The sequence below is a fragment of the Polaribacter sp. HL-MS24 genome, assembly GCF_032758595.1.
In the GTDB taxonomy this organism is placed as follows: Bacteria; Bacteroidota; Bacteroidia; order Flavobacteriales; family Flavobacteriaceae; genus Polaribacter.
The window spans coordinates 255,001-370,343 of the sequence record NZ_CP136415.1; the positions used below are offsets into that span (position 1 = coordinate 255,001).

Genomic DNA, 115,343 nt, shown 5'->3' on the forward strand with positions numbered 1-115,343 from the left:
GTTTAAAAATATTGGCGGTGGTATTATACCAAAATGCATTCCACCCACTTCGCAATCCTTTGATATTGTGAAAAGCGGTTTTCCCTGTTTGCCGATGAATCAACTTTATCAAAATCCTTCCCTCAGTAGTTGTCATCTTTTTGATTTGATCTGCAAACTCTCCTTCTACATAGTCTTGTATTTTTCGGGTATACCTCTTCCTCTTGGACTTGGATTTAATTCTAGAAAGTCGGGCATTTAGTGAATCTAACCTTGTTGCTGCTAATTTTGCAAAGGGATAAGACTTAAACACTTTACTTTTGAACCAAAAATAATATCGAATATCTTCATTAGATTTGAACTTCCTTTTTGGTAAAAGCACAAACTCATTCAATTTAATAACCGCAGTATCTCCGGGCTTCACCAAAATATATTCATCCAGAGATTTTGGCAAGGAATCTTGTTCTCTTTTTTGTGAAAAAGTGAAGCCCCAGCTGAATAAAATAAATATGTATATGAGTTTTTTTACCAAAGGTTTTAAAATAAGTGTAAATATACTCGTTTTATAAAAACAAAAAGAGGTTGTCGAAAAGGTTTTACCTCATCAATCTGAACTCGTTTCGGATACAAAAAAGTTCATAGTAACTATTTATAGACAGCTAATACACAATGCTCGATTTGGAATTCTTATACAATCAATAACTTTTATTACAAGTTTTTAATCTTTCTTTCATTAGAACTTAAAAATCGATTATTTTTACGCAGAAGAAATAGGTCTTGTTCAAAACGAATTGTTTTTAACAAATCCATTTCACATTTAACTTTATAAAATTATCTATGGCAAAAAAATCAATATTGACTAAAAAATCCATTTCATTTTTAGAAAAATACCTAAACAATGCAGCCCCAACGGGTTATGAATGGGAAGGTCAAAAAATTTGGATGGAATATCTTACACCTTATGTAGATGAATTTATTACCGATACTTACGGAACTGCAGTAGGCGTCATCAATCCAGCGGCAAAATACAAAGTGGTTATTGAAGGACATGCAGATGAAATTTCTTGGTATGTCAACTATATCTCTGACAACGGATTGATTTATGTGATTCGAAATGGTGGTTCGGATCATCAAATTGCACCGAGTAAAATTGTAAACATTCATACCGATAAAGGAATCGTAAAAGGAGTGTTTGGATGGCCTGCAATACACACACGAAATAAAGCAAATGAGGAAGCACCAAAACCAGAAAATATTTTTATTGATACGGGTTGTGCAAGCAAAAAGGAAGTAGAAGCTTTGGGGGTTCATATAGGATGTGTTATTACCTATCCCGATGAATTTCACATTTTAAATGGTGACAAATTTGTTTGTAGAGCTTTGGACAACAGAATGGGCGGATTTATGATTGCCGAAGTAGCACGTCTTTTAAAAGAAAACAACAAAGTACTGCCTTTTGGATTGTATATTACCAATTCCGTACAAGAAGAAATTGGGTTGCGTGGGGCAGAAATGATCACTCACAGAATTCAGCCAGATGTTGCCATCGTTACCGATGTAACCCATGACACCACAACACCAATGATTGATGTAAAGGTAGCTGGACATTTAGAATTAGGAAAAGGTCCTGTAATTGCCTATGCGCCTGCGGTACAACAAAAATTACGCGATTTAATTACAGAAACTGCGACAGCTAATAAGATTCCTTTTCAACGTTCTGCATTGTCTAGAGCCACAGGAACTGATACCGATGCTTTTGCCTATAGCAATGGAGGTGTTGCTTCTGCCTTGATTTCTTTGCCACTAAGATACATGCACACCACAGTTGAAATGGTACATCGAGATGATGTTGAAAATGTAATTAAAATGATCTACGAAACCTTATTAAAAATTGAAGACGGAGAAACCTTTTCATATTTCAAATAATTAATTTAATGACATGAGTTCCACAAATTCTCACTCCATTATATAATGAGCATTTGTGGAAGTCCTGTTTTTTTTTACCATGGACGAGCTTATTGATATTTTAACTCCCGAAGGAATTCCAACGGGTACAACAGCGCTAAAATCGGAAGCACACGCTCATGGTTGGTTTCATGCTACCGTTCATATTTGGTTCTACACTGCCGATAAAAAAATTCTACTTCAAAAAAGAGGCAGCCACAAAAAAGTTTTTCCAGGTCTGTGGGACATTTCTGTCGCTGGTCATATTGGAGCTGGAGAATCGATATTGAACTCTGCACAAAGAGAAATTTTTGAGGAAATTGGCTTAGAGATTCATCAAAACGATTTGATCAAGATCGGAACAAGAAAACATCAAGTTGCACATGAAAATGGAATTCTTGACAATGAGTTTCATCATGTCTTTATTGCGGAATTAAAAATTCCACTCTCTAGTTTATCAATTCAAAAAGAGGAAGTAGATGCTATTGAACTTTTTGACCTTTCCATCTTAAAAGATACGAAAAACCTCGAAAACGTGTTGCTCCCGAGGTTTCATGATTATTATTGTTCTGTACATGACGAAATTTATTTGAAAGGATTTCATCTTGAGGCCTAATGGAATCGGCACTCCCCAATTTATTTACAATCTATTTTCAATAATACTCTCTACCACTTCTGGATTCAACAAGGTAGAAATATCTCCGATACTCTCCATTTCATTGGCTGCGATTTTTCGTAAAATTCGACGCATAATTTTCCCTGAACGGGTTTTTGGTAAGCCTTCGGTAAACTGAATTTTGTCTAATTTTGCAATAGGTCCAATATGCTCTGTGATGATTTGATTAATCTCCTTTCGTAAATTATCGGGATCTCGCTCTTGACCTGTATCTTTTAAGATTACATATCCATACAATGCACTTCCTTTGATATCGTGTGGAAAACCAACAATGGCCGATTCTACTACTTTTGGGTGTTCGTTAATCGCATCTTCGATAGGCGCTGTTCCCAAATTGTGTCCCGAAACAATAACGACATCGTCTACCCTACCCGTAATTCTGTAATACCCAACCTCATCTCGCAAAGCACCGTCACCCGTAAAATAGTTATTTTTGTATGCTGAAAAATAAGTTTCTTTATAACGTTGGTGGTTTCCCCAAATGGTTCTAGCAATACTTGGCCAAGGAAACTTAATACAAAGTCTTCCTTCTGCTTGACCTCCCTTCAATTCATTTCCATTTTCATCCATTAAACAAGGTTGAATGCCAATAAAAGGCAACGTTGCATAGGTCGGTTTTGTCGGAGTAATGTAAGGAATTGGAGTAATCATCATGCCGCCTGTTTCAGTTTGCCACCAAGTATCAATAATGGGACTTTTCTTCTTTCCAACATTATCGTTGTACCAGTGCCATGCTTCTTCATTTATCGGTTCACCTACAGATCCTAATACCTTCAGTGAAGACAAATCGTATCGATCTACAAAATCAGTTCCATATTTTGCCAACGCTCTAATAGCAGTCGGAGCTGTATAAAATTGGTTGACCTTGTGTTTTTGAACTACTTCCCAAAAACGCCCAAAATCAGGATAACTCGGAACCCCTTCAAAAATGACCGAGGTAGCTCCATTGGCCAGAGGACCATATACAATATAGGAATGTCCTGTGATCCAACCAATATCTGCAGTACACCAGTAGACATCATTTTCTTTGTATTGAAATGCATTTTTAAAAGTATAAGCCGTATAGACCATATAGCCAGCGGTGGTATGCACCATCCCTTTAGGCATTCCTGTTGAACCTGAAGTGTATAAAATAAAAAGGGGGTCTTCAGCATCCATAATTTCTATAGGACACACGGTAGCGGCTTTGTCCAAAAGAGGTTGAACCCAAAAATCACGCCCAGACTTCATCTGAATTTCAGAGTGAATTCGCTTCACGACCAACACAGAATCTACAGTGGTACATTTTTCCAAGCCTTCATCAACAATTCCTTTTAAGTCGATGGTTTTATTTCCACGATAAGCCCCGTCTGAGGTGATGACCATCTTGCAATCGGCATCATTTATTCTTGTTGCCAAAGCGGTAGATGAAAATCCGGCAAACACAACAGAGTGAATGGCACCAATTCTGGCACATGCCAAAACAGCGATAGACAGTTCTGGAATCATGGGTAAATAAACACATACACGATCTCCTTTTTGAATCCCTTTGGACTTTAAAACATTTGCAAATTGATTGACCCGAACAGAAAGTTGGTTGTATGTAATATGCTCTGCGGGTTCATTTGGATCATTGGGTTCAAATAAAAGCGCAGTTTTTTCTCCACGAGTAAGCAAATGCCGATCAATACAATTCTCTGTTATGTTAAGCTTTGCTCCTTGAAACCATTTTACGTCTGGTTTTTCAAAATCCCATTCCAAGACAGAATCCCATTTTTTGCGCCAAACAAAATTTTCTTCAGCTAGCTCTTCCCAAAATTTTTCAGGATGATTGATCGATTTTCGATACACTTGAAGATACTCTTCCAAATGTTTAATGTGATAATTACTCATAATATTTTTTTGGGCAGGTAATAAAGTCTAAAAATATAAAATTATATTTGTTTTATGAATTATTTACTTCTTTTTGAATCAATTCTAAATCATTGGCATCTTATTCTCATATTTTTCTCAGTAGCGATTTTGTATTCTTCTGTTGGATTTGGGGGAGGATCTAGTTATTTGGCCATTTTAGCTTTTACAGGAATTGCCTTCACACAAATAAGAGCAACTGCCTTGTTGTGTAATATTATAGTCGTTTCAGGAAACCTATTCATCCTACATCAGCAAAAAGCATTCCCTTGGAAAAAAATATTTCCCTTGGTGCTTTGCAGTGTTCCATTGGCATATCTTGGAGGAAAACTTGCCATCAATCAACAGCTCTTTTTTGTTTTATTAGGAATTACATTGCTTTTTGCAGCCATTTCTATGTGGATTTCCAAACGGTATCTATCCTCCACAAAAAACACAAAACCTCTAAGCTGGGTGAAAAGTTCGAGCTACGGAGGGCTTGTAGGTTTTATTTCTGGAATGGTGGGTATTGGAGGAGGCATCTTTTTAGCCCCTCTACTCCACCTAACCCATTGGGAAACTCCAAAAAAAATTGCTGCAACTGCCAGTTTCTTTATTTTAGCAAATTCGATTGCAGGTCTATTAGGTCAATATCAGCACCCAGATTTTTATATTGATTGGAACTTGACCATTGTTCTACTTACAACGGTTTTAGTGGGAGGACAAATTGGAATCCGTATCAGCAACAGCCTTTTGACTCCCATACAGTTGAAAAAAGCAACTGCAATTTTGATTGGATTGGTGAGCCTTCGAATTTTATTGAAATATCTCTAGATTACAACAAACGAATTGCGGTAAGAATCAGCTCCCTATAGGATTTCACAATAAGTTGAATAGAAATTTTTAAAACTGACTGAGTGCCTTAAAGACCATTCTTTTTAAAGAATCGACGCTTTTGGGACCAATTCAGAGAGACTGTCTTTCAGTCGTTTTTTAAGAATGGCGAGGATCCGTTTGTTGAATTCTGATGAATTTTCTTTATAAATCTCAAGTTCTTCCATTGTAAATTGACCGATAATGACTCCGATCAACCTATTTTTAAAGGCTAGGTCTTTGGACAAGGCACTTTCAATAAATCTCTTGATTCGTTGTTCACTAGTTGTCTGTAAGTCGGTTTTTCTAGTAAATGCATAGGTTTTAAAAAGAGCAATCAAAAGATAATGTTGCAATTTTATGATTTGTCGTAAAGTTTCGTTTTGAAACTTTTCCTCAACACTACATTTATCAGTTTCTTCAATTGTTGGCAAAACGGGGCGTAAGTCTTTTCTGGCATCCATAGGTTATGAGGGAATTTCTAAATTTTCAATTTCATGTTGATAATCATATTGCAAGTCTTCATGTAAGGTTCCAACTGCTTTCTTAATCATCCTCAGTTGAGTTTGATATACATTCAACAAACGGGAACTCTTTTTGATGGAAGGAGAAAAATTTTTTAATTTTCGACAATAATAAATTAGCAACTCTGCTTCTGTTTCTTTCTTTTTTGAATACCGAATATACTTTTTAATCAAGGTCAATATTTTACGAGCACTTTTTCGGATATAAAAGAAATTTTTGGTATTGATCTCATCAAAAAGAAGGTCCATCTGACTTTTAACACTTTCAATATAAGAGGCTTCGTCATGAGATTCAAACATCAAATACGTAAGTAATTCTTTATTTTCTTTTTTAAATTTTGACAAATGCAAGCAGAGCACCATCAATTCATTGGCTGATTTGTGTGATAACTCGTCTTTTAGTTTTTTTAAAGGAACTGCTTTCATTGTCGGTCGTTTCGAAGAGAATAAAATTAGAGAGTGTCCGAAAAAGTTTTGTCTCATCAAACTAAACTCGTTCTGGGTTCAAAAACAAATTGATTTACAGTAAACTAGGATCCGAAAACACATATCCCACTACTTCTGGTCAAACAGCCTTTTTATATCAAATCTACTTTAAAACATTATTCTTGAATACTAGGTACTGAAACCATTTCATCAACTTCTTGATCATAGTCTACACCCGGTACTTTAAAACCAAATAAGTTGTAAAAATCAGTACTATACCCTTCCAAGTCTCCAATTGAAGCAAGATTTTCTGTAGTCGCTGATTCCCAAAGCTGAACCACTTTGGTTTGAATATCTTCACGCATCTCCAAATCATCAATTCGAATTCTTCCTTTGCTGTCTAATGACAAATCACCACCAAACAACCGCTGACTATACAATCGCTGAATTTGTTCGATACATCCTTCATGAACACCCTCTTCTTTCATGGTTTTGTACAATAAAGAAATGTACAATGGAATTACTGGAATTGCTGAACTAGCTTGAGTAACTAAGGCTTTGTTCACCGATACATATGCATTTCCATTGAGTGCTTTTAAATCGTTGGCAATAATAAATGCCTTTGCTTCCAAATCGTCTTTGGCAGCACCAATGGTTCCATTTCTATAAACAGGTTTTGTAACTTCTGGACCGATATACGAATAGGCAACCGTTTGTACTCCATCTGCCAAAACGTTTGCTTCTTTCAAAGCATCCATCCACATTTTCCAATCTTCACCTCCCATAACCGTTACGGTATTTTCAATATCATCTCCCTCAGCAGGATTGATTGAAATTTCAGAGACCTCTCCTGTATGGAAATCTACTGTCTTGTTGGTAAAAACCTCACCTATAGGTTTTAAAACCGACTTGAAACGTTCTCCTGTGTTTGGGTGAGTTCGAACTGGGGACGCCAAACTATAAATAATCAAATCAATTTGTCCTAAATCTTCTTTGATCAAGTTGACTACTTGCTCCTTAATTTCGTTCGAAAAGGCATCTCCGTTGATACTTTTTGCATACAAACCTGCTTTGTGGGCTTCTTGTTCAAATGCAGCTGTATTGTAAAAACCTGGAGACGCTGGTCGGTTAGGACTTGCTGGCTTATCGAAGAACACTCCTATGGTTGCTGCATCCGAACCAAAGGCACTGGTAATTCTAGAAGCTAGTCCAAAACCGGTTGATGAACCAATGACCAATACTTTTTTGGCACCGTCAATTTTTCCTTTTGAAGTTACATATTCAATCTGATTTTTAACATTTTGAGCACATCCTATTGGGTGTGATGTCAAACAAATAAATCCTCTTGTTCTTGGTTCTATAATCATGGGTTGCTGTTTAATACTGAAGGGGAAAGCCACAAAACTCATTCTTCTTGTGAGTTCCCCTGCTGATTGCTACTATTTATAATTAATGAGACTTTAAAAATGCAGTCACATTTTGTTCAATTCTATCTAAAACGTTCTCGGTCGATGCTTTGACAAAAGCTTCACCTGTAATTTGTTCGTACAATTCAATATAGCGATTCGAAATTTCGGTAATTTTTGCATCCGACATTTCAGGAATAGCTTGTCCTTCTTGTCCTTGAAAACCGTTTTCAATTAACCACTGACGTACAAACTCTTTAGAGAGTTGTTTTTGGGAGCTCTTATTTGCTTGGCGCTCTGCATATCCGTCTGCATAAAAATACCGAGATGAATCAGGAGTATGAATTTCGTCAATCAACACAATTTTTCCTTCTTTAGTTTTTCCAAATTCATATTTGGTATCCACCAAGATCAAACCTCGTGAGGCCGCAATTTCGGTACCTCTTTGAAACAATTTCCGAGTGTAATCCTCCAAGACCAAATAGTCTTCCTCAGAAACAATTCCATTGGCTAAGATGGCTTCTCGGGTGATGTCTTCATCATGATCTCCATTATCTGCTTTGGTTGATGGGGTAATAATGGGAGTAGGAAATGGATCGTTTTCCTGAAGGCCTTCTGGCATAACGACTCCACAAAGAACTCGTTTTCCTGCCTTGTATTCTCTGGCTGCATGTCCCGACATGTATCCACGAATGACCATTTCTACCTTAAAGGGCTCGCATAAATGACCAATAGCGACATTTTCATCTGGTGTTGCTAGCAGCCAATTGGGAACGATATCTGCTGTATCATGCAACATTTTGGTTGCAATTTGATTTAAAATTTGCCCTTTGAACGGAATTTGACGGGGAAGAATGACATCGAATGCTGAAAGTCTATCTGAGGCGATCATTACTAAAAGGCGATCATCAATAGTATAAACTTCTCTTACTTTCCCTTTATAAACCTTTTTTTGTTTGGGAAATTGAAAGTTGGTATCGTTGATTGTATTCATGAATTGTGATGTTGTGCGATTTTTTTGCGACAAAAATAGTCTTTAATTCTAAAATAGAAAGCACTCCGTTAAAAATTCCATTGAAATGCCTCTAAAATAAAGCCTATTTTCTGAAGGGATCATTTTATAAAATTAGCCCCACTTTGTATTCAAAATAATGGAGCTAGTCAGCAAAAACTGGCGCTTTCAATTAAGTAGTTTCAATGGATTGATAGGCCGATATAATTCTTTTCACCAATGGGTGTCGAACAACATCATTGTCATCTAAATAAACTTGTGCAATGCCTTTAATGTCTTTCAATGCCAAAAGAGATTCTTTCAATCCTGAAACTTGTTTTCTGGGTAAATCGATTTGTCCAGGATCTCCATTAATGATGAACTTAGCGTTCTTTCCCATACGAGTCAAAAACATTTTCATTTGATTGTGAGTGGTATTTTGGGCTTCGTCTAAAATCACAAAAGCATTGTCGAGGGTTCTTCCCCTCATAAAAGCCAAAGGAGCAATTTGAATCACACCTTTTTCTAAGTGTGATTGCAACCTTTCATGAGGAATCATGTCTCGCAAAGCGTCATACAAAGGCTGCATATAAGGGTCTAGTTTTTCCTTTAAATCCCAAGGCAAAAACCCTAAATTCTCACCCGATTCTACAGCGGGTCTGGTCAAAATAATTTTTCGAACCTCCTTTTCTTTCAATGCCTTTACAGCAATTGCTACGGCAGTGTAAGTTTTTCCAGTTCCAGCAGGGCCCACAGCAAATAGCATATCGTTTTTTTGAATGAGTGAAACCATTTTCCGCTGATTTGCAGTCTGTGGCTTAATCAGTCGACCGCTCACCCCATGTAGCAAAACATCCTTGGCATTGAAAGCAGCTGCCAATTTTTCTTCTTTCCCGTTGGAAGTCAAAATACGGTCAATGCTATTTTCATCTAACTTATTATAGCGATGAAAGTATTTGATCAGTTGTTCTAAGCGACTTTCAAATTCATCTAACAACGCAGATTCTCCATAAATTTTTAGCTGTGCTCCCCTAGCAACTAATTTAATTTTTGGAAAATATCTTTTCAATTGCTCGACGGTACTGTTGTGTGCCCCAAAAAAATCTTTAGGGTCAATTTCTGTTAACGTAATGATTCTTTCGTTCAAATGTTTTATTTTTTTTTTAGAAAAAGTGTGTTCGAATTATTCAACTAAAAATAGTAATTAAAATTAGTAAATTGATTAGATTTGCGTAAAATAGTGAACAACTTTTACACAATTCATTAACAGCAAATTTTTCAATGTCGTTTATCACTTTAACTACAGATTTCGGTACAAAAGATCACTTTGTTGGGGCTGTAAAAGGTGCAATTTATTCTGAGCTAGAAAATGCTAAAATTGTTGATATCACACACGAAATTTCTCCATTCAACATTACCGAAACGGCGTATATTTTAAAAAATTCTTACAAAAGTTTTCCCGAAGGAACCATCCATATTATTGGCGTTGACTCTGAATTGAGCGACTCTAACAAACACATTGCTTTAGAATTGGACAATCATTTTTTTGTATGCCCCGACAACGGATTGATCTCTATGATTGCTTCTGAAATCAATCCTACAAAAATTGTAGAAATCAATATTCATGATCGGATTGAAAGCAGTTTCCCTGTTTTGGATGTTTTTGTGCAAGTTGCCTGTTTTATAGCACGAGGAGGAAATTTAACTGTGATTGGAAAAGAGATTAAAACCTATAAAAAATTAATTGAAATTCAGCCAAAAGTAAATCAAGCACAAACTCAAATTATTGGTGGAGTCATTTATATTGATAATTATGGAAATGTAATTACCAACATCAAACAAAAAATGTTTCAAGAAGTTGGGAAAGGCAGAAAATTTAAAATTACTGCAACCCGATATTCTTTTGAAAAAATTTACAGCAAGTACAATGAAATTAAAGGAAATTCTTCTGAAGATCTTAATTTTGATGGCAGTAAATTAGCAATTTTCAATTCTGCAGGTTACCTAGAAATCGCTTTATATCGGAGTAATTTGAATACAGTTGGTGGGGCTTCTACCCTATTGGGATTGGAGTATAGAGACCCAATTATTATTGAGTTCTACAACGAAGAAAAATCCGAATTTACTCCTTTAACTTAAGAATCGATGTTTGTCAGAATTGTAAAAATGAGTTTTCACGCAAAGCATATCTCTACATTTCAGAAAATTTTTGAAGAAAAAAAAGCCCTCATTAGAGCATCTAAAGGCTGTACTCTGTTAGAATTGTATCAAGACAAACATACTCCAGAAATCTTTTTCACCTATTCGTATTGGGATGACGAGGAAGATTTAGAGGCCTATAGAAATTCGGAACTTTTTACAAGCGTTTGGGCACAAACCAAGGCTTTATTTAACGATCGCCCACTAGCATGGAGTGTCAACAAAAAAGTCAGTTTGCCCTAATGGAATTTGATTTCACAACTTTTCCGAGAATCAAAACAGCTCGGCTCAGCTTGAAAGAAGCGACTCATGAAGATACAGAATCCGTCTTCGCATTGCGTTCCAGTGAAGATCTCAACCGATATGTTGCTACCAAAAAAATGCAAAATCTAGAAGAAGCAAGTGATTTTATTCAAAACTGCAACCGTCTTTACAAAACAAACAATCGAATATTTTGGTTGATCTGGCTCGACACAAAGGTGGTTGGTAGCATTGTTTTGCATCGAATTGTATTGAATGCCCATTATGCAGAAATTGGGTATCAGTTAAAATCCAAGTACCAACAAAAAGGCTATATGAGCGAAGCACTGCAAGCAGTAATTCAATTTGGCTTTGACAGGCTGAATATAAAAACCATCGAAGCCTTTACACATCGAAATAATCTGCCCTCTATTGCGTTATTAGAGAAACATCATTTTGTGTATCAACCCAAAAGAATCGATGCCGGTTTTGAAAAAAATTGTATTTTTAAACTCGAAAAGAAAGCTTCGCATTTTCCAAAAAAAGAATAAAGAAATGCAGTCCATTACCCGTTCCAAAACAACCACCTATTGAAGACCATCTTTACAAAAGAATTCAACTCGTTTTTTGCCTCCCCAATTGCCTATTTGGTGATGGGTGTTTTTTTATTGATCAACAGTTTGTTTTTATGGGTCTTTCAAGATGACTTCAATATCTTAAATGCCGGTTTTGCTGATATCCGCTCTTTTTTCTACCTAGCCCTATGGGTGTTTCTGTTCTTAATTCCCGCCATTACCATGAAAAGTTTTGCGGACGAATTGAATCATGGAACAATTGAAATTTTAAAGACAAGGCCTATTTCGGACTGGCAGATTGTTCTAGGAAAATTTTGGGCTTCACTCCTTTTGGTTGTGGTCGCTTTGTTGCCCACTTTAAGCTATGTATTTACAGTCTATCTATTGGGGAATCCAATTGGAAATATCGATTTAGGAAGTACCTTTGGCTCTTATATGGGTTTGTTGCTTTTGGCTGCATCCTATACTGCTATTGGATTGTTTACCTCTACCCTTTCAAGCAATCAAATTACAGCCTTTCTTTTAGGGATTTTTATCACCTTTTTACTTTTCTATGGATTTGATGCCATTTCAAACTCTTTTGACCAACAGCTTGCTATTCAGAAAATAGGAATCAACGAACATTATAAAAGCATTTCACGTGGTGTAATCGACAGCAGAGATCTCATGTATTTTGTAAGTGTCACCGTTTTCTTTTTATTCATGACTAAAAATCGTTTAGAAAATGAATAGAAGAACCAAAAATAGCTTGGGACTATTGATTGGCTTGATCGTGTTAAACATGGCCAATCAATCTTATTATACTCGTTTTGACATTAGTCAAGACCAACGCTATACATTATCGGAAACCAGCCATAGCATCCTCAAAGAAATTGATCGAAGTCTTTTTATTACAGTCTATTTGGAAGGTGATTTTCCCTCAGAATTTAAACGATTGCAAATAGAAACACGTCAATTTTTAGAAGAGCTGGTCGCGGAAAATTCAGACATTATCCTCCATTTTGAAAATCCAGATGACCAGCGCGAAGCCTTACTTGAAAGAGGCATGATGCCCAGTCGATTAACCGTTGAAGAAAACGGAAAACTTTCCGAAGCGATTATTTTTCCATGGGCAGAAATCAACTATGATGGTAAAAGTACTATTGTTTCCTTATTACCAACCGCCGTTGTTGCCTCCCAAGAAGAGCAACTGCAGAAAGCAATTGAAAACTTAGAATACAGTTTTTTAAGTGCCCTGCATCGCATCACTATCAAAGAACAAAAGAAGATAGCTGTACTTTCAGGAAATGGTGAATTGAGCGATTTGTATTTGTATAGTTTCTTGAGTGAAGTTGCTAAAAAACATCAATTGGCAAAATTCACCTTAGATTCGGTTGCCGAAAATCCTCAAAAAACACTCAAAGCACTGAATCAATATGACTTGACAATCATAGCAAAACCGACAGTTCCATTCACTAAAGAAGAAAAATTCACCTTAGATCAATTTATCACCAACGGAGGAAAAACCTTGTGGATGTTGGACCAAGTCAATGCTGATCAAGACAGCCTGATCAACACGGGCAAGTTGTTAGCTTATCCGAGAGATCTAAATCTTACCGATCTTCTTTTCTCCTATGGTGTTCGGATCAATACCTCTTTGGTAAAAGATCTGTATGCTGCAAAAATCCCAGTAGCTTCAGGTACGATTGGAAATCAAACCCAATTCAAAAACTTAGCCTTGGTTTTTTCATCCTTTGGCAAATGGGAATCCATATCACCCAATTACCAAAAACATAGTACCCGTTCGTTTCCAGTACACAAATCAGATAGATACCTTAAAAAATTCAATCAAAAAAACACCTTTATTAGTGAGTTCGGTACTTACGCAGAAATTAGGCACTCCCAATTTTATTGAATTACAATCAATAGCTGACCAACCTATTGAAGCTGACTTTCAAGACGGAAATCAATTGTTTGCGGTTTTGTTAGAAGGAGATTTCAAATCGGCTTATAAAAATCGAATGCTGCCTTTTCAAACCCCACTTTACAAAGCTAATGCAAATCAAAACAAGATGATCATCATCTCAGATGGTGATATTGGGAAAAATCAGATTTTAAAAAAAGAACCCTACGATTTGGCAAGAGATAAATGGACAGGTGAGACCTTCGGAAATAAAGATTTTTTACTGAATGCTGTAGACTATCTGCTGGATGATGTCGGTCTAATGGAACTAAGAAACAAGTCTTTACAAATCAATATTCTCAACAAGCAGAAAGCCTTTAAAGAACGTCGTTTTTGGAAATTTCTTAACGTTGTCTTTCCTATTCTTTTAATACTGCTTTTTGGTGGTGTATTTCATTTTGTTCGAAAACGGAAGTATGGGATCTAGCCTCAAGCTATCTAAGATTCTCTTAAAAATAAAAAATCCACCGGCATTGACGTTTCAACTTTTAGACGTTAAGATTTAAACATAGAAAATAAATCATTGTGAATAAACGCATAGCCTAAAACTTCTTGCAACTTTTCAGAACTCACAATTTTATAACTCAACACCTCATGTTCTTCAAATTCTGGAGTTGTAAAATCTTTCCTCAATTTGGCAAGGGTATAAAAATCGCTTCTAATTGGATGATGATCTGCACAAGCATTGAAAGTTGTATCCCAACAATTATGATCAATAATTTGGTGAATAATTTCAATACAGTCTTCTTGATGAATGAGATTGACATATCCTCTAGGTTGTGGAATTTTTCGTCCATCAGAAAACCAATTTCCAGGATCACGCTCGCCTCCAAATAAACCTGCAAAACGAATAATTGTAGTTTCAAAACAATTGTTTTGACGAAACATTTCCTCTATAGCAGTCAAAGGAGTATCTTTTGGTTTTGTATCTTCAGTGACAACAGCGTTTAGATTCGGGTATACCGATGTACTACTGATGAAAATTACTTTCTGAACAGGTGATACTTCGATCTGCTGGATCAAGCTTTCAAATCCGTCAATGTCTTTTGATGTGATGGCAATTACCAAAATATCAGCATTTAAAAAGGCATCATATTCTTCGTATTCAGAGATATCTACAAGATAGGTTTCAATTTCCAAAGCCTCAAGAATTGCTATTTTCTCTTCAGAGGTCGTAGAACCCTTTAATGTATAACCTTCTTCTAAAAAAGAGGTTGCTAAGGGTTTTCCCAACCATCCACAACCTAAAATACTAATGTTTTTCAAGGGAATTCTTTTATACTATTAGCTATTCGTTTGCTCAACCCATTCACACAAGATCAAAGCCGCTTCTCTGCAAAAAAATATTGAAAATGTTCCAATTAACTCAGGAATGTATTTTGAATATGTTCTTTAAAAACGTGTACAAAGATACGGTACATTATTTTAAGGTTTTCTTAACAGTACCCTCTGTTTTGAAATTGTAATTTTGATCAATTACATAAACAAACTATTATGAAAAAAATAATCCTAAACCTAATCGTAGCGGCAATTTCTTATGTTGGCACTGCACAAATTGAAGCTCCTGTACCGAGCCCTCTCCAAAAAATAGAACAAAAAGTTGGCCTCACAGACATCAGTATTACTTACTCTAGACCTAGCATGAAAGGTAGAAAAATCTTTGGTGGATTGGAGTCTTATGGAAAAATTTGGAGAACAGGAGCCAACGAAAATACCAAGATTAGCTTTTCTACCAATATTAGCATTGATGGTAAAGAGTTAAAAAAAGGAACTTATGCTTTGTTTACCATTCCTAGTAAAGAAGCTTGGGACATCATTTTGTATACAGATACCAACAATTGGGGAGTTCCAAGAGAATGGGATCCAACGAAAGTTGCTGTACAAGTTCGCGTAACTCCTCTGCAGATGCCTATGCCAATAGAGACTTTGACCATAACCTTTGATGATTTGACCTATAATTCTGCAGTAATCGGAATCTTATGGGAGAACACTTATGTAGGATTGCCTTTTGGTACTCCAACAGATGCCATGGTTTCTAAAAATATCGACCAAGTAATGGCAGGACCTACAGCTCAAGATTTCTACACTGCTGCCGATTACTATCTCAGTACCAACAAAGATATCCAAATTGCTCAAAAATGGATTGACAAAGCGGTTGCACTGAGTGCTGACCAACCTCGTTTCTGGTTTCTTAGAAAACAAGCGTTGATTCATGCAAAAGCAGGAAATCTAAAAACAGCCATTGCAGCAGCAAAAGCCTCATTAAAATATGCTACTCGCGCAAAGAATGATGCTTATATAGAAATGAATAAGGCTTCACTAAAAGAATGGGAGGGGCAATAATTGCACTTTTTGTTCCGATTTTAAAAGAAATAAACTCTACTCATAATACCAAATACTGAGCATCAAAGAATTAATATCTTCTTAGTGAATAACGATGATTCATCAGGAATGAGTGACATAGACCAAATTAGAACAACTTACAAATTTTAAAAAATCTGATAAATATGTAATTTAGAAATTCTACGAGAAACTGGTGTGGATTAGAAAACTATCAAATAATGCAACTCACTTAAAGTACATCTATTTTTTTGCGTATTGATGAAATTTCGTAACTTGCAAATACAACGTATTGATTTCAAGTAAATTATATACAGGATTTCTAACTAAGAACATCCATTACTGAGACTATTTGCCCCCAACTTAGCGAACATTTAAAACAAAAAAAATGGAAGCTAAATTCAAAAACATTCAGGGGCTTCACTTTGCCATCTGCATTGCAATCCTAATCGCCTATTGTATGCTAGGTATTATTACTTCGTTTGAAAACGTAAGCTCTTTCAGCGTAGAAACAACATCAATCATCTCTCTAGTCGGGCTTCTGTTCTCTTTTAGATTTAGCCAGTACCTCTACAAAAGACAACTAAAGAATATAAATCCCCAACTGGAACTAGAAGAAAAAATACCTTTGTATCAGACGGCTTCAATCATTCGTTGGGCAATTGTTGAAGCAGCCGCTTTCTTAATTTTATTTTTAGACCCCAATTTTATCCACTTTGGGGTTTTAATTCTCCTATATCTTCTCTGGATTCGGCCTTCCGAAGAACAATTCAGAAAAGACATCAAATAAGCTAGGCCGCAGAAAAATCAAGTTCAACACTTCTAAAAACAACACTGATGAAAAAAATAATAATGCTGTTCATTGGTCTTATGATACTCTCATGCAATTCAAGACCAAAAAATCAACCGCAGAAAAATAGTCCTACCCATCCAATTGAAAATTTTGATTGGATACTGGGAAATTGGGAACGGATCAATAATGAGGAAGGGAGAAAAACCTTTGAAAATTGGACGAAACAAAACGATACTGTATATGCAGGGGTTGGGTTTACGTTACAAGGTGAAGACACAATTTCTCAAGAAAAAATCAAATTGTTCAAAGCAAATGAAAAATGGAATTTGACTGTTAGCCTTCCAAAAATAACAACACCAATTCTCTTTGCAGGAACGAGCCACACAAACAGCGAATTTGTTTGTAAAAACCCAGAAAACGATTTCCCAAAGGTTATTAAATATTGGAAAAATGGCCAAAAATTAAATGCATCGGTCTCGAATTCAGAAATGAACGTTTTGTTTGAATTTGAAAAATTGAAATAAGTATCACAGAAAAAAATAATCCTTATTTCAAACTAAAATCTAGTGCGATTTGAAAAGTAAATAAAAAGATGTTTTCTCCGAACCAACTCTCATGAAATATAAATTTGTCATTGTTTGGTTGCATGATCATATTCATTTTTTAAATTATACATTTATTGTTTAAGTACTGATTGTTTTTCACAAAAAATACGTCATTATTGAAAAAAAGTTACTTTAACTGTCACAAACAAGGAGCATATGCGTCTATAGAATAGAACTGTTTCATTGGAAGCCAATCAACCACATATCACCAATCTTTTAGATCGCTGTAAAAAATCGGATTCTAAGGCACAATTAGAAATATACAATTGTTATTATCGTGCTATGTACAATTCGGCGCATCGGATTTTAAAAGATGACTTTGAAGCTGAGGATATTATGCAAGAGGCATTTTTAACCGCTTTTACAAAGTTGAAGATGTACAAAGGAGAAGTAGCCTTTGGAGCTTGGCTGAAACGAATAGTGATCAATAAAAGTTTGACCCAATTGAAGAAGAACAAACGTTACAATGACATAAAAATGAAGTTGATCATTAATGAGGAAGTAGATGTTGAAGAAGAGGAACTTGATTTTTCAGGATTACAAGCGAAACAAGTGATAGAGGCACTGAATCGTTTGAAAGAAAATTACCGAGTTGTCCTCACCTTACATTTTATAGAAGGATATGATTATGATGAAATTTCAGAAATAGTAAATATCAGCAACGAAAACGTGCGAACAATCATGTCGAGAGCTAAGAAAAAAATAAAATATTTGCTCCTTGAAGAACCAGAACTAAGAACTTATGAAAAATGATACTCCACAAATGGATTTTGATATTCTAGAACCCCATTCAGGTCATTTAAAGCGTTTTAAGCAAAAATTAAGCAATCAAAAACAGCATACAAATATGTCTTGGAGATGGCTAAGTGTAGCTGCATCAATCGTTTTGATCATCGGTTTTGGATTGGGTACGAATCATCAAAAACAGCAAACAGATTTGGCAGATATTTCGCCTAAAATGGCAGAGGTTCAAAACTATTTTGTTGCGACCATTCGTCAAGAGTTACAAGCTGTAGAGAACAACCGCAGTTTAGAAACCGAAGCACTTATAGAACACGCCCTAGAAGGGCTTGAAACGTTAGAAGAACAGTATAATTTTTTTGTTGTTGAACTTTCAAAAAATAGAAACGAAAAGAAAATCATTCAAGCCATGATTGACAACTATCAACAACGTTTAGAGATTCTCGAAAACCTATTGACACAAATAAAATACCTTAAAACCCCTAAAATTTCCACAGATGAAAACTATCTTTAAAACAATCTTATTTCTATTTTTTGTCCCATTAGTAGCATTTGTAGGTCCTACTGATAATAAAAACGAAAAGAGTAAAAAAATTAACAAAACGTTTACAGTAAACAAAGATGCCTTGTTAGCCATTACCAACAAATATGGGAACTTACACATCACTACTTGGAATAATGACAAAATAGAAATTGAAGTAACCATTACGGTAAAAGGAGATGATTACGAGGATATAGAGCGTAAACTTGAAAAAATTTATGTTGAATTTGACGCCTCAAAATCCCGAGTCGAAGCAACTACTATTTTTGAACAGAGCAAGTCTCGTTGGAATTGGTGGAATAGAAGCAAAAACATGAGCTATGAAGTGAATTACCTCGTAAAAATGCCTGAAAGTAACTCCGTTGAATTGAACAACGATTATGGGAATATTTATCTGGACAAACTTTCTGGGGAAGCAGACATCAACTGCGATTATGGAAAAATTGAACTCGGTGAGTTGTTGGCAAATACGAATAGAATACATCTAGATTATGCCTCAAACTCGAGCATTGACTATATCAAAGGAGGAAATATCAATACTGACTATTCAAAACTAACCATTGAGGACGGTCAAGAAATTACAATCAATGCAGATTATACAACTCTAGACATACATCGCATTGAAAAAGTCACTTTTAATGTTGACTATGGTGCCATTACAATCGATGAGGGAAAGAATATTATAGGGAATTCAGATTATACTGCTTTACGATTTGGAATTGTTCAGAAGGCCTTAAACGTCGACTCAGATTATGGGTCTATAAAAATTGACCAGCTCCAAAAAGGGTTTGAAAATGTCGAAATTTCCGGACAATATACCGGAATCCGAGTGGGAATTAATCCCGCTGCTGTTTTCAATTTTGAAATTGATATTCAATATGCAAACTTTAAACAAGCGATTGATCAAATTGAAATCTATAAAAGCATCTCTAAACCTACAAAAAAATACTACGAAGGAAAATTCGGAAACGGAACTTCCAAGTCTACTGTAAAAATTAAATCTCAATATGGAGGTGTAAAATTTAGTGAATCTAATTAATCAAAAAAAAAAAAAATGAAAACTAAATTTGTTATTACAAGCATGCTACTCTTCTTCTCCTATACCATGAATGCACAAGATTGGTGGAGAAGCAAAAATCGAATCAAAGGAAATGGAAACCAAATTACCAAAACGAGAACTGTCTCCAGTTTTAACGAAATCAATGTTGGAGGTTCTTTTGAAGTAATTTTGGTAAAAGGTACAGAAGGAAAAATAACTATTGAAGCAGAAGAGAATATCATTCCGTATATCGAAACGGAAGTCGATGGAGATCGATTGAAAATTCAATACAAAAGAAATACCAACATTCGGTCTACCAAAAGTGTCACAATAAGGGTTCAAATTAAAGATTTGGAAAGTGTCTCCCTAGGTGGATCTGGAAAAATAAGCAGTGAGGACTTAATCAAAGCTAAAGATTTTAAAGTCAATATTGGTGGCTCTGGAAACATCGACCTACACCTTGAGGTACAAAATGGTAGTGCATCTATTGGAGGATCAGGGAATTTGATCTTAAGAGGAAAAGCCGAAAAAATGAGAAGTAAGATCGCGGGTTCTGGAAGTATCAAAGCTTATGCGTTTACAGCAGATGACTTGAATGCAAGCATCGCTGGTTCTGGAAACATTAAAATAACTGTTCAGACAAAAATAAAAGCAAAAGTTGTGGGTTCTGGAAATATCTACTACAAAGGAAATCCCAAACATGTTGACACCAAATCAATCGGATCTGGAGATGTCATAGACAAAAACTAACAACACCCCTTCAAAAAGTAAAACCCGAAAGAAAAATTCTTTCGGGTTTTTGATATGTAGAAAAGTACCTTAATAATTTCGATACGAACTTGTTTCTTCAAAAATATGCTCTAAAATTGCTTCATCTTTGGAGTCAAATTCAAAACCCCTTCGTTCCATAACTACTTTTGCAACTTCAAAGACCTTATTTGTTTTGTATTCTGTAAAGCCTGTAGCTCCACCCCAACTAAAAGACGGAACAAAATTTCTAGGAAAACCACTTCCAAAAATATTTACACTTACTCCAATTACAGTACCTGTATTAAACATGGTATTGATGCCACATTTGGAATGATCTCCCATCATTAAGCCACAAAATTGCAATCCAGTTTTTACAAATCTACCGGAAGTATAGTTCCATAACTTGACCTCTGCATAATTGTTTTTTAAATTTGAATTATTGGTATCTGCCCCTAAATTGCACCATTCACCAATTACTGAATTCCCCAAATATCCATCATGCCCTTTACTTGAATACCCAAATAAAACGGAATTATTGACTTCGCCTCCTACTTTACAATACGGACCTAAAGTAGTTGCACCATAAATTTTAGCACCCAATTTCAACACTGAATATTCACACATCGATAAAGGACCACGGACCACAACCCCTTCCATAATTTCTGCCTTAGCGCCAATATAAATTGGTCCTTCACTTGCATTGAGTGTAGCAAAAGTAAGCTTCGCTCCTTCTTCAATAAAAATATTTTCTGGATTGATGGTTTGTACACCCTTTGGAATTGGCTCTGAAGTTCGATCTTTTGTAATCAAATCAAAATCTTGCTGAATGGCTTGTGCATTGAATGAAAAAATATCCCACGTATTTTTTACTTGTAATAACTCTCCTTCATATTCAAGTTGGGTATAATTATCAAAATCAATTTCTTCCTGAGAATCGGTAGTAAAAAAAGCAATCACATCATCTCCTTTAAAAATGGCTTGATTTTCTTGTAAATTTTTTACTTGATCAACCAATTGTGCAGTTGGTAAAAAAGAAGCGTTGATCATCACATTTTCTTCCAACTCAACCATTGGATACTTATCTTCCAAATAGGCTTCAGTAATGGTCGTAGTAGTTAAACTGAGATATTTCTCCCACTTTTCACGAATGGTTAAAATACCAACTCTGATGTCTGCAACGGGTCTTGTATAGGTAAAAGGCAACAAAGAATTTCTTACTTCTCCGTCAAATAAAATATAATTCATAGGGATGTTTTTCAAAAACAAATTTACTTTAAAATAGGCATAAAAAAAATCGATTGTAGAGATTTACAAACGGTTCTTAAAAAAGATTGTTTTTTTATTCTTTAAGAAACTTTTGAGTTCCAATTTTACCTCCAGAAATAACCTTTACGATGTAGACTCCTTTACTCAACACAGAGACATTTATATTTGAATCTAAATTTGAAACCTTTGTTGAAAGAGATTCACGACCAATCGTATCATAGAATAAGACAGTTGCTTTATTGGTCTCTGTCGGCAACTGAATGCTTACATTTGAAAGAGCTGGATTTGGAAACATTGAAAAATCCAGTCGCTTTTCATCTGCAATACTCAAAGAGTTTATTACACCAGAATCCCCCGTAACCACCTGATCTCCTGAGGTTGCACTATTCCCATTAGCAGCATTTAAGGCAGCATAAAAGGTAACACCCCCTTGGTTTGTGGCGGGAGATTTCCATTGAAAATTCCAAGAACTATTGGTAGTATTGGTGTGAGTGATATTTGCATTTCCGTTGACCAACCTAGAAGTTGCGCCTGCAATCAATGTTCCAATTTTAGCGTTGTCTGAATTGGTTTCAGCAGTCAGTTGAAAACCATTCGAGCTTGAAGATGAACTTCCAACAACAGTGAGATTGTATGTGGTATTTAATTCATATCCAGAAACTGGAACATCATGAGTGATGGCAACAGTTGCTCCGTAATTCCCTCCACTGTGGCAAAAAGTACAGGATTCTCCTCCATCTCCAGGGGAACCCGAAAAAGCTCCTGATTTCCCACCAGAATTCGACATCAACAAAAATGCTAATACAGGAATCATTAATAAAGATGTTTTAAAAAAGTAGTTTTTTTTCATTTTTTTCAAATTAGGGAATAAAAATTAAAGCGTTTTCTTTCAATAGAATATTGATAATCAAGTAATTTACTACATAAATTTTATTTAGTGAAATTTTAGCAGTGTTTTTTAAAAAACACCTTGCAATTAAATTGTATTTTTATCTAAACTTATTGATAAAATATGAATACATAAAAATTAACCTCTAATGGTTGACGATCACAAAAAAAATGAATCTTTACAAACATATCTCAGAGTCTCAATTAAGCATCTCTGAATTGATGCTTCCATCTCATTCAAATTTTAGTGGAAAAATTCATGGGGGGCATATTTTAAATCTCATGGATCAAATTGCCTTTGCCTGCGCTTCAAAACATTCAGAAAATTATTGTGTAACCGCTTCGGTCAATAAAGTTGACTTTTTAAATCCAATTGAAGTTGGCGAGCTGGTAACCATGAAAGCCTCTATCAATTTCACTGGAAGAACATCTATGGTGGTGGGATTACGAGTTGAGTCGGAAAACATAAGAACTGGAGAAAAAAAACATTGTAATTCCTCATATTTCACAATGGTTGCTAAAGACGAAACTGGAAAAAGCACCCCTATACCTGGGATTGTGTTAACAAGCAAAGACGAAATACTTCGTTTTGTTAGAAGTATCAAAAGACAAGAAGAAGCGAAGGATAGAACCTCTCGTTTTAATAGTAAAAGTTTTGAAATGGAAGAATTTCTCCCTTTATTAATTAATAGTAATTCCAAATTATTACTTCCTTAAAATTTAAAATCTAGACCCAAAAAAACATCCAGTATCCTGAATCAATTTCAGTGTACTGGATGTTTTACTATTGAATGAATTTGAATTTACTTACTCAAATACATTTTACGTCTTGCATATAAATCATAAAATTCATCGTCTTTAAGACTGTCAATAAACAAGATACTTTCTCCTGTCGACTTCATCTCTGGACCTAATGCTTTGTTGACATTCGGGAATTTATTGAAAGAGAATACTGGCTGCTTGATTGCATATCCATCCAACTGAGGATTGAATTTAAAATCAGTTACTTTATTCACTCCCAACATTACCTTGGTTGCATAATTTACATAAGGCTCTTTGTAGGCTTTCGCAATAAAAGGAACCGTTCTAGAGGCTCTCGGATTAGCTTCAATAATGAATACTGTATCGTCTTTAATAGCAAACTGTACGTTGATCAATCCTACTGTCTTAAGCTCTCTGGCTATTGTATGTGTATGATCAACAATCTGTTGCATGACTAAATCTCCTAAATTAAATACTGGCAATACACTATTTGAATCTCCTGAATGCACTCCACAAGGTTCAATATGTTCCATAATCCCGATGATGTATACATTTCCATCTGCATCACAAATCGCATCTGCTTCTGCCTCGATCGCACCATCTAAATAATGATCTAATAAGAGCTTATTATTTGGAATCTTCTGTAATAAATCGACCACATGAGCGACCAATTCTTCTCTGTTGATGACAATTTTCATTCCCTGTCCTCCCAATACATAAGAAGGTCTTACTAAAATTGGGAAATCCAATTTGTCAGCCAAAGCCAAAGCTTCGTCAGCTGTTTCAGCAATTCCAAATTCTGGATAAGGGATGTTATTCTCTTTTAGCAAGTTTGAAAAACTTCCTCGATCTTCAGCTAAATCTAGGGCTTCAAAACTAGTTCCAATAATTTTAATGCCGTATTTCGTTAATTTTTCAGCTAATTTTAAGGCGGTTTGTCCTCCTAATTGAACAATGACTCCTTCAGGTTTTTCATGACGGATGATGTCATAAATGTGTTCCCAAAAAACAGGTTCAAAATACAATTTATCTGCTGTATCAAAATCCGTAGAAACTGTTTCAGGGTTACAGTTGATCATGATGGTTTCGTAGCCACATTCTGCAGCTGCTAAAACACCGTGTACACAACAGTAATCAAATTCAATTCCTTGTCCGATACGATTAGGCCCTGAACCCAAGACAATTACTTTCTTCTTTGGGGTTACAATACTTTCGTTGGCGATAATTATTTCTCCAGATGGAGTTTCAATCTCGTTTTCAAAGGTTGAATAGTAATACGGGGTTTTTGCTGTAAATTCTGCAGCACAAGTATCAACTAACTTATAAACTCTTTGAATTTTTAATTCGTCTCTTTTATTGTATACTTGACTTTCAAAACAGCTCAACATGTGCGCTATTTGACGGTCACCATATCCTTTTTGTTTTGCTTCTAAAAGCAAATCTCTTTGAATGGTATCAATCGTAAAGGTTGAGATCTCTTTTTCAAGTTGAAACAGCTCTTCGTATTGTTTCAAATACCACATGTCAATCTTAGTAATGTCATAGATCTGACTCAATGGAATTCCAATGGCTATGGCATCATAGATTGCAAAAACTCGATCCCAACTTGCATTGGTTAGTTTTTCAATAACTTGATTGTAATCGGTGTATCCTTTTCCATCAGCTCCAAGTCCATTTCTTTTAATCTCTAATGATTGGGTTGCTTTGTGCAATGCTTCTTGAAAAGAACGCCCAATTCCCATTACTTCTCCTACCGATTTCATTTGCAATCCTAAGGTTCGGTCTGAGCCTTCGAATTTATCAAAATTCCACCGCGGTATTTTTACGATTACATAATCTAAAGTCGGCTCAAATAAGGCTGAAGTAGATTTTGTGATTCCATTTTCCAACTCATCCAAAGTATAACCAATAGCCAATTTTGTAGCTACCTTTGCAATAGGATATCCAGTCGCTTTACTCGCCAATGCAGAAGAACGAGAAACTCTTGGATTGATTTCAATGGCAATAATATCTTCTTTTTCGTCGGGAGACACAGCAAATTGGACATTACATCCTCCTTCAAAATCACCAATTGAACGCATCATATGAATTGCCATATCACGCATTTTCTGATAGGTTTTGTCTGACAAAGTCATTGCTGGAGCTACCGTAATAGAATCTCCTGTATGAATTCCCATGGGATCCATATTTTCAATAGAACAAATAATAACAACATTGTCATTCCTGTCTCGCAACAATTCCAATTCGTATTCTTTCCATCCCATCATGGCTTTATCAATCATCACCTCGTGAATAGGTGAAGCTTCTAAACCTCTTCTCAATAATTCGTCAAAATCTTTTGGGTCATATACAATCGAAGCTCCGGCACCCCCTAGGGTATACGAAGAACGAATGACTAATGGAAAACCAAATTCTTGTGCTATTTCTTTTCCTTTTAGGAAAGAAGTTGCTGTAGCTTGAGGCGCCATTGGTACATCAATCTTTAGCATCAATTCTCTAAACTGCTCTCGATCTTCAGTAATGTTGATTGCATCGATATCGACACCAATTAATTTCACATTAAAATCGTCCCAAATACCCTTATCGTCAGCTTCAATACAAAGATTCAACGCTGTTTGTCCACCCATCGTTGGTAAAACAGCATCAATTTGTGGATGTTCTTTTAAGATTTGAATGATAGACTTGGTCGTTAAAGGCAACAAATAAATATGGTCTGCCATAGAAGGATCAGTCATAATTGTTGCTGGGTTTGAATTGATTAAAATCGTTTCAATTCCATCTTCTCTTAACGATCTTAAAGATTGTGATCCCGAGTAATCAAATTCGCAGGCTTGTCCAATAACAATGGGGCCAGAACCTATAATTAAAATCGATTTTAGTTTGTCGTTTTTTGGCATTGTAATAATTGTAAGTTAGTTTTTGTAAAAATAAATATTATATGGGTATAAAAAAAGGTGTTACTAAAAATAGTAACACCTTGATTATTAACAACTGATAGTCATTATATTATTTTTTATGTCTAGATTCAGAAGACACAGAAACTTTCTTTCTTCCTTTAGCTCTTCTTCGTGCTAACACTTTTCTACCATTTGCAGAAGCCATTCTCTCTCTGAAACCGTGTTTGTTTCTTCTCTTCCTCTTCGATGGTTGGTACGTTCTTTTTGGCATTATCTGTATTTTTAAAAGTCTTCTTTGTTAATTTTTATTGCTGAACAAGTTCACCTCGTTTAAAGCGTGGGCAAATATACAACTGTTTTTATTTATGGCAAATACAATTTAAAAAAAATGTGAAATTATTTTTAATCAAGTAAAATATGCTGTTTTTTTGAAATCTTTATGCCTTTTTTATTTGTGATAAAAACTAGAGTTCTTACTTTTGCGCAAACCTAACAATGGCATGCACAATACTAAATACGTTTTTGTAACTGGAGGCGTAACTTCATCACTAGGAAAAGGAATCATAGCAGCATCTCTGGCTAAATTATTGCAAGAAAGAGGCTATTCTGTTACCATCCAAAAATTAGATCCATATATCAATATCGATCCAGGAACATTAAACCCATATGAACATGGTGAATGCTATGTAACAGACGATGGTGCTGAAACCGACTTAGACCTTGGACATTACGAACGTTTTTTAAACATTCCTACTTCACAAGCCAATAACGTAACGACGGGTAGAATCTATCAATCTGTCATTGACAAAGAGCGAAAAGGAGAGTTTTTGGGAAAAACAGTACAAGTAATCCCACACATTACAGACGAAATTAAACACCGCATCCAACTTTTAGGCGAAACAGGTGACTATGACATCATCATTACAGAAATTGGTGGAACCGTTGGAGATATCGAATCGCTTCCTTATGTAGAGTCTGTTCGTCAGTTGTTATGGGAAAAAGGAGAAGAAAATGCAATTGTGATTCACTTAACGCTAGTGCCTTATTTGGCAGCAGCCGGAGAGTTGAAAACAAAACCTACACAGCACTCTGTAAAAATGCTAATGCAAAGTGGTGTAAGTCCAGATATTTTAGTGTGTAGAACAGAGCATGAAATTTCTGATGAGATCAAACATAAATTGGCCTTGTTTTGCAACGTCAAAAAGGAAGATGTTATTCAATCGATTGATGCAGAAACGATTTATGATGTACCAAACTTAATGTTTGAAGAAGGGTTAGATAAGGTCGTTTTAGGAAAACTAAAACTCTCCTCTGAAAAACAACCTGAACTCATCGCTTGGAACAACTTTATTCAAAAGCATAAAAACCCAACATCGGAAGTAGAAATTGGTCTGATTGGAAAATATGTAGAGCTGCGCGATTCATATAAGTCGATCTCGGAAGCATTTATCCATGCCGGATCAACCAACGAGACCAAAGTCAAAATACGTTGGATTCATTCTGAAAGCTTGACTCCAAAAAACGTCGAAAAGAAATTAACCGGTTTGAATGGAATTTTAGTTGCTCCAGGCTTTGGAGATCGAGGAATTGAAGGGAAAATAAAGGCGGTAAAATATGCAAGAGAACAGCAGATTCCGTTTTTTGGAATTTGTTTAGGAATGCAAATGGCAGTGATTGAATTTGCAAGAAATGTATTGAATTTAGAAGATGCTTTTTCTACAGAAATGAAGAAAAATTGCAAAAGCCCGGTAATCAATTTAATGGAAAGTCAAAAAAAGATCACTAAGAAAGGTGGGACCATGCGCTTAGGTGCCTGGGACTGCACACTTTCTGAAGGATCTAAGACCTTTGCTGCCTATCAAACAGCATCGATTAGTGAACGTCACAGACACCGTTTTGAATTCAATAACTCCTATTTAAAAGCAATTGAAAGAGCTGGAATGAAAGCAACGGGAATCAACCCTAAAACAGGTTTGGTCGAAGTTATCGAAATTCCGGATCACCCGTGGTTTGTTGGAGTTCAATATCATCCAGAATACAAAAGCACCGTGCTAAACCCACATCCATTGTTCGTGGATTTTATCAAGGCAGCATTAAAACAATCGAAAGGCTAGAAATTACAAAAAAATCCTATTCCTAGTTCAAAAGGGAATAGGATTTGTACACTATAGGATTCTCTAACTAAAAGCAGGAAAAACAATTTAAAACCTGCTTTTTAACTACATTTGTCAACTTTGGTTTGTATTCAACCAACACAGTAACGACAAAATGACATTTTTAAAAAAATATGGAACAAAAAAATTCGATTATAATTCCTTTATAGGAATGATTTTATTAGGAGGTATTTTATTATGGTGGATGAATTCGAACAAAGAAGAAATTCTCCCTGAAACACCTACCGAGATGATTGCTCCTTCGACAAATCCTGAAGGTGATACTTTTGAAACAACAACCCCCTCTTTTGAAAATGATTCGATCAGAGCCATTGTACAGCAAAACAAACTGGGTGCTTTTGCTTACAGTGCAATACAAGGAAAAGAAGGAGTCACTACCATTGAAAACGAAGTTCTAAAACTGACCATTAACAATAAAGGAGGGCAAATTGTAGAAGCGTTGATTAAAAACTACAAAACCTACGATTCTCTTCCATTATACATGATCAAAGACAACAATGCGTCTTTTAACATTAACTTTGGAACCACTGACAATCAAATTTTAAACACAACCGATTTATTCTTTACCCCCGTCCTTACAAAGAAAAACGGAAATGACGTGTTGTCAATGAAATTAAAAGTTTCTGATACTCAGTTTTTAGAGTACCGATACGAAATGAAACCTAAAGAATATATGGTTGACTTTTCTGTACGTTCTCAAGGATTAAGCGCTGTCATCAATGCTTCCAATCCTATTGAATTGGATTGGTCTTTGAAAGGGTTTCGACACGAAAAGAGTTTAAAAACCGAAAATACAATGTATTCGTGGTATTACTACAAGACTGACGGTGAAGTGGATTATTTACGACCAGGGAATACCGAGATTTTAAATTCGTTGGACTGGGTTGCTTACAAACAACACTTTTTTACCTCTAATTTATTGACCGACACTCCTTTTTACAATGCTACTGTAACTTCTACCGATTTGGTAATAGACGAGAAAATAGATACTGTTTTTACCAAGAAATACGAATTAAAAACTCCTTTGGTCTTAACAGGAGGTGAACTAAATTATCAGATGAGATGGTTTTATGGACCTAGTGATTATAATTTATTAAAAACCTACGAAACTACAGGACTCGATGAAACTGCCGATTTGGGTTGGGGTATTTTTGGCTTTCTAAACCGAACAGTCTTTTATCCAGTTTTCAATATGTTGAAAGGACTTCTGAACAATTACGGATTGATCATCATTTTGATGACCATTGTTGTCCGTATTTTAATGTCACCTTTGGTCTACAAGTCTTATGTGTCGAGTGCAAAAATGAAAGTTATTCGTCCAGAATTGACTGCATTGAACGAAAAGTACCTGGAAAAGACAACGCAATGAAACGCCAGCAAGAAACCATGGCGATACAGCGAAAAGCGGGAGTAAGCATGATGTCGGGTTGTATTCCTGCCTTATTGCAAATGCCAATTTTCTTTGCCTTGTTTAAATTTTTTCCTACCAATTTAGATTTACGTCAAAAAGGATTCTTATGGGCACCCGATCTATCTTCATACGATACCATCTACACCTTGCCTTTTGACATTCCTTGGTATGGAAATCATGTAAGTTTGTTTCCTATTTTAGCTTCTGTTGCCATTTTCTTTTATATGAAAATGAACCAAAGTCAGCAAGCAAATATGCAAGCCCCAGCGCAAGAAGGAATGCCTGATATGGGAAAAATGATGAAGTACATGATTTATTTCTCTCCCATCATGATGTTGTTTTTCTTCAACAACTATGCGAGTAGTTTGAGTTTGTATTACTTTATTTCCAACTTATTGACCATCGTGATTATGTTGGTCATTAAAAACTTTGTGATTGATGAAGATAAAATTCACGCACAAATAGAGGAAAACAAAAAACGTCCAGAAAAAGCAAAAAGTAAGTTCAGACAACGTATCGATGCTGCTATGAAGCAAGCACAAGAACAACAAGCTCTGAAAAAAAAATAAGTGAGTAATACTTGCAAAACCCAAAACCTAAATGTTTTGGGTTTTTATTTTTAAAGAATAGTTCTCTTCCAAATGGGATATAAAATTTTGCAGCCTCTACAACTTACTTGTCCAAGGTGACTATTTTATATTTTTATGAGACTCCCCCTCAAAGGGTTTGAAACCCTTTGAGGGGGAGTCTGGGCTTTAATATTTATATCGAAACTATTTTTTAACTGAAAACTGTGCGGTTAAAAATCCGAGTCCATAACCGAAGAATTGAGTCATCGAGGTAAATATGCTTAAAAATGCGACATGTATGTTTTTATTTTGGACGAAAGAATCTGAAAAAATCAGCGCAAGATAAACAGCATAACAATCAATCAAAACGAACTGCCCTAATAGGGCAACCCACACACTCAATAACAACCCAAAAGACCAAATACTCGGAAACCAATAGATCCACTTGGCAGTTTGAGGGTACCTCGCATTCAACACGGGTCTAGCAGTTCCAAAACCATAGGTTTGTTCAAAAAAATGCATCAAATTGCTACGTCTTTTATGGTATACAAAAGCAGTTTCTATAAGCTGGGTTTCAAATCCATTTTCCCAAAGCCGAAGACTTAAATCAATATCTTCTCCGTTCTTCATTGTAGAAAAACCTTGCGTTTTTTCGAAAGCTTTTTTGGAAATTCCAAAATTAAAACTTCTGGGTTGGAATTTCCCGACGGATTTTTTTTTCCCTCGAATCCCCCCTGTTGTTAACAGCGAAGTCATAGAATAATTAATGGCTTTCTGAAGCGAAGTAAAGCTTTGATGAGCAGCATCTGGTCCTCCAAAGGCATCCGTAAAATTATCGGACAATGCCTTTTGTACTTCCGAAAGGTACTGCTTGGGAAGAATGATATCAGAATCTAAAATAATACAATAGTCTCCCGAAGCTTTCTGCATTCCAAAATTTCGACTATCCCCTGCCCCAGTATTTTCTTTGAAATGGTAGTGTATTCGAAGTTGATCTGTGTATTTCTCTACAATCTTCTCTGAAGAGTGTTCAGAGCCATCTTCAATAATAAGCACCTCAAAGTCCTCAGAAAAATCTTGTAGCACAAGACTCTCCAACAAGGCATTAATTTCTTGTGGACGATTGTAAACAGGAATGATGATAGAGAAATTCAATAGGAGTCTGTCTTCAAAATTATTAAAAAAGTAAACGTCAAAAAAAATCACTTTTGAACGATTTTTTTTCTCATTGTAAGTTAGTCAAACTTTTCCATAACGGCATCACTTACCCCCATATTTGAGAATCCGCCATCGTGAAATAGATTTTGCAAGGTTACCTTTTTGGTCAAATCGGAAAACATAGCAAGGGTATATTCTGCACAATCAGCTGCTGTTGCGTTTCCTAATGGAGCCATTTTATCGGCATAGGCTAGAAATCCATCAAAACCTTTTACTCCCGTTCCTGCAGTTGTGGGGGTTGGAGATTGAGAAATGGTATTGACACGAACCTTGTAATCTCTTCCAAAAAAGTAGCCAAAACTACGGGCAACACTTTCTAAATAGGCCTTATTATCTGCCATGTCATTATAATCTGGAAAAACTCGCTGAGCTGCCATATAGGTCAACGCGACAATACTTCCCCAAGTACTCATGGCCTTTTTGTCATACAAGACCTTCATTGTTTTGTGAAACGAAACTGCTGACACATTCCATCCTTTGGTCGTGAAATCGTAATTGGGATCTGTATAGTGTTTTCCTTTTCGAACATTGACCGACATTCCGATGGAGTGCAATACAAAATCAATTTTACCTCCTAAAATCTCCATCGCTTGTACAACTAAATTTTCTAGATCATCTATAGAGGTCGCATCTGCAGGAATAACTTGTGAATCGGTTTGAGATGCCAATACAGCAATGTCTCCCATTCTAATAGAAGCTGGCGCATTGGTCAATACAAATATCGCCCCTTCTTCATGTGCCCTGACAGCAGTTTTCCATGCAATGGAATGTTCATTCAACGCACCAAAGATGATTCCTTTTTTTCCTTTTAATAAATTGTACATATTGGATATTGGGTTATTAACAAACGGATTCGTTTTGCTTCGTTAATTCAACAATTCTTTAGCATGAGTCAATGCCGAATCTGAAATCTCTTTCCCACTTAACATTTCGGCAATTTCAACAATGCGCTCCTCTGGGGAAAGTTGTTTTAAATTGGTGGTGGTTTTTCCACCTATGTCACTCTTAAATACTTTATAATGATGTGCTCCTTTTGCAGCGATTTGTGGCAAATGGGTAATGGTAATCACCTGCATATGTGCACTCATCTGCTGCATGATTTGAGCAATTTTATTGGAAATCTCTCCTGAAACACCTGTGTCTATTTCGTCAAAAATAATGGTAGGTAACTGGGTGTTTTCCGATAAGATCTTTTTAACTGACAACATGATTCTTGACAATTCTCCTCCTGAAGCCACTTTTTTAAGTTCTCCAAAATTACCACCTTTGTTAGCAGAAAATAGCAATTCCAACTCATCTTTCCCATTGAAAAAATAATGATGTGTGGGACGTATTTGAATTGAAAAACGCGCATTCTCCATACCCAATTCAGCCAATAGACTCTCTAAAGACTTTGTGAGCTTAGGTATCGTTTTCAAACGTGCATCAGAAATATTTTGAGCCACTGCATCTAATTTTTCTGAAACTTTCAGAATTTCTATTGACTTTAACGCAATGTTTTCTTCTGCATTTTCTTTTTGTGCTAATTTTTCTGAAAGCACTTCTTGTATTGCCAACAACTCCTCTATGGTGTTTACATAATGCTTTTTCTGTAAATTATAGATCAATTGAAGCCTGTCATTAATTTTTTCTGCTTCAGCAGGATTGAACTCAAGGTTCTCATTTGCAGTTTCTAACTCACCAATAATATCATCCAGTTCAATTTTAAGACTGGTGAGTCGCTCAGAAATTTCTTGGTATTCCTTTGAAAAAGAGGCAATCTTGTGCAACCTGTTTTCCACTGATGAAAGTTGGCTTTGAATGCCTACTTCTTCGTGGGTTGTAAGAGATAAGGCTTCTGAAAGGTTCAGCTGAATATCTTCAATATTGTTCAGTTTTTCTAAAATTGCTTCCAAATCTTCTTGTTCTGTGGCTATCAATTTTACAGCTTCCAACTCATTAAAAAGGTGAAGATTGTAATCGTATTGCTGATTGGCTTCTCGTTGGCTCTCTTCAATTTGACGCAATTCTTTTTGTAAGAAATGGTATTGCTGCAAGCCTCTTTGATAAGAATCTATTGCTGTCTTATTTTTTGCTAAGGGCATCAATGATCGTAAATTGAAAATTCACGTCCGACAATTGGCTTGTTTGATGCTGTGAATGCACATCCATCAATTTTTCTTTAAGAGAATTCAAGACAGAAAGCGTAACAGGAGTGTCATTTACAAAAGCTCTGGATTTTCCTGAAGGTAAAATCTCTCTTCGAAGAATAGTTTCCTGCTCATAATCCAAATCAGCCGTTTCAAAAAAACCTTGTAATTGATAATTTTCAATAGAGAGTTTTGCTTCGACAATACATTTTTGGCGATCGTCTTTTAAAACAGATAAATCGGCTCGATTGCCAAGAACCAACCCCAACGCACCTAATAATATAGATTTTCCAGCACCAGTCTCTCCGGTAATGATGGAAAGCCCTGAGGAAAAATCAATATGCAATTGATTGATTAAAGCGTAATTAGTAATGGAAATGGAACTCAGCAAATTCTATAATTTTAGAAGCTAAAATTAGTGAATTAAAATTGAAAAATGAAAATTGAATCTAGAATTCTACTGCCATCTTTTCGTAAGATACACTGCAGCTAAATATTTAAAAAAGTTAATTGATTGTTTACTTTCTATTTGAAAAATTTTCTTTCTAAATTTTATCAATGTTTTTTTAAATATTTCTTATCATACTTTTTTTCGACAACCATTTTTATAAAATAAGTAAGTAACCCACTAACTATGGTTGCAAATATGTCCTTTTTGTCAAAAGTACCATATAATTTTAGGTAGCCTAAAAATTCCCACAAAACCCCATAAACAAAAATTGCTAAAAAAATATGACTATTTTTGACCTTATTGGAATACTCTTTATTACACCATACAAAAGTACAAAAGCTAATCACAGAAACGAAGCTACCAATAACATCCGCAAACCCAAAGTCAGAAACATTATTTGCATATATATAGGGCCGATAAAATATTGACAACAACAATCCTAATAATGCAAAACAAATACTTATCCTTAAATAAACTTGTTTTTTTGTCATTAAGATTTTTTAAAAAAAACTGTAAATAATTTTACTTTTATGAGTGTGTTTAAATTGATGTCCTTCAACGGTGTTTTCTAAAATTTCTTTTGGAAATAGTTGTTTTTTCATTTTCTCTTCTCTTTATTCAAAGCTAAAACCTCCTACCAAAGGCTATTCATTTTTTTTGATAAATATAGATAAAGATTCTATTTTAGTCAATATCTAAAAAGTTATAAATTATAACTCCTTGGATATAAACCTTAAAAGAAAGAGACTGAAACTACTTTTTTTGTATGGTCGTGGTAGTTTTTTTGTAGTTTTGACGGTAAAATTCCCCACATCATCTTAATTCATTAGGGAATGGAAATTTTAATCCAACAAAAATTAAAAGAAATCTTATTTAAAATACGAAATCGAAGGCTAGAGAAAGAATTTACTCAAACCTATGTAGCAGAAAAGCTAGGTATCGGGCAAGTTGCCTACCATAAACTAGAACGAAATAAAACAAAATTAAACCTTGCAGTGCTATTGAAACTAGCAATTATTTTAGAAGTAGAAGCAACTTATTTCTTAAAAAATTAAACCAATTTCATCAATCTAACTGCCTCCATTTAGAATTGTTATTCGGAGAGATTTTACGAAGTGTTTTAATGAGTGTAGTCGTTTTTTGGGTCTTGGCTCCATCCGAGTAAATACTAACAATTTCGTCTGCTTTGGCATCCAAAAAGATACGGATAAGGTAGTTTCCTATCGATTTGTTATAAATCGTTTCTAAAGAGATCAAACTATTTTCGATGGTTTGTTTTGCAGTTCTCTCATTGGATGAAAACACATCCATTCCTTTTCGGTGATAGTCATACAATATAGATCTGTAATTTTTTAATTTTGATGATAATAAATTGTCTATCAATAAAAAACGATTTTGAGTTCCAACTACATTCTGCCAAGACTGAATTCCGCTCTGTTGGGCTTGCAACATGACATTTTGTGCTTCTTTCAAATAGGGCTCTCCACCATACTTTTTAAAAGTATCAGCATCAGCACCCAAAATAATCTGAGTATAAAACACTATGGTAGAAATTAAATTGCTATCGAAAGAATTGGGGTTGTAAATTAACGGATCAAATTCGTTGTAGGTAAATGAAAATTTTTCGTCTCTTATATTGAGAATGGGAGAATCGTAGGTAGAACCGTAAATAGGCCTTGTCGATTGCACTTGTATGGAGGCTTGAAACGAATTATTATCTCTTGAAGTAATGATGATATTCATCGCACAATTAATACGTTCTTCAACTTTTACTTCCTTATTTGTCCATTTGGTCTGATTGATAAACTCTGATAATGATTTTTGTAAGGTTTTAAAAACTTGAACATTCGAGCCTTGAACTTGGGCTGCATTTACAGTGACCAAACAATTCAATTCTTGCGAATGCAAACTAAAGGTTAAAAAAAACAAGAAGAAGAGTACAATTTTTTGTTGCATTTTTTAGGTGTTTTTATTGGGTCGAATGGTATCGAAATCGCCATTCTAAAACGTCTTTACAACGCTAATTTGGCAATAATTTCATTTAAAATATCTACAGCAACGGCAGCTTTGGATTTTAAATCGAAAGGCTTCACGTTCAAGGCAGCATCTATAATCGTAATTTTGTTCGTATTGGTTGCAAAGCCAGCTCCCCGATCTTGTAAGGAGTTTAAAACAATCAAGTCTAAATTTTTTCGTTGTAATTTAGCCCGTGCGTTTTCCAATTCATGATCTGTTTCAAGAGCAAAACCAACCAAAAACTGATCTTCTTTCAACTTCCCTAAGGAAGCCAAAATATCTTTGGTCTTTTCCAATGTTATCTCTAACGTTGCTTCTTCCTTTTTTATTTTCTGAGTGGCAACCTTTTTGGGTTTATAATCAGCAACCGCGGCAGAAAGAATGGCAATGTCGCAGCTTCCAAAATGTTTATGAACAGCAAAATACATTTCTTCAGCAGATTGTACATCAATTCTCTTTATCAAGGCATGCTGAATTTCTTCGTTGGATGGCCCTGAAATTAAAACAACTTCAGCCCCTAGATTTGCAGCAGTCTCAGCAATTGCATACCCCATTTTACCAGAAGAATGATTCCCAATAAAACGAACCGGGTCAATCGCTTCGTATGTTGGACCCGCAGTCATCAAAAGTTTTTTCCCTTTCAATGGCAATTGATCTAGCAAATCATTTTGGATAAATGCAACAATCTCTTCAGGTTCCGCCATACGTCCTTCTCCTACCAAACCACTTGCGAGTTCGCCAGAGGTAGCAGGAATCATCCGATTGCCAAAACTTTGTAATTTTTCTAAATTATTTTTTGTTGCTGGGTGAATATACATGTCCAAATCCATTGCAGGGGCAAAATAAACAGGACATTTTGCAGACAAATAGGTTGCCAACAATAAGTTGTCACAAACCCCATTGGTCATTTTAGAAAGGGTATTGGCAGTTGCAGGAGCAACGAGCATGATATCTGCCCAGAGACCAAGCGCTACATGGTTGTTCCATAATTCATTTTCTTCTTCCTTTTCATAAAAGGCAGAATGAACTGGTCTTTTGGAAAGTGTAGAAAGTGTTAGTGGTGTAATAAAATCTTTAGACGCAGGAGTCATAATTACTTGAACCTCTGCGCCTAATTTTATGAATAAACGGACTAAACTCGCCGTTTTGTAAGCAGCAATTCCGGCAGTAATGCCTAATAGAACTTTTTTACCGCTTAAAACAGACATATTATTCTGTTTCTGGTGTTCTGTGGTATACTTTATTGTTCAACCATTCTTCAACAGCTAAAGCAGTGGGTTTTGGCAATCTTTCGTAAAATTTTGAAACTTCAATTTGCTCTTTATTTTCGAAAACCTCTTCCAAACTATCGTTATAAGTTGCAAATTCATCCAACTTATCCACTAATTCCGTTTTTAAATCATTGTTGATTTGAGTTGCTCTTTTGGCTATGATTGAAATCGCCTCATAAATGTTTTCAGTCTGCGCTTCAATTTCATTTTTGTTATACGTAACAGTGCTTGTTGCTGCTTTGGTTTCTTTATAGTCCATAATTGTTATTTGCTTTTTTGTAATGTTATTGTTTCTTCTTTTTTCAATAGAGCCTCTACTCTTGTTTGCTCCTTTTGAAGGGTCGATAGCATTTGATTCGAATCTTCCAAGTATTTCGATTCTGGAAAATTTCTTTTCAACTTTTCATATGCATCTATAGCATCTTTAATTCTTTCCAATTTTCTTCTATCAAAACTCTTCAACACAAAATCATGTGCCGCTTTCAATCTATAATACAATGCTTCTTCTTTAAATTCTGAACCTAAATAATCCGACAATAAATTATCAAAGGCTTGAATGGCTGCTTTGTAATTTCTTAAATCATAATCTGCCGTTCGATAGTAGGTCTTAGCAATTTCAAATGATTTTCGTTGTAACTTGATTCTCAATTCGGCATAATGCTTGTTGGCCTCTCCTAATTTTTCTGAATCTGGGTAGTCATTGATAAATCCTTGAAAGGCTTCTAATGCTTTATTCGTATCTGTTGGATCTAAACTAAAAACGGGAGATGCCAATTTATAACTGTAAGCAGATAAAAAAGCTGCTTCTTCTTTCTTTGAACTTTTTGGATAATTTTCAGCAAATCGATCAAAATAATAGCCAGCTGTGGTATAATTTTTTTCGTTAAAATTGGATTGAGCAACCATATACTGGATACGCTCCATTTGAGGTCTTCCTCTGTAATAAGGCGTTATTTTTTCGAACAAACGCAAAGCCTTGCTGTAATTTTGAGATTCATACAATTTCACAGCCATCTTATACTGCTCTTCTTCGGAACCTTTATTGAGTACTTTTTGATATTCCCCACAAGAGAATAGCATCACAGAAAGCACTAGTAAACAAGCTAAATTTTTAATTTTTTGCATCGGGCAAAATTACTAATTAAATATGGATTAATGAAACGATTTTTTACACTCTTCAATGTAGCTTGCAATATTGCATAAAAAACGTCACATATAAGTCAAAAAAGGTGCTAAAACTTTGTTAATCTACACTTTTAGCCGTCTACATTCCTTTGAAAATCGTCTTTTAAGATAACAATTATCATCACAATTGATCTTAAAAAGGAAATGTAAGTACTTCCCAAAAGTTTTTTTTTGGAATTCTTTAGTAAAACCAATAGTTTGGAGCTGTTTCCAGCAGACCTAAAACAGATTCTTACTTAAAATTCTGATACAAATTTAGCAATTTTAGTTTGAAGTTCCTCACTTGCTTTTACCAAAGGTAAACGGACTTCATTGGAAGTGATTTTTAATTCTTGCAATACAGCTTTAATTCCAGCAGGATTGTTTTCTTCAAAAATATAGTCGACCACATCCATCAATTGAAAATGAATTTGATAAGCCTCTTTATTTTTTCCTGCTAACCCCAACTGAATCATCTTAGAAAAGGCTTTCGGAAAGGCTTGACCTATTACAGAAATCACCCCTGATCCGCCTGCTAAAGTGATTGCCAAAGCCAAATCGTCATCCCCTGAAATGATTAAAAAATCAGAAGGTTTATTTTTGATCAATTCCAAATATTGTTGGGTATTGTTTCCTGCTTCTTTGATTGCCACAATATTTTCAAAATCATTGGCCAAACGCAAAGTAGTTTCAGCAGACATGTTTTTTGCAGTCCTTCCTGGAACATTATACAAAATAATAGGCAATGGAGAAGCTTCTGCAATTGCTTTAAAATGCTGATAGAAACCTTCTTGAGTTGGTTTGCTATAGTAGGGTGCTACAGATAAAATTGCATCAATATTAGAAAAATCTCTGGTATGCAATTCTTCTACTACGTTGGTGGTATTGTTTCCTCCTACTCCTAGAACTAATGGCAATCGCCCATTATTGGCCTTTACGATAACAGCAATGACTTCTAACTTTTCTTGATCAGTAATGGTTGCACTTTCTCCTGTGGTACCATTAATTACAAGGTAATTGACTCCATTGTTTATATTGAATTCAACTAACTGAGTGAGAGCTTCAAAGTCTACACTTTTATCTGCTTTAAAGGGGGTCACAAGAGCAACACCTGTTCCTACGAATTTTTGCATTGTATTTCTAAGGTTTGTTTCGATTGCAAAAATATTGAAATATTTATCGCTAAATGCCATCTAAATTTCTAAATAGCATTTTTATACAGAATATTTTATTTTGTTGAATTCTTATGAGGCCTTACTCCCTAATATTTGAAGGTATTTTTTCACCTCCGCGTTAAAATTATCTACCTTTTCAATACTTTCTGAAATTTCTAAATCGAATAAGGATTGATTCACCTTCGAGAAACCAATTTTAAAACTGGCTTGGGATTGCTTGACAAGGCTTTCTAGATAAATATTGTTGGTATCAAAATAACAAATCAATAAATCGAAAGGCGCTTCAACAAAACTTTGTAGGCTGGAGTCTTTGATTTTCCCTTTCCAATCAAAATCATTTTCAGAAAAAAAATAGAACGACTTTTCATCTGATTTTTTAAAGGTTCTGTAACCATACAGATTGATACTCCTGGTTTTTGGAAATACCTTTTTTATTCTTTCTTTAAAATCAAAAGTAGCATTCAACTCCTCTAAGGTTAAAATTCCAATCCTAATTATCGTTTGACTGGGCACAATGCTTTTGTTCGTATCTGCCGACTGGGATAGGGCTTTCCGTAAAAAGTGTTCTTTAATTTTAGAAAAAATCATATACTTAATTGATAATAGCTTAAATTAGCTGTAACAAATTTAATTAAAAAGAGCTTATAAATTTCATGAAAAAAGCACTTCTTCTCATCTTCTTCCTATGGACATTTACTGGGTGTAAAAAAACTCCAAAGACAGTCACTAAAATTACTGCAAAAACTGTAGAAATTGATGCATCTCTTGAGGAAAAAGAAGCCTATACAGCACTCATTGCTCCCTACAAAAGCAAAATGATTTCAGAAATTAATACTGTCATCTCCTATGCGCCAAAAGACATCAATAGACAGGATGGGAAGTTGCAGAGTTCGCTGGGAAATTTATTAGCTGACCTATGCGTCAAAAGGGCGAACGCCATTTTTAATAAAAAAACCAATCAAAACATCGATTTTTCCATGTTCAATTATGACGGTATAAGAGCTGGAATTTCAAAGGGAGTGGTTACCAATAAAAATCCATTTGAATTAATGCCTTTTGAAAATAGTCTCGTAGTTGTTGAACTTTCTGGAAAAAAAATTGCCGACTTAATTGATTATTTTATCAGAAACAACAAAGCTCATCCCCTTTCTAAAAATATTGAGCTAAAGATTTTTCAAAATGATACCTATGAATTAAGAATCAACTCACAAAAGTTTGATATCACAAAAAAGTACTTTGTATTGACTTCTGATTATTTGCAAAGCGGAGGCGATGGAATGAATTTCTTTAAGAATCCTATCTCGATTTTTAAGACCGGGTATAAAATGCGCCATGCGATTGTAGACGAATTCAAAAGTCAAGATACTCTAAGAACAGCCCTAGATAAGCGCATACAACTCAACTAAAATGGACAGAAGAAATTTTTTATACCAAACGGCTGCAGCTGCTATCCTTACCTCTTCAGGGCTTAACTTGCCTAGTTTTAGCAAAAAACAAAAACACATCACCATTTTACACACCAATGATACGCACAGTAGAATTGAGCCTTTTGAAGCTTCACACTACAAACACGCCAACAAAGGCGGATTTGCGAGAAGAGCAACCTTGGTTGAAAGCATTCGCAAAGAAAATACCAATACCTTATTGCTCGATGCTGGTGATATTTTTCAAGGAACTCCGTATTTCAATTATTTTGGAGGAGCCCTAGAATTCAAACTAATGAGTATGCTGCGGTATGATGTCGCAACCATTGGAAACCACGATTTTGACAATTCGATTGAAGGGCTCTATAAACAGCTACCCAATGCCAATTTCGATTTTGTCTCAGCCAATTATGATTTCAAAAATACGGTATTAGATAGCCATGTAAAGCCATATAAAATTATTGTAAAAGACGATATCAAAATAGGCGTTTTTGGATTAGGAATTAAGTTAGAATCCTTAGTAGATCCAAAAATGTACAAGGAAACCAAGTATCTTGATCCTGTCGAAATTTCTCAAGATATGAGTCGAATTTTAAAGGAGGAAGAACAGTGTGATTTGGTTATTTGTCTTTCTCACTTGGGTTATTTTTACAAAAATAATCCGAGCATTATTTCAGATTTAAACTTGGCAAAAGTGACCCAAGATATTGATTTGATTATTGGGGGACACACCCATACTTTTTTACCAAAACCAACCCTCGTAAAAAACAGTATTGACCAAAATATGCTCGTCAATCAAGTGGGAGCCTTCGGAATTAACCTCGGTCGTGTCGATTTCTATTTTGATGAAGACAATACCAAAACAGCCAAAGGGACAACGATTCTGATATAAAATTTAATGACATACCTTTTCAAAAAGCCCTTTGAAGTTTTCAAAACCTTAAAGGGCTCACTATGAATGTTTACAGCACCTTAAGAAATGAGAGCTATAAAATCTTGCTCAGAAATTATAGAAACTCCTAATTCTTCCGCTTTTGCCAATTTACTTGGCCCCATATGATCCCCTGCTACTATATGATCTGTTTTTTTAGAAATAGACGAACTTACTTTCCCTCCATTGTCTTCAATAGCTTTTTTAAGTTCATTTCTGGATAACTGATGAAAAACACCCGAAACTACAAAAGTTTTACCTTGTAATTTTTCTGTTTGATTTTCTAAATTTTCTGCAGAGAGTTCCAATTGAACTCCATGCGATTTCAAGCGATCAATCAACTGTAGATTATTCAAATTATTTGAAAAATCTAGAATACTTTGTGCAATTCGATCTCCAATTTCATCAACACGAATCAGAGTTTCAAAATCTGCTGCAAATAAAGCATCGATGGATTTAAAGTGTTTTGCTAATTTCTTAGCAACAGTTTCACCAACAAAGCGAATACCGAGTGCAAATAGCACCTTTTCAAAAGGAATTTCTTTTGATTTTTCAATCCCAGCAATCATATTTTTTGCAGATTTCTCTGCCATTCTTTCCAAAGGAATGACTTGTTCGACTCTTAAATCATACAAATCTGCATAATTGGAAATCAAGTTTTCTTTTCGCAATAAGTCAACCGTTTCACCTCCCAAACCATCAATATCCATGGCTTTTCTTGAAATAAAATGCTGTATTCTCCCAGTAATTTGCGGAGCACATCCAAACTCGTTTGGGCAATAATGCTTTGCATCTCCAGGATTCCTTACCAACACTGTAGAACATTCAGGGCAATGGGTTGCATAAATGGTAGGTTGTGAGTTTAAAGGACGTTTTGACAAATCGACTGCAATGATTTTAGGAATAATCTCTCCTCCTTTTTCAACATAAACAGTGTCATCAACTCGAATATCTAGCTTTTCTATTTGATCTGCATTGTGAAGTGAAGCCCTTTTTACCGTAGTTCCTGCAAGTTGCACAGGTTCTAAATTTGCTACTGGAGTAATGGCCCCTGTTCTCCCAACTTGATACGTAATTTCATGCAAGAGTGTAGACACTTGCTCAGCTTTAAACTTATAAGCAATAGCCCATCTGGGTGCTTTTGCGGTATACCCCAGCTCTTCTTGTTGTTGTAGATTATTTACTTTTATAACAACTCCATCTGTTTCATAAGGCAATTGATGACGTGCTAAGTCCCAGTGATTGACAAAATCGAAAACAGCATCAATAGAGGATACGAGCGCCATGGTATTGGGTACTTTAAAACCAACTTTCCTTGCGTGTTCTAAACTTTCAAAATGTGTTTGATACTTTCTTTCTTCAGTAACCACTTGGTACAGCAAACAATCCAAGGGTCGTTTTGCCACCTCGGCACTGTCTTGTAATTTCAAACTCCCACTAGCCGTATTTCTTGGGTTTTTATATTCTTCTTCACCGTTGGCAATCCGCTCTTCATTCATCTTTTGAAAACCGTCTAAGGGCAACACAATTTCTCCACGCATTTCAAAATTTGAGACAAAATCTCCTAAGGGCTTTAAGGGAATCGAACGAATCGTTTTGATATTCGCCGTTACATTATCTCCTTGAAAACCATCACCACGAGTAACAGCTTTGACAAATCGTCCGTTCTCGTATGTTAAATTGATAGAGGCTCCATCATATTTTAATTCACAAGTAAAAGCTACATCATCGGTTCCTAACACTTTTTGCACTCTTTTTTCCCAATCTAATAAATCTTCTTTTGAGTAGGAATTGTCTAATGAATACATTCTATTCTTATGGACAAGGGTTTCGAAATTTTTAGTAATTCCTCCACCGACTCTTTGAGTAGGAGAATTTACATCAAAAAACTGAGGATTCGCTTCTTCTAACTTTTCCAATTCTTTCAGCTTGATGTCAAAATCATAGTCTGAAATTGTTGCACTGTCTAAGACATAATAATTGTGATTGTACTGGCGCAATTCGTCGCGTAGTTGTTCTATTTTTTGTTGAGTTGTCATGAACACTAAAAAGTTAATTCTCTAAAAATAATTTTTGATAAAAATAGAGAAAACTAAATGAATTTTTAAACATTATTGCAAAGGATTCTCCTCTTAGACTCTGATTGAAAAATTCATAGTACGCTGGAAATAGCTACTAATAATAAGTATATCTTCTGACCTTCGCAATGAATTTTGCCAAACGCATTACTTGATGCGAATATCCATATTCGTTGTCATACCAAACATATAGAACAATGGTTTCGGCATCGGTAATGGTTGCTTTACTATCAAAAATAGCTGGTGCAGTTGAACCGATGATGTCTGAAGAGACCAACTCGTTGTCAATGGAATATTTAATCTGCTCTACCAAAGGACCTTCTAAAGCTGCTTGTTTGATAATTGAATTGAGTGTTTCAGAAGTGACTTCTGAATTGAGCTGCAGGCTTAAAATTGCAAGAGAACCATTGGGAATTGGAACCCTGATTGCATTTGAAGTCAGTTTCCCCTCTAAAATAGGAATCGCTTTTGCAACAGCTTTGCCTGCGCCAGTTTCAGTAATCACCATGTTTAATGCAGCAGATCTCCCTCTTCGATATTTAGAATGCATATTATCAACTAAATTTTGGTCATTTGTATAGGCATGAATGGTTTCTAGATGTCCTTTTTTAATTCCAAAATTTTCTTCCAATACTTTTAATATAGGGGTAATTGCGTTGGTAGTGCAAGAGGCGGCTGAGAAAATGGACACCCTATCAGGATGATATTTTAAATGATTGACCCCATACACAATATTGGGAACTCCTTTTGCAGGTGCAGTAATCAGTATTTTACTTGCTCCCTTTGAAGCCAAATGTCGCTGTAAATCCTCACGATCTCTAAAAGCACCCGTATTGTCTATGATTAATGCATTGTCAATCCCATATTGGGTATAATCAATCTCATCAGGTTTATTTGCAGAAATCAGAAACACGGTTGTTCCATTGATAATCAATGCATTATTTTCTGGATCAATCTCTACAGTTCCTATAAAATCTCTATGTACTGAATCAATTCGTAGCAAAGAAGCTCTTTTTTCTAAAACAGCTGCGTTGATCGCTCCACGAACTACAATTGCTCTCAGTCTTAATTGAGACCCCTTCCCCATTTTGGTTAGTAATTCACGAGCTAAAAGACGCCCAATTCTTCCAAAGCCGTATAGGACGACATCTTTAGACGCTAAGTTTTCGCCCTTCTGAGCATTCCGTAATTGATGTTTTACAAAAGCTACTTTGTCACTTGTATTTTTTGGGTGTAAATAAAACTCGTAGGCCAATTTACCTATGTCTAATTTTGATGCAGGCAAAGGAAGCTCCTCTATCGCTTTGGCAATTTCTAATGCATCAATGATGGTTATTGGCTTACTTACAAAGGCTTTTGCATAGTTGATTAAATGTAAGACTTCACCAGCTCTTTTGTCTATTAAAGGATTTCTAAAAAGCACCAACTCAATGGCTTTCTCATACCATAATCTATTTACAATATTGATAAACTCGACTGTTGCTCTTCTGTTTTGAGCCTGGACTAAAACTTCTTTTTCGTAATTTACTTTTGTTGACATTGCAATATATTTGAATAAATTTTCCGCAAAAGTATTTCTTTTTTTTGAAAAACGAAATCGATTGCGTACACTATTTAAACTAAAAAAAATCCTGATGAAAATCAGGATTTTTAAAAACATCTATAACTCACTCCAATTAAAAACGAAATCGTTCTTTTTCTCCATCTAAATTGACCAATTCTATTATACTATTTGAAAATCGGAAACTAGATAATTGATCAATTAATGCAGCAGTTTCTTCTGCATTTGTCACTTTTTTATTGTTGATTGTTGTAATGATAAAACCAGACAAATCATTATCAGGATCTTTGGTCTCCACAATCTTTACTCCATTTGTAAGATCTAATTTTTTTAGTTCTTCCTGACTTAAATTTTGCAATTGCCAACCAAAAGTTTTTGCGAAAATTAGTTTGATCCTCTTGGTCAATATTACTTTTTTAGTCAACAAATCACCATCTCGATCAACAGTAACAACCACAAAATCATAAGGTCTTTTAGCCGTAAGCTGTCCTCGAAGTTCCGAGAATTTAGAAATCTTTACTTCATTGACTTTTACGATAATATCACCCGCTTGTAACCCTGCTTTTTGTGCGCCACTTTCATCCGTTAAATCTGCAATTTTCACTCCATCAATATCGTTCTCTGAATTGTCAATTCGAATTCCTAAAACTGCTTCTTGTACCGTACCAAATTCCAAAAGATCGTCCACTACTTTTTTTGCAATATTTGATGGAACCGCAAATGAATAGCCTATAAAAGAACCCGTTCGAGAACTAATTGCAGTGTTGATTCCCACCAATTCTCCTCGAGTATTGACTAAGGCACCTCCACTATTTCCTGGATTCACCGCAGCATCAGTTTGAATAAATGAGTCGATGGATGAATTCCCTTCCAAATCTCTTCCTTTGGCACTTACAATACCTGCAGTAACCGTGGACGTTAAATTATAAGGATTTCCAACAGCTAAAACCCACTCTCCTATTTTTACACGATCCGAATCGGCAAAAGGGATGTAAGGCAAATCAACCCCAGCATCAATTTTCAATAAGGCGATATCGTTTGCGGGATCAGTTCCTATCAATGCTGCTTTATATCGCTGTTTGTTATTTAAAGTGATTTCTATATCAGATGCATGATCTATTACATGATTATTGGTAATGATGTATCCGTCGGATGAAATAATTACACCACTTCCTGTACCAACTTGTTCAAACTGACGTTGTCCATTTCGGTTTCCAAAAAACAAATCGATGGGACTTGACTGTGTTCTAATCGCTGTGTTTTTAACGTGTACAACGGAATGTACTGAATTTTCTGCAGCTAGAGTAAAATCGATAGCATTTGCATTATCGACAGTATTCGTTGGGGTAGGATTAAAATGTGAATTGATGATAGGGAGTGGAATCGAGGCACTTTGTTGTATTACTCCCTTTTTTTCTACAAACATTTTATAACCTCCCAAAGTAATTGCCCCTCCTAAGATAGCAATACTTAAAAAACTAAAAAATTTCCTCATCTTAATTTATTTTAAATTGCAAAATCAAATATAGAATTTTAACCTGTTTAAAAAATCTGTTTAACTTCGTTTTAACGGACTTTAACCCCATTTTAACATCTCTTTTTTGTAATTGAAATCCCTATATTTGTCCTCATGAAGATTACTTTTTTCAAATACCAAGGGACAGGGAATGATTTTGTTATGATTGATAACAGATCTCAAATCTTTCCAAAAGAAAATATTGGCGCTATTTCAAAGATCTGTGACAGACATTTTGGAGTGGGTGCTGATGGAATTATTTTAATTGAAAATGACGCTGAGTTTGATTTTAGAATGATTTATTTTAATGCTGATGGAAGTGAAACATTCTGTGGGAATGGAGGAAGATGTGCTGTAGCTTTTGCGAAAAAATTAGAGCTTATTGACAATCAAACTCACTTTATAGCTTTTGACGGTGCTCATCATGCAAAAATTGATTCTGATAATATTTCTTTGCAAATGATAGATGTGAGTGAAATTGAAATTAAAAAAAACTCGGTATATACCTACACTGGAACCCAACATCATGTAGAACTGGTTCAAAATTTAGGAAGTTACCCAATACTTCAGAAAGGAAGAGAAATCAGATATTCATATCCTGAACTAAGGTGCAAACGTCAATTTTGTTGAACAAATAGATCCCCATACCTTTAAAGTAAGAACCTATGAGAAAGGGGTTGAAGATGAAACACTAGCCTGTGGAACTGGCGTTACTGCTGTTGCAATTGCGATGCATGCAACTAAAAAAACAATGGACACACTAATTTCTTTACCTGTTTTGGGTGGTGATTTGCAAGTTTCTTTTGAAGAATATGAAGGGAAATATACCAATGTTTTTTTAAGAGGTCCTGCAGAATTTGTTTTTCAAGGAACCCTTGAGGTTTTATGATAATAGAATCTAATTGACTCAAAAAGCTTACAATAAAATGAATTTATCTGGAATAAAAATATGTTTAAGAGCCCTAGAGCCTGAAGATCTAGATTTTCTGTACAAAATAGAAAATAATGAACGCTTTTGGGAAGTAAGCCATACCCAAGTTCCTTTTTCAAAATACCTTCTCAAGCAGTATTTAGAAAATGCTCATTTAGACATTTATGAAGCCAAACAATTGCGCTTGATCATTGAAGAAAACACCACCAAAATACAGGTTGGAATGATCGATTTATTCGATTTTAATCCTCAACACCAAAGAGCAGGGGTTGGAATTTTAATTCATCCTGACTTTCAAAATAAGGGATTTGCATCCGAAGCCTTAAAAATAATCATCTCCTATGCTTTTAAACACCTACAACTGCATCAATTATATGCAAATATTACTGTTGACAATTTCAAAAGCAACTCGTTATTCACAAAAAATGGGTTTATAAAAATGGGAGAAAAAAAGATTGGATTTTCTCTGAAGGAAAATTTAAAAACGAACTCTTATTTCAATTGATCCATGAATAAAAAAATAGTGTTCATTACGATTGCAACATTGGTTGTAATTAGCGGAATCGTTTTCATCAGCTTTTACAAGCGAATATTTTCAGAAAATGTAGTTTTGACTGGAGACTTGTATATCAAGTCAACTGATACTATGGACGAATTAAAAAAGAACATTTCCTCATTTTTAGAAAATGGGGAAAGCTTTGATTGGGTTGCCAAGCAGAAGAAATTTACCAATCCAAAACCAGGTAGATATCTCTTGAGAAAAGGAATGTCTAACAACGATCTTGTAGACCTTTTAAGAAGTGGAAACCAAACCCCTGTAAAAGTGACCTTTAACAATCAAGACACCTTAGAAAAATTTGCCAAAAGAATATCAGAACAAATAGAAGCAGATTCAACACAAATCATACAAGCAATCACAAACAAAACATTTCTTGAAAAGCATCATTTGAATAAAAAAACAGTGTTAGGAATTTTCGTGCCAAATCGATATGAATTTTATTGGACTACTTCCCCTGAAAACTTTAGAGATAGGATGCTCCAAGAATACCATCGTTTTTGGAATACACATCGTTTGGAAAAAGCCCAAAAATTGAACTTGACCCAAAAAGATGTAATTACCTTAGCTTCTATTGTTCAAAAAGAAACTGCCCAAATCTCTGAAAGACCGATTGTAGCAGGATTGTATTTAAATCGACTTCAAAAAGGGTGGCCCTTACAAGCAGATCCTACAATCATTTACTGCATTCGTGAAATAAAAGGCCAAGACTTTGTTGTGAAAAGAGTCTTAACAACAGATCTGGAAATTAAATCTCCTTTCAACACCTATAAAAATAGAGGCTTGCCTCCTAATTTAATAGCCATGCCTGATAGATCTGCCATTGATGCCGTGTTGAATCCAGCAAAACACAAGTATTTTTATATGTGTGCAAATACCGAGAAGCCAGGATTTCACACATTTGCAAAGACACTGACACAACACAATCGAAATGCCGCAAAATATCATCGTTGGATGAATCAAAATGGAGTCAATAGGTAAGTTCTTACTTTCAGAAAACATTTCTCATCCATAAAAGAACCCACCCATAAAATAAATCTAGTTGGGTGATAATTTTGATTTAAATGGAAAAACCTCATTCTTACAACCTAGTTCACGGAATTTTTGCGACATCTTAGCATTTAAATAAAAAAGGAAGAAATTGATTTTTTTTATTTTTATTGAATTTTAACATATTAATAATCAGTGTGCTGAAATTAAATCATAAATTTGCAAGGCCAAACAGAAAGAATCTTAAATATCAATAAGTTACTATTCATACCCCTATTTGTATTTATTGGTTTCTACGCTACTTCAATTGATAGGGTAAAAAATAGGAATCCAAAAAATAATTTCCCAAAAAACAGCTCGTTAGAAGTCCCATATCTCCCAAGAAACTTTGTTGGTTTTAAAGAGGCAGTCGCTTTTAAAGAATCACAAGGAAAATACAATGCAGTAAATACCTTAGGGTATTTAGGAAAATATCAATTCGGAAAAGAAACTTTAAAAAGGTTTAAAATTTACAATACTCGCGAATTTTTAGAGAATCCCGTACTACAAGAAAAAGCATTTGCCGCCTATTGTGCTGTGAATAAGTGGATTCTGAGAAAGGACATCAACCGTTCAGTTGGAAAAACAATACAGGGTATTAAAATTACAGAATCAGGAATATTGGCTGCTGCGCATTTGGGTGGTGCTGGAAATGTAAAAAAATATTTACGAAGCCATGGTAAAATCTGTTTTTCAGATGGCTATGGATCTACAATTCAATCCTATTTAAAAAAGTTTGCTGGATATGATGTCTCAAAAATTAAAGCCAATAGAAAAGCAAGTGTGTAGGCCACAATAGCTAAAAAATTGCCTTTGTTAAAAATTTATCAGAATCCACTCCAATAAAAAAAGTCTTATTTATGAATGATAAAGATAGCCGGCTTTTTATGCAAATCGGGGTGTTGGTATTTCCAGTCCTTGACCGCTAGGGTTTTGATAAACTCTGTAGGAAGGGTAATGTCTGCTGCGATACACAAATTTGTTGTAGGAGTTAATGCAGCTTTTAAATCTGCAAACATTTTCTCATTTCGATAGGGAGTTTCAATAAAAATTTGAGATTGATTTTTATCACTAGAAAGCTTTTCAAGATCCTTGATCGCTTTTTTTCGTTCCCCTTTGTCAATTGGTAAATAACCATTAAACGCAAAATTTTGTCCATTCATTCCAGAACTCATCATCGCCATCAAGATAGAAGAAGGGCCTACTAGTGGAACTACCTGAATTCCTTTTTCGTGCGCTAAGTTGACAATTGTTGCTCCTGGATCGGCCACCGCTGGAACTCCTGCTTCAGAAAGCAATCCAATAGAGATCCCATTTTTACATTCATCTAAGTAGGCCTGGGTCTCAATTTCTTCAGCATACTTATCCAAAGACATTAATTTTAAGGAATCTTGCGGTTTTTTGGGTGCAATTTTTTTGATAAACCTTCTGGCTGATTTTTCATTTTCTACAATAAAATAATCGAGTTGCTCTACAACTTTTTTAACAGAAATAGGCATTACTTCTAATGGCTCTGTATCTCCTAAAGTTGTGGGAATTAAATATAATTTTCCGATCATTTTATAAATTTTCTGCGATTATTGTACAGGCTTGGTCTAACATTTTAAACACATTTTCAAAACCTTCATCTCCTCCATAATAGGGATCTGGAACACTTTGGTTTGCTTTGGGATTGATTTCATTTAAAATCATTTTTACCTTAGCTACATCTTGTGGATTACTGCATAAAGATAAGATATTTTGATAATTACTTTCGTCCATCGCATAGATGGTGTCAAAATCTTCAAAATCACTGATACAAAATTTTCTAGCCTTTTGGCTTGAAATATCGATTCCATATTTTTTGGCTACTGCTATTGAGCGTTCATCGGGTGTGTTGCCAATATGGTAGGCAGCAGTTCCAGCAGAATCTACAACTATTTTTTCGGAATGTACTTTGGATTGTAAAATACCTTCCGCCAAAGGAGAACGACAAATGTTTCCCAAGCAGACCATGAGTATTTTTTTCATAAGAAAGAGGATTAGAAAGTCAATTTCTTCGTTAAGTCGTCAACGTATTTTTTAAACTGCTTGTCAGTTTCTGTTAAGTTATCAACCGTTTTACATGCATGTAAAACAGTAGCATGATCTCGTTGACCAATTTGATTTCCGATGCTTGCTAGTGAGGTTTTGGTCAATCTTTTTGCAAAGAACATAGCGAGTTGCCTTGCTTGAACTATATGACGTTTTCTAGTTTTGGATTGTAAGGTAGCCACATCCATATCAAAATATTTAGAGACTTCTTTCTGGATGTAGTCGATTGAAACTTCTTTCTTGGTGTTTTTGACAAACTTATCTACGATCTGCTTTGCCAATTCCACAGAAAATTCTCTTCTGTTAAAAGATGCTTGTGCAATCATCGAAATAATGACACCCTCTAATTCTCTAACGTTGGATTTAATATTCTTTGCGATATATTCAACAATTTCTTCTGGCATTTCAACGCCATCTCTAAAGAGTTTGTTTTGTAAAATAGAAACTCTAGTTTCATAATCAGGTGATTGCAATTCTGCAGACAATCCCCATTTAAAACGGGATAACAAACGCTGCTCTATGTCTTGCATATCTACAGGTGCTTTGTCGGAAGTTAGAATTACTTGCTTTCCATTTTGATGTAAATGATTGAATATATGGAAAAACACATCTTGCGTCCCTGTCTTTCCAGATAAAAACTGTACATCGTCAATCAATAAAACGTCAATCATTTGATAAAAATGAATAAAATCGTTTCTTGTATTTGATTTTACAGAGTCAATAAATTGTTGAGTGAATTTTTCAGAAGAAATATATAAAACTGTTTTGTCTGGATATTTATCTTTGATATCAACACCAATTGCATGGGCTAAATGGGTTTTCCCTAATCCAACTCCACCATAAATTAACAATGGATTAAAAGAAGTTCCTCCTGGCTTGTTGGCTACTGCCATTCCTGCTGAACGAGCCAACCTGTTCGAATCTCCTTCGATAAAATTATTGAAATTGTAATTAGGATTTAATTGAGATTCAATTTTAACCTTTTGCAATCCTGGAATGATAAACGGATTCCTTAATTCTCTTTTACCAGCCTCTATTGGCATGGTCATTTTTTGAGGTTTTAAGGGATCTCTATTCGAACTAGGTATCTTTACAATCTGAGGTCTATTGCTGCTATAGGTATTCTCCATCCGAACGTCGTAGACCAATTTAGCTTCATTTCCTAATTGTCTTACTAGGGCAACTCTTAAAAGTTTTATATAATGCTCTTCTAGCCACTCGTAAAAAAACTTACTAGGAACCTGAATGGTCAATGCTTCTCCTGATAATTTAACTGGCTTGATGGGTTCAAACCAAGTTTTGTATGCTTGAGGCTTAATATTGTCTTTGATAAAAGACAAGCATTCAGTCCAAACGGAGTCAGCAGTTAATGTCATTCTAGGGTAATGGATTTTATTAGGTTAATACTTGATTTTTAGGGGATAGCCTTAATCTATTTTTAATACTACAAAAGTGTGAATAAAATTCAGTATAAAAAAATCAATTTGCTATTGATTACTAACTTTTTTTTACGTACACTATCTGAAATTATTTAAACTATACTTTTTTGAAAAAACATACTACAAAAATTAGAGTTCGCTATTCTGAAACTGACCAAATGGGCGTTGTATATCATGGAAATTACGCACAATTTTTCGAAATCGGAAGAACAGAATGGCTTCGCTCATTAGGGGTTACCTATAAAAACATGGAAACAAATGGAACAATGCTTCCTGTTGTTTCATTGCAGTGTAATTTTATCAAATCGGCACTTTATGACGATGTATTGACAATACACACTTTTATCAAAAAAAAACCCATGGTAAAAATAGAATTTTATTATGAAATAAAAAACCAAGAAAATGAATTAATTTGTACTGGAAATTCTGTTTTGGCTTTTATGAATATGAAAACAAAGAAACCAATGCCCTGTCCAGAATATGTATTGAATAAAATTGACCTTTAGGTTCATACAAATTATTCCACCACTTGTATTTCAACTTTATACAATTTTTTAAAAATTTGGAAAATTGATTCGGCATCATTCTTTCGAACAGAAATACCATAGCGACAATCGAGTTCCAAGGTTTGTGTTGTAATTGAGATGTTGTTCTCTTTAACAATTCGCATGACTTTGTTCAACCTATCATATCCAAAAATTAATTGAAATTGAACATTGATTGTTTTCTCAAGAATGTTTGAAGCCTCTAAAGCGAGTTTTGCTGATGTTTTATAGGCAGAAATTAGGCCTCCAACCCCTAGTTTTGTTCCACCAAAATAACGGACAGAAACAATTAAAATATTGGTAACCTCAAAAGATTGAATTTGTCCATAGATCGGTAAGCCAGCAGAATTATTGGGTTCACCGTCATCATTTACACGATAGTAAACGTCTTCGATACCTATTTGATAGGCGTAACAAAAATGACGTGCAGCGTGGTGTTTCTTTCTTATAACCTCGAGACAGTCTTTTACATCCTCTTCTGATAAAACAGGAAAAGCATATCCAAAAAACTTACTTCCCTTTTCTTTAAAGAGAGCTTCATCAGAGGGCTGATCAATTGTTTTATAAGCGTCTTCCTTCATTTATGCAATGGTTACCAATACTATTCCTACAACCGCCAAGGCAATTCCAATTTTATTTTTCAAACTAAAATTTTCTTTAAACAAAAACAATCCGACTAAGGTAGACACTATTACGATGGCCACGTTATTTATAGTAAACAAGGTTGAACTTTCGAAATTTTTATTTTGCAAGGCTTTGATTAAAAAGAGAATCGAAAAATAATTGGGAACTCCTAAAACAATTCCAGCTACAATGTTTCGCGTTCCAAAAGAACTTCTTTTTTTGAGCGCTTTTAGCAACAGAATTACAAATCCAAAAAGTGCAGCAATCCCAAACAAACTTCCGGAAAAAATAGAAATATCTTCCTCTGCAACGTAGTTAATTTGCACATACTTTAAGAGTGTATCGATAGCTCCAGAACCGATAAATAGTAAAATTGGAAAAATTAAACTCCCTTTTTTTGCACTTGAATGTTCTTTTACAGACGAGAGATACACCGCCACCAAAGCAGTTACAATCCCAATCACTTTTAAAAAACTAACAGATTCATTGTACAGGCAAATTCCAAATACAACAGGGACAACAACCGACATCTTACCCGCAATTGAAGCTACGGAAACTCCGTTATTCTGAGCAGTCATCGCCATTACAAAAAAGATCGATACAAACAAAGCTCCTAAGATGATTGCTCCAAAAAACCAAGGTTCTAAATAGACCTCTTCAAGAGGAATTTTTCGTTCTGCCAATAAAAAACCCATAGAAAATGCAACAAGATAATTGACAAAAATGGCTTTTAAAACGTCAATATTATAAGTCCCAAAGTATTTAAAAATCACAAATAAACCAGTCGAAAAAAGGATACTAAGAAGTAAGTAGATCAATTTAAAAAATGTATTTGACTGAATAATTGTGTAACCTCTTCTTTGCCGGGAATCAGATTCCATACCTGAATTCCTAAGTGACTCGCTGACTGAGTGTTTTCTTTAGTGTCATCAATGAATAAGGTTTCTTGAGGAATTAAATCATGCGCCTTTAAAACATATTCATAAATATCTGAATTTGGTTTTCTCATATTCATTTCATGAGAAAGATAAAAGTGTTCAAAACAATGTTTAAAGGTATTGTAAAGAGCCATTCCCCAATTTTCTTGAATCCAAGAAATATGCAAATCATTGGTATTACTCAACAAAAACAATCGGTAATTTGGATTTTTTGACAATTCTTGAAGGAAATGAAGCCGATGAATCGGAAAATCTAACAGAATTGCATTCCAAGCTTTGATGAACTTATAGGAAGGGACTTGAAATTTCTTTTCAAAAAAATTAAGAAATCCTGTAGTTGACAGCAAGCCCATTTCATATCGTTGACACAGATCCATTTCTTCCTCAGAAAATACGGTTACACCTTGATCGAAAAGTTCTTTGGCTGTTGCTTCTTTGTCTAAATTAATAAAGATATCGCCAAAGTCAAAAATGATGTTTTTAATCATTATTGTATTTTTTTAAAAGGTCGTTTTGAATCCGAATTTCTGACTCAATATTTGAATTAAAAATGGGGGCTTTTGTTCCACTTCCAAAAACATGATCTCCAACAAAGACATAAGCCTCATCCCATAGCTTGGCATTGATAAAGGTCTGTAAGGTTTGCCCCCCTCCTTCTATAAGCACAGATTGAATTGAATGCTTCTGAAGTACGGTACAAATAGTCTGAGCAAAATCACTTTCTTCATCTTGCAAAGGAGGAAATTCAATCGACTCGTATATGATATTTTCCCGAGAGTTTTTTGGAACCGTTTTGTTTGCAGTAATCACAATAGTTTTGACCGCTCCATCAAATACTGTTGCATCTGCAGGAATTCTCAACGTTCTATCCAAAACGATTCGAACAGGATGCTCTCCAGCCCAATTTCGGATATTCAATGTCGGATTATCAGCAATTACAGTTTCAGTTCCAACCAAAATTGCTTGTTCGGAACTACGAATCTTGTGTGCAAGTTGTTGTGAAAACAAATTCGAAATCCAAACTGGTTTTTGTATTTTTTTTGATTCAGGAGCAATGTAACCATCTTTAGTTGTTGCCCATTTCAAAACAATATAAGGTCTCTTTTTGAGCTGCACTGTAAAAAATCGTTTGTGATGCTCTTTACAGGCTGCTTCCAGAACTCCAACAGTTACATGAATCCCAGCTTTTCGAAGTCGTGCAATACCCTTTCCAGCAACCAGACTATTAGAATCTACACAGCCAATAACCACCTTCGGGATTTGATGTTGCACTATTAAATCGGCACAAGGAGGAGTTTTTCCAAAATGCGAACAAGGTTCTAAGCTAACATACAACGTAGCTTGCTTTAAAAGTTTTTTTTCTTTGACAGCAGCAATCGCGTTCACTTCTGCATGAGAACCTCCGTAAGCAGAAGTAAAGCCCTCACCAATAATTTTATCCTTAAATACAATAACCGCGCCAACTGAGGGATTTGGAGCGGTAGTTCCCAATCCGTTCTTCGCAATTTGGATGCATCGTTGTATGTAGAATTCTTGACTCAAAAAAATTAAAGTTTGATTTCTGTAATTTTATCTACAGGAAAGGTCGTTGAAAAACCAAAAAATTTGTATTTTAAGTTTCCTTTAAACTGGACTTGAATAGACTTCTTTAAAAAGGAATTAATCAATCCGCCAAGGATACCATTTGTATTATTTTCCAAAATTCTTTTGGTTGGAATCACTGCAGAAAGTGGAACTAAAAACTTTTCTTTAGCAGGAACTTTAAAGGGTGCTACACTAACTGTTCCTATTGGCTCTCCATTCATAAATACGAGTATTTCGTCTGAAGAAATCGTCCCTCCTATAGTATTTGGATTTTTAAAAAAAGCTGCCGCTTTTAAGCGAAGGGTGTCAGAAGTTGCTGATACAATTTCCACCTGATCTACTTTCATAAATATTGGTTTTTTTGACACAGAACAGCTGTTCATCAATAAAAATAAAACCAAAAAATATACTGCTTTTTTCATGAAAATTGTTTTAAAAAATTTGATACCTTGCTATGCAAAAATAAGAGAATAAATGACAACAGATGATTTTATCATTAGAGAAATTCAACCTCAAGACAACGCACAAGTTGCGAAAGTAATTCGTGAGGTATTAATTGAGTTTGGCGTCCCCAAAGTAGGAACAGCTTATGAAGATAAGGCAACCGATGAAATGTTTGAGCATTTTCAAAAGAAAACATCAACCTATTATGTTGTGGAATATCAACAAAAAGTCGTAGGATGTGCAGGCATTGCACAATTAGATAATTTTGAAGGCAATACATGCGAACTTCAAAAAATGTATTTTCTCCCCATCACAAGAGGAAAAGGAATAGGAACAAAACTCATCCATACCTGTTTGGCAAAAGCAAAATCTTTGGGATATGACAGTTGCTATTTAGAAACCATGCCCTATATGGAGGCTGCCAGAGCATTGTATGCCAAAAATGGATTTCAAAACTTAGACAAGCCTATGGGAAATACTGGGCATTATTCCTGTAACGTTTGGATGTTAAAAAATTTATGATTTTAAAAGAATATCAATCTTATTTCTCTCAAGAATTATCGGCAATCTATCCTCAGACAGAAATTGACACCTTCTTTTTTTTCTTAATTGAAGAATATATTGATTTCCAAAGAATAGACCTAGTCTTAAAACCAGATTTTGAGCTCTCATCAGACATTCTTCCCTTTTTCAAAAATGCTTTGGAAGCTCTCCAAAAAGAAATTCCCATCCAATATATTCTTGGAAAAACAGAATTTTATGGGTTTCCTTTTTTGGTCAACAGCGATACCTTAATTCCAAGACCAGAAACAGAAGAATTAGTCGAATGGATCTTGAATGTAATATCCCCAACCAAAAAAACGCAAATCATAGACATTGGAACAGGTTCGGGTTGCATCCCAATTTCTTTAGCAAAGCACCTTCCGAATGCAACCATTTTTGCCCTAGATATTTCTAAAGAAGCCCTAACAGTCGCAAAACAGAATGCCATTCTCAATAAAGTTGCCATTTATTTTATTGAAACAAATATTTTACAAACAAATCATTTAGCTCAAAAATTTGATGTAATTATCTCCAACCCCCCCTATGTGAGAGAGTTAGAGAAATTTGAAATTAAAAAAAATGTATTAGAAAACGAACCTCATTTAGCGCTCTTTGTTACTGATGAAGATCCACTTCTTTTTTATAATAAGATTGCCGACTTGGCAGCAAAACACCTCACCCCAAATGGACTACTTTTTTTAGAAATCAATCAATATTTAGGAAAAGAAACGATTAAAATGTTAGCACAAAAAGGGTTTACCAACATTGAACTAAAAAAAGACCACTTCGGAAATGATCGAATGATCAAATGCCATTTCAATAATTTAGATTCTATAGAAAATTCAAAGTAGGCGAAACACGTCTCTTGACGAAGAGGTCCAACAAGATAAAGCACCACTTTAATCAAAAACCTCCTAAAATTATTCCATTTTAAATCTTTTTAATTCCATACTTTTGCCACATGATAAAAGAGATTCAACTCCGTGTAAATTTAATTGAAGAACAGAAAGAGGACATCCTTTTATCAAAAGCTGCAAATCAATTAGATTTGGATCAAAGTGAAATTTTTGCGGTAAAAATTTTGCGTAAATCGATTGACGCTCGCAAAAAAGACATCATCTTTAACTATAAAGTTGCTGTCTACGTCAACGAGCAAGTTCCAGAAAAATCAAATTATATTTTTGACTATAAAGATGTTTCCAATGCAAAAGAAATTCACATTGTAGGCTTTGGTCCAGCAGGAATGTATGCAGCTTTGCGTTGTATCGAATTAGGTTACAAACCTATCGTGTTAGAACGTGGAAAAAATGTGCAAAATCGCAGGCGAGACATCAAAGCCATCAATCAGGATCATATCGTAAATGAAAATTCTAATTATTGTTTTGGTGAAGGAGGTGCAGGAACCTATTCTGACGGAAAACTCTATACACGTTCCTTAAAACGAGGAGATGTAAGACGGATTTTTGAGAACCTAGTTTTTCATGGAGCTACCGAACAAATTTTAATCGATGCACATCCACATATTGGAACTAACAAGCTCCCAAAAATCATACAAAACATTCGCGAAAACATTCTCAAGTTTGGAGGTGAAATTCATTTTGAAACACAGGTAACCGATTTCGTCATCAAAAACAACAAACTACAAGCGATTCATCTTCAAAATGGTCAAGAAATGACTGTAAATTCTGTCATCTTAGCAACAGGACATTCCGCAAGAGATATTTATGAATTGTTGCACAAAAAAAATATTGCTTTAAAAGCCAAATCTTTTGCCATGGGGGTTCGTGTTGAACATCCCCAAGAGATTATTGACCAAATTCAGTATCATTGTTCTGGACAACGAAATGAATTGTTGCCTGCTGCTGCCTATAGTTTGGTGCAACAAGTAAACAATCGAGGGGTCTATTCTTTTTGTATGTGTCCAGGTGGTTTTATCGTTCCTGCAGCTACAGCTAATGGCGAAGTGGTCGTCAACGGAATGTCTCCATCACGAAGAAATAATAAGTTTGCCAATTCTGGAATAGTCGTCGAGTTGGATATTGATAAAGATTTTAAAAAATACGAAGCATTTGGCGCCTTGAAAGGACTAGAATTTCAAAAAGATTTGGAAAAAATTGCCTTTTTTGCTGGTGGAAGAACTCAAACAGCTCCGGCGCAAAGATTGGTCGATTTTGTCGATGGAAAATTCTCTACCGACTTGAACGAAACTTCCTATCAACCGGGATTAAATTCAGCTCCACTTCATTCACTTTTACCCAAAATAATTGGCAGTCGTTTGCGCAAAGGATTTGCTGGTTTTGGGCAAAAAATGCACGGCTACTATACCAATGAGGCTAATATTGTCGGGGTTGAATCAAGAACTTCCTCACCAATCAATATTCCACGAAAAGAAAATTTAGAACATACCCAAATAGAAGGTTTATTCCCTTGTGGAGAAGGGGGTGGCTATGCTGGAGGAATTGTTTCTGCTGCTATGGACGGAGAACGTTGTGCGGAAGCAGTGATCGCAAAACTATAATTCATATTTTTTTTTAAAATAAACAGATAAATCAATAACAATCAGTAATTTTACCCAGATTAATAATTATAAATGAAAATTACAATTGGACGTTCAGACAAAGCTGACTTTCCAGAATTCTCGCTTTATGATATCGATGTCAAAATTGATTCAGGAGCATATACTTCCTCAATCCATTGTACTGAAATTGAAGAAATTATTGAGAATCAACAGCATTGGATAGAATTTACCCTGCTCGATCCAGAGCATCCATTATTTGATCATCAAAAAATCAAAACAAAAGAGTATACCTCAAAATTGGTAAAAAGTTCAAACGGAATTACAGAAAAACGATTTTTGATAGAAACTAGCATTTTTATTTTCAATCAGCACTATCCGATTCATTTGACTTTAGCAGAAAGAACGGATATGAAATTTCCAATATTACTGGGAAGAAAATTTTTAAACAAAAAGTTTATCATCGATCCAGTAAAAAAGGATGTATCACACAAATTAAAATATAAGAAAGAATGCGAATTGTAATTTTATCAAGAAATCCAAAATTATACTCTACCAAGCGATTAGTAGAAGCTGCAGAGAAAAGAGGGCATGAAATCATTGTGGTAGACCATTTAAAATGCAATATCGAAATCGAAAGAAAATCTCCCAAAATTCATTACAAAGGAGAATATTTAGAAAATATTGATGCAATCATACCAAGAATCGGAGCTTCGGTTACTTTTTACGGTACGGCAGTAATTCGTCAGTTTGAAATGATGAAAGTTTTTACCTGTGTTTCTTCACAAGCATTGACTCGCTCCAGGGATAAATTGAGTAGTTTACAAATTTTAGCAAGGGCCGGAGTTGGTTTACCTAAAACTGTTTTCACGAACTACACCAAAGATGTAGAGCATGTTGTAAAATCAGTTGGAGGGGCGCCTTTGGTTTTAAAGTTATTGGAAGGGACTCAAGGTTTGGGTGTTGTTTTAGCTGAAACTAAAAATGCAGCAACCTCCGTTCTTGAAGCTTTTAATGGCCTAGGAGCAAGGGTAATCGCTCAAGAATTTATTAAAGAAGCAGGAGGTGCTGATATTCGAGTTTTTGTAGTTGACGGGAAAGTAATTGGCGCAATGAAACGTCAAGGAAAAGAAGGTGAATTTCGCTCTAACCTTCACCGCGGCGGAAATGCCTCCATTATAGAACTGACCGATGAGGAGGAAAAAACAGCTTTAAAAGCAACCAAAGCCCTAGGTCTAGGAGTTGCTGGAGTAGATATGCTGCAATCATCTAAAGGTCCATTGGTCTTGGAAGTAAACTCTTCACCGGGTCTCGAAGGAATTGAAACTGCAACTGGAAAAGACATTGCCAAAGAAATCATTAGATATTTAGAAATTCATGTCGAGTAAGCCATTTATCATTTTAGGACAACAAATTCCTGAAGGAAAGCGGACCGTTTTAGACTTAGAAGTTGCAAAATTACACACCAGAACAACGGTAAAAGTTCCAGTGATCATAGAACGCTCCCATCAACTAGGGCCAGTTGTCTTATTGTTGGCAGGGATACATGGAGATGAAACGAATGGCGTAGGAATTATTCGTGAAATTATCAATCAAAAAATCAATAGTCCAGTTGCAGGGACTATTATTTGCATCCCTGTGTTTAATATTTTTGGGTATTTATTTCAAACTCGTGAATTTCCAGATGGTCGTGATTTAAACAGAATGTTTCCAGGTTCTTTAAATGGTTCATTAGCTAGTCAATTTGCATATCAATTTACCAAAGAAATAGCTCCATTCGTAGATTATGTCATCGACTTTCATACAGGGGGTGCTGAACGTGATAATATTGCACAAATTAGATGTAGCAAAGAAGACCAAAAAGGACTAGAACTTGCCAAGGTTTTTAATCCCCCTATGATTGTATATTCTAACAATATATCAAAATCTTTACGAGATACTGTACGTAAAATGGGGAAGAGCATTTTAGTGTTTGAAGGGGGGAAATCGAAAGAACTCAATGCTTCAATCATCAACGAAGGTGTCAATGGAACCAAAAACGTATTGATCCATTTAGGTCTTATTGAAGGTGAAATTACAGTTCGAAAAACACCTATTTATATAAAAAATTCAAAATGGTTAAGAGCATCCTATTCTGGAATGTTTAAAATTATGATTACAAACGGATCTTTTGTCCGTAAAAAAGAAGTTTTAGGAATCATTCAAGACCCATTTGGAGAATTTAAAAAGAAAGTTTACGCACCATTTGATGCTCATATTTTCTGTATTAATAAAACACCAATTGTCAATAAAGGGGATGCTTTGTTTCATTTAAGCATCGAGGAATAAAATTCAACAATTATTTTTGATGCCAAAAAAAGGAAAAGGAAAAGCAAAAAACACTGTTAGCAAAGCAAAATACAATCGGCTCATGCATCAAAAAGTCAATAAGGTGAAGTTAGAAAAACAGTATCATAAAGAGCGATTAAAAGCGCTTATCAAAAAAGTAAATGAGCAAAAAAAACAGGAAGTATAACCGTTGTTAAACAAAAAAAATCTCAAGTTCTAACTTGAGATTTTTATTTGTATGTGGGGACAATTATTGATCAATCGCCCCTAAAACACGTTTCATAAAAGCATTCAACGCTTCTTTCTTAGGAATTCCCTCTTTGATCATTTTATCAACTTCAACGGCTCCGTATAGATTAGAAATCAATTCGCCAATAACATCTAATTCTTCATCTTTTAAAGATGGGACTTCAGTTAGTGCTTCTAGAGTTTCGATAGTTTCTAAAACGTAGTCTTGATCGTTTTCTTCAATAAAATTAGTCAAATGTTTAATAACGGGTAACTTCATCTTATAGGGTTTCTGTTAAAAATTCTTTCAACACATCAACCTTATTGGTTTGTGTCTGACTAACAAATTTTCCATCTTTAAAAGCTGCGAAAGTTGGTAGGTTACTTACATCTGCTAATTTTCTGCTTTCTGGAAATTTCTCAGCATCTACAATTACAAAAGTTGCCGTTTCATTTTCCGTAGAAAATTTCTTAAACTTAGGCTTCATAATTCTACAATTACCACACCATCCTGCAGAGTATTGCACGATAACGGTTTTGTTACTCGCTACTATTTCTGCTAAATTATCTTGACTTAACTCTTGTACCATTGTTATAAAAATTAGTTTGCTGCTAAATATGCTGCGGTTCCTTTTGCATTTGGTGCCATTGCCGTTTTTCCTTCTTCCCAGTTTGCTGGACAAACTTCACCATTTTTTTGTACATGTGAATACGCGTCAATCAAACGTAAAAATTCATTTACATTTCTTCCTACTGGCATGTGGTTAACACCTTCATGGAAAACCGTTCCTTCTTCATCGATAAGATACGTAGCTCTATAAGTTACATTATCTCCTTCTACTTGAATCGTTTGTGTCTCTTCATCAAAAGTTTCGTTTGTAATATCTAAAATACCTAAAACTGAAGATAAATTACGATTGCTATCGGCTAAGATTGGATAGGTGACTCCTTCAATTCCTCCATTGTCTTTTGCAGTACTCAACCATGCAAAGTGAACTTCTGGTGTATCACATGAAGCACCAATAACGATAGTGTTTCTTTTTTCAAATTCACCCAAAGCGGATTGAAAAGCATGTAATTCAGTAGGACATACAAATGTAAAATCTTTTGGATACCAGAATAATAATACTTTTTTATTATTTTTCTTTGCTTCTTCTAAAACATTGATTTTAAACGTATCGCCCATTTCATTCATTGCATCTACGTTCAAGTTTGGAAATTGTTTACCAACTATTGTTGCCATTTTATTTATTATTTATGATTAATATGAATTTTCTAATACAAAGATAGCAAAGCTCTGTACTAAAACTTAAAAATTTAAATGGGAACTTTTTATCTTATTATCAGTTTTACTTATAGTGATTTTACTTTTAAATAGTTTTAGACTATTTTGAAGCAAAAAGCGATACATCTTTTTCTGTAACTTCATTTTCACCCAAGATGATGAGTCTTTCTACAACATTCCTAAGTTCTCTTATGTTTCCAGTCCAATCGTATTCTTGTAATAGCTTGATTGCTCCTGAAGAAAAAGTCTTTAAAGGGGTTCCTTGTTCTTTAGAAATTTTAGACGAGAAAAACGACACCAATAAAGGGATATCTTCTCTTCGATCATTTAGGGCTGGCACCTGTATTAAAATTACTGCCAATCTGTGGTACAAGTCTTCTCTGAAACGACCCGCAGCAATTTCATTATTTAAATTTTTATTCGTTGCCGCTAAGACCCTAACATTTACATTAATATCTCGATCACTTCCTACTCGCTGAATTTTATTTTCCTGCAAAGCGCGTAAGACCTTGGCTTGAGCAGAGAGACTCATGTCTCCTATCTCATCCAAAAACAGGGTTCCTCCTGTAGCCGCTTCAAACTTTCCAGCACGGTCTTTTTGAGCGCCAGTAAAAGATCCTTTTACATGTCCAAACAACTCACTCTCTATCAATTCTGAAGGAATTGCGGCACAATTTACTTCGATCAAAGGGGCTTTTGACCGATCCGATTTTTCATGTAACCAATGCGCAACTAGCTCTTTTCCAGTTCCGTTGGAACCTGTAATTAAAACTCTGGCATCTGTGCCTGCAACCTTTTCAATCAATTCTTTGATATGAAGGATCTGAGGACTTTCACCGATCATTTCATAATTCTTACTCACCTTCTTTTTTAATCGCTTGTTTTCTACAATAAGCTCCTTTTGATCCAAGGCATTTCGAACTGTATTGAGCAATCGATTTAAATCAGGTGGTTTTGAAATATAATCAAAAGCACCTAAGCGCATCGTGTTGACTGCAGTATCTAGATCACCATGTCCTGAAATCATGATAACAGGAATTTCTGGCTTTACTTTCTTAACACGTTCTAACACCTCAACACCATCCATTTTGGGCATTTTAATATCGCACAAAACCAAATCATAGTCTTTCTGTAATATCATTTCCATCCCTAACAATCCATCTTCAGCTTCATCAACAGCATACGTGTCATTTTCTTCAGAAATAATTTTCCTAAGTACTCTTCGAATTGATGCCTCGTCTTCTATGATTAATATATTGCTCATTATTGGATTGTTATATTTTTTTACTTAGAAATTGCGGTAGAATGCTTTTGAAAACCTACAACTCATTGGTCTTATACACATGCACATCTCTTTGTGGAAATGGAATTGAAATCTGATGTTCTCTGAATAATTTATCAATTTCAAAACGAATATCACTCTGAATTATTGCAGCTTCAAAACTATTATTTAGGGTAAACGAAACTTTAAAATCCAACGAGCTATCTCCAAAATTTGTAAAGAAAACAGTTGGTTCTGGTTTCGGAATTACTTTTGGATTGGATTCCACTGCTTTTAATAAAACACTTTTTACCAACTGAATATCACTTCCATAAGCAACACCCACAGAAACAGACTCTCTTGTTTCTACTCCATTTTCAGTCCAATTGTACAAACTGTTGGTTAAGTACAAATGATTGGGAATCACCAAGACTTTGTTGTCGATCGTAACGGCTCTAGTAGTTCTTAATTTAATTTCAACCACTCGCCCTACTTTTCCTTCCAATTCAATAATATCACCCACATGAACAGATTGATCTATTAAGATGAAAATTCCTGAAATGATATCTTGAAATAAGGTCTGTAATGCCAAACCAACCCCAATTAAAAGGGCTGCCGATGCAGCAAATATTGCTGTAACGTTGACTCCTGAAGATTGGAGAGTGACCAAAAAGATAACGATATATGCCAACCACTTTAAATACTCAAAAACCGATACAAATTTTTCTTTATCTTCATTTGGTAGTTTCCTTGTAATTAGTTTCCTGAAAAATTTAAGAAGAAAAGATGCAATCAGCAACGCCAGAAAGACGATTAAAATGGTCTGAACAGAAATTGTTACATCTGTACCAAAATTGAAACTGTATTCTAAAAAAGCCTTTAATTTTTCCATCTTTTTTTTATAATAAACCGTTGTATGTACGCTAATTTTTTTAAATTTTTATAGCTAATGTTCTCAACTCAATATTAAAATTTTTACTCTGTAAATTTCTGCAACGAATCAGACTGTGAATACAAAGGTAACAATTTATATCGCCATAAAAATTGCTATCTCATTTTACACTATTTTTTAATTTGCGAAAGGCTAATCATGGATACTTTATCCATGTTTGAAGGAGATTGAATATAATTATGAGCCACACATTTGTACATAAATGCCCCTAACTGTTTCAACATTATTACAAATTTACTATGCGCGCATAACTTTTTTGTAATTTACTATGCGTGCATAATAAATTTTACTATCTTTGGAGTAATGGATAAAGATAAATCAATCGATCACCAATTAAGAGCAACTTGGCAAGCTATCGCAAAGATGTACAATGAGCAAGCTGTAAAGCATGAAAGCACCATGGCTTCGGCCTTTGTTTTGTTAAATATTGATTCCACAAAAGGAACGCCATCAACGGCTTTAGGCCCCTTGATGGGAATGGAACCAACCAGTCTTTCGCGTATTTTAAAAAGTATGGAAGACAAAGGAGCAATTTGTAGAGAGAAAAACCCAGAGGATGGAAGAAGTGTAATTATAAAATTAACGCCCTACGGAAAAGAAATGCGCGCAGTATCGAAAGGACATGTGTATCAGTTCAACAATACAATACGAGAACATATTACAGAAGAAGAATTAGAAGGTTTCTTTAAAGTAACCTCAACTATCAATAAGTTAATAGCAGAAAAAAAAGTCTTTCAAGAAGCACCTTTAAAAGCTATTTAAATTAAATATCAAACCAATGACAAGAAGAATAAAAAAAGTGGCAATTATCGGTTCTGGAATAATGGGAAGTGGTATCGCCTGTCATTTTGCCAATATTGGTGTAGAAGTTCTTTTATTAGACATCGTTCCGAGAGAAACTACCGACCAAGAAAAAGCAAAAGGACTCACCTTAGAAAGCAAAGCTGTTCGAAATCGTCTTGTAAATGATGCTTTAACTGCATCCTTAAAATCAAGACCGTCTCCTATTTATCATCAAAAATTTGCCAATAGAATTACCACGGGTAATTTAGATGACGATTTGCATTTGATAAAAGAGGTTGATTGGGTCATGGAAGTTGTTGTTGAACGTTTGGATATAAAAAAATCTGTTTTTGAGAAAATCGAACAATACAGAAGACCTGGAACCTTAATCACATCGAATACTTCTGGAATTCCAATTAAATTTATGAGCGAAGGACGAAGTGACGATTTTCAAAAACATTTTGCTGTTACTCACTTTTTCAATCCTCCTCGATATTTAAAACTATTTGAAGTTGTTCCCGGCCCTAATTGTGATTCTTCAGTCACCGATTTTTTAATGATGTATGGAGAAAAATTCTTGGGCAAAACAGCTGTTTTAGCAAAAGATACTCCTGCTTTTATTGGAAACAGAATTGGAATTTTCAGCATCATGAACCTTTTTCACATCGTCAAAGAAATAGGATTAACGATCGAAGAAGTTGACAAATTGACCGGACCCGTAATTGGCCGTCCAAAATCGGCAACCTTCAGGACCATCGATGTCGTTGGTTTAGATACCTTGGTTCATACCGCCAATGGAGTTAAAGACAATTGTCCAAACGACGAAATGAATGCACAATTTGAGATTCCTGAATTTGTAAATTCAATGATGGAAAACAAATGGTTGGGAAGCAAAACAAATCAAGGATTCTACAAGAAAGTAGTACATCCAAATGGCAAGAAAGAAATTTTATCCTTAGACCTCAACACCTTAGAATATCGTGCTAACAAACGTGCCTCTTTCGCAACCTTAGAGTTAACCAAAACCATTAGCAATGTTGGCGATCGTTTTAAAGTATTGGTCAAGGGAAAAGACAAAGCAGGGGAGTTTTACAGAAAATGTTTTGCCGCCCTATTTGCCTATGTTCAAAATAGAATCCCTGAGATCTCTGACGAAATCTACCGATTGGATGATGGCTTGAGAGCTGGATTTGGTTGGCAACATGGTCCTTTTGAAATTTGGAATGAAATTGGAGTTGCAGCTGGAGTTGAGATAATGAAAGCAGAAGGAAAAGAACCCGCCGCTTGGGTTAGTGAAATGCTTGCCAAAGGAGAAACTTCTTTCTATTCAGTAAAAGAAGGTGCTACTCATTATTATGACATTCCTTTAAAAAAACAGGTTAAAAAACCTGGTCAAGATTCTTTTATTATTTTAGACAATATCCGAAAATCAACCGAAGTTTTCAAAAATTCAGGTGTTTCTGTTCAAGATATTGGAGACGGTATTTTAAATGTAGAGTTCCGTTCAAAAATGAATACTATAGGTGGAGATGTACTAACTGGATTGAACAAAGCAATCGATCTCGCAGAAAAAGATTTCCAAGGTTTAATTGTCGGAAATCAAGCTGCAAATTTCTCAGTTGGCGCCAATATTGGAATGATATTTATGATGGCCGCAGAACAAGAATACGACGAATTAAACATGGCAATCAAGTATTTTCAAGATTCAATGATGCGCATGAGATATTCTTCTATTCCAACAATTTCGGCTCCTCACGGTATGGCCTTAGGAGGGGGATGTGAAATTTCTTTACACGCAGACAAAGTAGTAGCTGCCGCAGAAACCTATATGGGCTTGGTTGAATTTGGAGTCGGTGTAATTCTTAGTGGTGGAGGCTCTAAAGAAATGGCCTTGAGAGCATCCGATTCTTTTCACAAAGGCGATGTAGAATTAAACATTTTACAAGAGAACTTCTTAACTATCGGAATGGCAAAAGTGTCTACCTCTGGTTACGAAGCATTCGATTTAGGATTGCTTCAAAAAGGAAAAGACATCATTGTAGTCAATAAAGAAAGACAAATTGCAACGGCTAAGGCGCATGCAAAATTAATGGCTGAAAGTGGCTACACACAACCTGTAAAGCGAACAGATGTAAAAGTATTAGGGAAACAAGCGCTGGGAATGTTCTTAGTAGGAACAGATTCTATGGAACATTCAAAATACATCTCAGCACACGATCAAAAAATAGCCAATAAGCTAGCCTATGTAATGGCTGGAGGAGACTTATCAGAACCAACACTAGTTTCAGAACAATATCTGTTAGATATAGAGCGAGAAGCATTTTTATCACTTTGTACAGAAAGAAAAACCTTAGAACGCATTCAGCATATGTTAAAAACTGGAAAACCATTACGGAACTAATCGCTACAAGAGTAGGATGAAATTAAAATAACCCTTCTAAGCGATTTTAAAGAATTACTTACAAAAAAAGGACAAACATACAAACAGAAGAAAAAATGTAAAGCCAAGTATAAATATAGTCCTTGAAGTCATAAAAAATGAATTTCTCACTTCAAAGAACTCTTAGGAATACTTACGACAAAATATAAAAATTTTAATACGATGAGCAGCAAAACAGCATACATAGTAAAAGCCTACAGAACCGCAGTTGGGAAAGCACCAAAAGGTGTTTTTCGTTTCAAACGAGCGGATGAATTGGGAGCAGAAACCATTCAGCACATGATGAAAGAATTGCCCAATTTAGACGTAAAACGTATAGACGATGTGATTGTTGGGAATGCGATGCCCGAAGGTTCTCAAGGACTCAACATGGCACGTTTTATTTCCTTAATAGGACTCAACTCTGTCGACGTTCCAGGTGTAACCGTAAATCGTTTTTGTTCTTCAGGATTGGAAACCATTGGTATGGCAGTTGCTAAAATACAGTCAGGAATGGCAAGCTGTATCATTGCTGGGGGTGCTGAAAGTATGAGTTCTGTTCCGATGACGGGTTATAAACCAGAGCTCAACTACAATACCATCCAATCCGGTCATGCCGATTATTACTGGGGAATGGGAAATACGGCTGAAGCTGTGGCAAAACAATTTAAGGTTTCTAGAGAAGATCAGGATGAATTTGCCTTCAAATCGCATATGAAAGCACTCAGAGCCCAAGAAGAAAATCGTTTTCAAGATCAAATTGCCCCCATTCAAGTAGAAGAAACTTATTTGGATGCAAATGGTAAAAAAGCGACCCGAAATTATACAGTCACCAAAGATGAAGGTCCCAGAGCAGGAACCTCAACGGCTGTTCTAAACAAATTACGAGCGGTATTTGCTGCTGACGGAAGTGTAACTGCAGGGAATTCATCACAAATGAGTGATGGAGCAGCTTTTGTAATGGTGATGAGTGAAGAGATGGTTAAAGAATTAAACCTAGAACCAATAGCGCGCATGGTAAACTATGCTGCTGCTGGAGTTGAACCAAGAATTATGGGAATTGGCCCCGTAGCCGCCATTCCAAAAGTGTTAAAACAAGCAGGCTTGCAACAAAAAGATATTGAGCTGATTGAATTGAATGAAGCATTTGCTTCTCAATCTTTAGCAGTACTACGCGAATTGGATCTTAACCAAGACATCGTAAATGTCAATGGAGGTGCCATAGCTTTGGGACATCCATTAGGGTGTACAGGAGCAAAATTATCGGTACAACTATTTGATGAAATGCGAAAACGTGATCTGAAAAACAAATACGGAATGGTTACCATGTGTGTGGGAACTGGTAAAGGTGCAGCTGGAATTTTTGAATTTCTAAAGTAAACAAAAAATTATACCAAACATAATTATCAATAAACTAAAAAAATGGCAGAACTATTAAGAGGAGGTCAATTTCTTGTAAAAGAAACAAATTGCGAAGACGTTTTTACTCCAGAAGATTTTACGGAAGAGCAAACAATGATGAAAGAAGCGGTAATGGAATTTAACGACCGTGAAATCATCCCTCACAGTGCTCGGTTTGAAGCGAAAGATTATGCTTTAACAGAAGAAGTGATGCGTAAGGCTGGAGAATTAGGATTCTTAGGAGTTGCGGTTCCAGAAGCCTATGGAGGGCTAGGAATGGGATTTGTCTCTACCATGCTTACTTGTGATTACATCTCAAGTGGAACTGGCTCTTTTAGTACTGCTTTTGGTGCACATACTGGAATTGGTACCATGCCAATTACCTTATATGGAAATGAAGCACAAAAGCAAAAATATGTCCCTAGATTGGCTTCTGGCGAATGGATGGGGGCTTACTGTTTGACAGAACCAGGAGCTGGTTCGGATGCAAATTCAGGAAAGACAACGGCTGAATTAACTGCTGACGAAACTTCCTATAAAATAAACGGGCAAAAAATGTGGATCTCTAATGCAGGATTTTGCCAGTTGTTCATCGTTTTCGCACGAATAGAAAATGATAAAAATATTACAGGTTTTATCGTAGAAAACAACCCTGAAAACGGAATTACCCTCGGAGAAGAAGAACACAAATTAGGAATCAGAGCTTCTTCAACACGACAGGTATTTTTTAATGACACCCTTGTGCCCGTTGAAAATATGCTATCTGTACGAGAAGGTGGATTTAAAATTGCTATGAATGCATTGAATGTAGGGCGTATTAAATTGGCTGCAGCCTGTCTAGATTCTCAAAGAAGAGTAGTGACCCATGCTGTAAAATATGCAACTGAGCGCAAGCAATTTAAAACTCCTATTGCAGATTTTGGTGCTATTAAATACAAACTCGCTGAAATGACCTCCAATACTTATGTTGGTGAATCCGCAAGTTATAGAGCTGCTAAAGATATTGAAGATCGGATTGCCATTCGCGAAGCGGAAGGAAACTCTCATCAGGACGCAGAATTAAAAGGTGTCGAAGAATACGCAATTGAATGTTCAATCTTAAAGGTAGCTGTTTCAGAAGATGTACAAAATTGTGCCGATGAAGGAATTCAAATTTTTGGAGGAATGGGCTTCTCAGAAGAAACTCCTATGGAAGCTGCCTGGAGAGATGCACGAATTGCTCGCATCTACGAAGGAACCAACGAAATTAACAGAATGCTTTCAGTCGGGATGCTGATTAAAAAAGCAATGAAAGGACATGTAGATCTGTTAGGTCCTGCAACAAAAGTGCAAGAAGACCTAATGGGAATCCCTTCTTTTGATACTCCAGATTATTCTGAATTATTTGCAGAGGAGAAAGAAATGCTATCAAAACTTAAAAATGTATTTTTAATGATTGCTGGTGCGGCTATCCAAAAATTCGGTCCTGACTTGGAAGAACATCAGCAATTATTAATAGCTGCTTCTAATATTTTAATTGAAGTATACATGGTAGAATCTGCCATTTTAAGAACTGAGAAAAACGCCAAACGATTTGGAGAAGATACTCAGAAAGAACAGATCGCAATGACCCAATTATATCTATACAATGCCGTTGAAATAATTATTAAAAACGGAAAAGAAGCAATCGTTTCATTTGCAGAAGGAGATGAACAACGAATGATGTTAATGGGCTTAAAACGCTATACAAAGTATACCAATTACCCAAATGTAGTGAATTTGAGAAATCAAATCGCAGAAAAATTGAAAACAGAAAACAAGTATTGCTTCTAAAAGTCTTAATTTTTTTTACCTTTAACAGACTTTAATATAGTCGTTTGTCAGTAAAGGTCATCTTCCAAGGTGACCTTTACTATTTTTTAACAAAGTAGTTTTCTAGAACCCTAGAAATTCTTTTCATCTCCAAAAGGCTCTAGATATCTTTCATCATTTTTTTGTATCACAATTCATTTAATATCAATACTTTTGCACGCAATTTGAAAACAGCATAGATGAAGCGTATTAAAGAATATAAAAAACTTTTTAAAGTAGAAGGTCCCATTAATTTGAAAGAATTAAAAACTACCTACAGAGGTTTGGTCAAAGAATGGCATCCCGATAAATTTTTGGAAGAAGACAAAAAAGCGGAAGCAGACATTATCAGTACCAAAATTATTGATGGATATCACTTTTTGGTAAGTATAGCTCCAGAAACAAAGGAAGCAAATTTAGAAGCGTATAAGAAAACCATTACTGAATTTCAAGTAGCAGACTGGCACCACAAGAGCATGTTGTTAGAGGTTACCTTTACAGATGGAAATACCTACGAATACTTTGGTGTTAGTAAAATTTTATTTGGAAAATTTGTGAATTCAAAATCCATGAACAACTTTGGAAAAAGAAACATTTTCAATTCTTTTATCTATAGAAAATCAATGAAAGCATCTGCAACAGTTTAAACGGATCTATTTCTGGGAAAGCTAGAATACAGTTAAAATCAACAACATCGTCTTGATCTTTCAAGACCTAAAAAAAAGAGATTACGCACATCGTAATCTCTTTTTTTTGTGATTAAAAATCAAATTGCTCACATGAAGTTTGCGTTCTTTAAAACTTTTAGGGAACCTCTTTTTACAATGCTTAATAAATATCATTTAAAATTTTAGCCAAACGAATTCCACCTTTCTGCAGCTGGTTTCGAACCGTTCCAAAATGATCATAGGAATATCTGTAGCTCAATTTTTCGCCAGATTCCACAGAAGCATACACCTCTTTAGTAATTTCATGCACTTCATTTACCCAATCAACAACGGTCCCCTTCTGAATGGCTTGTACTTGATTCTTTGAAAGTTTTGTCGCATTATCAGCCAATTCTAAATAACTCATATTCCAATCTTCGATCATTTTGGTATCCCAAACAGTATGTAAATTTGTTCCTTTTCCAAACCATTGTACTTGAACCTTGTTCCCTCCTCGATCTTCTTTCTGGCCTATATGCATTGGCTGATGCAAGTCTCCTATAAAATGAACCAACATTTTCAAATAAAACACCTTATCCTCTTCACAACTATTATTGTTTTTTAAGACCGAAACACATGTAGCAATTCCAGAAACTAAATCCCCTTTTGGATTTTTTTCTGCTGCCTCATAGTCTTGATCAAGATCCATATTGACATAATGCCAAGGAGAAAATTTTTTGTACTTCCTATCGGATTTTATTTCATCGGCAAAAGTAGACACAAAGGCCAAACTCTGCCCTTTTAAAAGTTTATCAATCTTTCTTTTGGCCGATTTAGACAAATATTGTGTTGCAATTTCACCAGTTGCTCTATGACCATTTTGCCCCCAAAAAAAGACATGCTCAGTGTCTGAAGCTGGCATAATAAATAGGGATATGAATAAAAGTAGTGTCGCTTTCATTGTAAGTTTTTAGAATTAGTTTGCAGCTAAATTATAAAAATAAACATGAAAAAAATTGGAAATAAGTAAAAATATCATATATCTTTGTGATATCATTTTAATATCAAATAAATTATGAAAGCAGAGAAAATCACCAAGCCTGCAAATGGCTACTTAATGTTATTAATCATCTTGATCTTATTTTTTGGAGGTATCGTGATAGCTATTGCTAAGGAAAACCCACTTTTCCTCCTTAGCTCCCTCATCGGATTCTTTGGTTTGTTTGGATTTATATTGGTCAATCCAAATACATCCAAAGTTATTTTACTTTTCGGAAAATATATCGGAACCATCAAAGACAATGGACTATACTGGGCTAATCCTTTGTATCGAAAAAAAGGAATCTCTCTTCGAGCTAGTAATTTTGATAGTGAACGTCTGAAAGTAAATGACAAGCTAGGAAATCCAATTATGATCTCTACCATCTTAGTCTGGCGTGTGACAGACACCTACAAAGCTGCCTTTGACGTAGACAATTACGAGAATTTTGTCCGTGTACAAACGGATGCTGCAGTTCGAAAATTAGCAAGCATGTATCCTTATGATAATTTTGCTGATGAAGGACATGACGAGGACATCACCCTGCGTTCAAGTGTCAATGAAGTTTCGGAAGCTTTGGAGAAAGAAATTGAAGAACGGCTATCCATTGCAGGAATTGAGGTTTTAGAAGCTCGAATAGGGTATCTGGCTTATGCACAAGAAATTGCAAGTGCTATGTTAAAAAGACAACAAGCCACAGCGATTGTTGCTGCAAGACATAAAATTGTACAAGGTGCTGTTGAAATGGTAGAAATGGCATTGCTGGAACTCAATAAAAAACAGATTGTAGATCTTGATGACGAACGAAAAGCAGCGATGGTAAGTAATTTATTAGTTATCTTATGTGGTGACAAAGAAGCATCACCTGTTGTAAACACCGGAACTTTGAGTCACTAAAAAACCAATAACTATTTGGTCATCGCAGCATTGAAATATAATCGAAAAAAAATGAATAACAGATGAAAGAATATAAAGTAATTTATGGAAAATGGGATTCTCTAAAAACAATGAAAAGTTAGAAGATACTTTGAATGACTATGCAAGAGAAGGTTGGATCGTAAGAGAAGTAGCTGAGAGTTCAGCAAGAATTATTTTTGAACGAGATAAGAATAGGTAAAATGAAAGTATTTATTGAAGAACAACGTTTTAAGCAAATTTGGCTCCAAGTTCTACTTATCATTACTTCAGTGACTACTATTGCTATTATTACCGAAGAGTGGATTCGATCATCGGACCAAAATACCAGCGCTCACATTTCTTCAATCATAACAGTGTGTTCAGTTCTTCTAATTCATGCCTTATTTCATTTTGCAAAATTGACTACTCGGATCGATGAAAATGGAATTCAATACCAATTCTTTCCATTTCATTTTTCAATGAAAAAAATTACCTGGGCAGAAATTTGTCAAATCAAAGTTAGAACCTACAATCCAATTGGAGAATATGGAGGCTGGGGATTACGATACACTTTTAGCAAAAAAAGAGGCAACGCAATCAATGTTTCTGGAGATATTGGAATTCAGTTAGAATTTACCAATGGCAAAAAACTATTGATAGGCACCCAAAAAAAAGAAGAAGTACAAAGAGTTTTAGAAACCTATAAAACCAAAATATGACCCATGTACCGAAAGACATTCAAAAAGACAAGGACAATGCCAAATTGTATGCATTTGCAGCATACCCTCTGTCTGAAGAACTAATTGAAACTCTTGTTTCATTCATGAAAAAGAACCCCTAAAATGTCAAAAAAGAAAGCTTTCGCATTGCGTGTCAATGAAGACATGATGAAGGCCATTGAAAAATGGGCTGCAGATGAGTTTCGTTCAACTAACGGGCAAATCGAATGGATGCTGATGCGAGCATTAAAAGACGAAAACAGAGCACCCAAAAAGAAGGAAGAGTAACTTCTTTAAAATAGAACTTCCTTTGGGTTAAAATTTCGAACTTCACTTCAGAATCGCTCGTCAATTTTTGTATCTTGTATGCCCAATTAGAATTTATAACAAGCTATATACAGTAAGAATACAACCATCTTTATAAAGCTTCCTTTGAAAAAAATAAACTCAATACCACCCACTAAAAAACACCCATGAAAAAAATTATTTTAGGCTGCTTTTTCAGCGTTATTTTTATGAATATTCAAGCTCAAAATTCTCCTGAAAATAAATTAGGCGCCTTAGTATATGTACAATGGAGCCCATCAATTGTCCGATTCGTTTTCACTACAAACCATGGCACATTTTCGTTATTTTGAAACTGCTAGTGAATTTCAACAAGGAATTTACAGATTGGGTTTGAATTATAAAACAACTCCTATGTTCAATTTTACGTTGGGATTAAGTTATGTTGAAACAGATACTCAATATAAAAACCCTTCAGAACTACTAACAGAATTCAGGATTTATGAAGATTTTAATTTCAATACAAATCTCACAAAACTCAAACTCAGACACCGCTTTCGATTCGAGCATCGATTTCTAGAATTACAAGGAGAAAAATCTCTTCAAAACTGGATTCGTTATGATTTGAATGCCACCTACCCCCTATCCCCTCTTTGGAGTATTTATGCCTTTAATGAATTATTTCTTAATTTTGAGGGTGATTTATTTTCTCAAAACTGGACAGGCGCAGGATTGCTTTATAAATTCAACAATCACATCAAATTCAAAATAGGATATTTTTATCAGAAATTAAAAAATGTAGGATTTGACAGACTACAATTTGGAGTCATCCTAAACACCGACTTTAGAAAAAAAACAATATAATTCATTTTATGTCCATTTCAGAAATCAGCAACGATATTCCATTGTTTCCAAATGATACAGTCATTTTTGGAATTTTATGTGTCATTCTCGCAGGAATTTTTTATACCTCAAAAAAAGATTTTTTTTCAAAATTTTACCGAATAGTTCCCGCACTTCTACTCTGTTATTTTATCCCTTCAATTTTTTGTTCTTTAGGAATTATTGCAGACAAGTGGATCGATGTGGACACCACTATAAAGCACTTGCAATCTCTTTATGGAAACTTGAACGGAATTAGTGACCTAAGCTCTCTAAAAGCATATATTTCAACAAATCAGATTCCATCAAGTGAGTATGCACAATTTACAGGTGGCAGTAAAATCTACTATATTTCTTCGCGATTTTTACTACCCGCTTCATTGGTCTTATTGACATTGAGTATTGACTTGAAAGGCGTTTTTAAATTAGGGCCAAAAGCATTGATCATGTTTTTAACCGCAACTATTGGCGTAATGATTGGTGGTCCAATCGCCATTGTATTTTTCAAATATGTTGCACCAGATATTTTGACACAAGTAGAAGGCACAGAACTCTGGAAAGGTTTATCTACCGTTGCCGGAAGTTGGATTGGTGGGGGTGCAAATCAGCTTGCCATGAAAGAACAATGGGAAGTTTCAGACAGTCTCTTTAGCATTATGGCTGTGGTAGACGTTTTGGTAGCAGAGGTTTGGATGGCGTTTTTATTGATTGGTGTTGCCAAATCAGAAGCTATTGATAAATGGTTAAAGGCTGACACCTCATCCATTACAGCACTGAAAAACAAAATGGAAAAATTCACTTTAGAAACAGCCCGAATTCCATCATTCAATGATTTGATTCTCCTTTTGGGAATTGCATTCGGGGTTACTGCTATCGGCCATATTATTGGAGATAACTTAGGCATTTATATTACAAAAAAGGCTCCTTTCTTAGTAGACTTAGGTTTGGGGAGTTCATTTTTCTGGCTGATCATCACAGCAACGACAATCGGGATCTTTTTATCTTTTACAAAAATTAAAACCTACGAAGGTGCTGGAGCAAGCAAAATTGGAACTGTTTTTATCTACATATTAGTTGCCTCTATTGGAATGAAAATGAATTTGAATGCAATCGTTGAAAACATAAGCTTGTTTGCAATTGGATGTGTATGGATGATCATTCACGTGGGATTATTAGTGGTCGTTGCTAAAATTATTAAAGCACCCTATTTCTTTTTAGCAGTTGGCTCAAAGGCAAATATTGGTGGTGCTGCTTCAGCACCTGTAGTAGCTGGAGCATTTCACCCATCTTTAGCGCCTGTAGGTGTTTTACTTGCCGTATTGGGATATGCACTTGGGACCTATGGTGCTTTTTTCTGTGCCCTAATGATGAAATGGGTTCGTTAATTTTTACTAAATTGTATAGTTTTGCTAAATCAAATGATGCATATTTGCATTTCAACTAATTTAATTAATGATGAAAAAAATCACCCTAATTTGTCTTCTCCTTTTCATAGCCGCATGTTCTTCTAAAAAAGACGGAAATATGATTGTTCAAGGAAAAATAAAGGGCCTAAAAAAAGGAACTTTATACCTTCAAAAAATGAATGACTCTATTCTTATATCCGTAGATTCAATCTCAATTTTAGGAGACAACACCTTCAAATTAACCGATAATATTTCAGACCCTGAGTTATATTTCTTAACATTCAAAGGAAGCAACGCAAAAGAACGCATCTTATTTTTTGGTGAAGAAGGAGTGATCACTATCAATGATCAAATCAAGAATTTTGGATTTAGTCCAGAAATTAGTGGATCTAAGAATCAAGCAGTTTTAGACAAGTTCAATAAAATAAACAAACAATTCCTCAACCAAAGACTCGATTTTATTCAAAAAGATTTTGAAGCAAAAAAATCAAAAGACACTAAAATGTCCAAACAACTAGAGGCAGAATATCAAAAACTGACCAGACGTCGTATATTATTTGCAACTAATTTTGCGCTATCAAATTCAAATACTGAAGCCGCAGCATATATTGGTTTGACCGAATTGTACAATGCAAACATCAAACTATTAGACACATTGAACAAATCACTTTCTGAAAAAGTAAAACAATCTCTATACGGAAAACGATTTGATGACTATGTTTCACAAATTAAGAAAAGTGAAGAAGAAAACTAAGCAGCTTTCTGTATCAAATTCTTTAAATATTTTTTAATTTACATAAACTTTTTTTCATTTATTTGATGCTAAGGCTGTACGACAAAGAACTAAAATACAGCTCAAAATGTAACAAAACGGTTATTTCAAACGTCCTATAGAGACATGTAATAAACGGATTCTTATGAAATTACACAATCTACCTTTTTTGTTCCTTTTAGTTTTTGCTGGCTGTACTTCCCAAAAAAACACCAACGAATTCATACAGACAACCTCTGGAAGATATTTATTCAATGCGAATGAAGTCTTAGAAATTTATTTTCAAGATCAACTCCTCTATGTAAAGTGGCGTGGAAATGATCAAATTTCTCCTTTAAAAATAAATGATAGCACTTTCTATATGAAAGAATTGAATGAAAAAATGATTTTTGTTCGTCTGCCTCAGCCTCATATTGAATTGGCTCCAAAAAGAGAGCACAAAGATGTGAAATATCATTTTAGGAAAATGCTTCCAGATGAAAAAACCCCCAGTGAATATTTGACGCATAAAGAATATGACAAAGCCCTAATCGCCTATCGAACCATTCAGCAAAACGATTCATTAAATCCAGTCATTCGAGAAGGCAATCTTAACAATTTGGGCTATGATTTTCTTAGACAAAACGATGTAAACACAGCCATTGAAGTCTTTACAATCAATACTATTTTATACCCAAATAGCTCAAATACCTTTGACAGTTTGGCGGAAGCATATTTAAAAGGAAAAGACACCGTTAACGCGATTGTAAATTTCAAAAAAGCCTTGGCTATCAATCCAGAAAACCGCAGTTCAAAAAAAGGATTAGAAAAACTAACTCCATACTAAGATGAGTCTTCAAGAACTTCGATTTCCAATAGGGCAGCCATCAATTCCCAAAGACATCACTGCCCAACAAATTGTAAAATGGATTTCTATTCTTGATTTATTCCCTCAACAACTAGAAGCACTTACTACTCCTTTAACACAAGCACAACTTGATACTCCGTATCGAGAAGGTGGCTGGACAATACGACAAGTAGTTCATCATTGCTATGATAGTCACCACAACTCGTATACACGATTTAAATGGGCACTTACAGAAGATTGCCCAATCATTAAGGCCTATTTTGAGGAGCGTTGGACTCTCTTAGACGATTCCAAATTAGCCCCCATTTCACTATCCATTACAGCGCTAAAAGGACTGCATGCAAAATGGACTCATCTTTTAAAAGGGCTTTCTACAACTGACTTAGAACGGTGTTTTATACATCCATCCAGCAATGAAAAAGTTTCCCTAAAAGAGAACCTCGGAATCTATGCTTGGCATTGCAAACATCACTTCGCACATATCGAGCAACTTTTAATTCGAAGAAATTGGATTTAATCGTTATCTTTAGGGTTTAAATTCAACGAATGAAATCAGCAAAACAATGGTTTGAGGAATATGCAGTAAGCCATCAAAACCATACCAATCAATTGGTTCATTATATTTGTGTGCCCTTAATTTTCTTTAGTGTATTTGGACTTTTAATGAGCATCCCCTCAACACTTCTCAAAAATAGCTTTCAACTGCACAACCCACTCCTTGAAAATTGGGCAGCTCTTGTTGGACTGCTGATCTCTATCTTTTACCTACGTTTGGGGTTTTGGTATTTTATTGAAATGGTATTGGTAATGATGATTTCTCTTGTTGGAAACTTCTGGCTAGGAAATAACACGAATTTACTTTACACCTCCATTCTTATTTTTGTTCTCGCATGGATTGGACAGTTTTGGGGCCATCATGTAGAAGGAAAAAAACCTTCTTTTGCTAAAGATTTACAATTCTTATTGATTGGACCGCTTTGGGTCATTCAGAAGTTAGGAACAAAAAAAAATAACTCTGCTTAAACTCTACTGTCCCCTATTTTTAAATACTGAACAATGATCGAAGAAGTAAATTTTGATGACTTTTTAAAAGTTGATCTCCGAATCGGAACCATACTTGAAGTGAATGATTTTCCGAAAGCAAGAAAACCCGCCTATCAGTTAAAAATTGATTTTGGCAGTTTAGGCATCAAAAAATCAAGTGCCCAAATTACCGACTTGTACACCAAAGAAGAATTACTGCACAAACAAGTTGCTGCCATCATCAACTTTAAACCGAGACAAATTGCCAATTTCATGAGTGAATGTTTGGTTCTAGGTGTTTACAACACCGAAGGTAAGGTTGTTTTATTACAACCTACAAGCTCAATCAAAAATGGAGAAGAAATTCGCTAATGCCATAGATTCATACCGACAAACTCTAGAAATCCCTTATGCTGAAAAAGAGCGTACACCCTCTTTAAACTCAACATTCGAATAAAATAAAAATCGGGTTGTCAAAAGACAACCCGATGTATAATCTTGCACCAGATATAGAATTAATACCCGGGATTTTGAGTTAAACTCCCATCACTAGCATCAATTTGTTCTTGCGGAATAGGAAAAACAGTTGTGTGTGCTCCACTGGTAGATTTCTCCCACCACGGATTAGTCCATTTGTCAAAACGAATCAAATCTTGTCTACGAGTAACTTCCATAAACATTTCTCGACCTCTTTCTGCTAAAAAACTATCGGCTGTGATGCTGGTCATTGCAGGCAATCCAGCTCTTGCACGAATGGTGTTTACATCCATAGCGGCTACACTCCAATCTCCTGCAACTCTTGCTTTTGCTTCGGCACGAATTAAGTATAAATCTCCTAAACGAATGATCGGCATATCATTGTCCATATTATCCTGCTGTCCTTGTCTAAAACTAAATTTCCCTAACCTAGCACCCCCTTTTCTAGATGCATTTGGTTCAAGCTCATTAATCTCTGGAGTATAATCTAACTCTAGTTGACCATCAGTTGCAGCATAATCTAAAATCGCAGAACCTCCATAATCGAATTGAGGTCCTACAATAAAGTTGGCAGCTTTGCGCTTATCTGCAGCATCATAGGAATTGTAAAATTCTTCCAAAGCAGAATAACCATTCCAAGGCTGGTTTGCAATATTCCACGTAAACTGACTTGAGTAGTGCAGAGACATTTGGGCAAAATTCATTCCACCAGCTGTTATATTATCATAAGCAATCGACCAAATAATTTCTGGGTTGTTACTATTTGTTGGAGCAAAAACCGCTGCATAACCTTCTAAAATTTCAGGATCTGATGCTACAGCCGATCTTCTTCCTGCATTTGGCACAGAACATCCTGTATCACACAAGGTATAGCCCCCATTATCAATCACATATCCGGCAGCAATTGCAGCTTCTTCATACCTCGCAGTACCGGAGTATACTTCAGCATTCAAATACAACTTAGCCAACAAGCCTAAAGCTGCGAATTGATTAATTCTATATGGATCATTAGTGGTCGTTAATGGGCTAGCAGACAAATCCATAGCAACAGTAATTGCTGGCACTCCTAAAGCCGCTAACAACTCGCTTTCCACAAAGTTAAAGACATCTACCCTTGTCGATTGAGGTACGTCAACATCAAGGTGTAATTACCAATTTAACTCTGCCATAAAGATCTAACAAGCGATAGTAAAAAAATGCTCTCAAGGCCTTAACTTGCGCTATTTGATTGGCATCCAATTCAGTAGTCAAAACTTCGTTACATGTATTAATAGCAGCATATTGTTGTGTCCAAGTCCCATTAAGTGGGCCATTTGTTGATGAAAATGTATGTCTATGCATATCGATCCAGATACCCCCATCATACCAATCACCTCCTTTTTGAGTGACTGCCATTTCATCAGAAGAAACAGATTGAACCGACCAATAACCTCCATGGTTTGCTGAACCTGCTTCCCTTAACTGACCAAAGGCATTACTAATTTCATCATTTGGTCCAGCTCCACCTCCGTCAAAAGATTTAGGAACTTGGATGTTAAATCCTTTATTGGGACTAGATAACAACTTTTCATCTAAATTATTACATGAACCCAAAAAAAGGGCACTGCAAATAAAAATTGATTTATATATGTATTTCATTTTTGTTATTTTTTAAAAATTAATATTGAGACCAAGAGTAAAAGTTCTTGCAGAAAAATAATTATACCTTCTATCAATACCTGGAACTAAAGGATCTGCATTGAAACCCAAGATTCCTCCATTATCTACAGACCCTCTATCTGTTAAAGATGGCTCAGGATCAACTCCAGAATATCCAGTGATTACAAATAAATTTTGTCCAGTTAATGATAATCGAATGCTTTTGAAGTATTTATTATTATCAGAAATATCAAAATTATACCCTATTGATAAGTTATCCAACTTGATAAAATCTGCTTTCTCAACATACAAGGAACTAAATTTTGCATTTTTAATATTAGGATCCGCATATTTAGTATTTACTAAATTGTAAGAACCCTGAGAACCCACTCTTGGTTCATAAAATACTCTAAAGTTATTTACCAAGCTATGTCCAAAAGCACCTCTAAAAAATGCATTTACATCCCAGTTCTTGTATTGCAAAGTATTTGACCATCCTAATTCAAAATCAGGAATCCCTTTTCCTAATTTAGTCAAATCTCCGTCAATAACTCCATCTCCGTCTGCATCAATTGCATTTCCTACTTCTTGGCTTACATCTATAGAACCATCTCCGTTTACATCCACAAAATTTTGACTGCCATCGGTTACAGTACCATCCCACAATGCTCCATAAATCTGTCCAATCTCTTCTCCATCTTTAACTAAAATTACATTAGTATCATTTTGATAAGGCGCTCCTAGGTTCCCTCGTAAAGTAGAAGTACCATCCAATCTATTTAAAACTGACTTATAGGTTGAAAATACGATTCCAGAATTATAATTAATGTCTTCTTGCTTAATAATATCATAATCTAATGCTAACTCAAAACCATTAGTCGTTAAATCTCCCACGTTTTCAACTCTTCTATTAACTCCATATACAGCTACATCAGCAGGAACTTCTAAAATAAAATCAGAAACCTTACGTGAATAAATATCTAAAGTACTTGACAATCTTCCAGTATTGTATTCAATTCCAAAGTTTGTTTCTCCTTTTTCTTCCCATTTTAAATTTTCATTTCCAGCAACTCTTAAAAAAATATTTGTTCCACTATCACTAACTCCATATTGGTTTTGTGACAAACCATATGTTCTAGGTAAAGCTCCAGTAAGTCCATAACCTATACGCACTTTTAACAAATCTGTATTGGGCAATTGTAGGTATTTGTTTACATCTACACCTAGACCAAGAGCGGGAAACAACCCCCACTTTTTATTAAGACCAAAACCTGAGGAACCTTCATAACGCAATGACGCATTAAAAAAAATGGCTTGATCATAATTCAAGTTAAGTCTACCAAAATAACCAATGATCCTTTCTTCAGGTGATGCATTACTACTTAGGTTTAACCTATCTGAAGCAAAAAATAAGGTATTAGCATATTGAATAGCATTATCAAATGACAATCCAGTATCAGCTTCAGAAGGAAATCCACCTAATGAAATATCATAACTACTACTAGTTTTTTCCTGCCAAGAGTACCCACCAGTAAATTTAAAATCTATTTTTTCAGAAAACTGTTGTGAATATTCCCCAAAGAATTCGAATAATTTAAATCGATTTTCACCAGACTGCTTAGAAGCCTGCCCCTTAACCTCTGGATTAGAAGCAAAACCTCTAAACAATGAAGTAGTTCGATAATATTGTTGATTGACATACTTCGATCTTTGTTCAGAATACAAAGCATTTAAAACAATTTCATCGGAAACAGTATACGTAAAATTTGAGCTATAAGTAAACTCATTACGGCTTCCACTATTAATATTTTGATTGACTATTGAAACTGGGTTAAAACTATCAAACAACCCTAAAGTTTCGAAATAACCACCATACTGTGAAGAGTTAAAGTCGTAAGGAGAGTCATCACCATATATGGGAGCTGTAGGGTTGTATAAGGAGGCGTAACGCAATGCTTCATTAAAACCAAAATCAGAATTACGATGTGTATAAGAAGCATTAATATCAATTTTTAACTTTTCATCGAATACGGAAGTCTTTATGTTTCCTCTTGTATTGAATTGATTAAATCCTGATTTTTGTAAAATACCTTCAGCATCTCTAAAGTTCCCAGAAAATCTATAAGTAGAATTTTCATTACCTCCTGCAATAGCGATGTTATTAATAGTTGTTAGCGCTGTTCTAGTAACTTCCTTTAACCAATCTGTTTTATTTTGAAGATCTACTCCTCCTGCAGCAACAAATTCATCTGCACTCATATTCTGAACTTCATTTGCTATCGTTGCCGATGAGACTTGTGCATTATAAGATATCTGAGTTTTTCCTGATTTTCCTTTTTTAGTAGTAACAATAATTACCCCACTAGAACCTCGAGCACCAAAAATTGCAGCTGCAGATCCATCTTTCAACACAGTCATACTAGCAATATCACTTGGATCCAGATTGTTTAAAGAAGCACCAATCACTCCATCTACTACAATTAATGGAGAAGAATTTGCCCCTACAGTAGAAATACCCCTCAAACGAATGACTGCGTCATCATTAGGGTTGCCCCCTTTGTTATAAACACTTAAACCAGCTACTTTACCTTGCAATAATTCAGAAGGGGCAGAAATAACACCTTGGTTAAAGTCTGCCTCTCCAACTTTAGTTACAGAAGATGTAATTTCTTTTTTAGTAGTACTACCGTACCCGACCACCACAATCTCATCTAATTGGGTTGCGTCTTCAGACAAGGTCACATTCAACGTGTTTGAAGATACAGTTCTTTCTTCCGTTTTGTAACCTAAGGACCTAAAGACTAAAACAGCTCCTTGAGAAGCGGTAATCGAATATTTACCGTCAAAGTCCGTTTCTGTTCCCACAGAAGTTCCTTTAACATTTACACTAACATAAGGCAAAGGCCCAGAAGCGTCTGAGACACTACCTGATACAGTTTGTCCGTACATAAAGCCACCAATACATAACAGAATCGGTAGCATTAGTTTTTTAAATACTTTGTTTTTCATTTAGGTTTGATTTTTAAAGTTAATTATCCATTTTATTAATTAGTAGAAACAATCAATAAATTGACAATCATAAAATTAACAACTATTTAGCATATAAATAATAATTTAAAAAAAATCAGCAAAAAAAAAAACCGAAAACGGTTTCGATTTGTTATTCTTATGTTTATTTAAATAAAAAATGATTTCTAATATATTTTAATAAAACTATTAAAAATAAAGCTTTAACAATTAATTAATAAATTAAATTACAAGAATTAATCCTAAAAAAAACAGAACCCTAATAGTAACACACTGATAATTTAAGATCTGTATATTTTAAAAAAAATATACACCTATGTTTTTATTGAATCAAAAAAAAAAGATGTTTACTTCTATTTGAATTGCTAAAATCAATTTCAGACATCCATCTAGGATCATTGTTCAAAAGTGACATCACTATGCCACAAGATAAGTGGTCATAAAAAGGGGAACCAGTACAGTACAGAAATTGGTTCTTTTTGATTGAAAGATACTTTGGAAATAAACCCCCAAGAAAGTAAAGGGGTTTTAGTCTTTTGGATTATTTAAAATAATTAAAGCTGCGATAACCCCTGGAATCCATCCACACAGGGTTAATAAAAAAGTAATAAGAACAGAACCACATCCTTTATCGATCACAGATAAGGGTGGGAATACAATGGCCAATAGAACTCTTAAAATATGCATGATATTGTTAAAATCGAATTTCCTATTCGACGCATAAGTGACTCTTTTGTTACAGGTTACATCAAAAATACTCAAGCCTACCCTTAAAAAAAAACTTATGCCATCTTACCAAAGATAGAAAACTATTTTTGATGATGAAATTTAAGAATTTATTGGTAAAAATCTAGCAATACCTATGCATTTACCTCAACGGTAAATGCATAGGTATTCAGGTTGGCTTTTAAATGTGCAGTGTCCTTATTATGGGTCCACAGGATATCAATTTCAGTTTCACTTTCATGAGTAATAGTCACCTCCCCAGAAAAAGCTTTTGACGTATTCCGCAATCGAATTAATTCGAGCTGCTTGATGACGATCTCTTTTGTTAACCCTTCTTCAACATCTTGCAAAGAAAGTGTAGTCCGGTTGATTTCCTTATGACCTCCATCTCCACCAGCATCTGCTGCAGCATAATCGTTTTTACCAGCAAAAATATCTAAGTACCATATTTGAGGAATACCTGGCATAAATAACTGAATGGCTCTCGCTAGTAAAAGCTTATCCTCATCCTCTCCTAAAGCACTAAAAAAAGTAGCATTTACCTGATAATAAGAAATCTTTTTCCCTGCAGGATCATAAAGATTTTTAACCCTTCCTCCACGTTCCAAAATGGTATTCATGATGCTCTCAATTTCTGCATCTTCCAGCAACCCCTTATTATAGGTAGTATTGACTTGCTTTCCTTTTAAATCCAATACCGGAATCCCATCATGACACCCTAGCATATTGACCGTTTTGTAGCCTTTTTCAACAATCTCTTTCGCCCATGAAATTAGAGCTGTACTATTCCTGTTTTCTAGGGTGTGAATCATCAACCCTAGCAAGAAAAAGTCATAAATAGCATAGCCTTTATCTGCTACCTCATCGTGAAGGTGCAATCCATACTCAGCATGAATTTCTGGTAGAAGGGTTAGATTATTTTTTTGTGCAATGTGTTTGATACGTTCCAAATAGTCCCATGTTCCTGGTGTGTTGAAAAAATTGGACTGACCAATTTCTTTATGCAAATAGGCAAAAGCGTCCAAACGCAATATTTTTCCTCCAAAATTACTTACTTTCTGCAAAGTCTCTTCGTAAAAATCCCAAACCAGTTCGGAATTTGCATTTACATCCATTTGTCCTAAGTAGGAACATTTTCTTTTGATAACTTTTAAAATTTCAGCATTGGTAGTCTTATTTTCTACAAATTCAAGAGTCGTGAAGTCACTTTTATCTTCAATAGCCCTATTGACTTTTTGACAAACCAACTCGACTTCTCTTGAAGTGAGTCCTTCAAAATTCTTAAAGTCAGAGATCGTAACTGGATGCTGAGTGACTTTTTGATAAAAGGTATTCCAGTAAGGTTGTTCACTTCCATCGGGAAAAGGAACTTTTAAAATAGGTAGTCCCGATTTTCTCATGAATAATTTGTTGAGATATTCTTCATTAGGAATTATAATCCCGTCTGCTCCCATTGTTCCATTTCCTTCCCAAAAGGAATTCCAATTGATGAAAAAATCTTTATATTTTGATTGTGCTCCGTGTTTGATAAGATCTTTAAACTGAGGCGATGCAACTGATAAATGATTAAGAACGATATCAAATTTCAATTGAATGTTTAATGTTTCAAAAGCTTTTAAATCTTCTTTAGAAACCAATTCCTCATTTACGTTATAATCGATTACCGAAAAACCTCTATCCAAATCGCTATTGAAAAATGTTGGCAAGACATAAAATAATGAAAACGCGTTTTTAAAAGCAGGCATTTGAAGCATGGTCACGATATCGCTCAAACGGTTTCCAATACTATCTGGGTATGCATTAAGCATTACACCATTTGAAATTGTACTTTCTGAAGTGTTAGGGATGTTGTTCATGGTAAAAACCTATAAAAGTTTGGATAAAATATTAATATTATCGGGCAATCTTCCGACATTCTGTAGTTTTAAAGCGGCTAATTTCAAAGCAACATCCAAGCATTCTCGCATTGATTTTTGTTTGGTATAGGCAAACAGAAACCCGGACCAAAATGCATCACCAGCTCCAGTCGCATCCATTACCTTTTCAATTTTAATGGCTGGCAACTCAATTAAAGGTTCACCTTTTTGAGAAAGCTTTACTCCTTTACTTCCAAGCGTTAAACAAACCGTATCTACACCTTCTGCATGAAAGAAGTCGAAAATCTCTTGATGCGTTCGGTTTTCCTGAAAGAGTCTGAACATGTCATCTTCGCTTATTTTCACTAATGGATTGAATTTACAATAGGCTTTGATCACACGAAGCGCTTCAATTTCACAATCCCAAATTTTATTTGAATAATTAAAATCAATACTCAATTTACACCCTAAATGATAAGCTTCTTCTGCTTTGCTGAGAATGGTAGCTTGCGCAGGTTTTTTACTCAAGGCAAAACAAGTCGTATGAAATATTTTCGTTCGTTTTAAAAGCGCTGTCGATATTTGAGTTTCTTCAATAAAATAATCCGCTTCTCTAAAAGGAATAAACTCTGGTGTCTCTTCAGATCTTGACACAAAAATAACGCTTGTGGGTTTGTTTTTATGAACCTGAACGCAGTCTGTAATAACACCTACTTCTTTCAATCTTTTAAAAACATATTCTCCAAAACCATCATCACCCACAGTTGCAGCAATAATTGTTTTCAATCCTAAACGGGAAGAATTCATCGCTACATTTGTAGGAGAACCTCCTAAATACCTATGGTAATCTCTTGTATTATTGATTTGTGCTCCAGCTTGATGCCCAATGAAGTCTATTAGGACTTCTCCTACGCATAAAATATCTATTAATTCTTTCAAAATCATCGTTGTTAACTATTCTTTAGTACCATTAAAAAAGTGAATTTACAATCCCACATTCTAATAGTTCAATTTAGAGAATAGAAAACGGTTCATTTTTAAACGAAAACGTTTTAGTTATTTTTTTTCAATCCAAAAAGCAGTCGTTATTGTTCTTTTTTGGGAATGAAATTGGTAATCAACAAAGCGATGGTCGTAAGCAACAATAAGGTGAAAAAGCTGAATTTTAAGGTATAGGTATTGGAAATGTATCCTAACACAACCGGCCCTAACAAAAACCCAGCAAAGCCAATTCCAGAGACCAAAGAAATTCCTACAGAGGCTTTTATTCCTTAGCGCATTTCCTGCCATCCTAAAGAGTTCTGGGATAATTACAGAAAGTCCAAAACCAACGATTCCATATCCTAAAACAGTGATCCCAAATTGCCCCACCAACACACATGAATAGCCTACAATTGCTAGTATACAGCCAAATAAAATTATTTTAATTGAGCCTATTTTAGCACTAATACCGTCTCCAAAAAAGCGCCCTAGGGTCATCATTGTTGAAAAAACGATAAAGCCTACTCCTGCTAAATTATGTTGTGTAATTTGAACAACCTCTAGAAGATAAAGACCGCTCCAATGCTCTATTGCCCCTTCACTAATCATGATTACAAAAGCGATAAAAGCTATCGCAATTAAGGGTTTTATTTTATCAAATGTATAGCTATTCTTTTCTTGAGAGACCTCTTTTTCAGTTAGATGAACATAATTTTTAACCAACAATAAATTGATCAGTATGATCAAGATAGAAACTACCATCATGTGATGGACAGGGAGATCGAAAAAAGGCATTAAAAGACTTCCTAGAGTGGCACCAAAGACGCCACCTAGACTAAAAAAGCCATGGGCAGCTGACATGATATTGACTCCATCCTCCTTTTCTACGTGAGAAACCAAAGCATTCATGGCAATGTCTGTTATTCCAGAAAAAGCACCAATGACAAATAAGGAGATGCACAACGTGATATAAGTGGGCATAAAAACGGGAAATATAAAAGAAATAGCAAACAATACAATACCGAAAAAGGTCAAACGCCCTAATTGAAATTTCTTAATGAGGTAAGGAACTACAGCAAGAAAAATCAGTATTCCAAGTGCCAAGCAGAAAAGAGCAAAACCAATTTGTGCATCGTCAAGCACCAATTTGGTTTTTACATAGGGGATGTACAGAACCCAAGTTCCTACAATAAAGTTCAACGAGCTAAACACCCAAACTACTGAAAAGTATTTGAGGTTTGTTAAAATAAGTTTTAGGGAATTCATTTTTAAAAAAGAGTTTCAGGGGCAGTTAATTTATTTAAGTGGGCGATCGCATCTTCTTTCAAAAGCGATAGTCCGTATTGATAAGAAGCATTCATCCACCCAAAGCCTTCTTGAGTGATGTATTCAAAATCGGTTCCTACATTGCCATATTCAGCAAATACTTTATGAGATGCAGCTACTACATCATATTTTTCAGGAATGGTTCCATTGTATTCTGTGGCATTTTTTGTAATCATATACAACCATCTATAAACGAGTTCTTGTGCTTCACTTTCATACCCATAATTCAACAACCCTTTCCAAATCATCATTTGATGTGGAGCCCAACCGTTCGGATAGTCCCATTGTCGGGCAGGACGTTCAGAGGATATTTCCCCACTACTCTTTTGGGTACACCCTGCAATCCCTCCTTTTTCTATTAACAATGGAAGTGCCCTTTGCACCAGCAAAGCAGCTTGCTCTTTTGAAGCCATTTCGGCCCAAAGTGGAAGTAATGTGGTGGCAGCTATAAAGGTAGATTGTGTTTGTGTTTTAAAATTATAATCGACATACAATCCTTGGGTTGCGTTCCATAAAAATTGATCCACCAATGCCTTTCTTTTAGAGGCTTTTTGAGACCATGGAAGCTGCAGTATGATTTTTCAAATTGGAAGAAAAAGAGCCCTCAAATTCATCATGAATCAAAGTTGCAATATCAAGTTCAAACTTGAACAAGAATGCATTTAATTCCACCAAATTAAAATCGGCACAATTGCCTTCAATTCGATACGAAGTATCGTGTCCAGATTCTCGTACACTCCTGTCATGAACAAAATAGGCATCTAATTCAGGATTTTGCAGCTCTCCCAAATTGTATTGATCAAGATAGTCTTCTAATGAAATTTGAAGACCCGCTGCATAGGGCTTAATGACGGAATCAAAATGTCCTTTTTCACATTCTGGAGGCATTCCAATTCCTGCAGCAAAATATCTATTGAGACCATTTTTAGTGAGTCTTTGACCAGAAACCATCCAAACGGATTCATACTCTTTGATAGCGGTGTGTAAATGACTCTTCAACCATTCTTTATCTTGAGTAATCTCAAAAACTTCTCGAATCAAACTTGTATAAAAAGGAGGTTGAGTTCGGGTCAAATAATAGGATCTGTTGGCATTGAGTATTTTGCCATAATGCGTAATTTGATATTGAAAATTATCCGTCATGGCTTTTGCCAGATGAACTTTTCCATCGAGAATCAATCCAACCGATTCAAAATAGCTGTCCCAACCATACATTTCATTAAACCTTCCCCAGGAACTACAAAAGGAACTCCTTCGATGCTTCCCTTATGCTCCTCTAACTTCAACGCTAAAATACCCGATTGGTTATTGATGCTTTTAACATAAGCTGGTGTAATTTCCTTCGGAAGCTGAAGTGCTTCTACAGGCAGAATCTGCTGAAGTTCTTGATAATACCTCAACGCCAGTTGATCTTCAAAGGGAATATAGATTTTTAATTTTTCTCCAGAGAGGGTTTCATTTTTAGTATCGGAGAGTAATTTTTGAATGCCTTTTGCATCCATAGTTCTCGTTAAGCTTTCCCAATAATAATCTTTAATGAATCTTGAAATTCGAACAGTGGGCAACTCTTCAATATGTGCTAAAGAGATTTCCAAAAATTCTTTTCCTTTATTCTTTGAGAGAACGAGTTCTTGCATCAAATTAGACAAAAAATAAGTCCCTTCTACAAGGTGTTTTTCTCCAGAAATTGTTTGAAGCTCAAAGGCTTTCGGGCCTTTATCTTCGACGGTTATTTTTTTATCGCCATCAGTATCTTCTTGAGCTAAAAGCGATTGTAACGTTTTTTTAATAGGAAGTTTAAATATCATTTTTTTGTGCTATTCTTTAAAAGTACAGTGTGTAAAATCCAAATGATGATAAAGATTGCAGTAATGGGGAGTAAAGAGAAATAAAATGCTGTGGTTCCGTTGTATATTTCGAAAATATTACCCGTGATAATCGAACCTGTGGTTCCTCCTAATGCTGAAAAAACGACAATTAAGCCCGCCATCGAACTGTGCATGTGCTTTGGAAGTGAGGAAAGTATGGTCGAATTGAGTGTTGGATAAATTGGTGCTAAAAAAAGGCCCATCAATGGCATTAAATAGACTACTAGAGGAGCGTTGAACCATGAAATTGTTGGATCAATAGTGACACTATTTGCTAAAGGCAACGCGATGAGCACAATAATGGCGACGATGATCAAACAAGTACTCAATAGATAAATCCATTTGATTCTGGTTAAAATTATACCTGCCATAAAACGACCGATCATGGTTACTCCTGCTAAGATTGCTCCCGCCTGAATAGCCATACTTGCTGGTGTTTTTAAAATCCCTTCGTAGAAAGTTGGAAACCAAGTTGAAAAACTTTGCTCTACCAGCACATACAAGAAAATACTGGCAACAAAAATAAGAACCAAAGGCTTGAAAGCAATGACAACCATTTCTTTAAAATCCTCCTTTAAAGATCGTGCTTCAATCTTCGCTTCACTTTCATTCAAAGTGGTGAACAGTAACACAAAAAAAGCAAGTAAAGAAAGGGTTCCCATTAGCCAATAAATATTAAGCCAATAATCAGATTTTGGATTTGCATCATCGATAAAAAAGCTAAAGAGAATATTTCCTAATAAGATTCCTCCCATAAAAACAGCTTCAAGAATCCCCATAAAACTACCGTGCTCTTTCTCATTTTTGGTAATCAACCCAATGGTCGCAAAAATAGAAACTTTGATGAGTGCAAATGAAACACCAATGGCAGCAAATAGAATTTTGAAGAACCAAAAATCATTGGAAAAAGGCGTTAAAAAACAAAATAGTGCTACTATCAACAGGCCCGATAGCATTGCTTTTTTCAATCCTATTCTTGGTAAAAATGAAGCCAATACAAAAGCAGCAATCGCAATAGGAATGTCTTTAAAGCCTTCTAAAATACTAGCGACATCTTTCTCTATGGAATAAGCTCTTTGAACTTGTAAGATAACAGCCCCTACACTATTTAATAAAAAAGCAAACACAAAATAATTTAAAAATAATGACAGTTTAATTCCGATGTTTTTCATTTTGTGTTGTTTTAAATTAATTACTCTGATTTGGCTTCATTCAATCGCATTGCTAAAAAAGCAGCAATTGCAAAAAAGGCACCTGCAAATAGCATCGCATTGATGGCATTTCCAGCAAGTAGGTATTTGTAAATTGGTCCAAATGTCAACGTTTGTATAAACATTGGAATTACAATCATCATATTTAAAATTCCCATATAGACTCCTCTTCGATCTTGAGGAACAATTTTGGAAACCATGGTATAGGGAATCCCCATCATAGCTGCCCATCCAATTCCGAATAAAACCATAGGAACCAACACTAATAATGGATCAGAGATATACGGGATTAAAAACAATGAAATTGCAGTTCCCACAAGACTAAACGCATATATTTTTTTACCTCCATAGCGCAATGTTAGAGGTACTAATCCCAATGCGACTACCATGGTTACAATATTGTATGTCAGACTCATTTTAGCGGCTTGAGAAGCGGCCTCAGAAGTAGAATACCCCATCGTCAATTTGAACAAGGGGGTTGTAAACTGCCAATAGATAAACAGTGCATACCATTGAAATAAATAAACTGCACCAATTTTCCACATAAATTTTGGCATGTTTTTAATAGCTTCCCCAATTTCAGCAAAAGGTTTAGAAATTTTTTGTCCTATAGATAAACCTTTAATCTTATTAATTTCTAATAACTCGTCATCACTAGGTGGAATTTCAGGAGTTTTGAAAACAGACCATAAAATTGTTACTAAAGATAAGAAAGCCCCAATATAAAATGAATAATAGAGCCATTGTGGAATGGTTCCTGCTTGGTCTATCGTTTCTGCTCCAAACCAATTTTGAAATAATACAATAGATCCGTTAGCTAATAGAATTCCAGCACCAACAAACAAACTTTGCATTTGGAAACCTAAACTCAATTGTTTTTCGGGTAACTTATCTCCTACAAAAGCTCTGTAAGGTTCCATTGCCATGTTGTTTCCAACATCTAGTATCCACAATAAACCAACGGCAAACCAAAGAATTGGACTGTGTGGAAATGCAAAAAGACACAAACTTCCAAGCAAGGCACCTATTAAAAAGTAAGGCTTTCTTCTTCCCCAACGCACCGACTAAGGTTTTATCGGACAAAGCTCCGATAATAGGTTGTATGATGAGTCCTGTAACTGGTCCTGCAATGTTTAAAATCGGTAACATATCTTCTGGAGCTCCTAAATATAAAAAGATTGGATTGATAGCAGTTTGCTGCAATCCAAAACTGTATTGGATTCCTAAAAATCCAACATTCATATTAAAAATTTGCCAAAAAGTTAAACTCGGTTTCTTTAGTTTCATGTCTTAGTTCGTATTAGTTAATGTATTTAGTTCACATATTGTAGCTTGATATGCTAGTAAGGTAATTGTCATTTCTTCAATATCAAATATATCATAATTATTGATGAGAAGTTTTCCAATAGCAACTGCTTGGGGGAGGACTATTGTCGACTTTATATCTGAAAAATTCAACAGCACAAGTAGCTGTTTGTCTTTTAGGGTTCTGGTATAGGCATAAATTTCTGGATGTGCTGCCTCTAATATTTGGTAATCTCCGTAGACCAATACTGGGTTGTCTTTTCGAAGTTGAACCATTTTTCTAAAATGATTTAAGATACTATTCGGATCTTTATCTTGGGCTTCAACATTGATTTCAAGATAATTTTCATTTACTTTCTTCCAGGGTGTTCCCGATGAAAACCCTGCATTTTCAGTCGAATCCCATTGCATTGGAGTACGTCCATTTTCACGAGAATTGAAGTTCAATTTCTTCATGAATTCGACCATATCTTCACCCGCTGCTTTGGCTCTGTGATAATCACCAATAGCAGACACATCAACATATTCTTCTATAGTAGGCATATCGATGTTGGTCATTCCCAATTCATCTCCATAGTAGGTATAAGGTGTTCCTCTCATACTTAACAAAAAAGTATTGAGCATCTGTGTAGAAGGTGTTCTAAATGCAGACGTTGAATTTCCATATCTCGAAACAAGTCTTGAAACATCGTGGTTGGAAAGATAAATCGCTAACCAGCCTTTGTCTTTAAATGCATCATCCCATTTCGAAAAAACGGCTTTAAAGTCTGAAAGTTGATAGTTTGCTGCATCTTTTACTATATCTCTACAGTCAAAATGATATGCTACTTGAAGTTCATTTCTTTCAGCATCTACTAAATCATGAGCGTCTTGAAAAGTTGTCCCCGATCCTTCAGCTACGGCAAATAGTTGATAAGGCTCGATGACTTCTTTGTACATTTCTTTTAGGTAATCATGAAGCTGCGGCCTCATTCCATACCATTTGTCATATTCTTTTTCGTGTCCTTTTGGCCATTCTGGAAATGTCGTGTCTTTACTTGCATACTGAAAAGCGTCCATTCGAAATCCATCGACTCCTTTTCGTGCCCAAAATTTCATAATCTCATATATTTCTGCTCTCACTATTGGGTTTTCCCAATTTAGATCGGGTTGCTCTTTGGCAAAATAATGCAAATAATAGGCATTCGTTTTTTGGTCAAATTGCCAAGCGCCTTCAGGATCAAAAATACTATCTCTAAAAGGAGGGGTTCCATTTTCTGCTGGCCACCAATGATAGTAGTCACGGTAAGCATTTTCTCTCGAACTTCGCGATTGCTGAAACCACTCATGTTCAATGCTACTGTGATTCACTACCACATCTAAGACAAACTTGATTCCTCGACTGTGCAAGCCTTCAAGCATTGCGTCAAAATCTTCCATCGTTCCGTATCGTGGATGAATGGAGGTGTAATCGCTTACATCATAACCATTATCTACCAATGGAGATCCAAAAAATGGATTCATCCACACCATGGTAATCCCCAAACTTTCCAGGTAGTCTAATTTCTCGATTACGCCTTTAAAATCCCCATATCCATCACCATTGGTATCTTTAAAACTTTGTGGGTAAATCTGATAAAGAACTCCTTCTTTCCACCAAGCTCTGGCATCTTTTTCAAGCCCTAATTGAGCATCGGTATGATTACTTTCTTTCATATGTTCTTTTATAAAAACAGTCTTCAGTTCTGTGAATCTGAAAAAAATTTCAAAATTCTATTTGTAATGATATTTCTTTATTTGGTGCTGATTTTCTCAACAACAAAATGACCTAAATCTTTCCCTTGTTTCAATCCAATATCAACTGCTGCTCGGTAGTGAATTCCTCCGTACATTCTACTAAGAGCTGCTTCAGCAGAGGCAGCATAAAAGGATTCATAACTTCGAATTGGTAACCCAAACTGAACTTCAGTATCATCTTGAAAAGTAAAGTTTTCGCCGAAAATATGAGTCAGAACAACAGAGGCTGCACCTGAAACTACAGAATGACCACTGGTGTATTCTGGAAAAGGAGGTGTTTGTAAAATCGGTAGCCAATCGGCATCAACATTTTGATTGATTAGGGTTTCTGGACGTACTAAATTGGTTCTGTATTTTTCGTCCCAACAACTAATAAATGCATCTGCAATTGCAAGTGATGTTTTGGTATAGGCATTGACCGTTTCCATAAGATTTGCATTGGTTTTTTTGGCAGCAATTTTTACAATTCCAATCCAATGTGCACCTGGTGTGATTTTTTTGGTTGCAAACATAAAATGACCTCTCGTAACTGAAACATAAGGGTTACAATCCCAGAATTGTGCAATCGCGACTTCTTCAGAACGATCTCCTTTTTTTGTGATGCGTTCGCTAATTTCATAAACTTCTAACAATTCTTTATAAAATTGAGAGTCTTTTTCCAAAGAAAATGGAGGATGTGTCTGCGGTTTGAATTGATCTGCAGATTCCAAAAAGAAAGGTCTTATTTTGTTCCAATGTGGCTCTATAGCATCCATATATGCAGGTGGTGTGGGTTGCCATCGTGATGGGTCATCAGTATCTACGGAATATTTTGGCATGGTTCGGGTTTGATTGTAATTATCGGAATCCATCCATTTTTTAATATGAGAAACAACTTTTAGGGCATAGTCTTTCGAAGCCAAAAACTCTGGTTGGTTGGTCTTTTCCCATTGCTGATACAAGCTATCTTTTAAAACATTCAATTTATCTTCCGAAAAAATCAAGGTTTTACTCACTTCCATATGGGCTATCAAAGCTGCAACATTTAGATTTACTTTTTGATCATTTTCTACTTTAGGAATTGCTGTCAATCCCTTTGCATTATTGGCTAAGGATTGAAAAGTACTATCTTTTTGAACTAATATCTCGTATGCCGCTACATTGGGATATGCAAAAATTCGACTTGCTACCGGTGGTGAAAAAATGTCGTGAATCATAATTTGTGTTACCTTATCTACAGCAGCATGATAGGTATCTGTTGAGATTTCTATTGGTGCTGACGGTTTTTGACAACAGGTTAAAACAGTCACAACACATACCAAGGGTAGGTATTTTAAAAAAGTATAGTGTGATTTTTTCATAATGTTTTATTTTTTCGATTTCAAAATAAATGACTTTCCATTATTGGAAAGCACCAAATATTCTTGTTTGTTGAGTTGAATAATTTTTCTCCCTAAAAAATCCTTCGGCAATTGTAAAGAACGTTTATGCGTAATTGTATCATTGGCAAAATGTAAAATTCCTCCAGAATTGGACCAACTACTACCAAGCTCTGTAACATAGCCATCGTAATTCCCAGTATACAGAAGCTCATTATTATCAACATAAAAATCTTCTATAGTACTCAATTGTGCTTCTTTAGGAAGAGGCTTTGGCGTGAAATTAGTTCCATTATTGAGATAACACATAGAACGCAATTCATAAATGTATTTGGTCTCTAAAATATCTTTTGAGTCCTTTAATTGTAAGTCACTTATGCTTTGTACTTCAGCAAAAGCGGCATATTTTAAGAACTGTTTTTTTAATGAAGGGATTTGCTCCATCAATTTGTCTTTGGAAGCAAATGGTACATCGGTTCCAAAATAGTTGTAAAAAATCAATTGATTCAGTTGTCTATTACCGTCAAAATCGTCCAAATACATTTTCACGGGATGTTCTTCAGAAGCTTTCCATTTAAAATTTACTCCAGCATTTCCGCCAATAATGTCTAATAATCCATCCTGATTGATGTCTGCAACTTTAATTACATTCCACATTCCGTGGGTGGTATCCAAACCTAATTTTTTAGTTCTGTTTTCAAAGACTCCTTCTTTGGTATAGCTAATGACTGTTATCGGCATCCAGTCTCCAGCGAGGATTAACTCTATTTGTCCGTCATTTTCTAAATCGACCCATTGGCTATCCGTAATCATTCCAAAACGCTTTCTCAATGCAATTTCAAAATTATTATTACCAGTGTTTGTTAAAATATAACTATACGGAGTTAAACCATAGGCCTCAGGAATTGATCGGTTTCCGATAAACAAATCTTGAAAACCATCGTTGTTATAATCTGCAGAAGAAACTGAACCGCCATTGGTTGCCAATAGTTTTGCATTGAGTTTGGTAAAGTTCCCTTTGCCGTCATTCAGATAAACTCGGTCTTCTAATAATGGATTTCCTTCTTTGTATTCGTTTCCACCACTCAAAGCATAAATGTCCAAATCTTGATCTCCATCAATATCAAAGGCAATTGCATCCACATCTTCATAGATTTTATCTTTTTCAAAAATCTTATTTGATTGGATATGATACATTCCATCTTTGGTTTGAAAATACAACTCGGGTGCTTGATCTCTTCCTCCTCCAATAAATAAATCCTTTAAACCATCAGCATTGAAATCGGCTTGCACTACCGAAGGTCCTTCTGTAGAAAGTTTTTCTGGCATCAAAGCATCTCGTTCATAATCTAAAAATGAATTTTCAATATGATTGTAAGAAAATTCTTTATGTGCTATTTGCAACTTCTTTGGATAAACGTGTGGAGTTGTGTTTTCTTTTTGGATGGTTTTCTCTTGATTGATCGCTACTTCTTTGAGTATACTTTGAGTACCATCGTTCCAAACTACAATTAAAGAATCTACAGAAGCAATCGAGCCCAATCCGAAATGTACTTTGCGTGTCGAACTAGACAAAAAGCCTCTTACAGTTGTTTGCTCTTTGAAAAAAATTTGGTCACCTGCATAAAGAGATACTTTGGTCCCATTTGTATTGAGGCTTTGTTGATTCTCAAGCAAATTGATTGTAAGATAATTTGCTCCTGTGGTTTTATTTTCTAATAAAGTAGCTTTTTTATTCAAATTATTGACGACAATGTCCAAGTCACCATCCAAGTCTAAATCAGAATATGCCGCACCATTAGAATAACTTGTTAAGTTCTTTGAATTGATCGGAATTTTTTTGAAATTTAAATCACCGTTATTCTGAAACAACACATTGGGTAAAGCCAATGTAGGCATGATTTCAATTAATTTTTTTTCTAAAGTATCTTGTTGATTCGCTGCATATTTCGCAAAATCAACATTACTGATGTAATTTACATAATCCAAATCGTTGGGTCTTTTATAAATCCCGTTGGTAATGTAAATATCTTGCAATCCATCATTGTTATAGTCCAACAATAGGGGTGACCAACTCCAGTCAGTTGCATGGGTTTCTGTAAACAATGCCACATCTGAAAAATGAGTACCATTGTTAATTTGTAGGTGATTTCTAGCATATTGTTGCTGAAAACCAAAGGTCTTTTTGATCTCATTAATTTTGTCTGAATCTTCACCACCCGATTTTAAAAATACATCAGATCTATAAGGCATCATGTCTAGGGTAATTACATCTAAGGCAAGATCATTATTCAAATCTCCAACATCAATTCCCATGGTAAATCGTGAAGTACTGTTGAAATATTGGTCGCTTGCCTCTGTGAAGGTTTTGTCTCCATTATTAATGTATAAATAATCATTTTCATGAAAATCGTTTCCAACATAAAGATCCATCAATCCATCATTATTGATATCGGAAGTTGCAATTGCCAATCCGTAGCCTAAAGCACTGTTGTATATCCCCGCTTTTTTGGTAACATCTACAAATTGAATAGCACCATTGATTAACTTATTTTCAAATAAAATATCTCCTGCCAATGCATCCGATTTTTCTCTCAACTTTGAATTTCCATAAGAATAGGTAGAGTGAACAGAGTGATTCATCAAATAAAGATCCATATCACCGTCTTGGTCATAATCAAAAAAAGAAGCCTGAGTAGAAAATCCTGAAAAATCCAAACCATACTTTTTAGCCTCTTCTGTAAACGTATTGTCGCCATTATTGATATACAATTCGTTAGAGGCATTGAGTCCTTTGTAATCTCCAACTTTACACACATAGATGTCTAGATATCCATCGGCATTTACATCTACCATAGTAACCCCAGTAGACCATGAATCGTCTTGACTGATTGCGCTGGACAATGAAATGTCTTGAAACTTCAATCCTCCAAGATTGAGATATAGTTGATCGGGTTGTTGATTTGCAGTCAAGTACAAATCATCCAATCCATCGTTGTTAATATCCCCTAGAGCAACTCCACCTCCATTGTAGTAATAAAGATACTCAATAATATTAAGTGCTCCATTTTCATATAAATTATTTGAAAAGTGAATCCCAGAATCTTCAGCAGCAACTTCTGCAAATAATTCTTTTCCTATACTATTTTCTACCTCTTGCTTCGTAGAACAACCAAGGATTAATAAAGAACAAAAAATGAGTCTTTGTATCATGCTAATAGGTATATACTTGTAATGAATCATTATTTCTAGTAATAAAAACCTTGTCTTTCAAAAGTTTGATGTCTCTGATCTCTCCATTGATATTCAATCCTTCACCAGTTGAATTTAATTTGAATTGATGATTTCCAATGTTTTCCAAATAAGTCCCAAAGGAAGCATCATATCTACCAAATTCCGGCTTTACACCATTTAGATTCCCCCCTAAAAGGATGTCTTGATCGCCATCCTTATCAAAATCGGAAGTCGAAATAGCATACACTGGAGAAAATTGAGTTTCCAGTGGAAGTTCTTGAACTGTGAATTGAAAATCGCCTTGATTGATCAAGAGTAAAGAACTCAAGGTATTTGCCTCTAAAACAGTACTTGCGTTTAATTGCTCTGTGGTGAAAATATCTTGAATAGTTGCCGATTTGAAAGATTCGTAATCTGGAAATTTTTTACTTAGATATTTTAATTGATCCACTAAATTGTGTCGTAAAGCATAAGGATAGACTTTACCATTTGCTGCCGTAAAGGATAGGATAGGATCTAAAGAGCCATTGAGATCAAAATCGCTCAAATACAATTGGATTGGATTTTTCTCAGAAGCCTTGAATCGACTGTTTAAACCGTGGTTCCCCAGGAGTAAATCAAAATCACCATCATTATCCAAATCACTTTTTTCAATAGTCTTCCACCATCCCTTTAAATTGGACAAAGGACTGTTTTGTAATTTCTGGAAAGTCCCATTTTTATTTTCAAAAACTTCAACCCCCATAAATTCACCTACAACCACCAAGTCTTCAAATCCATTTTTGTTGATGTCCACAAAAACAGCATCCGTAATCATTCCTAAATTTTGAAACTGTGGAGCAATTCCAGCAGACTGTTCTGTAAAGTTCCCGTTTCCGTCATTGATTAGCAAAAATCCTGAACCTGGAATCCCATATGAATTTGGAATGGCTCGTTCTCCAACAAAAATATCCATATCATTGTCATTGTCAATATCTGCGACGGCTATGGTACTTGAACTATGGAAATTATTGACAGTGGGCAGTAATTGGTCAGATACTTTGAAATTTCCTTGACCATCATTCAAATACAATTTATCCAAATAGTTCGCACTGTATTTTGAAGTTTCAATACTCCCACTACAAACATACAGGTCTAAATCCCCATCACCGTCAGCATCAAAAAAGGCACTTTCAGTATCCTCAGCAGCTCTATGCTGATCAAAAATAGTTGTTTGAACTTTTTCAAAATTAGTGTCTTTTTGAATAAATAATGCTGCTAAATTATTTTTAGAACCTCCAATAAAAAGATCTTCTTTCCCATCATTATTTATATCTCCAACAGCCATTTTGGGCCCTTCAGTACTTCTCATAAAAGGCAACAATCGCTCTACATTAAAATCGCTGTAATTATTTTCTTTATGCAAAAAAGAAAGTATGTTAGAGTCTTTACTGAACATATTCTTTTCTACAAATTTCTCTTTTTCAAAAGATCTCTGCGCATCTTTCTCATAGAGTGTCATTGTTTTATTTGGTGTAATATTTTCTACAAGTGTTCTTTTCCCAGAAGGCCAGATGACTGATAATGATATACTGTCACTTTCTTTAAACCCAAAATTAGGTCTTGGATCCATAGAAGATTGAAAACCTCTCACTGGTTGTTGCTCTAAGTAATAACTTCCCGATTTTGTTGTTAATTGAATTTTGGCTCCAATTGCGTTTGTATTGAGACCCGCTCCTTTTAAAATTAGTTTTAAATAATTGCTTTTAGAAAGATCAAGATTGTTTTTGTAAACAAACAAAGGCATATTTACATTATTTACAATCAAATCCAAATCCCCATCATTATCCAAATCTCCATAAGCGGCTCCATTAGAAAATCCTTCGGTATTTAAGCCATTCGATTCTCGCTCAAAAACCAAGTTCCCTTTGTTGATGTAAGCGTGATTTTTTGCCTTGTTTGAAGGAATAAGGTCAATCAGTTTTTTATAATCCACCTTGTTGTCTGTAACCATCGAATGAAGCACTTCCTCATTGGAAACATAATGCAAATAATCCTGATTGGTTAAATCTTTATAAATTCCATTGGCAATAAACAAATCTTTTGCTCCGTCATTATTCATATCAAAGAAAAGTGCTCCCCAGCTCCAGTCAGAGGCCTCTACACCGCTAAACCGCCCTACTTCACTAAACGTTTCATTGCTGTTGTTTAACTGCAACATATTTCGAGTAAACTGATGGTAATAATCGTTTTTGAGATTGTATTGATATTTGTTCCAATCTTCAAAAGTGGTTACTGTTTTTAGTCTTTCGTACTCATCTGGCAACATTTCTGTTACAAAAATATCACTGTATCCATCGTTATTGATGTCGGCTGCATCGGCTCCCATAGAAGCACCGCTAATCGAATTGATGGCACTGGTTAATTTCTCTTTAAAAGTTCCGTTTTGTTGATTGATATACAGATAATCCCTTTCAAAAAAATCATTGGAAACATAAATATCTTCCCAACCATCGTTATTTAAATCACTTACAGTCACTCCCAGACCAAAACCAATAACACTCCCATAAATCCCTGCTTTTTCACTCACATCTACAAAGTGATTGTTGACATTTTCAAACAATTTGTCTCCTCCAAGAACATCGCGAATAGGACGTTCGTTTTTAGTCAAATTAAAGCTTCCAATCGCTTGATAAGAATTGTTTAATAAGTAGACATCCAAGTCTCCATCTTTGTCATAGTCAAAAAAAGAAGCATGCGTAGAAAAACCTAAATCAGCCAAACCGTAGTCCGCAGCATTTTCAGAAAAAGTGCCATCACCGTTATTGATGAATAATTCATTTTGTTTGTTATCTCCTGCAACATCTCCTGAATTACATACATAAATATCCAAAAATCCATCCCCATTGATATCGACCATTGATACTCCTGTAGACCATGCTTTTTCACCCCCTACTTTAGCAATTTCGGTAATGTCTTCAAATTTGAAATTCCCTTTGTTAATGTATAATTTGTTTTTATTTAAGTTCGATGTTAGATAAATATCTTGAAGTCCATCATTGTTTACGTCTCCAATCGCTACCCCTCCTCCATTATAAAAATTTCGATATCTATATACATTGAAGGTATCAGTAGAGGTTAATTGATTTTCAAAATTAATATTTGTTACTTCTGGAGACAAAAGGGCAAACTGGGGCTCAGCCGTTTTATTACAGGATAAAACAAAAAGGATCAAAAAAACACTAAAAAATTGTTTCATGATAAGGGATCTATTTAGTCAACTAAAATTTTATATTTATACTCCAAATTCTCAATTAAAACCGAGACATCTCTGTCAGATTCCTTTTTAATTTGAATTTGTCTATTTCCATCTACTTTTACTGAAATTCCATTTTCCATCTTCATGAAGGGATTTGCGTACCATTTCAATAAAGTATCTTTTACTACAGGAAGTAAAGCATCTGCTAATAAATCCTTATTCCATGGAGCCCAAGCCGAATAAGAAAACTTAAAATCCATCGCTACGATTCTATCATCCGTATCAAATCTGGCATAAAATAGCATCTTAATCGTTTTTAAATTATCAGCACTATCTTTTGGTACCAAGTATTTTTTGACATAGTTATTGTTCTCTCCGTGAGTTACAATTCCCTTTTTATTCAAATCCCAGCAAATTTGATAAAATTCCTTTTTTGTATTTCCAAATCGTAAGTTGTTGAAAAGCGTATCGTTTTTCACATTACTAGCTAATTCTTTTCTTACTAATTTAGAATAGTCTGATTGACAAGAAAATAAAAATAAAATTCCCAAAAGGAAACTTGTTTTGATTGCTTTATTGGATTTCATAAAATTGTATGCTTTCATTATTTATAGTTGTTAATATGTGTTTTTTATGGTTGATTTCACCCTTCCAAAAATCTCTAATCTGTCCATTTATTTTTAAAGGACGTATTTTTTCAAAACTGTTGTCTTTTCCAGAACCGTACAACAACCACCCTTCTGAAGCATCTTGCCTCCCAAATTGTGGTTTCACAAGGTATTGATTTCCTCCAAATAAAATATCTAAATTTCCATCATTATTCACATCTAGGGTTTCAATAGCTGCAACGTTTGAATATTGAATTTTGTTAGGAAATCGTAGAGATGAAAATTTGTTATTGGTATTGACAAAGAGGCTTGTTGACACTGTTTTGATTTCTAAAATGGTTGCCTTTTGAAGTTGTTCTTTTGTAAAGATAGTCTCCATGGTTGCATTCTCATATTCTCTATAATATAACAACTTGTGTTTCAAACTCGCAATTTGTCCAATCAATTCATCTCGGTCTACAATAGGATAATAAGCAGTGCCTTTCTGATAACAAATAATAGATTCTACAGTCCCATTATTATCAAAATCGGAAACATACATTCTCATCTGCTTTTCAAAAAGTGTATTCTCTCCCTTGTTGCCTCCAACGATATCCAAATCACCATCGGCATCAATGTCGACAATTTTTATGGTTTTCCAAAAACCATTGGAATTCTCTAGCCCATATTCTTGAGTTGCATTGATGAGTTTTCCATCTTCAATCTTAAAAACACTGATGGGCATCCATTCACCAGCAACGACTAACTCTTTTACCCCATCATTGTTAAGATCTTCCCATATAGCATCGGTGATGAGTCCAATAGCTTTAAGTGCTTTTTGTGAAGAGAACTCAAAACTATTATTTCCTTTGTTTTCTAGAAGATATCCATCTACTGGAATTCCATAGGTTGCAACTTTGAAACGCTCTCCCACAAAAATATCCTGATCTCCATCTTGATCAAAATCATAAATTGCTACGGTTGCAGAACTCATAGGACTTGTAAAGGGTAACGGTGTTGTACTCATTGTGAAATTTCCAAGACCATCGTTGAGATACAATCGGTCATTCAACGAAAAATCATATTTAGAGAAAGATTTCCCACCACTAGCAACATACAAATCCAAATCTCCATCAAGGTCGCTATCAAAAAAGACCGCATCCGTATCTTCGGAAGAAGAATGAGTTACAAAAGGATTCTTAATCGCCTTATAGGAGTGATCCAATTTTGAAAGAAACAAGGCTCCTGATTGCCCTTTAGCTCCACCAATATAAAAGTCTAAAGTTCCATCATTATTAACATCTGCACTGGCAATGTGAGGTCCTTCATTATTATACATTTCTGGCAACAACTGTTCACGATTGAAATCAACAGCATGATTTTCATTGTGCTGAAAAGTAAAAAAATTGTCAACAGGTGACAAAACCTCTTTGTTCACTATGACTTTTTCATCAGAAGGTACAATACTCTTCCCTGAAGCAGTAAATGTGTAAGTTTTATTTGTTTTCAATTCTTTATGGACATCGATCATTCCATCATTCCAAGTGATTTTTACACTATCGATCCGATCACAATTCCCCAAACCAAAAGTAAGATTGGTAGACACAGAGCTTTGAAATCCTCTAGAGGGATAATTTTCTAAGACACTGTATTTGTCTTTTTGATAAAATACTTCTGCTTTGGCACCAACTGCGTGCGTGTTTTTTAAATTTCCTTTTAGTTGTAATGTAATGCTTTTGTGCGATGTTGTATCTATTGTGTTTTCATAAATAAAAGCGGGCATATTTACATTGTTAATTACCAAATCTAAATCACCGTCATTGTCCAAATCGCCATAAGCACTCCCGTTACTAAAACTCGGTTGTTGGAGTCCCCAATTTTGGGTTTGATCTTTAAACTGAAAGTCTCCTTGGTTTTGATAAATTGCGTTGGGAACTGGATTGGATGGCATTTTATCAATTAACTTCTTCATGACTTCATTGTCATTCTGAATCATTTCTTTGATCTGATCTCTATTTGCCATATAGGTCAAATAGTCTCTATCCAACAAATCTTTGTAAATACCATTGCTAATAAAGATATCCTTGAATCCATCGTTATCAGCATCAAACAGTAAGGTAGACCAACTCCATTCAGAAGCATGTACATTGGAAAAACGACTTACTTCTACAAAAGAATCATCACCCATGTTTTGGTGTAAGGCATTTCTTGAAAATTGATAATGATAACCGTTTTTGATACTCATCTCGTGTTTAGTCCAAGACTCAAATAAGGTTTTCGTGCGTTGTCTTTGGATTGTTTTTGGCAACATTTCTGTAACCATAATGTCTATTTTTGAATCGTTGTTTAGATCTGCTGCATCTGCGCCCATAGAGCCCATTGAGATTGATTCAAATTGTTGGGTTAATTTTTCAGCAAAAGTTCCATCTTGTTGATTGAGATAGAGATAATCTCTCTCGAAAAAATCATTCGAGACAAAAATATCTGGCCAAGTATCATTGTTATAATCGCTTACGGTAATCCCAAGACCAAATCCAATAGCACTGGAATAAATATTTGCTTCCTTGGTAACATCTACAAAAAAATCATTGTCATTTCGTAAAAACTTATTTCCCTTATCGGTCGCCTTTTCTCGTTGGTCTTTGATCAAATCATAATTTCCAACCGAACGAATGGAATTACTCAACAAGTAGCAATCCAAATCTCCATCTTTATCATAATCAAAAAAGGTAGCATGTACCCCTAATCCAGTGATGTCTAGTCCATATTTTTTGGATTGTTCGGTAAAGGTTAAATCACCATTATTGATAAATAATTGATTGTGTCTGTTTACTGTTTTAGGAGGTCCAGCTTGACAAACATAAAGGTCTAAAAATCCATCGTGATTGATATCTACAAAAGTAACACCCGAAGACCACATGTCATTACAAGCGACTTGTGCTTTTTGAGTAATATTTTCAAATTTGAAATTCCCTTTGTTAAGGTACAATTGATTTTCCACTAAATTACCACTGAAATAAAGATCCAATAAGCCATCGTTATTAATATCACCGATAGCAACTCCTCCCCCATTATAAAAATTTTTATAGGTGTAAGGATTCAGTCGTTCAGTTTCTACCAAGACATTTTCAAAAACAACACCTGTATCCTTTGGCAAAGTAAATAGCGTGTCTGAACTATGATCGCTGTTACACGAAAAGATGAAAAAAAATATAAGTAGACGAAATCCAGTTTTAAAGCCCATATAAAGTAAGCATAAATTAATCGAAGATCTAAAGTAAAATTGTATGTATTTCCTTCAAAGACTTTGACAAATCTAAGTTTTATTGTTTTGATTTACAACTGATAAATGTTAAAATATTTCCCTATTTACGAGGTTAAAATCCTAATAAAAAAAAGATATAAAGTAAAAAAACGGGTTGCCAAAAGACAACCCGTTTATAATATATAACGTTAAATGTGAATTAATTATAGTAAATTAATATCCAGCATTTTGAGTTAAAGTCCCTTCACTTGCATCGATTTGAGCTTGTGGAATTGGGAATACACTTGTGTGTGCAGCACTGGTAGATTTTTGCCACCAAGCATTGGTCCATTTATCAAAACGAATCAAATCTTGTCTACGAGTTACCTCCATAAACATTTCTCTACCTCTTTCATCAAAAAAGTTATCTGCAGTTACACTCGCCAATGGCTCCAAACCTGCTCTTGCTCTAATCGTGTTTACATCAGTCGCAGCTAAACTCCAGTCACCTGCAGCTCTTGCTTTTGCTTCAGCACGAATTAGGTATAAATCACCTAAACGAATGATTGGCATATCATTGTCCATTTCAGGACGTTGTCCTTGTCTTGAGCTAAATTTCCCTAAACGAGCACCACCTTCTCTAGAAGCGTTAGGCTCTAATTGGTCGATGAATGGAGTTAAAATTAATTCCAATTCAGAAGACTCTGCATAATCTACAATTGCAGATCCTGAATAATCAAACTGTTGACCAACTATAAAGTTCGCCGCTTTACGCTTGTCTGTAGCATCATAAGAATCATAAAATTCTTCCAAAGCAGAGTATCCATTCCATGGTTGTTCAGCTAAGTTGTATGTAAATTGACTTGCATAGTGTAAAGACATTTGAGCGAAGTTCATTCCTGCACCTTCAACATTGTCATAAGCAATCGACCAAATAATTTCAGGATTGTTTTGATTGTTTGGTGCAAACACTGCTGCATATCCTTCTAAAGTTTCTGGATCAGTAACAACATTTGGTCTTCTACCTTCGTTTGGTACAGAACATCCTGTATCACATAAAGTATATCCTCCATTGTCAATTACGTAACCAGCAGCTATTTCAGCTTCTGCATATCTAGGAGTACCTGTATATACATCTGCATTCAAATATAGTTTTGCCAACAAACCTAAGGCAGCAAATTGATTGATTCTATATGCGTCATTTGAAGTTCCTAAAGGACTTGAAGTTAAATCCATCCCTACAGCTACATTTGCAACACCTAAAGAAGTTAACAACTCACTTTCAACAAAGTTAAAAAGTTCAATTCTTGTAGATTGTGCTGGATTTCCACCTGCTTCAGTTAAAATCTTAACTCGACCATACATGTCTAACAATCGGTAATAGAAAAATGCTCTCAAGGCCTTTACTTGTGCCATCTGATTTGCATCTAAATCTCCACTAGCTATTGTTGTATTACAAGCACCAATCGCATCGTATTGTTGACCCCATGCTCCATTTAATGGATCATTTGTAGAAGTAAAGGTATGTCTGTGCATATCTAACCAAATACCACCATCATACCAGTCACCACCTTTTTGTGTAATTGCCATTTCATCAGAAGAAACTGATTGAACTGACCAATACCCACCATGACTTGCAGAACCTGAAGTTCTTAGTGCATTAAATGCAGAACTAAGAGCATCTGAAGGACCAGCGCCTCCACCATCAAAACTTCCAAAACTTGGCTCTTCTCCATTAAACTGGGAAGTAGTATCACCTACCAAGATTTCATCTAAGTCTGTACATGCACTTATTGTTAATAGTGCAAAACAAATTGTAAATAATTTATATGTATATTTCATTTCTATTTATTTTTTAAAAGTTAACATTAACACCTAATGTAAAGGTTCTTGCTGCAAAATAATTGTATCTTCTATCGATACCTATAGTACTAAAGGATCAGCACCTCCAACAAATTCTCCGTTAGCTGCAGCTCCTCCATCTTGTAAAGAAGGTTCTGGATCAGCTCCTGAATATCCAGTGATCGTAAATAAGTTTTGACCTGTCAAAGAAAAACGTACACTTTTAAAGTATTTGTTGTCTTCTGAAATATCTAAGCTATATCCAACAGATAAGTTGTCTAACTTGATGAAATCTGCTTTCTCCACATACAAAGAACTAAATTTTGCAGTAGTAATTTCTGCGTTTGCATATTCTGTGTTGATGTAGTTATAAGAACCTTGAGAACCTACTCTTGGCTCATAAAATACTCTAAAGTTATTTACTAAACTGTGTCCAAATGCACCTCTAAAGAAAGCATTTACATCCCAATTTTTATATTGAATAGAGTGTGACCAACCTAATTCGAAATCTGGAATTCCTTTTCCTAATTTCTTTAAATCTCCGTCTACAACACCATCTCCGTCTGCATCAATTGCATTTCCAACTTCTTGGTTTACGTCAATAGAACCATCACCATTCACATCAACAAAGTTTTGAAGACCGTCTGTTACAGTACCATCCCATTCTGCACCATAAATTTGACCAATCTCTTCTCCTTCACCTACTAATACTACTGGAGTACCATTTTGTCCATGGAGCTCCTAAGTTACCTCTTAAAGAAGTACTTCCGTTGAATTTGTCTAATACTGATTTGTATGTAGAGAAATTAATTCCTGAATTATAAGTAAATCCTTCTTTCTTAATAAGATCATAGTTTAAACTTAATTCAACTCCATTGGTTGTTAACTCTCCAACATTGTTAAACCAATCATCAGCAATTTTCACAACTCCTTCAGCTAATTCACCATCTTGAATTTTTGAAAATAAGATGAAATCAGAAACTTTTCTAGAGTATACGTCTAAAGTTGCAGCCAAACGTCCTGATCTAAAGTCGATACCAAAGTTGGTTTCTGCTTTTTCTTCCCATTTCAAATCTGGATTTGCTTGTCTAAAAGCTTCAGAAGATAATAGGTTACCTGTTGGATTGTATCCATCTTGAGATAAACCGTTTTCACTAGGCAATGCACCCGTTACACCGTAACCAATTCTAGCCTTTAATAAGTCAACATTATTTAATTGAAGATATTTATTTACATCAACACCTAAACCAACTGAAGGAAAAAGACCCCATTTGTTGTTTTCTCCAAATTTAGTAGAACCTTCTCTACGTAATGAAGCGTTGAAGTGAATTGCATCATCTACACTCACATTTACTCTACCAAAGAAAGCAATAATTCTATCTTGTGGAGATCTGTTACTATTGATTGAAATTTGACCTGCATTGATTAAATCTTGAGACCACTCTAAAGCATCAATATATTCTAAATCATTATTTGGAAAATCTCCAGCTGTTAATGAATAATCGAAATAATTGGTTTCTTGCCAAGAATATCCTCCAGTAAATTTCAACTTGATATTGTCTGTAATATCTTTGTTGTAATCTGCAAATAATTCAAATAATTTAAAATCGTTCTCTTGTGTAAACAATGTAGCAGAACCTTTTCTTAAAGGACTTGATGCATTCCCTCTATAAAGAGATGTTGGTCTGTAGTATGCTTTATTAGTAAGTTTTGTTGATTGCTCAGAATAAATACCACTTAAAGATAATTCGTCTGAAAAGTCATAACTCATATTCATACTGTAGGTAAATTCACTACGTGAACCAACATTTGAATTTTGTTCCATGATAGAAACTGGGTTGAAACTATCAAACAATCCTAAAGTTTCAAAGTATCCACCATAGTTGTCTCCATTATAAGGATACGGAGAATCTGTTCCGTATACTGGAGCAGTTGGATTGTACAATACTGCATAACGCAATGCGTCATTGAATCCGTATTGAATATCTTTTTTAGTGTAAGACGCATTGAAACCTACCTTTAATTTATCATTTAAAAGTTTTGTTTCAGCTTGGAATCTTGTGTTAAATTGATTAAATCCAGATTTCTTTAAAATCCCTTCAGCATCTCTAAAGTTCGCAGAAGCTCTAAAAGTAGTATTCCCTTGTCCACCTGACATAGAAATATTGTGTACTTTAGAAACTGCAGAACGAGTTACTAAATCTAACCAATCAGTTCTACTTCCTAAATCAGTACCCCCTGCAGCAGCAAATTCATCACCGTTCATGTTTTGAACTTGGTTTTGAATAGACTCCATAGCAACAGAACCGCTATAAGAAACTTGAGTAGTACCCGCTTTTCCTCTTTTGGTAGTTACAATAATAACCCCACTAGAACCACGTGTACCATAGATTGCAGCAGCAGAACCATCTTTTAAAACAGTCATACTAGCAATATCACTTGGATCTACGTTGTTTAAAGAAGCACCAATCACTCCATCAACAACAATTAAAGGAGAAGAGTTCGCACCTACAGTAGAAATACCTCTTAAACGAATGACAGCGTCATCATTTGGATTTCCACCTTTATTATAAACACTTAAACCAGCTACTTTACCTTGCAATAACTGAGCAGGTGCAGCAATGGTTCCTCGGTTAAACTCCTCTGCAGAAACTTGTGTTACAGATGAAGTAATTTCTTTTTTTGCTGAACTACCGTAACCAACTACGACAATCTCGTCTAATTGAGTTGAGTCTTCAGCTAATGTTACATTTACAGTATTAGATGTTACTGTTACCTCTGTAGTCTTGTATCCTAAAGATCTGAATACTAAAACAGCTCCTTGTTCAGCAGCTACAGAATACTTTCCGTCAAAGTCAGTTTCTGTTCCAACAGAAGTTCCTTTCACACTTACACTTACACCTTGGGAGTGAACCAGATCCATCTGACACAACACCTGTAACGGTTTGTCCATACATAAAACCACCAACCAAAATCAGTATTGGTAGAATTAGTTTTTTAAGTAATTTGTTTTTCATTTAATTTAAATATTTGAGTTAGTAATGTTATTTTGAAATTTTTAATCATCTAAAATTGTTGTTCTCGCAATTTCTTTGAATAAAAATGACAGTGTTGATAATGTTCAAAGATTGATTATTATTATCTTATATCTTAATAAAACGTTAAAAAAGTTTAAATAAAATGCCGAAAACGTTTTCGAAAACCTTTAAATACTCAAAATAGCAGCAGATAATACACCTTTTGGCCCCTCTCTAGAGATGGGCTTGTTCTTTTTAATCAATTCATCACTACAATACCTAAAAAATGTATTGCTGCTGTATGGTTATAATACTTGAAATTTTATAGTTTCGATTAGAAAGAAAGAAAAAAAATTGGAAATAGTCCAATACAAAAAAGTGTATTGAAATAAATCAATACACTTTTCAAAAACTCTCACACAAACTTCACTAAAAATTAATCCAATAGCTCACGTACCCATATATTTTTATAGCTTACCCCACTTTGATCCTGATGGTCCTGCAACTTTATAGGCTGCTTTCCGTGAGCAGTATTTTTCGGCCAACCAATATACTCTGTGGTTCCTTTTATTTGATAATGATCTTGTACCAACACCCCATTATGCAAAACGGTAATCGTGGCTTTTTGAGTAAGTTCACCATTGCTACTAAAAACGGGTTGATGATAAATAATATCATAGGTGTTCCAATCGCCTGTTGGTGAAGATGCCTTTGCTAGCGGTATGGATTGTTTGTAAATAGAACCTACTTGTCCATTTACATAGGTGTCGTTATCATTATTATCTAGAATCTGCACTTCATATCTATTCTGAAGAAAAACACCACTATTACTTCTGTTTTGACCACTCAATCGTTTGGCGGGATTAGAACGCCATTCAAGATGTAATTGTACCGAACCAAAATCTCTTTTGGTCTGAATATCTCCAGCTTTGTCCTTTACAGTCATGCTCCCATCCGTATTTAAATCCCATTTCACAGCCGTAGAGTCTTTGGCTGAAATCCATTGGTCAAAGTTAGAACCATCAAACAAAACGATGGCATCAGATGGAATTC

General features: G+C 35.1%; 105 protein-coding genes and 6 pseudogenes (2 of these 111 only partly in view). 51 read left to right on the plus strand and 60 right to left on the minus strand.

Annotated elements, in window-relative coordinates:
* A protein-coding gene (locus RRF69_RS01175) for a DUF4294 domain-containing protein (RefSeq protein ID WP_316940168.1) crosses the window boundary here: on the minus strand, nt 1-433 show its 5' portion. 233 nt of this gene lie to the left of the window's left edge; 433 of the gene's 666 nt are visible here — the first part of the coding sequence; its start codon is at nt 431-433; its stop codon lies off the left edge, out of view.
* 383 nt (nt 434-816) lie between these two features.
* Here RRF69_RS01175 and RRF69_RS01180 point away from each other — a divergent pair, with 383 nt between their 5' ends.
* Nucleotides 817-1,905 (plus strand): M42 family metallopeptidase, encoded by a 1,089-nt coding sequence (locus RRF69_RS01180; protein WP_316940169.1) that lies wholly within the window; start codon nt 817-819, stop codon nt 1,903-1,905.
* 79 nt (nt 1,906-1,984) lie between these two features.
* Nucleotides 1,985-2,539 carry an NUDIX hydrolase gene (locus RRF69_RS01185; RefSeq protein ID WP_410479471.1) on the plus strand — a complete coding sequence of 185 codons (555 nt, stop codon included), beginning with the start codon at nt 1,985-1,987 and terminating at the stop codon, nt 2,537-2,539.
* Nucleotides 2,540-2,563: 24 nt separating this feature from the next.
* Here the strand turns inward: RRF69_RS01185 and acs are convergent, their stop codons facing one another.
* On the minus strand, nt 2,564-4,471 hold the full coding sequence (gene acs, locus RRF69_RS01190; RefSeq protein WP_316940171.1) for an acetate--CoA ligase: 1,908 nt from the start codon (nt 4,469-4,471) through the stop codon (nt 2,564-2,566).
* 54 nt (nt 4,472-4,525) lie between these two features.
* Here acs and RRF69_RS01195 point away from each other — a divergent pair, with 54 nt between their 5' ends.
* Nucleotides 4,526-5,302: a sulfite exporter TauE/SafE family protein gene (locus RRF69_RS01195; RefSeq protein WP_316940172.1), complete on the plus strand. Its 777-nt coding sequence runs from the start codon at nt 4,526-4,528 to the stop codon at nt 5,300-5,302.
* Nucleotides 5,303-5,406: 104 nt separating this feature from the next.
* Here the strand turns inward: RRF69_RS01195 and RRF69_RS01200 are convergent, their stop codons facing one another.
* The 5 genes from RRF69_RS01200 to RRF69_RS01220 form a co-directional block, all read right to left on the minus strand.
* Nucleotides 5,407-5,805 (minus strand): glyoxalase, encoded by a 399-nt coding sequence (locus RRF69_RS01200; protein ID WP_316940173.1) that lies wholly within the window; start codon nt 5,803-5,805, stop codon nt 5,407-5,409.
* 3 nt (nt 5,806-5,808) lie between these two features.
* Nucleotides 5,809-6,291 carry a hypothetical protein gene (locus RRF69_RS01205; RefSeq protein ID WP_316940174.1) on the minus strand — a complete coding sequence of 161 codons (483 nt, stop codon included), beginning with the start codon at nt 6,289-6,291 and terminating at the stop codon, nt 5,809-5,811.
* A gap of 176 nt (nt 6,292-6,467) precedes the next feature.
* A complete protein-coding gene (gene fabV / locus RRF69_RS01210; protein WP_316940175.1) occupies nt 6,468-7,658 on the minus strand; it encodes an enoyl-ACP reductase FabV in 1,191 nt (396 codons plus the stop codon).
* A gap of 82 nt (nt 7,659-7,740) precedes the next feature.
* Nucleotides 7,741-8,691, minus strand: a complete 951-nt coding sequence (locus RRF69_RS01215) for a phosphoribosylaminoimidazolesuccinocarboxamide synthase (protein ID WP_316940176.1) — start codon at nt 8,689-8,691, stop codon at nt 7,741-7,743.
* Between the two features lie 190 nt (nt 8,692-8,881).
* Entirely contained in the window at nt 8,882-9,835 is a 954-nt protein-coding gene (locus RRF69_RS01220; RefSeq protein ID WP_316940178.1) for a PhoH family protein, read from the minus strand.
* A 134-nt stretch (nt 9,836-9,969) separates the two neighbouring features.
* On the opposite strand from RRF69_RS01220, the gene RRF69_RS01225 reads away from it, so the two are divergent.
* From RRF69_RS01225 to RRF69_RS01250, 6 genes are read left to right on the plus strand one after another with little or no spacing between them, the layout of a single operon-like run.
* A complete protein-coding gene (locus RRF69_RS01225) occupies nt 9,970-10,827 on the plus strand; it encodes an SAM-dependent chlorinase/fluorinase (protein WP_316940179.1) in 858 nt (285 codons plus the stop codon).
* A gap of 6 nt (nt 10,828-10,833) precedes the next feature.
* Nucleotides 10,834-11,130: an antibiotic biosynthesis monooxygenase family protein gene (locus RRF69_RS01230; RefSeq protein ID WP_316940180.1), complete on the plus strand. Its 297-nt coding sequence runs from the start codon at nt 10,834-10,836 to the stop codon at nt 11,128-11,130.
* On the plus strand, nt 11,130-11,678 hold the full coding sequence (locus RRF69_RS01235) for a GNAT family N-acetyltransferase (protein WP_316940181.1): 549 nt from the start codon (nt 11,130-11,132) through the stop codon (nt 11,676-11,678). Before RRF69_RS01230 ends, RRF69_RS01235 begins: the two co-directional genes overlap by 1 nt.
* Nucleotides 11,679-11,717: 39 nt before the next feature.
* A complete protein-coding gene (gldF, locus tag RRF69_RS01240; RefSeq protein ID WP_316940182.1) occupies nt 11,718-12,434 on the plus strand; it encodes a gliding motility-associated ABC transporter permease subunit GldF in 717 nt (238 codons plus the stop codon).
* Entirely contained in the window at nt 12,427-13,596 is a 1,170-nt protein-coding gene (locus tag RRF69_RS01245; RefSeq protein ID WP_316940183.1) for a Gldg family protein, read from the plus strand. Before gldF ends, RRF69_RS01245 begins: the two co-directional genes overlap by 8 nt.
* On the plus strand, nt 13,550-14,071 hold the full coding sequence (locus RRF69_RS01250) for a hypothetical protein (protein ID WP_316940184.1): 522 nt from the start codon (nt 13,550-13,552) through the stop codon (nt 14,069-14,071). The genes RRF69_RS01245 and RRF69_RS01250 overlap by 47 nt, the downstream gene beginning before the upstream one ends.
* 68 nt (nt 14,072-14,139) lie before the next feature.
* On the opposite strand, the gene RRF69_RS01255 is transcribed toward RRF69_RS01250, so the two are convergent.
* Nucleotides 14,140-14,910, minus strand: a complete 771-nt coding sequence (locus RRF69_RS01255) for an NAD(P)-binding domain-containing protein (protein ID WP_316940185.1) — start codon at nt 14,908-14,910, stop codon at nt 14,140-14,142.
* A gap of 228 nt (nt 14,911-15,138) precedes the next feature.
* Here RRF69_RS01255 and RRF69_RS01260 point away from each other — a divergent pair, with 228 nt between their 5' ends.
* From RRF69_RS01260 to RRF69_RS01290, 7 genes are all read left to right on the plus strand, one after another.
* Nucleotides 15,139-15,987, plus strand: coding sequence for a DUF2911 domain-containing protein (locus tag RRF69_RS01260; protein ID WP_316940186.1), 849 nt, complete (start codon nt 15,139-15,141; stop codon nt 15,985-15,987).
* Between the two features lie 385 nt (nt 15,988-16,372).
* Nucleotides 16,373-16,774 carry an MFS transporter gene (locus RRF69_RS01265; protein ID WP_316940187.1) on the plus strand — a complete coding sequence of 134 codons (402 nt, stop codon included), beginning with the start codon at nt 16,373-16,375 and terminating at the stop codon, nt 16,772-16,774.
* 47 nt (nt 16,775-16,821) lie between these two features.
* A complete protein-coding gene (locus RRF69_RS01270) occupies nt 16,822-17,301 on the plus strand; it encodes a hypothetical protein (protein WP_316940188.1) in 480 nt (159 codons plus the stop codon).
* A 264-nt stretch (nt 17,302-17,565) separates the two neighbouring features.
* The gene (locus RRF69_RS01275) at nt 17,566-18,135 is read left to right on the plus strand and encodes an RNA polymerase sigma factor (RefSeq protein ID WP_316940189.1); all 570 of its coding nucleotides are present in this window, start codon (nt 17,566-17,568) and stop codon (nt 18,133-18,135) included.
* Nucleotides 18,125-18,637: a hypothetical protein gene (locus RRF69_RS01280; RefSeq protein ID WP_316940190.1), complete on the plus strand. Its 513-nt coding sequence runs from the start codon at nt 18,125-18,127 to the stop codon at nt 18,635-18,637. Before RRF69_RS01275 ends, RRF69_RS01280 begins: the two co-directional genes overlap by 11 nt.
* Nucleotides 18,621-19,703 (plus strand): hypothetical protein, encoded by a 1,083-nt coding sequence (locus RRF69_RS01285; RefSeq protein ID WP_316940191.1) that lies wholly within the window; start codon nt 18,621-18,623, stop codon nt 19,701-19,703. Before RRF69_RS01280 ends, RRF69_RS01285 begins: the two co-directional genes overlap by 17 nt.
* A 15-nt stretch (nt 19,704-19,718) precedes the next feature.
* The gene (locus tag RRF69_RS01290; protein WP_316940193.1) at nt 19,719-20,453 is read left to right on the plus strand and encodes a head GIN domain-containing protein; all 735 of its coding nucleotides are present in this window, start codon (nt 19,719-19,721) and stop codon (nt 20,451-20,453) included.
* Between the two features lie 69 nt (nt 20,454-20,522).
* On the opposite strand, the gene RRF69_RS01295 is transcribed toward RRF69_RS01290, so the two are convergent.
* On the minus strand, nt 20,523-21,698 hold the full coding sequence (locus tag RRF69_RS01295; protein WP_316940194.1) for a GlmU family protein: 1,176 nt from the start codon (nt 21,696-21,698) through the stop codon (nt 20,523-20,525).
* Between the two features lie 94 nt (nt 21,699-21,792).
* Nucleotides 21,793-22,569, minus strand: coding sequence for a choice-of-anchor V domain-containing protein (locus tag RRF69_RS01300; protein WP_316940195.1), 777 nt, complete (start codon nt 22,567-22,569; stop codon nt 21,793-21,795).
* Nucleotides 22,570-22,778: 209 nt separating this feature from the next.
* Here RRF69_RS01300 and RRF69_RS01305 point away from each other — a divergent pair, with 209 nt between their 5' ends.
* Nucleotides 22,779-23,324 carry an acyl-CoA thioesterase gene (locus tag RRF69_RS01305; RefSeq protein WP_316940196.1) on the plus strand — a complete coding sequence of 182 codons (546 nt, stop codon included), beginning with the start codon at nt 22,779-22,781 and terminating at the stop codon, nt 23,322-23,324.
* A gap of 86 nt (nt 23,325-23,410) precedes the next feature.
* On the opposite strand, the gene carB is transcribed toward RRF69_RS01305, so the two are convergent.
* Entirely contained in the window at nt 23,411-26,266 is a 2,856-nt protein-coding gene (carB, locus tag RRF69_RS01310) for a carbamoyl-phosphate synthase large subunit (RefSeq protein ID WP_316940197.1), read from the minus strand.
* A gap of 109 nt (nt 26,267-26,375) precedes the next feature.
* Entirely contained in the window at nt 26,376-26,537 is a 162-nt protein-coding gene (gene rpmH / locus RRF69_RS01315) for a 50S ribosomal protein L34 (protein WP_316940198.1), read from the minus strand.
* Nucleotides 26,538-26,766: 229 nt separating this feature from the next.
* Here rpmH and RRF69_RS01320 point away from each other — a divergent pair, with 229 nt between their 5' ends.
* Together RRF69_RS01320 and yidC are read left to right on the plus strand one after the other, a co-directional pair.
* Entirely contained in the window at nt 26,767-28,380 is a 1,614-nt protein-coding gene (locus tag RRF69_RS01320) for a CTP synthase (RefSeq protein ID WP_316941093.1), read from the plus strand.
* Between the two features lie 244 nt (nt 28,381-28,624).
* A pseudogene (gene yidC / locus RRF69_RS01325) lies at nt 28,625-30,420 on the plus strand (membrane protein insertase YidC).
* A 204-nt stretch (nt 30,421-30,624) separates the two neighbouring features.
* Here the strand turns inward: yidC and RRF69_RS01330 are convergent.
* The 4 genes and pseudogenes from RRF69_RS01330 to RRF69_RS01345 all read right to left on the minus strand — a co-directional run bounded on the left by RRF69_RS01330 (nt 30,625) and on the right by RRF69_RS01345 (nt 34,709).
* Entirely contained in the window at nt 30,625-31,626 is a 1,002-nt protein-coding gene (locus RRF69_RS01330) for a glycosyltransferase (RefSeq protein WP_316940199.1), read from the minus strand.
* Between the two features lie 29 nt (nt 31,627-31,655).
* Nucleotides 31,656-32,462, minus strand: a complete 807-nt coding sequence (locus tag RRF69_RS01335) for an enoyl-ACP reductase (RefSeq protein WP_316940200.1) — start codon at nt 32,460-32,462, stop codon at nt 31,656-31,658.
* Nucleotides 32,463-32,504: 42 nt separating this feature from the next.
* Nucleotides 32,505-34,158: pseudogene (recN, locus tag RRF69_RS01340) on the minus strand (DNA repair protein RecN).
* Between the two features lie 164 nt (nt 34,159-34,322).
* Nucleotides 34,323-34,709, minus strand: a complete 387-nt coding sequence (locus tag RRF69_RS01345; protein ID WP_316940201.1) for a hypothetical protein — start codon at nt 34,707-34,709, stop codon at nt 34,323-34,325.
* Nucleotides 34,710-35,051: 342 nt separating this feature from the next.
* Here RRF69_RS01345 and RRF69_RS01350 point away from each other — a divergent pair, with 342 nt between their 5' ends.
* Nucleotides 35,052-35,273 carry a helix-turn-helix transcriptional regulator gene (locus tag RRF69_RS01350; protein ID WP_316940202.1) on the plus strand — a complete coding sequence of 74 codons (222 nt, stop codon included), beginning with the start codon at nt 35,052-35,054 and terminating at the stop codon, nt 35,271-35,273.
* Nucleotides 35,274-35,283: 10 nt separating this feature from the next.
* Here the strand turns inward: RRF69_RS01350 and RRF69_RS01355 are convergent, their stop codons facing one another.
* From RRF69_RS01355 to RRF69_RS01380, 6 genes are all read right to left on the minus strand, one after another.
* Nucleotides 35,284-36,174, minus strand: a complete 891-nt coding sequence (locus RRF69_RS01355; RefSeq protein ID WP_316940203.1) for a DUF4835 family protein — start codon at nt 36,172-36,174, stop codon at nt 35,284-35,286.
* A gap of 56 nt (nt 36,175-36,230) precedes the next feature.
* Nucleotides 36,231-37,442 (minus strand): bifunctional phosphopantothenoylcysteine decarboxylase/phosphopantothenate--cysteine ligase CoaBC, encoded by a 1,212-nt coding sequence (coaBC, locus tag RRF69_RS01360; protein ID WP_316940204.1) that lies wholly within the window; start codon nt 37,440-37,442, stop codon nt 36,231-36,233.
* 1 nt (nt 37,443) lies between these two features.
* Nucleotides 37,444-37,764: a DNA-directed RNA polymerase subunit omega gene (locus RRF69_RS01365; RefSeq protein ID WP_316940205.1), complete on the minus strand. Its 321-nt coding sequence runs from the start codon at nt 37,762-37,764 to the stop codon at nt 37,444-37,446.
* A 5-nt stretch (nt 37,765-37,769) separates the two neighbouring features.
* A complete protein-coding gene (locus RRF69_RS01370; RefSeq protein WP_316940206.1) occupies nt 37,770-38,630 on the minus strand; it encodes an outer membrane protein assembly factor BamD in 861 nt (286 codons plus the stop codon).
* Between the two features lie 296 nt (nt 38,631-38,926).
* Nucleotides 38,927-39,802 (minus strand): 4-hydroxy-tetrahydrodipicolinate synthase, encoded by an 876-nt coding sequence (gene dapA / locus RRF69_RS01375; RefSeq protein WP_316940207.1) that lies wholly within the window; start codon nt 39,800-39,802, stop codon nt 38,927-38,929.
* Nucleotides 39,803-39,913: 111 nt separating this feature from the next.
* A complete protein-coding gene (locus tag RRF69_RS01380) occupies nt 39,914-40,432 on the minus strand; it encodes a DUF6913 domain-containing protein (RefSeq protein ID WP_316940208.1) in 519 nt (172 codons plus the stop codon).
* Between the two features lie 65 nt (nt 40,433-40,497).
* On the opposite strand from RRF69_RS01380, the gene RRF69_RS01385 reads away from it, so the two are divergent.
* Complete coding sequence (locus RRF69_RS01385) at nt 40,498-41,250, plus strand: 5'-nucleotidase (protein ID WP_316940209.1); 753 nt, start codon at nt 40,498-40,500, stop codon at nt 41,248-41,250.
* A 1-nt stretch (nt 41,251) separates the two neighbouring features.
* A complete protein-coding gene (locus tag RRF69_RS01390; protein ID WP_316940210.1) occupies nt 41,252-42,160 on the plus strand; it encodes a metallophosphatase in 909 nt (302 codons plus the stop codon).
* Between the two features lie 80 nt (nt 42,161-42,240).
* On the opposite strand, the gene ligA is transcribed toward RRF69_RS01390, so the two are convergent.
* The 3 genes from ligA to RRF69_RS01405 all read right to left on the minus strand — a co-directional run bounded on the left by ligA (nt 42,241) and on the right by RRF69_RS01405 (nt 47,333).
* Nucleotides 42,241-44,238, minus strand: coding sequence for an NAD-dependent DNA ligase LigA (gene ligA, locus RRF69_RS01395; protein WP_316940211.1), 1,998 nt, complete (start codon nt 44,236-44,238; stop codon nt 42,241-42,243).
* Between the two features lie 136 nt (nt 44,239-44,374).
* Complete coding sequence (locus RRF69_RS01400) at nt 44,375-45,817, minus strand: glyceraldehyde-3-phosphate dehydrogenase (protein WP_316940212.1); 1,443 nt, start codon at nt 45,815-45,817, stop codon at nt 44,375-44,377.
* Between the two features lie 136 nt (nt 45,818-45,953).
* Entirely contained in the window at nt 45,954-47,333 is a 1,380-nt protein-coding gene (locus tag RRF69_RS01405) for a trypsin-like peptidase domain-containing protein (protein WP_316940213.1), read from the minus strand.
* A gap of 135 nt (nt 47,334-47,468) precedes the next feature.
* Here RRF69_RS01405 and dapF point away from each other — a divergent pair.
* The 4 genes and pseudogenes from dapF (at nt 47,469) to RRF69_RS01425 (ending at nt 50,659) form a co-directional block, all read left to right on the plus strand.
* Nucleotides 47,469-48,243: pseudogene (gene dapF, locus RRF69_RS01410) on the plus strand (diaminopimelate epimerase).
* Nucleotides 48,244-48,280: 37 nt separating this feature from the next.
* A pseudogene (locus RRF69_RS01415) lies at nt 48,281-48,801 on the plus strand (GNAT family N-acetyltransferase).
* Nucleotides 48,794-49,822, plus strand: a complete 1,029-nt coding sequence (mltG, locus tag RRF69_RS01420; RefSeq protein WP_316940215.1) for an endolytic transglycosylase MltG — start codon at nt 48,794-48,796, stop codon at nt 49,820-49,822. The pseudogene RRF69_RS01415 and the gene mltG overlap by 8 nt, the downstream one beginning before the upstream one ends.
* Before the next feature lie 315 nt (nt 49,823-50,137).
* A complete protein-coding gene (locus RRF69_RS01425) occupies nt 50,138-50,659 on the plus strand; it encodes a peptidoglycan-binding protein LysM (protein WP_410479472.1) in 522 nt (173 codons plus the stop codon).
* Nucleotides 50,660-50,724: 65 nt separating this feature from the next.
* Here the strand turns inward: RRF69_RS01425 and RRF69_RS01430 are convergent, their stop codons facing one another.
* The 3 genes from RRF69_RS01430 to dnaA are packed head-to-tail and all read right to left on the minus strand — an operon-like array spanning nt 50,725 to nt 53,319.
* A complete protein-coding gene (locus RRF69_RS01430; protein ID WP_316940217.1) occupies nt 50,725-51,429 on the minus strand; it encodes an SAM-dependent methyltransferase in 705 nt (234 codons plus the stop codon).
* 1 nt (nt 51,430) lies between these two features.
* Nucleotides 51,431-51,880, minus strand: a complete 450-nt coding sequence (locus RRF69_RS01435) for a low molecular weight protein-tyrosine-phosphatase (protein WP_316940218.1) — start codon at nt 51,878-51,880, stop codon at nt 51,431-51,433.
* Between the two features lie 11 nt (nt 51,881-51,891).
* A complete protein-coding gene (dnaA, locus tag RRF69_RS01440; protein ID WP_316940219.1) occupies nt 51,892-53,319 on the minus strand; it encodes a chromosomal replication initiator protein DnaA in 1,428 nt (475 codons plus the stop codon).
* Nucleotides 53,320-53,489: 170 nt separating this feature from the next.
* Here dnaA and RRF69_RS01445 point away from each other — a divergent pair, with 170 nt between their 5' ends.
* Nucleotides 53,490-53,888: a thioesterase family protein gene (locus RRF69_RS01445; protein WP_316940220.1), complete on the plus strand. Its 399-nt coding sequence runs from the start codon at nt 53,490-53,492 to the stop codon at nt 53,886-53,888.
* 11 nt (nt 53,889-53,899) lie between these two features.
* Here the strand turns inward: RRF69_RS01445 and RRF69_RS01450 are convergent, their stop codons facing one another.
* Genes RRF69_RS01450 through RRF69_RS01470 form a run of 5 tightly spaced genes read right to left on the minus strand, consistent with a single transcriptional unit; the run spans nt 53,900 to nt 57,495 of the window.
* Nucleotides 53,900-54,508: a YigZ family protein gene (locus RRF69_RS01450; RefSeq protein ID WP_316940221.1), complete on the minus strand. Its 609-nt coding sequence runs from the start codon at nt 54,506-54,508 to the stop codon at nt 53,900-53,902.
* Nucleotides 54,509-55,369 (minus strand): EamA family transporter, encoded by an 861-nt coding sequence (locus tag RRF69_RS01455; protein WP_316940222.1) that lies wholly within the window; start codon nt 55,367-55,369, stop codon nt 54,509-54,511. It lies immediately after the preceding gene.
* Complete coding sequence (locus tag RRF69_RS01460) at nt 55,366-55,977, minus strand: HAD-IA family hydrolase (protein ID WP_316940223.1); 612 nt, start codon at nt 55,975-55,977, stop codon at nt 55,366-55,368. Before RRF69_RS01460 ends, RRF69_RS01455 begins: the two co-directional genes overlap by 4 nt.
* Entirely contained in the window at nt 55,970-57,031 is a 1,062-nt protein-coding gene (ribD, locus tag RRF69_RS01465; protein ID WP_316940224.1) for a bifunctional diaminohydroxyphosphoribosylaminopyrimidine deaminase/5-amino-6-(5-phosphoribosylamino)uracil reductase RibD, read from the minus strand. Before ribD ends, RRF69_RS01460 begins: the two co-directional genes overlap by 8 nt.
* Nucleotides 57,032-57,036: 5 nt before the next feature.
* The gene (locus tag RRF69_RS01470) at nt 57,037-57,495 is read right to left on the minus strand and encodes an LEA type 2 family protein (protein WP_316940225.1); all 459 of its coding nucleotides are present in this window, start codon (nt 57,493-57,495) and stop codon (nt 57,037-57,039) included.
* A gap of 52 nt (nt 57,496-57,547) precedes the next feature.
* Between RRF69_RS01470 and RRF69_RS01475 the strand changes: the two genes are divergently transcribed.
* The 7 genes from RRF69_RS01475 (at nt 57,548) to RRF69_RS01505 (ending at nt 63,090) form a co-directional block, all read left to right on the plus strand.
* On the plus strand, nt 57,548-58,039 hold the full coding sequence (locus RRF69_RS01475; RefSeq protein ID WP_316940226.1) for a GNAT family N-acetyltransferase: 492 nt from the start codon (nt 57,548-57,550) through the stop codon (nt 58,037-58,039).
* A complete protein-coding gene (gene prmC / locus RRF69_RS01480) occupies nt 58,036-58,911 on the plus strand; it encodes a peptide chain release factor N(5)-glutamine methyltransferase (protein ID WP_316940227.1) in 876 nt (291 codons plus the stop codon). The genes RRF69_RS01475 and prmC overlap by 4 nt, the downstream gene beginning before the upstream one ends.
* A 110-nt stretch (nt 58,912-59,021) precedes the next feature.
* Nucleotides 59,022-60,578 (plus strand): NAD(P)/FAD-dependent oxidoreductase, encoded by a 1,557-nt coding sequence (locus tag RRF69_RS01485; RefSeq protein ID WP_316940229.1) that lies wholly within the window; start codon nt 59,022-59,024, stop codon nt 60,576-60,578.
* 72 nt (nt 60,579-60,650) lie between these two features.
* Nucleotides 60,651-61,100, plus strand: coding sequence for an ATP-dependent zinc protease (locus RRF69_RS01490; RefSeq protein ID WP_316940230.1), 450 nt, complete (start codon nt 60,651-60,653; stop codon nt 61,098-61,100).
* On the plus strand, nt 61,088-61,963 hold the full coding sequence (gene rimK, locus RRF69_RS01495; protein ID WP_316940231.1) for a 30S ribosomal protein S6--L-glutamate ligase: 876 nt from the start codon (nt 61,088-61,090) through the stop codon (nt 61,961-61,963). The genes RRF69_RS01490 and rimK overlap by 13 nt, the downstream gene beginning before the upstream one ends.
* Nucleotides 61,953-62,903: a succinylglutamate desuccinylase/aspartoacylase family protein gene (locus RRF69_RS01500; RefSeq protein WP_316940232.1), complete on the plus strand. Its 951-nt coding sequence runs from the start codon at nt 61,953-61,955 to the stop codon at nt 62,901-62,903. Before rimK ends, RRF69_RS01500 begins: the two co-directional genes overlap by 11 nt.
* Nucleotides 62,904-62,922: 19 nt before the next feature.
* Nucleotides 62,923-63,090 (plus strand): hypothetical protein, encoded by a 168-nt coding sequence (locus tag RRF69_RS01505; protein ID WP_316940233.1) that lies wholly within the window; start codon nt 62,923-62,925, stop codon nt 63,088-63,090.
* A 63-nt stretch (nt 63,091-63,153) separates the two neighbouring features.
* Here RRF69_RS01505 and RRF69_RS01510 read toward each other — a convergent pair whose 3' ends face one another.
* From RRF69_RS01510 to RRF69_RS01530, 5 genes are all read right to left on the minus strand, one after another.
* Entirely contained in the window at nt 63,154-63,411 is a 258-nt protein-coding gene (locus RRF69_RS01510; RefSeq protein ID WP_316940234.1) for a DUF6952 family protein, read from the minus strand.
* 1 nt (nt 63,412) lies between these two features.
* Entirely contained in the window at nt 63,413-63,721 is a 309-nt protein-coding gene (locus tag RRF69_RS01515) for a thioredoxin family protein (RefSeq protein WP_316940236.1), read from the minus strand.
* Nucleotides 63,722-63,732: 11 nt separating this feature from the next.
* The gene (locus RRF69_RS01520) at nt 63,733-64,374 is read right to left on the minus strand and encodes a peroxiredoxin (protein WP_316940237.1); all 642 of its coding nucleotides are present in this window, start codon (nt 64,372-64,374) and stop codon (nt 63,733-63,735) included.
* Between the two features lie 142 nt (nt 64,375-64,516).
* A complete protein-coding gene (locus RRF69_RS01525; RefSeq protein ID WP_316940238.1) occupies nt 64,517-65,680 on the minus strand; it encodes a sigma-54 dependent transcriptional regulator in 1,164 nt (387 codons plus the stop codon).
* A 55-nt stretch (nt 65,681-65,735) separates the two neighbouring features.
* Nucleotides 65,736-66,569 (minus strand): mechanosensitive ion channel family protein, encoded by an 834-nt coding sequence (locus RRF69_RS01530; protein WP_316940239.1) that lies wholly within the window; start codon nt 66,567-66,569, stop codon nt 65,736-65,738.
* Nucleotides 66,570-66,932: 363 nt separating this feature from the next.
* Here RRF69_RS01530 and RRF69_RS01535 point away from each other — a divergent pair, with 363 nt between their 5' ends.
* The 5 genes from RRF69_RS01535 to RRF69_RS01555 all read left to right on the plus strand — a co-directional run bounded on the left by RRF69_RS01535 (nt 66,933) and on the right by RRF69_RS01555 (nt 73,709).
* Nucleotides 66,933-67,391, plus strand: a complete 459-nt coding sequence (locus RRF69_RS01535; protein ID WP_316940240.1) for a MarR family winged helix-turn-helix transcriptional regulator — start codon at nt 66,933-66,935, stop codon at nt 67,389-67,391.
* A gap of 16 nt (nt 67,392-67,407) precedes the next feature.
* Nucleotides 67,408-69,813, plus strand: coding sequence for a 3-hydroxyacyl-CoA dehydrogenase/enoyl-CoA hydratase family protein (locus RRF69_RS01540; RefSeq protein WP_316940241.1), 2,406 nt, complete (start codon nt 67,408-67,410; stop codon nt 69,811-69,813).
* Between the two features lie 201 nt (nt 69,814-70,014).
* Nucleotides 70,015-71,211 carry an acetyl-CoA C-acyltransferase gene (locus RRF69_RS01545; protein ID WP_316940242.1) on the plus strand — a complete coding sequence of 399 codons (1,197 nt, stop codon included), beginning with the start codon at nt 70,015-70,017 and terminating at the stop codon, nt 71,209-71,211.
* A 42-nt stretch (nt 71,212-71,253) separates the two neighbouring features.
* A complete protein-coding gene (locus RRF69_RS01550) occupies nt 71,254-73,044 on the plus strand; it encodes an acyl-CoA dehydrogenase family protein (protein WP_316940243.1) in 1,791 nt (596 codons plus the stop codon).
* A 218-nt stretch (nt 73,045-73,262) separates the two neighbouring features.
* Complete coding sequence (locus RRF69_RS01555; protein ID WP_316940244.1) at nt 73,263-73,709, plus strand: KTSC domain-containing protein; 447 nt, start codon at nt 73,263-73,265, stop codon at nt 73,707-73,709.
* Between the two features lie 181 nt (nt 73,710-73,890).
* Here RRF69_RS01555 and RRF69_RS01560 read toward each other — a convergent pair whose 3' ends face one another.
* Nucleotides 73,891-74,670, minus strand: a complete 780-nt coding sequence (locus RRF69_RS01560; RefSeq protein WP_316940245.1) for a S1/P1 nuclease — start codon at nt 74,668-74,670, stop codon at nt 73,891-73,893.
* Nucleotides 74,671-74,784: 114 nt separating this feature from the next.
* On the opposite strand from RRF69_RS01560, the gene RRF69_RS01565 reads away from it, so the two are divergent.
* The 12 genes from RRF69_RS01565 to RRF69_RS01620 all read left to right on the plus strand — a co-directional run bounded on the left by RRF69_RS01565 (nt 74,785) and on the right by RRF69_RS01620 (nt 81,951).
* A complete protein-coding gene (locus RRF69_RS01565) occupies nt 74,785-75,645 on the plus strand; it encodes an SPFH domain-containing protein (protein WP_316940246.1) in 861 nt (286 codons plus the stop codon).
* 91 nt (nt 75,646-75,736) lie between these two features.
* Nucleotides 75,737-75,865 carry a hypothetical protein gene (locus RRF69_RS01570; protein WP_316940247.1) on the plus strand — a complete coding sequence of 43 codons (129 nt, stop codon included), beginning with the start codon at nt 75,737-75,739 and terminating at the stop codon, nt 75,863-75,865.
* Nucleotide 75,866: 1 nt separating this feature from the next.
* Nucleotides 75,867-76,364, plus strand: a complete 498-nt coding sequence (locus RRF69_RS01575; protein ID WP_316940248.1) for a hypothetical protein — start codon at nt 75,867-75,869, stop codon at nt 76,362-76,364.
* Nucleotides 76,361-76,486: a hypothetical protein gene (locus tag RRF69_RS01580; protein ID WP_316940249.1), complete on the plus strand. Its 126-nt coding sequence runs from the start codon at nt 76,361-76,363 to the stop codon at nt 76,484-76,486. Before RRF69_RS01575 ends, RRF69_RS01580 begins: the two co-directional genes overlap by 4 nt.
* A 1-nt stretch (nt 76,487) precedes the next feature.
* Complete coding sequence (locus tag RRF69_RS01585) at nt 76,488-76,652, plus strand: Arc family DNA binding domain-containing protein (protein WP_316940250.1); 165 nt, start codon at nt 76,488-76,490, stop codon at nt 76,650-76,652.
* A gap of 279 nt (nt 76,653-76,931) precedes the next feature.
* Complete coding sequence (locus RRF69_RS01590; protein ID WP_316940251.1) at nt 76,932-77,513, plus strand: DUF2490 domain-containing protein; 582 nt, start codon at nt 76,932-76,934, stop codon at nt 77,511-77,513.
* Nucleotides 77,514-77,521: 8 nt separating this feature from the next.
* A complete protein-coding gene (locus RRF69_RS01595; RefSeq protein WP_316940252.1) occupies nt 77,522-78,916 on the plus strand; it encodes a DUF819 domain-containing protein in 1,395 nt (464 codons plus the stop codon).
* Between the two features lie 67 nt (nt 78,917-78,983).
* Nucleotides 78,984-79,691: a DUF4369 domain-containing protein gene (locus RRF69_RS01600; RefSeq protein WP_316940253.1), complete on the plus strand. Its 708-nt coding sequence runs from the start codon at nt 78,984-78,986 to the stop codon at nt 79,689-79,691.
* Nucleotides 79,692-79,854: 163 nt separating this feature from the next.
* The gene (locus RRF69_RS01605) at nt 79,855-80,535 is read left to right on the plus strand and encodes a hypothetical protein (protein WP_316940254.1); all 681 of its coding nucleotides are present in this window, start codon (nt 79,855-79,857) and stop codon (nt 80,533-80,535) included.
* Between the two features lies 1 nt (nt 80,536).
* Nucleotides 80,537-81,073 (plus strand): YfiT family bacillithiol transferase, encoded by a 537-nt coding sequence (locus tag RRF69_RS01610; RefSeq protein ID WP_316940255.1) that lies wholly within the window; start codon nt 80,537-80,539, stop codon nt 81,071-81,073.
* Nucleotides 81,074-81,102: 29 nt separating this feature from the next.
* Nucleotides 81,103-81,579: a DUF962 domain-containing protein gene (locus tag RRF69_RS01615; RefSeq protein WP_316940256.1), complete on the plus strand. Its 477-nt coding sequence runs from the start codon at nt 81,103-81,105 to the stop codon at nt 81,577-81,579.
* A 33-nt stretch (nt 81,580-81,612) separates the two neighbouring features.
* Nucleotides 81,613-81,951: a tRNA-binding protein gene (locus RRF69_RS01620; RefSeq protein WP_316940257.1), complete on the plus strand. Its 339-nt coding sequence runs from the start codon at nt 81,613-81,615 to the stop codon at nt 81,949-81,951.
* A 143-nt stretch (nt 81,952-82,094) separates the two neighbouring features.
* Here the strand turns inward: RRF69_RS01620 and RRF69_RS01625 are convergent, their stop codons facing one another.
* From RRF69_RS01625 to RRF69_RS01730, 21 genes and pseudogenes are all read right to left on the minus strand, one after another.
* The gene (locus RRF69_RS01625) at nt 82,095-83,150 is read right to left on the minus strand and encodes a RagB/SusD family nutrient uptake outer membrane protein (protein WP_316940258.1); all 1,056 of its coding nucleotides are present in this window, start codon (nt 83,148-83,150) and stop codon (nt 82,095-82,097) included.
* A 43-nt stretch (nt 83,151-83,193) separates the two neighbouring features.
* Complete coding sequence (locus tag RRF69_RS01630) at nt 83,194-83,694, minus strand: hypothetical protein (RefSeq protein WP_316940259.1); 501 nt, start codon at nt 83,692-83,694, stop codon at nt 83,194-83,196.
* 12 nt (nt 83,695-83,706) lie between these two features.
* Nucleotides 83,707-86,703: a SusC/RagA family TonB-linked outer membrane protein gene (locus RRF69_RS01635; protein ID WP_316940260.1), complete on the minus strand. Its 2,997-nt coding sequence runs from the start codon at nt 86,701-86,703 to the stop codon at nt 83,707-83,709.
* A 546-nt stretch (nt 86,704-87,249) separates the two neighbouring features.
* On the minus strand, nt 87,250-87,408 hold the full coding sequence (locus tag RRF69_RS01640; RefSeq protein ID WP_316941094.1) for a YqaE/Pmp3 family membrane protein: 159 nt from the start codon (nt 87,406-87,408) through the stop codon (nt 87,250-87,252).
* 173 nt (nt 87,409-87,581) lie between these two features.
* On the minus strand, nt 87,582-89,303 hold the full coding sequence (locus tag RRF69_RS01645) for a glycosidase (RefSeq protein ID WP_316940261.1): 1,722 nt from the start codon (nt 89,301-89,303) through the stop codon (nt 87,582-87,584).
* A gap of 9 nt (nt 89,304-89,312) precedes the next feature.
* Entirely contained in the window at nt 89,313-90,248 is a 936-nt protein-coding gene (locus RRF69_RS01650; RefSeq protein WP_316940262.1) for a carbohydrate kinase family protein, read from the minus strand.
* Between the two features lie 111 nt (nt 90,249-90,359).
* Nucleotides 90,360-91,550: an MFS transporter gene (locus RRF69_RS01655; protein ID WP_316940263.1), complete on the minus strand. Its 1,191-nt coding sequence runs from the start codon at nt 91,548-91,550 to the stop codon at nt 90,360-90,362.
* A gap of 2 nt (nt 91,551-91,552) precedes the next feature.
* Nucleotides 91,553-92,137, minus strand: a complete 585-nt coding sequence (locus tag RRF69_RS01660) for a trehalase family glycosidase (protein ID WP_316940264.1) — start codon at nt 92,135-92,137, stop codon at nt 91,553-91,555.
* A 13-nt stretch (nt 92,138-92,150) separates the two neighbouring features.
* Nucleotides 92,151-93,418 (minus strand): annotated as a pseudogene (locus tag RRF69_RS11725) (alpha,alpha-trehalase).
* Entirely contained in the window at nt 93,415-94,650 is a 1,236-nt protein-coding gene (locus RRF69_RS01675) for an MFS transporter (protein WP_316940268.1), read from the minus strand. The pseudogene RRF69_RS11725 and the gene RRF69_RS01675 overlap by 4 nt, the downstream one beginning before the upstream one ends.
* Before the next feature lie 20 nt (nt 94,651-94,670).
* Nucleotides 94,671-95,976, minus strand: a pseudogene (locus tag RRF69_RS01680) (MFS transporter).
* Nucleotides 95,977-95,979: 3 nt separating this feature from the next.
* Nucleotides 95,980-97,689: an alpha-glucosidase gene (locus RRF69_RS01685; protein ID WP_316940269.1), complete on the minus strand. Its 1,710-nt coding sequence runs from the start codon at nt 97,687-97,689 to the stop codon at nt 95,980-95,982.
* Between the two features lie 77 nt (nt 97,690-97,766).
* Nucleotides 97,767-99,110, minus strand: a complete 1,344-nt coding sequence (locus tag RRF69_RS01690) for a vanadium-dependent haloperoxidase (protein ID WP_316940270.1) — start codon at nt 99,108-99,110, stop codon at nt 97,767-97,769.
* A gap of 6 nt (nt 99,111-99,116) precedes the next feature.
* Nucleotides 99,117-102,371, minus strand: a complete 3,255-nt coding sequence (locus RRF69_RS01695; RefSeq protein ID WP_316940271.1) for a VCBS repeat-containing protein — start codon at nt 102,369-102,371, stop codon at nt 99,117-99,119.
* Complete coding sequence (locus RRF69_RS01700; RefSeq protein ID WP_316940272.1) at nt 102,343-105,600, minus strand: VCBS repeat-containing protein; 3,258 nt, start codon at nt 105,598-105,600, stop codon at nt 102,343-102,345. Before RRF69_RS01700 ends, RRF69_RS01695 begins: the two co-directional genes overlap by 29 nt.
* Nucleotides 105,601-105,614: 14 nt before the next feature.
* Complete coding sequence (locus tag RRF69_RS01705) at nt 105,615-106,205, minus strand: hypothetical protein (protein WP_316940273.1); 591 nt, start codon at nt 106,203-106,205, stop codon at nt 105,615-105,617.
* Entirely contained in the window at nt 106,174-109,344 is a 3,171-nt protein-coding gene (locus tag RRF69_RS01710; protein ID WP_316940274.1) for a VCBS repeat-containing protein, read from the minus strand. The genes RRF69_RS01705 and RRF69_RS01710 overlap by 32 nt, the downstream gene beginning before the upstream one ends.
* Before the next feature lie 321 nt (nt 109,345-109,665).
* A complete protein-coding gene (locus RRF69_RS01715) occupies nt 109,666-111,273 on the minus strand; it encodes a RagB/SusD family nutrient uptake outer membrane protein (protein ID WP_316940275.1) in 1,608 nt (535 codons plus the stop codon).
* A gap of 81 nt (nt 111,274-111,354) precedes the next feature.
* Complete coding sequence (locus tag RRF69_RS01720) at nt 111,355-111,894, minus strand: hypothetical protein (RefSeq protein WP_316940276.1); 540 nt, start codon at nt 111,892-111,894, stop codon at nt 111,355-111,357.
* A gap of 76 nt (nt 111,895-111,970) precedes the next feature.
* Nucleotides 111,971-114,226 (minus strand): SusC/RagA family TonB-linked outer membrane protein, encoded by a 2,256-nt coding sequence (locus tag RRF69_RS01725; protein ID WP_316940277.1) that lies wholly within the window; start codon nt 114,224-114,226, stop codon nt 111,971-111,973.
* Between the two features lie 500 nt (nt 114,227-114,726).
* Nucleotides 114,727-115,343, minus strand: the 3' portion of a protein-coding gene (locus RRF69_RS01730; protein WP_316940278.1) for a DUF1080 domain-containing protein. The gene runs 184 nt beyond the window's last position; only the last 617 of its 801 coding nucleotides appear in the window; its start codon lies off the right edge, out of view — the gene reads right to left on this strand; the stop codon is at nt 114,727-114,729.

Coding starts and splice junctions, on each gene's coding strand:
- dapA (WP_316940207.1), bottom strand. CDS start 39,802: ATGCAAAAATTCGTAGGAACAGGTGTTGCTCTTGTGACCCCCTTTAAA.
- RRF69_RS01385 (WP_316940209.1), top strand. CDS start 40,498: ATGAAAAAAGCACTTCTTCTCATCTTCTTCCTATGGACATTTACTGGG.
- RRF69_RS01585 (WP_316940250.1), top strand. CDS start 76,488: ATGTCAAAAAAGAAAGCTTTCGCATTGCGTGTCAATGAAGACATGATG.
- RRF69_RS01705 (WP_316940273.1), bottom strand. CDS start 106,205: ATGAAAGCATACAATTTTATGAAATCCAATAAAGCAATCAAAACAAGT.
- RRF69_RS01185 (WP_410479471.1), top strand. CDS start 1,985: ATGGACGAGCTTATTGATATTTTAACTCCCGAAGGAATTCCAACGGGT.
- dnaA (WP_316940219.1), bottom strand. CDS start 53,319: ATGACATTAACTGCTGACTCCGTTTGGACTGAATGCTTGTCTTTTATC.
- RRF69_RS01650 (WP_316940262.1), bottom strand. CDS start 90,248: ATGATTTTGAAAGAATTAATAGATATTTTATGCGTAGGAGAAGTCCTA.
- RRF69_RS01560 (WP_316940245.1), bottom strand. CDS start 74,670: ATGAAAGCGACACTACTTTTATTCATATCCCTATTTATTATGCCAGCT.
- prmC (WP_316940227.1), top strand. CDS start 58,036: ATGATTTTAAAAGAATATCAATCTTATTTCTCTCAAGAATTATCGGCA.
- RRF69_RS01510 (WP_316940234.1), bottom strand. CDS start 63,411: ATGAAGTTACCCGTTATTAAACATTTGACTAATTTTATTGAAGAAAAC.
- rpmH (WP_316940198.1), bottom strand. CDS start 26,537: ATGCCAAAAAGAACGTACCAACCATCGAAGAGGAAGAGAAGAAACAAA.
- RRF69_RS01695 (WP_316940271.1), bottom strand. CDS start 102,371: ATGATTCATTACAAGTATATACCTATTAGCATGATACAAAGACTCATT.
- rimK (WP_316940231.1), top strand. CDS start 61,088: ATGCGAATTGTAATTTTATCAAGAAATCCAAAATTATACTCTACCAAG.
- RRF69_RS01595 (WP_316940252.1), top strand. CDS start 77,522: ATGTCCATTTCAGAAATCAGCAACGATATTCCATTGTTTCCAAATGAT.
- RRF69_RS01365 (WP_316940205.1), bottom strand. CDS start 37,764: ATGGACTATAAAGAAACCAAAGCAGCAACAAGCACTGTTACGTATAAC.
- RRF69_RS01555 (WP_316940244.1), top strand. CDS start 73,263: ATGAAGCGTATTAAAGAATATAAAAAACTTTTTAAAGTAGAAGGTCCC.
- RRF69_RS01610 (WP_316940255.1), top strand. CDS start 80,537: ATGAGTCTTCAAGAACTTCGATTTCCAATAGGGCAGCCATCAATTCCC.
- RRF69_RS01180 (WP_316940169.1), top strand. CDS start 817: ATGGCAAAAAAATCAATATTGACTAAAAAATCCATTTCATTTTTAGAA.
- coaBC (WP_316940204.1), bottom strand. CDS start 37,442: ATGTCTGTTTTAAGCGGTAAAAAAGTTCTATTAGGCATTACTGCCGGA.
- RRF69_RS01215 (WP_316940176.1), bottom strand. CDS start 8,691: ATGAATACAATCAACGATACCAACTTTCAATTTCCCAAACAAAAAAAG.
- RRF69_RS01270 (WP_316940188.1), top strand. CDS start 16,822: ATGAAAAAAATAATAATGCTGTTCATTGGTCTTATGATACTCTCATGC.
- RRF69_RS01345 (WP_316940201.1), bottom strand. CDS start 34,709: ATGACAAAAAAACAAGTTTATTTAAGGATAAGTATTTGTTTTGCATTA.
- RRF69_RS01570 (WP_316940247.1), top strand. CDS start 75,737: ATGGGATTCTCTAAAAACAATGAAAAGTTAGAAGATACTTTGAATGAC.
- RRF69_RS01575 (WP_316940248.1), top strand. CDS start 75,867: ATGAAAGTATTTATTGAAGAACAACGTTTTAAGCAAATTTGGCTCCAA.
- RRF69_RS01620 (WP_316940257.1), top strand. CDS start 81,613: ATGATCGAAGAAGTAAATTTTGATGACTTTTTAAAAGTTGATCTCCGA.
- RRF69_RS01305 (WP_316940196.1), top strand. CDS start 22,779: ATGAATCTTTACAAACATATCTCAGAGTCTCAATTAAGCATCTCTGAA.
- RRF69_RS01235 (WP_316940181.1), top strand. CDS start 11,130: ATGGAATTTGATTTCACAACTTTTCCGAGAATCAAAACAGCTCGGCTC.
- RRF69_RS01245 (WP_316940183.1), top strand. CDS start 12,427: ATGAATAGAAGAACCAAAAATAGCTTGGGACTATTGATTGGCTTGATC.
- RRF69_RS01195 (WP_316940172.1), top strand. CDS start 4,526: ATGAATTATTTACTTCTTTTTGAATCAATTCTAAATCATTGGCATCTT.
- RRF69_RS01505 (WP_316940233.1), top strand. CDS start 62,923: ATGCCAAAAAAAGGAAAAGGAAAAGCAAAAAACACTGTTAGCAAAGCA.
- RRF69_RS01565 (WP_316940246.1), top strand. CDS start 74,785: ATGAAAGCAGAGAAAATCACCAAGCCTGCAAATGGCTACTTAATGTTA.
- RRF69_RS01280 (WP_316940190.1), top strand. CDS start 18,125: ATGAAAAATGATACTCCACAAATGGATTTTGATATTCTAGAACCCCAT.
- RRF69_RS01230 (WP_316940180.1), top strand. CDS start 10,834: ATGTTTGTCAGAATTGTAAAAATGAGTTTTCACGCAAAGCATATCTCT.
- RRF69_RS01635 (WP_316940260.1), bottom strand. CDS start 86,703: ATGAAAAACAAAGTATTTAAAAAACTAATGCTACCGATTCTGTTATGT.
- RRF69_RS01405 (WP_316940213.1), bottom strand. CDS start 47,333: ATGAGGAAATTTTTTAGTTTTTTAAGTATTGCTATCTTAGGAGGGGCA.
- RRF69_RS01320 (WP_316941093.1), top strand. CDS start 26,767: ATGCACAATACTAAATACGTTTTTGTAACTGGAGGCGTAACTTCATCA.
- RRF69_RS01550 (WP_316940243.1), top strand. CDS start 71,254: ATGGCAGAACTATTAAGAGGAGGTCAATTTCTTGTAAAAGAAACAAAT.
- acs (WP_316940171.1), bottom strand. CDS start 4,471: ATGAGTAATTATCACATTAAACATTTGGAAGAGTATCTTCAAGTGTAT.
- RRF69_RS01530 (WP_316940239.1), bottom strand. CDS start 66,569: ATGGAAAAATTAAAGGCTTTTTTAGAATACAGTTTCAATTTTGGTACA.
- RRF69_RS01350 (WP_316940202.1), top strand. CDS start 35,052: ATGGAAATTTTAATCCAACAAAAATTAAAAGAAATCTTATTTAAAATA.
- RRF69_RS01605 (WP_316940254.1), top strand. CDS start 79,855: ATGAAATTACACAATCTACCTTTTTTGTTCCTTTTAGTTTTTGCTGGC.
- fabV (WP_316940175.1), bottom strand. CDS start 7,658: ATGATTATAGAACCAAGAACAAGAGGATTTATTTGTTTGACATCACAC.
- RRF69_RS01435 (WP_316940218.1), bottom strand. CDS start 51,880: ATGAAAAAAATACTCATGGTCTGCTTGGGAAACATTTGTCGTTCTCCT.
- RRF69_RS01640 (WP_316941094.1), bottom strand. CDS start 87,408: ATGCATATTTTAAGAGTTCTATTGGCCATTGTATTCCCACCCTTATCT.
- RRF69_RS01295 (WP_316940194.1), bottom strand. CDS start 21,698: ATGAATTATATTTTATTTGACGGAGAAGTAAGAAATTCTTTGTTGCCT.
- RRF69_RS01500 (WP_316940232.1), top strand. CDS start 61,953: ATGTCGAGTAAGCCATTTATCATTTTAGGACAACAAATTCCTGAAGGA.
- RRF69_RS01400 (WP_316940212.1), bottom strand. CDS start 45,817: ATGTCAACAAAAGTAAATTACGAAAAAGAAGTTTTAGTCCAGGCTCAA.
- RRF69_RS01520 (WP_316940237.1), bottom strand. CDS start 64,374: ATGGCAACAATAGTTGGTAAACAATTTCCAAACTTGAACGTAGATGCA.
- RRF69_RS01615 (WP_316940256.1), top strand. CDS start 81,103: ATGAAATCAGCAAAACAATGGTTTGAGGAATATGCAGTAAGCCATCAA.
- RRF69_RS01675 (WP_316940268.1), bottom strand. CDS start 94,650: ATGAAAAACATCGGAATTAAACTGTCATTATTTTTAAATTATTTTGTG.
- RRF69_RS01450 (WP_316940221.1), bottom strand. CDS start 54,508: ATGAAGGAAGACGCTTATAAAACAATTGATCAGCCCTCTGATGAAGCT.
- RRF69_RS01390 (WP_316940210.1), top strand. CDS start 41,252: ATGGACAGAAGAAATTTTTTATACCAAACGGCTGCAGCTGCTATCCTT.
- RRF69_RS01300 (WP_316940195.1), bottom strand. CDS start 22,569: ATGAAAAAAAACTACTTTTTTAAAACATCTTTATTAATGATTCCTGTA.
- RRF69_RS01485 (WP_316940229.1), top strand. CDS start 59,022: ATGATAAAAGAGATTCAACTCCGTGTAAATTTAATTGAAGAACAGAAA.
- RRF69_RS01690 (WP_316940270.1), bottom strand. CDS start 99,110: ATGAAAAAATCACACTATACTTTTTTAAAATACCTACCCTTGGTATGT.
- mltG (WP_316940215.1), top strand. CDS start 48,794: ATGAATAAAAAAATAGTGTTCATTACGATTGCAACATTGGTTGTAATT.
- RRF69_RS01430 (WP_316940217.1), bottom strand. CDS start 51,429: ATGATCGGAAAATTATATTTAATTCCCACAACTTTAGGAGATACAGAG.
- RRF69_RS01380 (WP_316940208.1), bottom strand. CDS start 40,432: ATGATTTTTTCTAAAATTAAAGAACACTTTTTACGGAAAGCCCTATCC.
- RRF69_RS01490 (WP_316940230.1), top strand. CDS start 60,651: ATGAAAATTACAATTGGACGTTCAGACAAAGCTGACTTTCCAGAATTC.
- RRF69_RS01460 (WP_316940223.1), bottom strand. CDS start 55,977: ATGATTAAAAACATCATTTTTGACTTTGGCGATATCTTTATTAATTTA.
- RRF69_RS01370 (WP_316940206.1), bottom strand. CDS start 38,630: ATGCAAAAAATTAAAAATTTAGCTTGTTTACTAGTGCTTTCTGTGATG.
- RRF69_RS01470 (WP_316940225.1), bottom strand. CDS start 57,495: ATGAAAAAAGCAGTATATTTTTTGGTTTTATTTTTATTGATGAACAGC.
- RRF69_RS01335 (WP_316940200.1), bottom strand. CDS start 32,462: ATGTACAATTTATTAAAAGGAAAAAAAGGAATCATCTTTGGTGCGTTG.
- RRF69_RS01535 (WP_316940240.1), top strand. CDS start 66,933: ATGGATAAAGATAAATCAATCGATCACCAATTAAGAGCAACTTGGCAA.
- RRF69_RS01580 (WP_316940249.1), top strand. CDS start 76,361: ATGACCCATGTACCGAAAGACATTCAAAAAGACAAGGACAATGCCAAA.
- RRF69_RS01600 (WP_316940253.1), top strand. CDS start 78,984: ATGATGAAAAAAATCACCCTAATTTGTCTTCTCCTTTTCATAGCCGCA.
- RRF69_RS01645 (WP_316940261.1), bottom strand. CDS start 89,303: ATGAACAACATCCCTAACACTTCAGAAAGTACAATTTCAAATGGTGTA.
- RRF69_RS01715 (WP_316940275.1), bottom strand. CDS start 111,273: ATGAAATATACATATAAATTATTTACAATTTGTTTTGCACTATTAACA.
- RRF69_RS01540 (WP_316940241.1), top strand. CDS start 67,408: ATGACAAGAAGAATAAAAAAAGTGGCAATTATCGGTTCTGGAATAATG.
- RRF69_RS01515 (WP_316940236.1), bottom strand. CDS start 63,721: ATGGTACAAGAGTTAAGTCAAGATAATTTAGCAGAAATAGTAGCGAGT.
- RRF69_RS01545 (WP_316940242.1), top strand. CDS start 70,015: ATGAGCAGCAAAACAGCATACATAGTAAAAGCCTACAGAACCGCAGTT.
- RRF69_RS01725 (WP_316940277.1), bottom strand. CDS start 114,226: ATGGACAAACCGTTACAGGTGTTGTGTCAGATGGATCTGGTTCACTCC.
- RRF69_RS01260 (WP_316940186.1), top strand. CDS start 15,139: ATGAAAAAAATAATCCTAAACCTAATCGTAGCGGCAATTTCTTATGTT.
- RRF69_RS01655 (WP_316940263.1), bottom strand. CDS start 91,550: ATGAATTCCCTAAAACTTATTTTAACAAACCTCAAATACTTTTCAGTA.
- RRF69_RS01525 (WP_316940238.1), bottom strand. CDS start 65,680: ATGAGCAATATATTAATCATAGAAGACGAGGCATCAATTCGAAGAGTA.
- RRF69_RS01475 (WP_316940226.1), top strand. CDS start 57,548: ATGACAACAGATGATTTTATCATTAGAGAAATTCAACCTCAAGACAAC.
- RRF69_RS01630 (WP_316940259.1), bottom strand. CDS start 83,694: ATGAAATACATATATAAATCAATTTTTATTTGCAGTGCCCTTTTTTTG.
- RRF69_RS01355 (WP_316940203.1), bottom strand. CDS start 36,174: ATGCAACAAAAAATTGTACTCTTCTTCTTGTTTTTTTTAACCTTTAGT.
- RRF69_RS01700 (WP_316940272.1), bottom strand. CDS start 105,600: ATGAAACAATTTTTTAGTGTTTTTTTGATCCTTTTTGTTTTATCCTGT.
- carB (WP_316940197.1), bottom strand. CDS start 26,266: ATGCCAAAAAACGACAAACTAAAATCGATTTTAATTATAGGTTCTGGC.
- RRF69_RS01590 (WP_316940251.1), top strand. CDS start 76,932: ATGTACAATGGAGCCCATCAATTGTCCGATTCGTTTTCACTACAAACC.
- RRF69_RS01200 (WP_316940173.1), bottom strand. CDS start 5,805: ATGGATGCCAGAAAAGACTTACGCCCCGTTTTGCCAACAATTGAAGAA.
- RRF69_RS01225 (WP_316940179.1), top strand. CDS start 9,970: ATGTCGTTTATCACTTTAACTACAGATTTCGGTACAAAAGATCACTTT.
- RRF69_RS01205 (WP_316940174.1), bottom strand. CDS start 6,291: ATGAAAGCAGTTCCTTTAAAAAAACTAAAAGACGAGTTATCACACAAA.
- RRF69_RS01285 (WP_316940191.1), top strand. CDS start 18,621: ATGAAAACTATCTTTAAAACAATCTTATTTCTATTTTTTGTCCCATTA.
- ligA (WP_316940211.1), bottom strand. CDS start 44,238: ATGACAACTCAACAAAAAATAGAACAACTACGCGACGAATTGCGCCAG.
- RRF69_RS01290 (WP_316940193.1), top strand. CDS start 19,719: ATGAAAACTAAATTTGTTATTACAAGCATGCTACTCTTCTTCTCCTAT.
- RRF69_RS01265 (WP_316940187.1), top strand. CDS start 16,373: ATGGAAGCTAAATTCAAAAACATTCAGGGGCTTCACTTTGCCATCTGC.
- RRF69_RS01685 (WP_316940269.1), bottom strand. CDS start 97,689: ATGAAAGAAAGTAATCATACCGATGCTCAATTAGGGCTTGAAAAAGAT.